This is a genomic window from Microbulbifer litoralis (assembly GCF_023634065.1).
In the GTDB taxonomy this organism is placed as follows: Bacteria; Pseudomonadota; Gammaproteobacteria; order Pseudomonadales; family Cellvibrionaceae; genus Microbulbifer; species Microbulbifer litoralis.
This window is the reverse complement of the sequence record NZ_JALKCV010000008.1, coordinates 1-115343: the sequence shown is the minus strand read 5'-3', so window position 1 is coordinate 115343 and position 115343 is coordinate 1. Positions and strand designations below refer to the sequence as shown.

Annotated in this window: 101 protein-coding genes and 1 riboswitch (1 of these 102 running past the window's edge); of the genes, 40 read left to right on the top strand and 61 right to left on the bottom strand. The window is 62.6% G+C overall.

Annotated elements, in window-relative coordinates:
- The 3 genes in view from MWN76_RS13350 to MWN76_RS13340 are tightly spaced (at most 11 nt apart) and all read left to right on the top strand, a layout consistent with a single transcriptional unit that may run on beyond the window.
- Nucleotides 1-124, top strand: the end of a protein-coding gene (locus MWN76_RS13350; RefSeq protein WP_250461933.1) for an acyl-CoA dehydrogenase family protein. 1028 nt of this gene lie to the left of the window's left edge; 124 of the gene's 1152 nt are visible here — the last part of the coding sequence; its start codon lies off the left edge, out of view; it ends in the stop codon at nucleotides 122-124.
- 11 nt (nucleotides 125-135) lie between these two features.
- Nucleotides 136-1341 (top strand): acyl-CoA dehydrogenase family protein, encoded by a 1206-nt coding sequence (locus MWN76_RS13345; protein ID WP_250461932.1) that lies wholly within the window; start codon nucleotides 136-138, stop codon nucleotides 1339-1341.
- A 4-nt stretch (nucleotides 1342-1345) separates the two neighbouring features.
- Nucleotides 1346-2470, top strand: a complete 1125-nt coding sequence (locus MWN76_RS13340) for an acyl-CoA dehydrogenase family protein (protein WP_250461931.1) — start codon at nucleotides 1346-1348, stop codon at nucleotides 2468-2470.
- Here the strand turns inward: MWN76_RS13340 and MWN76_RS13335 are convergent.
- Both MWN76_RS13335 and pdxH read right to left on the bottom strand, forming a co-directional pair.
- Nucleotides 2464-3264 (bottom strand): IclR family transcriptional regulator, encoded by an 801-nt coding sequence (locus MWN76_RS13335; protein ID WP_250461930.1) that lies wholly within the window; start codon nucleotides 3262-3264, stop codon nucleotides 2464-2466. The two genes, MWN76_RS13340 and MWN76_RS13335, sit on opposite strands and share 7 nt — an antisense overlap.
- 133 nt (nucleotides 3265-3397) lie before the next feature.
- Complete coding sequence (gene pdxH, locus MWN76_RS13330; protein ID WP_250461929.1) at nucleotides 3398-4036, bottom strand: pyridoxamine 5'-phosphate oxidase; 639 nt, start codon at nucleotides 4034-4036, stop codon at nucleotides 3398-3400.
- A 380-nt stretch (nucleotides 4037-4416) separates the two neighbouring features.
- Here pdxH and MWN76_RS13325 point away from each other — a divergent pair, with 380 nt between their 5' ends.
- The 9 genes from MWN76_RS13325 (at nucleotide 4417) to MWN76_RS13285 (ending at nucleotide 15390) form a co-directional block, all read left to right on the top strand.
- A complete protein-coding gene (locus tag MWN76_RS13325) occupies nucleotides 4417-6027 on the top strand; it encodes a 5-guanidino-2-oxopentanoate decarboxylase (RefSeq protein ID WP_250461928.1) in 1611 nt (536 codons plus the stop codon).
- A gap of 132 nt (nucleotides 6028-6159) precedes the next feature.
- Complete coding sequence (locus MWN76_RS13320; RefSeq protein ID WP_250461927.1) at nucleotides 6160-7593, top strand: aldehyde dehydrogenase family protein; 1434 nt, start codon at nucleotides 6160-6162, stop codon at nucleotides 7591-7593.
- 84 nt (nucleotides 7594-7677) lie between these two features.
- Nucleotides 7678-7806, top strand: a riboswitch (SAM-I-IV-variant riboswitch).
- Nucleotides 7807-7863: 57 nt separating this feature from the next.
- Nucleotides 7864-8079, top strand: coding sequence for a hypothetical protein (locus MWN76_RS13315; RefSeq protein ID WP_250461926.1), 216 nt, complete (start codon nucleotides 7864-7866; stop codon nucleotides 8077-8079).
- 122 nt (nucleotides 8080-8201) lie between these two features.
- Complete coding sequence (kbl, locus tag MWN76_RS13310; RefSeq protein ID WP_250461925.1) at nucleotides 8202-9401, top strand: glycine C-acetyltransferase; 1200 nt, start codon at nucleotides 8202-8204, stop codon at nucleotides 9399-9401.
- 139 nt (nucleotides 9402-9540) lie between these two features.
- The gene (gene tdh / locus MWN76_RS13305; protein ID WP_250461924.1) at nucleotides 9541-10563 is read left to right on the top strand and encodes an L-threonine 3-dehydrogenase; all 1023 of its coding nucleotides are present in this window, start codon (nucleotides 9541-9543) and stop codon (nucleotides 10561-10563) included.
- A 395-nt stretch (nucleotides 10564-10958) separates the two neighbouring features.
- Nucleotides 10959-12968: a pyridoxal phosphate-dependent decarboxylase family protein gene (locus tag MWN76_RS13300; RefSeq protein ID WP_250461923.1), complete on the top strand. Its 2010-nt coding sequence runs from the start codon at nucleotides 10959-10961 to the stop codon at nucleotides 12966-12968.
- 137 nt (nucleotides 12969-13105) lie between these two features.
- On the top strand, nucleotides 13106-14131 hold the full coding sequence (gene tdh, locus MWN76_RS13295) for an L-threonine 3-dehydrogenase (RefSeq protein WP_250461922.1): 1026 nt from the start codon (nucleotides 13106-13108) through the stop codon (nucleotides 14129-14131).
- Between the two features lie 157 nt (nucleotides 14132-14288).
- Complete coding sequence (sodC, locus tag MWN76_RS13290; RefSeq protein WP_250461921.1) at nucleotides 14289-14825, top strand: superoxide dismutase [Cu-Zn] SodC; 537 nt, start codon at nucleotides 14289-14291, stop codon at nucleotides 14823-14825.
- A 10-nt stretch (nucleotides 14826-14835) separates the two neighbouring features.
- Nucleotides 14836-15390, top strand: coding sequence for a DUF1439 domain-containing protein (locus MWN76_RS13285; RefSeq protein WP_250461920.1), 555 nt, complete (start codon nucleotides 14836-14838; stop codon nucleotides 15388-15390).
- Nucleotides 15391-15397: 7 nt separating this feature from the next.
- On the opposite strand, the gene MWN76_RS13280 is transcribed toward MWN76_RS13285, so the two are convergent.
- Together MWN76_RS13280 and MWN76_RS13275 are read right to left on the bottom strand one after the other, a co-directional pair.
- Nucleotides 15398-16639 carry a cation:proton antiporter gene (locus MWN76_RS13280; protein WP_250461919.1) on the bottom strand — a complete coding sequence of 414 codons (1242 nt, stop codon included), beginning with the start codon at nucleotides 16637-16639 and terminating at the stop codon, nucleotides 15398-15400.
- Between the two features lie 38 nt (nucleotides 16640-16677).
- Nucleotides 16678-18219, bottom strand: a complete 1542-nt coding sequence (locus MWN76_RS13275; protein ID WP_250461918.1) for an FMN-binding glutamate synthase family protein — start codon at nucleotides 18217-18219, stop codon at nucleotides 16678-16680.
- Between the two features lie 121 nt (nucleotides 18220-18340).
- On the opposite strand from MWN76_RS13275, the gene MWN76_RS13270 reads away from it, so the two are divergent.
- From MWN76_RS13270 to MWN76_RS13260, 3 genes are all read left to right on the top strand, one after another.
- Nucleotides 18341-19429: a PA0069 family radical SAM protein gene (locus MWN76_RS13270; protein WP_250461917.1), complete on the top strand. Its 1089-nt coding sequence runs from the start codon at nucleotides 18341-18343 to the stop codon at nucleotides 19427-19429.
- Nucleotides 19430-19593: 164 nt separating this feature from the next.
- A complete protein-coding gene (locus MWN76_RS13265) occupies nucleotides 19594-19893 on the top strand; it encodes a GIY-YIG nuclease family protein (protein ID WP_250461916.1) in 300 nt (99 codons plus the stop codon).
- 215 nt (nucleotides 19894-20108) lie between these two features.
- Complete coding sequence (locus tag MWN76_RS13260) at nucleotides 20109-20870, top strand: TSUP family transporter (RefSeq protein WP_250461915.1); 762 nt, start codon at nucleotides 20109-20111, stop codon at nucleotides 20868-20870.
- Between the two features lie 152 nt (nucleotides 20871-21022).
- On the opposite strand, the gene MWN76_RS13255 is transcribed toward MWN76_RS13260, so the two are convergent.
- Nucleotides 21023-21937 (bottom strand): LysR family transcriptional regulator, encoded by a 915-nt coding sequence (locus tag MWN76_RS13255; RefSeq protein ID WP_250461914.1) that lies wholly within the window; start codon nucleotides 21935-21937, stop codon nucleotides 21023-21025.
- Between the two features lie 131 nt (nucleotides 21938-22068).
- Here MWN76_RS13255 and MWN76_RS13250 point away from each other — a divergent pair, with 131 nt between their 5' ends.
- Nucleotides 22069-22827 carry an SDR family NAD(P)-dependent oxidoreductase gene (locus MWN76_RS13250; RefSeq protein ID WP_250461913.1) on the top strand — a complete coding sequence of 253 codons (759 nt, stop codon included), beginning with the start codon at nucleotides 22069-22071 and terminating at the stop codon, nucleotides 22825-22827.
- A 56-nt stretch (nucleotides 22828-22883) separates the two neighbouring features.
- On the opposite strand, the gene MWN76_RS13245 is transcribed toward MWN76_RS13250, so the two are convergent.
- The 9 genes from MWN76_RS13245 to MWN76_RS13205 all read right to left on the bottom strand — a co-directional run bounded on the left by MWN76_RS13245 (nucleotide 22884) and on the right by MWN76_RS13205 (nucleotide 35862).
- Nucleotides 22884-23660, bottom strand: coding sequence for an HpcH/HpaI aldolase family protein (locus MWN76_RS13245; protein WP_250461912.1), 777 nt, complete (start codon nucleotides 23658-23660; stop codon nucleotides 22884-22886).
- Nucleotides 23657-25270, bottom strand: a complete 1614-nt coding sequence (locus tag MWN76_RS13240; protein ID WP_250461911.1) for an IucA/IucC family protein — start codon at nucleotides 25268-25270, stop codon at nucleotides 23657-23659. Before MWN76_RS13240 ends, MWN76_RS13245 begins: the two co-directional genes overlap by 4 nt.
- Nucleotides 25271-25457: 187 nt before the next feature.
- Nucleotides 25458-27302 carry an IucA/IucC family protein gene (locus MWN76_RS13235; RefSeq protein ID WP_250461910.1) on the bottom strand — a complete coding sequence of 615 codons (1845 nt, stop codon included), beginning with the start codon at nucleotides 27300-27302 and terminating at the stop codon, nucleotides 25458-25460.
- Nucleotides 27299-29185, bottom strand: a complete 1887-nt coding sequence (locus MWN76_RS13230) for an IucA/IucC family protein (protein WP_250461909.1) — start codon at nucleotides 29183-29185, stop codon at nucleotides 27299-27301. The genes MWN76_RS13235 and MWN76_RS13230 overlap by 4 nt, the downstream gene beginning before the upstream one ends.
- A gap of 106 nt (nucleotides 29186-29291) precedes the next feature.
- The gene (gene sbnA / locus MWN76_RS13225; RefSeq protein WP_250461908.1) at nucleotides 29292-30296 is read right to left on the bottom strand and encodes a 2,3-diaminopropionate biosynthesis protein SbnA; all 1005 of its coding nucleotides are present in this window, start codon (nucleotides 30294-30296) and stop codon (nucleotides 29292-29294) included.
- A 36-nt stretch (nucleotides 30297-30332) separates the two neighbouring features.
- On the bottom strand, nucleotides 30333-32480 hold the full coding sequence (locus tag MWN76_RS13220; RefSeq protein ID WP_250461907.1) for a TonB-dependent receptor: 2148 nt from the start codon (nucleotides 32478-32480) through the stop codon (nucleotides 30333-30335).
- A 56-nt stretch (nucleotides 32481-32536) separates the two neighbouring features.
- On the bottom strand, nucleotides 32537-33748 hold the full coding sequence (locus MWN76_RS13215; RefSeq protein ID WP_284500478.1) for an MFS transporter: 1212 nt from the start codon (nucleotides 33746-33748) through the stop codon (nucleotides 32537-32539).
- A gap of 3 nt (nucleotides 33749-33751) precedes the next feature.
- Nucleotides 33752-34834, bottom strand: a complete 1083-nt coding sequence (sbnB, locus tag MWN76_RS13210) for a 2,3-diaminopropionate biosynthesis protein SbnB (RefSeq protein ID WP_250461905.1) — start codon at nucleotides 34832-34834, stop codon at nucleotides 33752-33754.
- A 332-nt stretch (nucleotides 34835-35166) separates the two neighbouring features.
- Nucleotides 35167-35862: an SDR family oxidoreductase gene (locus MWN76_RS13205; RefSeq protein WP_250461904.1), complete on the bottom strand. Its 696-nt coding sequence runs from the start codon at nucleotides 35860-35862 to the stop codon at nucleotides 35167-35169.
- A gap of 53 nt (nucleotides 35863-35915) precedes the next feature.
- Here MWN76_RS13205 and MWN76_RS13200 point away from each other — a divergent pair, with 53 nt between their 5' ends.
- From MWN76_RS13200 to MWN76_RS13175, 6 genes are all read left to right on the top strand, one after another.
- Nucleotides 35916-36236: a DUF3301 domain-containing protein gene (locus tag MWN76_RS13200; protein ID WP_250461903.1), complete on the top strand. Its 321-nt coding sequence runs from the start codon at nucleotides 35916-35918 to the stop codon at nucleotides 36234-36236.
- Nucleotides 36237-36257: 21 nt separating this feature from the next.
- On the top strand, nucleotides 36258-36470 hold the full coding sequence (locus MWN76_RS13195; protein WP_250461902.1) for a DUF1653 domain-containing protein: 213 nt from the start codon (nucleotides 36258-36260) through the stop codon (nucleotides 36468-36470).
- A gap of 65 nt (nucleotides 36471-36535) precedes the next feature.
- Nucleotides 36536-37603, top strand: coding sequence for a saccharopine dehydrogenase family protein (locus MWN76_RS13190; RefSeq protein WP_250461901.1), 1068 nt, complete (start codon nucleotides 36536-36538; stop codon nucleotides 37601-37603).
- Nucleotides 37604-37889: 286 nt separating this feature from the next.
- Nucleotides 37890-38420 carry a phosphatase PAP2 family protein gene (locus MWN76_RS13185; RefSeq protein WP_250461900.1) on the top strand — a complete coding sequence of 177 codons (531 nt, stop codon included), beginning with the start codon at nucleotides 37890-37892 and terminating at the stop codon, nucleotides 38418-38420.
- Nucleotides 38417-39490 carry an MJ1255/VC2487 family glycosyltransferase gene (locus MWN76_RS13180; protein ID WP_250461899.1) on the top strand — a complete coding sequence of 358 codons (1074 nt, stop codon included), beginning with the start codon at nucleotides 38417-38419 and terminating at the stop codon, nucleotides 39488-39490. The genes MWN76_RS13185 and MWN76_RS13180 overlap by 4 nt, the downstream gene beginning before the upstream one ends.
- Before the next feature lie 441 nt (nucleotides 39491-39931).
- On the top strand, nucleotides 39932-41752 hold the full coding sequence (locus tag MWN76_RS13175) for an acyl-CoA dehydrogenase (RefSeq protein WP_250461898.1): 1821 nt from the start codon (nucleotides 39932-39934) through the stop codon (nucleotides 41750-41752).
- 26 nt (nucleotides 41753-41778) lie between these two features.
- Here MWN76_RS13175 and MWN76_RS13170 read toward each other — a convergent pair whose 3' ends face one another.
- On the bottom strand, nucleotides 41779-42651 hold the full coding sequence (locus MWN76_RS13170; RefSeq protein WP_250461897.1) for a helix-turn-helix transcriptional regulator: 873 nt from the start codon (nucleotides 42649-42651) through the stop codon (nucleotides 41779-41781).
- A gap of 167 nt (nucleotides 42652-42818) precedes the next feature.
- Between MWN76_RS13170 and MWN76_RS13165 the strand changes: the two genes are divergently transcribed.
- A complete protein-coding gene (locus tag MWN76_RS13165; RefSeq protein WP_250461896.1) occupies nucleotides 42819-43724 on the top strand; it encodes a DMT family transporter in 906 nt (301 codons plus the stop codon).
- 88 nt (nucleotides 43725-43812) lie between these two features.
- On the opposite strand, the gene MWN76_RS13160 is transcribed toward MWN76_RS13165, so the two are convergent.
- The 5 genes from MWN76_RS13160 to MWN76_RS13140 form a co-directional block, all read right to left on the bottom strand.
- Entirely contained in the window at nucleotides 43813-45156 is a 1344-nt protein-coding gene (locus tag MWN76_RS13160) for an ATP-binding protein (protein WP_250461895.1), read from the bottom strand.
- A 12-nt stretch (nucleotides 45157-45168) separates the two neighbouring features.
- Entirely contained in the window at nucleotides 45169-45843 is a 675-nt protein-coding gene (locus MWN76_RS13155; RefSeq protein WP_250461894.1) for a response regulator transcription factor, read from the bottom strand.
- A 50-nt stretch (nucleotides 45844-45893) separates the two neighbouring features.
- The gene (locus MWN76_RS21175; RefSeq protein ID WP_250461893.1) at nucleotides 45894-46220 is read right to left on the bottom strand and encodes a PepSY domain-containing protein; all 327 of its coding nucleotides are present in this window, start codon (nucleotides 46218-46220) and stop codon (nucleotides 45894-45896) included.
- A 49-nt stretch (nucleotides 46221-46269) separates the two neighbouring features.
- Nucleotides 46270-46845 carry a glycine zipper 2TM domain-containing protein gene (locus MWN76_RS13145; protein ID WP_250461892.1) on the bottom strand — a complete coding sequence of 192 codons (576 nt, stop codon included), beginning with the start codon at nucleotides 46843-46845 and terminating at the stop codon, nucleotides 46270-46272.
- 109 nt (nucleotides 46846-46954) lie between these two features.
- Nucleotides 46955-47845 (bottom strand): LysR family transcriptional regulator, encoded by an 891-nt coding sequence (locus MWN76_RS13140; protein WP_250461891.1) that lies wholly within the window; start codon nucleotides 47843-47845, stop codon nucleotides 46955-46957.
- 106 nt (nucleotides 47846-47951) lie between these two features.
- On the opposite strand from MWN76_RS13140, the gene metE reads away from it, so the two are divergent.
- Together metE and MWN76_RS13130 are read left to right on the top strand one after the other, a co-directional pair.
- Entirely contained in the window at nucleotides 47952-50234 is a 2283-nt protein-coding gene (gene metE, locus MWN76_RS13135) for a 5-methyltetrahydropteroyltriglutamate--homocysteine S-methyltransferase (RefSeq protein ID WP_284500474.1), read from the top strand.
- Between the two features lie 126 nt (nucleotides 50235-50360).
- On the top strand, nucleotides 50361-51005 hold the full coding sequence (locus tag MWN76_RS13130; protein ID WP_250461890.1) for an epoxyqueuosine reductase QueH: 645 nt from the start codon (nucleotides 50361-50363) through the stop codon (nucleotides 51003-51005).
- A 1-nt stretch (nucleotide 51006) separates the two neighbouring features.
- Here the strand turns inward: MWN76_RS13130 and MWN76_RS13125 are convergent, their stop codons facing one another.
- The 3 genes from MWN76_RS13125 to MWN76_RS13115 form a co-directional block, all read right to left on the bottom strand.
- Nucleotides 51007-52374 carry an L-cystine transporter gene (locus MWN76_RS13125; protein ID WP_250461889.1) on the bottom strand — a complete coding sequence of 456 codons (1368 nt, stop codon included), beginning with the start codon at nucleotides 52372-52374 and terminating at the stop codon, nucleotides 51007-51009.
- Between the two features lie 156 nt (nucleotides 52375-52530).
- Nucleotides 52531-52911: a TlpA family protein disulfide reductase gene (locus tag MWN76_RS13120; RefSeq protein WP_250462043.1), complete on the bottom strand. Its 381-nt coding sequence runs from the start codon at nucleotides 52909-52911 to the stop codon at nucleotides 52531-52533.
- Nucleotides 52912-52936: 25 nt separating this feature from the next.
- A complete protein-coding gene (locus MWN76_RS13115; protein ID WP_250461888.1) occupies nucleotides 52937-54343 on the bottom strand; it encodes a YihY family inner membrane protein in 1407 nt (468 codons plus the stop codon).
- A gap of 175 nt (nucleotides 54344-54518) precedes the next feature.
- Between MWN76_RS13115 and arsC the strand changes: the two genes are divergently transcribed.
- The 5 genes from arsC to MWN76_RS13090 all read left to right on the top strand — a co-directional run bounded on the left by arsC (nucleotide 54519) and on the right by MWN76_RS13090 (nucleotide 58748).
- Complete coding sequence (gene arsC / locus MWN76_RS13110; RefSeq protein ID WP_250461887.1) at nucleotides 54519-54863, top strand: arsenate reductase (glutaredoxin); 345 nt, start codon at nucleotides 54519-54521, stop codon at nucleotides 54861-54863.
- Entirely contained in the window at nucleotides 54863-55495 is a 633-nt protein-coding gene (gene wrbA, locus MWN76_RS13105) for an NAD(P)H:quinone oxidoreductase (protein ID WP_250461886.1), read from the top strand. Before arsC ends, wrbA begins: the two co-directional genes overlap by 1 nt.
- Nucleotides 55492-55869 carry a DUF2069 domain-containing protein gene (locus MWN76_RS13100; protein WP_250461885.1) on the top strand — a complete coding sequence of 126 codons (378 nt, stop codon included), beginning with the start codon at nucleotides 55492-55494 and terminating at the stop codon, nucleotides 55867-55869. Before wrbA ends, MWN76_RS13100 begins: the two co-directional genes overlap by 4 nt.
- A 68-nt stretch (nucleotides 55870-55937) precedes the next feature.
- Nucleotides 55938-57803, top strand: coding sequence for a signal peptide peptidase SppA (gene sppA, locus MWN76_RS13095; protein WP_250461884.1), 1866 nt, complete (start codon nucleotides 55938-55940; stop codon nucleotides 57801-57803).
- Nucleotides 57804-58019: 216 nt separating this feature from the next.
- Nucleotides 58020-58748 carry a glycine zipper 2TM domain-containing protein gene (locus tag MWN76_RS13090; RefSeq protein ID WP_250461883.1) on the top strand — a complete coding sequence of 243 codons (729 nt, stop codon included), beginning with the start codon at nucleotides 58020-58022 and terminating at the stop codon, nucleotides 58746-58748.
- An 18-nt stretch (nucleotides 58749-58766) separates the two neighbouring features.
- On the opposite strand, the gene MWN76_RS13085 is transcribed toward MWN76_RS13090, so the two are convergent.
- Nucleotides 58767-59072, bottom strand: coding sequence for a DUF3175 domain-containing protein (locus MWN76_RS13085; RefSeq protein WP_250461882.1), 306 nt, complete (start codon nucleotides 59070-59072; stop codon nucleotides 58767-58769).
- A gap of 499 nt (nucleotides 59073-59571) precedes the next feature.
- Between MWN76_RS13085 and MWN76_RS13080 the strand changes: the two genes are divergently transcribed.
- The 3 genes from MWN76_RS13080 to MWN76_RS13070 are packed head-to-tail and all read left to right on the top strand — an operon-like array spanning nucleotide 59572 to nucleotide 63463.
- Complete coding sequence (locus tag MWN76_RS13080; protein ID WP_250461881.1) at nucleotides 59572-60435, top strand: HAD-IIB family hydrolase; 864 nt, start codon at nucleotides 59572-59574, stop codon at nucleotides 60433-60435.
- A gap of 39 nt (nucleotides 60436-60474) precedes the next feature.
- A complete protein-coding gene (locus MWN76_RS13075) occupies nucleotides 60475-61740 on the top strand; it encodes a glycosyltransferase family protein (protein ID WP_250461880.1) in 1266 nt (421 codons plus the stop codon).
- Nucleotides 61709-63463, top strand: coding sequence for a sugar phosphorylase (locus MWN76_RS13070; protein WP_250461879.1), 1755 nt, complete (start codon nucleotides 61709-61711; stop codon nucleotides 63461-63463). The genes MWN76_RS13075 and MWN76_RS13070 overlap by 32 nt, the downstream gene beginning before the upstream one ends.
- Nucleotides 63464-63472: 9 nt before the next feature.
- On the opposite strand, the gene MWN76_RS13065 is transcribed toward MWN76_RS13070, so the two are convergent.
- The 7 genes from MWN76_RS13065 to MWN76_RS13035 all read right to left on the bottom strand — a co-directional run bounded on the left by MWN76_RS13065 (nucleotide 63473) and on the right by MWN76_RS13035 (nucleotide 69530).
- A complete protein-coding gene (locus MWN76_RS13065) occupies nucleotides 63473-63808 on the bottom strand; it encodes a hypothetical protein (RefSeq protein ID WP_250461878.1) in 336 nt (111 codons plus the stop codon).
- Between the two features lie 59 nt (nucleotides 63809-63867).
- Nucleotides 63868-64323 (bottom strand): hypothetical protein, encoded by a 456-nt coding sequence (locus MWN76_RS13060; protein ID WP_250461877.1) that lies wholly within the window; start codon nucleotides 64321-64323, stop codon nucleotides 63868-63870.
- A 175-nt stretch (nucleotides 64324-64498) separates the two neighbouring features.
- A complete protein-coding gene (locus MWN76_RS13055; RefSeq protein ID WP_250461876.1) occupies nucleotides 64499-64888 on the bottom strand; it encodes a helix-turn-helix domain-containing protein in 390 nt (129 codons plus the stop codon).
- 35 nt (nucleotides 64889-64923) lie between these two features.
- Nucleotides 64924-65511, bottom strand: a complete 588-nt coding sequence (locus MWN76_RS13050) for a phage tail protein (RefSeq protein WP_250461875.1) — start codon at nucleotides 65509-65511, stop codon at nucleotides 64924-64926.
- A complete protein-coding gene (locus MWN76_RS13045; RefSeq protein ID WP_250461874.1) occupies nucleotides 65508-68312 on the bottom strand; it encodes a hypothetical protein in 2805 nt (934 codons plus the stop codon). The genes MWN76_RS13050 and MWN76_RS13045 overlap by 4 nt, the downstream gene beginning before the upstream one ends.
- Before the next feature lie 10 nt (nucleotides 68313-68322).
- Nucleotides 68323-68829: a hypothetical protein gene (locus MWN76_RS13040; RefSeq protein ID WP_250461873.1), complete on the bottom strand. Its 507-nt coding sequence runs from the start codon at nucleotides 68827-68829 to the stop codon at nucleotides 68323-68325.
- A gap of 80 nt (nucleotides 68830-68909) precedes the next feature.
- A complete protein-coding gene (locus MWN76_RS13035) occupies nucleotides 68910-69530 on the bottom strand; it encodes a hypothetical protein (protein ID WP_250461872.1) in 621 nt (206 codons plus the stop codon).
- A gap of 321 nt (nucleotides 69531-69851) precedes the next feature.
- Here MWN76_RS13035 and MWN76_RS13030 point away from each other — a divergent pair, with 321 nt between their 5' ends.
- Nucleotides 69852-70619, top strand: coding sequence for a hypothetical protein (locus MWN76_RS13030; RefSeq protein ID WP_250461871.1), 768 nt, complete (start codon nucleotides 69852-69854; stop codon nucleotides 70617-70619).
- Between the two features lie 136 nt (nucleotides 70620-70755).
- Here the strand turns inward: MWN76_RS13030 and MWN76_RS13025 are convergent, their stop codons facing one another.
- Nucleotides 70756-73239, bottom strand: coding sequence for a protein kinase domain-containing protein (locus tag MWN76_RS13025; RefSeq protein ID WP_250461870.1), 2484 nt, complete (start codon nucleotides 73237-73239; stop codon nucleotides 70756-70758).
- 264 nt (nucleotides 73240-73503) lie between these two features.
- On the opposite strand from MWN76_RS13025, the gene MWN76_RS13020 reads away from it, so the two are divergent.
- A complete protein-coding gene (locus MWN76_RS13020; protein WP_250461869.1) occupies nucleotides 73504-75060 on the top strand; it encodes a sigma 54-interacting transcriptional regulator in 1557 nt (518 codons plus the stop codon).
- Between the two features lie 36 nt (nucleotides 75061-75096).
- On the opposite strand, the gene MWN76_RS13015 is transcribed toward MWN76_RS13020, so the two are convergent.
- Together MWN76_RS13015 and MWN76_RS13010 are read right to left on the bottom strand one after the other, a co-directional pair.
- A complete protein-coding gene (locus tag MWN76_RS13015; protein WP_250461868.1) occupies nucleotides 75097-76065 on the bottom strand; it encodes an HPP family protein in 969 nt (322 codons plus the stop codon).
- Nucleotides 76066-76139: 74 nt separating this feature from the next.
- Nucleotides 76140-77894: a sensor domain-containing diguanylate cyclase gene (locus MWN76_RS13010; RefSeq protein ID WP_250461867.1), complete on the bottom strand. Its 1755-nt coding sequence runs from the start codon at nucleotides 77892-77894 to the stop codon at nucleotides 76140-76142.
- A 698-nt stretch (nucleotides 77895-78592) separates the two neighbouring features.
- On the opposite strand from MWN76_RS13010, the gene MWN76_RS13005 reads away from it, so the two are divergent.
- Nucleotides 78593-79486: a LysR substrate-binding domain-containing protein gene (locus MWN76_RS13005; protein ID WP_250461866.1), complete on the top strand. Its 894-nt coding sequence runs from the start codon at nucleotides 78593-78595 to the stop codon at nucleotides 79484-79486.
- Nucleotides 79487-79642: 156 nt separating this feature from the next.
- On the opposite strand, the gene MWN76_RS13000 is transcribed toward MWN76_RS13005, so the two are convergent.
- The 21 genes from MWN76_RS13000 to leuC all read right to left on the bottom strand — a co-directional run bounded on the left by MWN76_RS13000 (nucleotide 79643) and on the right by leuC (nucleotide 106251).
- Entirely contained in the window at nucleotides 79643-80872 is a 1230-nt protein-coding gene (locus MWN76_RS13000; protein WP_250461865.1) for an MFS transporter, read from the bottom strand.
- 81 nt (nucleotides 80873-80953) lie between these two features.
- Nucleotides 80954-82942 (bottom strand): transglutaminase TgpA family protein, encoded by a 1989-nt coding sequence (locus tag MWN76_RS12995; protein ID WP_250461864.1) that lies wholly within the window; start codon nucleotides 82940-82942, stop codon nucleotides 80954-80956.
- A complete protein-coding gene (locus MWN76_RS12990) occupies nucleotides 82943-83944 on the bottom strand; it encodes a DUF58 domain-containing protein (RefSeq protein ID WP_250461863.1) in 1002 nt (333 codons plus the stop codon).
- A gap of 3 nt (nucleotides 83945-83947) precedes the next feature.
- A complete protein-coding gene (locus MWN76_RS12985) occupies nucleotides 83948-84859 on the bottom strand; it encodes an AAA family ATPase (RefSeq protein ID WP_250461862.1) in 912 nt (303 codons plus the stop codon).
- 179 nt (nucleotides 84860-85038) lie between these two features.
- On the bottom strand, nucleotides 85039-86220 hold the full coding sequence (locus MWN76_RS12980) for an O-succinylhomoserine sulfhydrylase (protein WP_250461861.1): 1182 nt from the start codon (nucleotides 86218-86220) through the stop codon (nucleotides 85039-85041).
- Nucleotides 86221-86613: 393 nt separating this feature from the next.
- Nucleotides 86614-88101 (bottom strand): amidophosphoribosyltransferase, encoded by a 1488-nt coding sequence (gene purF / locus MWN76_RS12975; protein ID WP_250461860.1) that lies wholly within the window; start codon nucleotides 88099-88101, stop codon nucleotides 86614-86616.
- 85 nt (nucleotides 88102-88186) lie between these two features.
- Nucleotides 88187-88690 (bottom strand): CvpA family protein, encoded by a 504-nt coding sequence (locus tag MWN76_RS12970; RefSeq protein ID WP_250461859.1) that lies wholly within the window; start codon nucleotides 88688-88690, stop codon nucleotides 88187-88189.
- Nucleotides 88691-88821: 131 nt separating this feature from the next.
- A complete protein-coding gene (locus MWN76_RS12965; protein ID WP_250461858.1) occupies nucleotides 88822-89460 on the bottom strand; it encodes an SPOR domain-containing protein in 639 nt (212 codons plus the stop codon).
- On the bottom strand, nucleotides 89447-90739 hold the full coding sequence (folC, locus tag MWN76_RS12960) for a bifunctional tetrahydrofolate synthase/dihydrofolate synthase (protein WP_250461857.1): 1293 nt from the start codon (nucleotides 90737-90739) through the stop codon (nucleotides 89447-89449). The genes MWN76_RS12965 and folC overlap by 14 nt, the downstream gene beginning before the upstream one ends.
- 187 nt (nucleotides 90740-90926) lie before the next feature.
- Nucleotides 90927-91814 carry an acetyl-CoA carboxylase, carboxyltransferase subunit beta gene (gene accD / locus MWN76_RS12955; RefSeq protein ID WP_250461856.1) on the bottom strand — a complete coding sequence of 296 codons (888 nt, stop codon included), beginning with the start codon at nucleotides 91812-91814 and terminating at the stop codon, nucleotides 90927-90929.
- A 159-nt stretch (nucleotides 91815-91973) separates the two neighbouring features.
- Nucleotides 91974-92783, bottom strand: a complete 810-nt coding sequence (trpA, locus tag MWN76_RS12950) for a tryptophan synthase subunit alpha (protein WP_250461855.1) — start codon at nucleotides 92781-92783, stop codon at nucleotides 91974-91976.
- Nucleotides 92784-92798: 15 nt separating this feature from the next.
- Nucleotides 92799-94016: a tryptophan synthase subunit beta gene (gene trpB, locus MWN76_RS12945; RefSeq protein WP_250461854.1), complete on the bottom strand. Its 1218-nt coding sequence runs from the start codon at nucleotides 94014-94016 to the stop codon at nucleotides 92799-92801.
- 126 nt (nucleotides 94017-94142) lie between these two features.
- Entirely contained in the window at nucleotides 94143-94751 is a 609-nt protein-coding gene (locus MWN76_RS12940) for a phosphoribosylanthranilate isomerase (RefSeq protein ID WP_250461853.1), read from the bottom strand.
- Nucleotides 94752-94859: 108 nt separating this feature from the next.
- Nucleotides 94860-95756 (bottom strand): tRNA pseudouridine(38-40) synthase TruA, encoded by an 897-nt coding sequence (gene truA, locus MWN76_RS12935; protein WP_250461852.1) that lies wholly within the window; start codon nucleotides 95754-95756, stop codon nucleotides 94860-94862.
- Between the two features lie 175 nt (nucleotides 95757-95931).
- Nucleotides 95932-98889, bottom strand: coding sequence for a FimV/HubP family polar landmark protein (locus MWN76_RS12930; RefSeq protein ID WP_250461851.1), 2958 nt, complete (start codon nucleotides 98887-98889; stop codon nucleotides 95932-95934).
- A gap of 194 nt (nucleotides 98890-99083) precedes the next feature.
- Entirely contained in the window at nucleotides 99084-100079 is a 996-nt protein-coding gene (locus MWN76_RS12925; RefSeq protein WP_250461850.1) for an Asd/ArgC dimerization domain-containing protein, read from the bottom strand.
- A gap of 130 nt (nucleotides 100080-100209) precedes the next feature.
- Nucleotides 100210-101550, bottom strand: a complete 1341-nt coding sequence (locus tag MWN76_RS12920) for a hypothetical protein (protein ID WP_250461849.1) — start codon at nucleotides 101548-101550, stop codon at nucleotides 100210-100212.
- A 198-nt stretch (nucleotides 101551-101748) separates the two neighbouring features.
- Nucleotides 101749-102879 carry an aspartate-semialdehyde dehydrogenase gene (gene asd, locus MWN76_RS12915; protein ID WP_250461848.1) on the bottom strand — a complete coding sequence of 377 codons (1131 nt, stop codon included), beginning with the start codon at nucleotides 102877-102879 and terminating at the stop codon, nucleotides 101749-101751.
- 79 nt (nucleotides 102880-102958) lie between these two features.
- Nucleotides 102959-104032 carry a 3-isopropylmalate dehydrogenase gene (gene leuB, locus MWN76_RS12910; RefSeq protein WP_250461847.1) on the bottom strand — a complete coding sequence of 358 codons (1074 nt, stop codon included), beginning with the start codon at nucleotides 104030-104032 and terminating at the stop codon, nucleotides 102959-102961.
- A 109-nt stretch (nucleotides 104033-104141) separates the two neighbouring features.
- Nucleotides 104142-104789, bottom strand: coding sequence for a 3-isopropylmalate dehydratase small subunit (gene leuD, locus MWN76_RS12905; protein WP_250461846.1), 648 nt, complete (start codon nucleotides 104787-104789; stop codon nucleotides 104142-104144).
- Nucleotides 104790-104793: 4 nt separating this feature from the next.
- Complete coding sequence (gene leuC / locus MWN76_RS12900; RefSeq protein WP_250461845.1) at nucleotides 104794-106251, bottom strand: 3-isopropylmalate dehydratase large subunit; 1458 nt, start codon at nucleotides 106249-106251, stop codon at nucleotides 104794-104796.
- Between the two features lie 473 nt (nucleotides 106252-106724).
- Between leuC and MWN76_RS12895 the strand changes: the two genes are divergently transcribed.
- Together MWN76_RS12895 and MWN76_RS12890 are read left to right on the top strand one after the other, a co-directional pair.
- Nucleotides 106725-107624 carry a LysR family transcriptional regulator gene (locus tag MWN76_RS12895; protein WP_250461844.1) on the top strand — a complete coding sequence of 300 codons (900 nt, stop codon included), beginning with the start codon at nucleotides 106725-106727 and terminating at the stop codon, nucleotides 107622-107624.
- A gap of 90 nt (nucleotides 107625-107714) precedes the next feature.
- Nucleotides 107715-108485: a TIGR04219 family outer membrane beta-barrel protein gene (locus MWN76_RS12890; RefSeq protein WP_250461843.1), complete on the top strand. Its 771-nt coding sequence runs from the start codon at nucleotides 107715-107717 to the stop codon at nucleotides 108483-108485.
- Between the two features lie 112 nt (nucleotides 108486-108597).
- Here the strand turns inward: MWN76_RS12890 and MWN76_RS12885 are convergent, their stop codons facing one another.
- The 3 genes from MWN76_RS12885 to prmB form a co-directional block, all read right to left on the bottom strand.
- Entirely contained in the window at nucleotides 108598-109662 is a 1065-nt protein-coding gene (locus tag MWN76_RS12885) for a zinc-dependent alcohol dehydrogenase family protein (protein WP_250461842.1), read from the bottom strand.
- A 102-nt stretch (nucleotides 109663-109764) separates the two neighbouring features.
- Entirely contained in the window at nucleotides 109765-110856 is a 1092-nt protein-coding gene (gene aroC / locus MWN76_RS12880; RefSeq protein WP_250461841.1) for a chorismate synthase, read from the bottom strand.
- A 253-nt stretch (nucleotides 110857-111109) separates the two neighbouring features.
- Nucleotides 111110-112030, bottom strand: coding sequence for a 50S ribosomal protein L3 N(5)-glutamine methyltransferase (gene prmB, locus MWN76_RS12875; protein ID WP_250461840.1), 921 nt, complete (start codon nucleotides 112028-112030; stop codon nucleotides 111110-111112).
- A gap of 185 nt (nucleotides 112031-112215) precedes the next feature.
- Here prmB and folE point away from each other — a divergent pair, with 185 nt between their 5' ends.
- The gene (folE, locus tag MWN76_RS12870) at nucleotides 112216-112755 is read left to right on the top strand and encodes a GTP cyclohydrolase I FolE (RefSeq protein ID WP_250461839.1); all 540 of its coding nucleotides are present in this window, start codon (nucleotides 112216-112218) and stop codon (nucleotides 112753-112755) included.
- 93 nt (nucleotides 112756-112848) lie between these two features.
- Complete coding sequence (locus MWN76_RS12865) at nucleotides 112849-113193, top strand: 5-carboxymethyl-2-hydroxymuconate Delta-isomerase (protein ID WP_250461838.1); 345 nt, start codon at nucleotides 112849-112851, stop codon at nucleotides 113191-113193.
- Between the two features lie 39 nt (nucleotides 113194-113232).
- Here MWN76_RS12865 and MWN76_RS12860 read toward each other — a convergent pair whose 3' ends face one another.
- The 3 genes from MWN76_RS12860 to MWN76_RS12850 all read right to left on the bottom strand — a co-directional run.
- Nucleotides 113233-114099, bottom strand: coding sequence for an alpha/beta fold hydrolase (locus MWN76_RS12860; protein WP_250461837.1), 867 nt, complete (start codon nucleotides 114097-114099; stop codon nucleotides 113233-113235).
- Between the two features lie 247 nt (nucleotides 114100-114346).
- Complete coding sequence (gene sixA, locus MWN76_RS12855) at nucleotides 114347-114799, bottom strand: phosphohistidine phosphatase SixA (RefSeq protein ID WP_250461836.1); 453 nt, start codon at nucleotides 114797-114799, stop codon at nucleotides 114347-114349.
- Between the two features lie 27 nt (nucleotides 114800-114826).
- Nucleotides 114827-115343: DUF4389 domain-containing protein (locus MWN76_RS12850; protein WP_250461835.1), on the bottom strand; the 517-nt coding region annotated here is incomplete at its 5' end.

The window sequence follows — 115343 nt, the reverse complement described above, 5'->3', positions numbered from 1 at the left end:
TTATATCGCCGACTACGGCGTGGAGCGTTTCTATCGCGACGTGCGCCTGTTCCGCCTCTACGAGGGCACATCGGAAATCCAGCGCATGCTGATCGCGAGAAACATGCTGCGCGAAATCAGTTGAGGGGAGGAAAAATGGACACGCGTTTCAGTCAAGAGGAACTGGTCTTCCGCGACCGGGTGCGAGCATTCCTGCAGGCAAAATTGCCGGAGGATATCCGGCGCCGGACACTCCGCGGCCTACACCTGGAAAAGAATGACTATGTACGCTGGCAAAAAATTCTCTACCAGCAGGGCTGGGCCGCCCCCAACTGGCCGGAACAATACGGTGGCACCGGCTGGAGTGCGACCTGCAAAGCCATCTGGGCCGACGAGTGCGCCCGCGCCGGCGCACCGGAAGTCATCCCCTTCGGTATGAAAATGGTGGCACCGGTGATCTACAGCTACGGCACCGAGGAACAGAAACAGCGCTTTCTGCCGGATATTCTCGCCAGCAATGCCTGGTGGTGCCAGGGCTATTCCGAACCCAACGCCGGCTCGGACCTGGCCTCGCTGAAAACCACGGCTGCGCGCGACGGCGACCACTATATCGTCAACGGCACCAAGACCTGGACCACCCTGGCCCAGTTCGCCGACTGGGTTTTCTGCCTGGTGCGCACGGGCGGGCCGGAAGTGAAAGACCAGCAGGCGATCAGTTTCCTGCTGATCGACATGCACTCCCCCGGCATCACCGTATCGCCCATCCGCACGCTGGATGGCTATCCGGAAGTCAATGAAGTGCATTTCGATAACGTGCGCGTACCGGTGGAGAACCGCATCGGCGAAGAGGGGCGCGGCTGGACCTACGCCAAGGTGCTGCTCACCCACGAGCGCACCGGCATCGCGCGGGTGCCGCAGACCCGGCGGCGCCTGGAAGACGCCCGCGCGCGCGCCGCCGAAACCGGCGACGGCGGCGCCAGCCTGCTGGAAAACCCGGTATTCGCACAGAAACTGGCGGAACTGGAAATCGAACTGATCGCACTCGAGTACACGGAGCTTCGCACCCTGGCCGCGGTCAACACCGGCCAGGCGCCGGGGCCGGAGTCGTCGATCCTGAAAATCAAGGGCACCGAAGTGGCGCAGCAGGTGGACGAGCTACAGGTGGAGATCGCCGGCTACCACGGCATGCCCTTCGTGCCGGAACAGTTCCGTGAGGATTTCGGGGGGACACCGGTCGGGCCCGACACTGCCGCCACCAGCTGGCTGCGCTATTTCAACAACCGCAAGGCATCCATCTACGGCGGCAGCAACGAAATCCAGAAGAACATCATCTGCAAGGCCGTACTCGGGCTGGGAGGTTAAGGCTGTGGACTTCAATTACAGTGAAGAGCAACAGATGCTGGCGGACAGCGTGCGCCGCTTCGTGCAACAGGACTACGATTTTGACAGCCGCCGGAAAATCGTCGAAAGCGAAGACTGCTTCAGTTCGCAACACTGGCAGACCTTCGCCGAACTGGGTTGGCTGATGGTGCCATTTACCGAGGCGGACGGCGGCCTCGGCGGCACCGCGGTGGACCTGTTGCCGGTGATGGAGGAATTCGGCAGGGGCATGGTAGTGGAGCCCTTCCTGCCCTGTGCGGTGCTGGCCGGAGGCCTGCTGGCCGAGTGCGGCAGCGAGGCGCAGAAGGCGGAACTGTTGCCGGCGTTGATCGACGGCAAACTGCAACTCGCTTTCGCCTTCACCGAACCCCTGGGCCGCTTCAACCTGGCGGATATCGACTGCCGCGCCCACCGCGACGGCGACCACTATCAACTGGACGGCCACAAATCGGTGGTGCTGAACGGCGGCGCCGCCGAACAGCTGATCGTCGCCGCCCGCACCAATGGCGATCGCTGCGACCGGGACGGCATCAGCCTGTTCCTGGTGGACGCCGGGGCTGTCTCGCGGCACAGCTATAAAAACGTCGACGGTCACGGTGCCGCGGATATCCGGCTCGACAATGTGCACGTGCCCGCCGCCGCAAGGCTGGGCGAGGAGGGCGCGGCCCTGGCGGCAATCGAGAAATGCATCGACCGCGCCACCCTGGCGGTGTGTGCCGAAGCGGTGGGGGCCATGGACAGCGCGCTGGAAAAGACCCTCGAATACGCCCGCACCCGCAAACAGTTCGGCCGCCCCATCGGCAGCTTCCAGGCCCTGCAACACCGCATGGCCGACATGTTCATCGAGTGCGAGCAGGCGCGCTCCATCCTGCTGATGGCGGCCACGCAACTGGATGCCAACGGCGGCGTGGCGCCGCGGGCGGTGTCCGCGGCCAAGAGCCGCATCGGCCGCGCGGCCCGGCACCTGGGACAGGAGGCCGTGCAACTGCACGGCGGTATCGGCGTGACCGACGAACTGGACGTGGCGCACCTGTTCAAGCGGCTGACCGCGGTCCAGTATCTTTTCGGCAGCACGGATTTTCATACCGCGCGCTTTGCGCGGTGTCAGTAGCGGATCAGTGTCGCTTCGATATTGCGCACCATATTTTTCAGCCGTGGCGCCACTTCGCGCTCCAGGAATTCTGGCTCCAGCCGGTAGGCCGGGCCACCGGCATTGAAGGCGAACACCTGCCCCTCGCCCAGCCGCAGGGGCACGGCCACGCCGTTCAGGTCGCGGTCCCACTCGCCAAAAGAGGTACAGAAACCGCGCTCGCCGAAACTCTCCACCGCGGCATCGATACCGGCCCTGACTTCCGGCCATTTGTCGCCGGCCTTGCGCTCGATATAACTTTCGAAATAGCGGCGCTCGTCCTCCGGCAACACGGCCAGGTAGGCGCGGCCCATGGCACTGGTGGACAGCGGTACCCGGTTGCCGATTTCGTGGCGGAACGTGGTGACCTTTTCCGGCGCACAGTACTCCACATAGATCATTTCCAGTCGATCGCGATCGGCGAGGCCCACGGAAGTACCGGAGCTGTTTGCCAGTTCCTGCATCATCGGCCTGGCGACCTGGCGGATGGCGAGGTTGGAGACGAAGGCATAACCCAGTGCCAGCACACCGCTGCCAAGCTGGTACTTTTCCAGGCGTTCGGAATAGCTCAGGTAGCCGAGCTTGGTCAGGGTATAGGTCAGGCGGGAGACGCTGGATTTGGGCACGCCGGTACGCCGGGCGATCTCCTGGTTGCCGAGAAAGCCGTCCCCCGGCTGGAAGGCCCTCAGCACATCCAGGCCGCGCGCCAGCGCCTCGATAAACTTGCGGTCGGTGGCCTCGCCCTTTTCCCGCGGCAACCCCGTGATTGAATTCATACTGTGCCTTTTTGCATCCAGGGGCACATTATACATATTCGATTTGGGTTTTCGGGACTCCCTGCAAAGGGCCGCCCCGGAACGCGATTACCCGCAGGTATTGCGGGATCGGGGCAACTCGGTCAGTGCCGATTCACGGCGACAGCCGGCTGGTCACCCACTGCCCGTCACCGCCGCGCCGGTAGATAAACCGGTCGTGCAGGCGCCGGGAGCCGCCCTGCCAGAACTCCACTTCCTGCGGCACCACGCGGTAGCCGCCCCAGAAGTCCGGCAACGGAATCTCGCCGTCGCCGAAGCGTGCCTTTACATCCTCGAACTGCCGATCCAGCTGCTCGCGGGAATCGATCACCTGGCTCTGCTGCGACGCCCAGGCGGCCAGCTGGCTGTCCCGTGGCCGCTTGTGGAAATAGGCCAGCGCCTCCTCGCGCGACAGCGCACCCGCGCGGCCGTAGACAATCACCTGCCGCTCCAGGGACTGCCACGGGAACAGCAGGCAGACCTGCGCGTTGCCGGCGATATCCCGCGCCTTGTGGCTGTGCAGGTTGGTATAAAACACAAAACCCTGCTCGTCGAAACCTTTCAGCAACACGATACGTTGGGACGGCTGGCCGTTGGCGTCCACGGTCGCCAGGCTCATGGCACTCGGGTCCGACAACCCGGATTCCACCGCCTCCGACAGCCACTGGCTGAACTGCTCCACCGGGGTCCCCTTCAGGTCCTCCCGCGACAGGCCGCCGCGCAGATACTCCCGGCGCCATTGATCGATTTCCATTACCCGCTTACTCCTTCACTTCCAGACTGCAAGTCTACCCGGCGTCTGCGATTTTCCCAATCCGCACAATTTTCCGCTTTCCCTCCCTGTTCCATGCTCAATTATCCGGTGAATTCCGCGCCCAAAGTGCAGAATCCACAGTCGCTTGCGCCACAATTGCGCTGTCGCTAGGCTCTGCGCACTTTCCAACTCGAGTTCCGGCGTTCGACGAAGGCACAGAGCCGGGTGTGGTGGCCCTTTGCGGGACCGTATGAGACAGGGATGTCGATTACGAGCGTACAGGGATGTATTCACAGTGTGTCCCGCAAAGGGCCACCACACCCGGCGTGCCGATCAGCTCCCAGAAACTTCGAGGCCAACTGCAAGGAACAAGAATCACCATGTCTTCAGCGCCCACATGTGCCCAGGTGTTAATGCGCCTGTTGCGCGAATACCAGGTAGAGAAAGTTTTCGGCATTCCCGGTGTGCACACCATCGAACTGTACCGCGGCCTGCCCGGCAGCGGCCTGCAACATATCACGCCGCGCCACGAACAGGGTGCCGCCTTCATGGCGGACGGCTACGCCCGCGCCAGCGGCAGGCCCGGCGTCTGCTTCCTGATCACCGGGCCCGGTGTCACCAACGCCGCCACCGCCATGGCCCAGGCCTACTCCGATTCTGTGCCCATGCTGGTGATCAGCGCCGTCAACCGCCGCGAGGACCTGGGTATGGGGCAAGGCCGGCTTCACGAGCTGCCGCGCCAGCAGGATGCCAGCCGCGGTTTCTGTATCTGGCAACACAGCGTCACCGACGCCGCGCAGCTGCCGGAAGTACTGGCCCGCGCCTTCCAGCTGCTGACATCCGGGCGCCCGGGGCCGGTGCACATCGAAATCCCCATCGACCTGTTCCCGGCGCCCATGCCCGGCCAGCTCGACGACTACCGCGCCTGCCCACGCACCCGGCCGCCCGCCGCCAGCGGCGCGGCCATCGCCACCGCCGCCGAATGGCTCCGCGGCGCAGAGCGCCCGGTGATCCTGCTCGGCGGCGGCGCCCAGGCGGCCGGCGCCAGCGCCACCCGGATCGCGGAGAAAAGTGCCGCGCCGGTATTCCTGTCACTGGCCGCCAAGGGCATCGTCGACGAGCGTCACCCCCTCTGCGGCGGCGCCAACCTGAGCTTCGACTGCGTGCGCGAGCGGGTGGAAAACGCCGATGTGGTGCTGGCAGTGGGCACCGAACTGGCGGAGACCGACCGCAACCTGGTGCGGCCCGACTACGCCTTCAAGGGCAAGGTGATCCGCGTGGATATAGACCCGGCGCAACTGGTCTGCAACGCCCGACCCGACCTACCCATCTGCGCCGACGCCGCGGAGACACTGCGGCAACTGGACGACGCCCTGCCCGCCGGCAGCGCTTCCCGGCAACAGGAGAGCGCCGACGAAGTGGCGCAGTTGCTCGCCGGCAGCCGCCGGGAATGGTGGCCGGGCTCCGAAGAGCGCTACCCCTGGGTCCAGGCACTGCGCGCGGCACTGCCGGAGGACGGCGTGCTGGTGACCGACTCCACCCAGTTGGCCTATAACACCAACTGCGCCCTGCCCTGCTACAGTCCGCGCAGCCACCTGACCTGTACCACCGGCTACGGCACCCTGGGCTTTGCCCTGCCCGCCGCCATCGGCGCGCGGCTGTCCGGCGATCGCGATGTACTGGCGCTGATCGGCGACGGCGGCCTGATGTTCACACTGGGCGAGCTGGCAGCGGCGGTGGAACAACAGCTGCCGCTGCCGATCCTGGTGTGGAACAACAGCGGCTACGGCGAGATCCGCGACTTCATGGATGAAGCCCGGGTGGAACAGGAGGGCGTCAACCTCAGCACCCCCGATTTTGTCGCCCTGGCCAGGTCCTTCGGTGCCGAGGGCTGCCGCATCGACAGGCCGGAACAACTGGGGCAGGCTGTTGCCGAAGCGCTGCGGAGAAAGACGCCGACCCTGATCGAGATTGCCGCGCCAGGTCGCTAAGAGTTCATTGATTCGTCATACCGGCGAAGGCCGGTATTCAGTTCCGAGGCACCTGGATTCCGGCCTTCGCCGGAATGACGACAACGGCGGGGGACCCACTGCCCCTGCGTTACTAAAACCTGGAGTAACTCCATGACAGATTTCAACAGACTGCACACCGACAAACTCTATATCAACGGCGAGTGGCGGGACTCCCAGCGGGGCGACATGCACCCGGTGGTCAACCCGGCCACCGAGGAAGTCATCTGCCAGGTTGTGCAGGCTTCCACCGAGGATGTGGACGTGGCCGTCTCCGCCGCCCGCGCCGCTTTCGGCAGTTGGGGAAAAACCAGCGCCGGGGAGCGCAGCGCGTTCATCAACGCCATCGCCGACGGCATGGAGAAGCGCCGCGAGGACCTGATCCAGGCGGTATCGTCGGCGCTCGGCTGCCCCGCCCACATCACCAAGTGGCTGCACGTGGACGGCCCCATCTACGCCATGCGCTATTACGCCGAGCGCGCCGCGCTGATGGAGAAAACCGAAAAGGCCGCCCACTCGCTGATCATCCGCGAGCCGATCGGCGTCTGCGGCTTTATCACCCCCTGGAACTACCCGCTGCACCAGTTCGTCGGCAAGGTGGCGCCGGCACTGGCCGCCGGCTGCACCATGATTTCCAAGCCGTCCGAGACCACGCCGCTGCAGGATTACGTGATGGCGGAAATCATCGACGAGGCCGGCCTGCCGCCGGGCGTCTTCAACCTGGTGCCGGGCGCCGGACCGGTTGTGGGCGCGGCGCTGGCCGCGCACCCGCTGGTGGACATGGTGTCCTTTACCGGTTCCACCCGCGCCGGCGTGGAAGTGGCCAGGGCCGCCGCGCCCACGGTCAAGCGCGTGACCCAGGAACTGGGCGGCAAGTCGCCACTGATCATCACCCCGGACGCGGACCTGGAGAAGGCCGTGCGCTGGGGCTGCGAGGACGTGTTCATCAACAGCGGCCAGACCTGTACAGCGCTGGCGCGCATGCTGGTACCGGCGGACAAGTACGAGCAGGCGGTGGAGATCGCGCGACAGTTTGCCGAGGAAGTGGTCCTGGGCACCGGCTCCGATGCACTGATGGGCCCGCTGTCGTCCGCGCGCCAGCGGGATATCGTGCGCGGCTATATCGACAAGGGCGTGGCCGAGGGGGCGCGCCTGGTGGCCGGCGGTGCGGAGGTACCGGAGGGCCATGACAAGGGCTACTACGTCAAGCCGACGGTCTTCGCCGACGTCAGCAACGATATGACCATCGCCCGCGAAGAGATCTTCGGCCCCGTGACCTGCCTGATCCCATACAAGGATATGGACGAGGCCATCGCCATTGCCAACGACACCGAATACGGCCTCGCCAGCGGCGTCTGGGCCAGGGATGTGGACAGCGCCCTGCCGGTGGTGCGCCGCATCGAGGCCGGCCTGTGCTTCGTCAACGGCGGCGAGTTCAATTACGACGCCCCCTTCGGCGGCTACAAGCGCTCCGGCAACGGCCGCGAGTTCGGCGACGCCGGACTGGACGAGTTTATCGAACTGAAATCCGTGCAGCTGCCGGCATAAAATCCTGCGCCACCGCCGCCGGGCGGTGGCGCCGTCTGCCGCGCGGCACCCGCTTGACCCGCCATTCCGGCCCCGCTATCTTTGCCCCCACATCCAGAGAGTGGCTGACGCCAACGCCAACCTGCCGACCGGGGCAAGGTGGTTTGCTCTCTACCGCGCTGATCAGCGCCGTAGAAGCGATGGGGCTCCAACCGAGCAATCCAACCGGATACGCGAATCGCCATTCGCCTCTTCCACGTCAGCCCTCCATGCATTGCCTTTGGAGGGACCATGTCCGAATCATCACTTTCCAGTTCAGACGTTATCGAGATCGAGATTGCCAACCAGCGCTGCAAGACCGCCGTACGTGCCGTGCGACGGGCCGACCGGCAATTGCTGTGGCAACTACTGTTCCAAAGTGCGGAGGAGGCTTTAGAATTCGCCACCAGTTGCCGAGCCAGCGATCAGCCCATAACGGCCCACAAGGCCTGCGAACTGGCGGGATAAAATTGATGGGCACGTCGCTTCGCTCCTTTGCCCATCCTACAATGATACACACCGTAGGATGGGCAAAGCGGAGCGTGCCCATCAGTGCCACAAGCACAAATCGAGGAGCCAACAACAACACCATGTCCAAGCGAGAACAATTCTTCCAGCACCTGCGCGACGAACTGAAACAGATCGACGCCGACGGCCTCTACAAGCGCGAGCGCATCATCACCTCGCAGCAGGCGGCCGAGATCCGGGTCAACGACGACGACCAGGTGCTCAACTTCTGCGCCAACAACTACCTGGGCCTGGCCAACCACCCGGACCTGATCCGGGCGGCCAAAGACGGCCTCGACCAGTACGGCTTCGGCATGGCATCGGTGCGCTTTATCTGCGGCACCCAGGACATCCACAAGGCACTGGAATCGCGCCTGTCGGAATTCCTGCACACGGAAGACACCATCCTGTACACCTCCTGTTTCGACGCCAACGGCGGCCTGTTCGAAACGCTGCTGGGCCCGGACGACGCCATCATCTCCGACGCCCTGAACCACGCCTCCATCATCGACGGCGTACGCCTGTGCAAGGCCAGGCGCTTCCGCTACGCCAACAACGACATGGCGGACCTGAAGAAGCAGCTGCAGGCCGCAGACGCAGCGGGAGCCAGGACCAAGCTGATCGCCACCGACGGTGTCTTTTCCATGGACGGCGTGATCGCCGACCTGAAAACCCTGTGCGACCTGGCCGACAAGTACGACGCGCTGGTAATGGTGGACGATTCCCACGCAGTGGGCTTCCTCGGCCAGCACGGCCGCGGCACGCACGAATACTGCGACGTGATCGACCGCATCGATATCATCACCGGCACCCTGGGTAAGGCCCTGGGCGGCGCCTCCGGCGGTTATACCTCCGGGCGCCGGGAAATTGTCGACCTGCTGCGCCAGCGCTCGCGCCCCTACCTGTTCTCCAACTCCGTCGCGCCGGCGATCGTCACCGCCTCACTGAAAGTGCTCGACATGCTGATGGAGGGCGGCGAGCTGCGGGAACAACTGCGCGAGAATTCCGCCTATTTCCGCAAGCGCATGTCCGGGGCCGGCTTCGACCTGGCCGGCGCCGACCACCCGATCATCCCGGTCATGATCGGCGACGCCGCGCTGGCCCAGCAGATGGCCGACAAGATGCTCGAGCGCGGTATCTACGTGATCGGTTTCTTCTACCCGGTGGTGCCCAAGGGCCAGGCCCGCATCCGCACCCAGATGTCCGCCGCACACACGAAGGAGCAGCTCGATCGCTGCATCGATGCGTTTATCGAAGTGGGCAGAGAACTCAGCATTATTTAATCGTCCCCATTCACCGCGGTTCTGGATTCCGGCCTGCGCCGGAATGACGAGAAACTGGAAATATTTCTGTCGTCATACCGGCGCAGGCCGGTATCCAGTTCCGAGACTGGCTCGGTGCCAGCCAGCATCAGGAATCCCTATGAAAGCACTCTCCAAACTGAAATCCGAACCCGGCATCTGGCTCACCGACGTGGACGCACCGGAGCCCGGCCACAACGACCTGCTGATCCGGATCCGCAAGACCGCCATCTGCGGCACCGACATGCACATCTACAATTGGGATGAGTGGTCGCAGAAAACCATTCCGGTACCCATGGTGGTGGGCCATGAATACGTGGGTGAAGTGGTCGGCATGGGCCAGGAAGTGGCCGGCTTCGAGATCGGCGACCGCGTCTCCGGTGAGGGCCATATCACCTGCGGCCACTGCCGCAACTGCCGCGCCGGCCGCCGCCACCTGTGCCGCAATACCTACGGCGTGGGCGTGGACCGCCCCGGCGCCTTCGCCGAGTACCTGGTGATCCCGGCCCTGAACGCCTTCAAGATCCCGGACAATATCTCCGACGAACTGGCCTCCATTTTCGACCCCTTCGGCAACGCCGTGCACACGGCGCTGTCCTTCGACCTGGTGGGCGAGGATGTGCTGATCACCGGTGCCGGCCCCATCGGTATCATGGCCGCGGCGGTGGCCCGCCATGTCGGCGCGCGGCACGTGGTGATCACCGATATCAACGACTACCGCCTGGACCTGGCGAAAAAGATGGGCGCGACACGCACCGTCAACGTCGGCAAAGAGGCGCTGCCGGAAGTCATGAATGAAATCGGCATGACCGAGGGCTTCGACGTGGGCCTGGAGATGTCCGGCGTACCCTCCGCCTTCCGCTCCATGCTCGACGCGATGAACCACGGCGGCAAGATCGCCATGCTCGGCATCCCCGCCGGCGAGATGGCCATCGACTGGGGCCAGTTCATCTTCAAGGGCCTGATCCTGAAAGGTGTCTACGGCCGCGAGATGTTCGAGACCTGGTACAAGATGGCCAGCCTGATCCAGTCCGGCCTGGACCTGACGCCGATGATCACCCACCAGTTCCCGGTCGACGAATTCCAGCAGGGATTCGACACCATGGGTTCCGGCCAGTCCGGCAAGGTGATTCTGAACTGGTAAACCTATTCCAACCCCGAAGTGCACTGTGAATCATCCGCAGTGCACAACGGTCCTCCACACCTTCACGCCGTTTTATCCCACCGAGACCACCACATTATCCCTGACAAAATCCCACCATAAAATCTCCAACCCAAGACAGATCCCACTCTCAACACATATCAAAACCATTCATTCAGAATCCCATCCACCTTATACCTCCCTGTATTTTTTCCGACTGTTAGATTTTACAGTTTCAACCTACACATACCATGAGAAACAATTGCCTCAACCTAAGCCTAAGCCGAACCAAAAATATTAAATCCATTTCACCCATCAACCAATAGCACAACAAAGAAAATAGATCTTCCCATAAAAATAAAACCTATAAATCAACATCCAACAGAAGTTTACAGACAATGAGAGAGAAAAGAGATACCGGATTCATACTGGAAAACTTTCCTGGACTTCATGAAAATGAAGCCAGTCTCCTGAAAAACTCCATTGAAAAGTCCTTGAAATCTCTGTCAGATTTAGCGTCAGAAGGATCCAGATATCAATTTCAAGACTATGACCCATTCCCAAACTCACTAAACCTGGCCCCACAAAACATCACATCCTCAATTGAAAAGTGTCTACATTATCTTCACAACTCCCCAATATGGGGACATCCAAAAAACCTGAAGAATATTACGGCAGGCGCCAGTACCAGCGCCATTACCGCGGCCCTTATCGCCAACATCGCCAACTCAAATATGGTTTCGGAAAGCTTTTGCTACGAGCTGTCTCGAGCAGAGAAATTACTTGTTCGCTACGCTGCGGAAATAATCGGATTCTGCCCCGAAAGAGCCTCCGGAATATCTACTTTTGGTGGCACCGGAACCCTGCTCTATGCTTTAAGAGTTGGAATTGAAAAAGCCCTGAGGCAAGGACCGGAAAGCCAATTAGCCAGATCTACCCCTGATGGCTCCATGGCTCGCGGCCTCCACGGTGCAAAACTAGTTGTATTTACCAGCCAAGCAGCTCACTACTCAGTAAAAACCTGTTCTTCCTGGCTGGGTCTGGGATCTGACTCGGTGATTTCAGTGCCCACCCATGCCGATGGCAGTCTCAACACGCAGATCCTCAGAGAGGCACTAAACAGCTCGATAACAGGAAAAGCAACAGAAATCATCAAAAGTTCTTTCCCTGAGAGATCGGTAAAAATACTAGAGAGTCGCCCCAACACAGCTGGAATCATTGCTACCGCTGGGACCACATCCGGCTTCATATTGGACAATCTTCATGAAATTAGAAATATAAGAGATCAGTTTATCGAGGACCATTCTCTCAATTATGCCCCGCACCTTCACGCTGACGCCGTAGTCGGATGGCCATGGTGCGCTCTTAACACTTCAGAGATGACAGGCTCAGGGAAGTCCAGGCCCTCACAAGAAGCCACTTTGGACCTTCACAGGATTGCGCAAAAAATTCACTTCATCGCCCTTTTTGATTCAGCAGGACTGGACTTCCACAAGACTGGTTATACTCCAATATCCTCCAGCCTCATCCTATTCTCGAACAAAAACAAACTAACCGCATGCTCGCCCGAATCCGATGATGATCTAAAGCTAATCACTGGAAGCGCTGGCTCAGACGCGCATTTCCTATTTGAGGAGGGAGATTATCATCCATGCAATTATAGCCTGGAGACAACTCGAAGCTCCTCCGGGATTCTTTCTGCACTGAGCAACCTCCACACATTTGGAATCAAAGGCATTCAGAAAATACTATTCTCCCTTACTGAGTCCAGAAGAACCCTCTGCCACGCACTAACTCAGAGCACCAATCTGGAGCAAGAAAAACCTGGATCTTACTCCAGTGAAAAACCAGAGAAACCGAAGGAATATTGCAACCACAAAAACAAAACACTGAAACTTTTTCAAATAACCAATATTGAAGACCCGGGCACAATAACCATTTTTACAGCACTTCCCTACTGGCTAAATAAAAATGACATCATTGACAACGAAGTGCACGACAACGACTACATCTCAATAGCCATCAGCGCTATTAATAAATGTATATATAATTCTCTTGAAAAACTTTCCCTGAAAGAAAACGTGACTCAATTGTCTCCTCACAAAATAGAAGGCCCCACACAATTATATGAAGGAAAAATCTCCGTCAATAATCTTATAGCACTCAAAGCCCATATTACCTCACCGCTCACCGACGCCACATCAGCTATCGATTCAGCCGAGGATATCAAAAGTATCTATAAGTCCATAAAACCAGAAACCTTTATCAAGGAAGCGTCTAATATTTTACAAAAATATTACGCCAACCAGAAAATCACCCAACCCCTGAAACTGAATGATTTCCTTGTAAATTTTTACAAACACCAAAAACCTATCATCAAAGACCCATCTTTTGCGCACCTTTTATAGCGTTAGCAATAAAATATAGGCCATGGACTAATAAAAAACTTAAAAACCTTGAAAAAAACAGCCATTATTTTAAACAAATAAAAACCCCCATAAATTAAAACTTATTATTCGACCTCAGAAAGGAGTCAAAGTTATCCATGAAAGCTCTCGCCAAGCTAAAGCCTGACCCGGGGATCTGGATGATTCAAGAGTCTCCACCGGAGATTAGTACAAATGATCTGCTGATCAGGATACATAAAACCGCCATCTGCGGCACCGACATGCACATCTACAATTGGGATGAGTGGTCGCAGAAAACCATTCCGGTACCCATGGTGGTGGGCCATGAATACGTGGGTGAAGTGGTCGGCATGGGCCAGGAAGTGGCCGGCTTCGAGATCGGCGACCGCGTCTCCGGTGAGGGCCATATCACCTGCGGCCACTGCCGCAACTGCCGCGCCGGCCGCCGCCACCTGTGCCGCAATACCTACGGCGTGGGCGTGGACCGCCCCGGCGCCTTCGCCGAGTACCTGGTGATCCCGGCCCTGAACGCCTTCAAGATCCCGGACAATATCTCCGACGAACTGGCCTCCATTTTCGACCCCTTCGGCAACGCCGTGCACACGGCGCTGTCCTTCGACCTGGTGGGCGAGGATGTGCTGATCACCGGTGCCGGCCCCATCGGTATCATGGCCGCGGCGGTGGCCCGCCATGTCGGCGCGCGGCACGTGGTGATCACCGATATCAACGACTACCGCCTGGACCTGGCGAAAAAGATGGGCGCGACACGCACCGTCAACGTCGGCAAAGAGGCGCTGCCGGAAGTCATGAATGAAATCGGCATGACCGAGGGCTTCGACGTGGGCCTGGAGATGTCCGGCGTACCCTCCGCCTTCCGCTCCATGCTCGACGCGATGAACCACGGCGGCAAGATCGCCATGCTCGGCATCCCCGCCGGCGAGATGGCCATCGACTGGGGCCAGTTCATCTTCAAGGGCCTGATCCTGAAAGGTGTCTACGGCCGCGAGATGTTCGAGACCTGGTACAAGATGGCCAGCCTGATCCAGTCCGGCCTGGACCTGACGCCGATGATCACCCACCAGTTCCCGGTCGACGAGTTCCAGCAGGGATTCGACACCATGGGTTCCGGCCAGTCCGGCAAGGTGATTCTGAACTGGCAGTAAACCCATTGGCGCGCACCGTCCCCGGTGCGCCAGCCTCTTTCCTTAGTGACCCGACGTTCCCGACACGACTGCGCAGTTTCAAGCAATCGGTTCTAGACTCTTGAGCAAGTGCTGCAAACGCAAAGATATGCGCCACCGAGGCGCCTAGGAGTCGAGCATGTCACTGAAACCCCGACTGCTGCTGGGCACCGCCGCCCTGTTGCTGGCCGGTTTAGCCCAGGCCGATGTGACCATCGAAATGCACGCCGTCGACAAGAATGGCGTGGGCAAATCCATCGGCAAGGTGGTGGCCTCCCAGAACCGCTACGGCGTCGTGTTTACGCCGATGCTCAAGGGACTGTCGCCGGGACTGCACGGCTTCCACGTGCATACCAATCCCAGCTGCGAGCCGAAGGAGAAAGACGGCAAGATGGTGCCGGCGCTGGGCGCGGGCGGCCACTATGATCCGGACTCCGCCGGCCGCCACAGTTTCCCCTGGGGGACCGGGCACCTGGGTGACCTGCCGGCGCTGTTCTTCAGCGAAAGCGGCGCAGCCGAAAGCCCGGTGCTGGCGCCGCGCCTGAAACTGTCGGACCTCCAGGGGCGCGCGCTGATGATCCACGCCGGTGGCGACAACTATTCCGACACTCCCAAACCGCTGGGCGGTGGCGGCACACGCGTGGCCTGCGGCGTTATCGGGAATCCGGACAAATAGCACCCCAACCATGGGCAGGCTGGCAGCACTACTGGCACTCTGCATCACGCTGCTGGCCGTCGCCGGCTATCTGCACTACCGCAGCGAGACTGTCGAGATCCGGATTCCCGAACAGCAGATCCGCCAGCGACTGGCGGAAAAGCTGCCGCTGCGGAAAACCTATCTCTACATTTTCGAGCTGACACTGGAAAACCCGCGTGTGGACCTGCGGGAAGACAGCGGCCGGATTGCCGCGGGGCTGGATATTCGCGTGCGCATCAGGGGCGGCGCGGAGGACCGGGTGTTGCACGGCACCGTCGACGCCTCCGGCAGCCTGCGCTACGCGGCGGCCAAGGGCCAGTTCTTCCTGGCCGCACCGAAGATCGAGCAGTTGTCCATTGCCGGCCTGCCGGAGGAGCGCACTGCCCAGGTCCGCGCCGTGCTCGAGACAGCCCTGGCCGAGTACTACGCCGACCACCCGATTTACCGGTTGAAAACCGGCGATGTGAAACAGGCTGCGGCGAAGCTGGTGCTGAAAGATGTCGCCGTGGACGGCAACGAGCTGGTTGTCACCATGGGGCTCTGACTGCGGGTCACAGGTGCATTTTGCGGATCAGCCAGGCGCTGCTGGTGCCCTGCACCAGTAGCGAAAAGAGCACAACGCCGAACACCATCGACTGCACGGCAAACCAGTAGGGCAGTTCCGATGGCAGGGACAGCACCAGCGCCACCGCGATCACTCCGCGCAGGCCACCCCACCCCAGCAACAACCGCCAGGGCTTCGAGATCGGTGGGCCGACAAAGCGGGCCAGCGGCGCCAGTAGGAAAATCGACAACGCCCGCGCCCCGATCGCGGCGGCGATGGCGATCAGCATCGCCAGCCATTGCTGGCTGAACATCGGCAGCGTGATCGTCAGCCCCATGATCACAAAGACCAGCGCCCGGGACAGCAGCCCCAGCCATTCCCAGGTGGGTCCGGCGTGGGCGAGAAAGGTTTCCCGCTGTTCGCGCAGGCAGGCCCGCGCAACGATTGCGCAGACCAGAACGGCGATAATCCCGGAGACATGCACCACGTGCTCCGCCAGGTAAAAAGTGCCGAAGGCCGCCAGCACCAGGGCCACCAGTGCCGCGCCGGCGGACCCCAGGAACAGCGCCACAATGGCGGTGACCAGCCCGCAGAACAGGCCCACCGCCGCGCCGCCGAACAGTGCCACGGCGAAGTACAGGGCGATATTGCCGGCGCCCGACAGCGGTTCGCCGGTGCTGACCGCCCCCTCCATGACACTGTGGCTGGCCACACCCAGGACCAGTGAAAACAGCACTATCGCGGCGGCATCGTTGAACAGGCTCTCGCCCTCCACCAGGGTCAGCAGTTCCTCATCGGCGGACCCCCGACGCAGGCGCGTCACTATCGCGGTCGGGTCCGTGGCCGCCAGTATGGCCCCGGTCAGCAGCGCGGCAATCCAGGGAAAGCCGTCGATGTCGTCCATGCCGTAGTAGCAGATCAGCGCGATCAGCAGCGCACAGATCGCCACCCCGAGCGTGGAGAACAGCAGCAGCGGGCCCAGCCAGCGCTTCAGGGCGCGCGGTTCTATCTGCCAGGCGGCCTCGAAAATCAGGATCGGCAGGATCACGAAAAACACCAGCTGGTGCAGGTTGTCGGCGCGCAGGCTGGTGTCGTAGTCGATGAGCGGCAACAACACACCGGCCAGTACCCCGGCAATCAGGCAGCCCAGCGTATTGTCGGTGCGCAGCACACGGGCCAGCGCCAGGCCCACCACCGCCGCCATCGCCATATACAGGCCCTGCCCCACCAGCGTGGTTACCGTCTCCATCTTCCGCCTCCCGCGTTACCGAAATGTCTGCGCCCTGTTCAATCGCCCCGGTCCGTGGCGATCATCGCCCTGGGCTTCACCTCCGGCACCAGCTCGCTGAGCGGTACCGCCATACCGCGCTCGTTGATCACTTCCACATGGTGGCGGCGCAGTAGCCGGGGTTCGGGCACGCCGCAGGAATGCGCAATGGTGCCCACTTCATAGGCCAGGTTGCGCGCGTAGTTGTAGACCCGCTCGGCCTTGTCGACAGGATCCAGGCCCTGCTGCAGATCCGGGTTGTGGGTGGTCACCCCGGTGGGACAGGTATTCCTGTTGCACTGCATCGCCTGGATACAGCCGAGCGCAAACATGAAGCCGCGCCCGCAGTTGACGAAATCCGCCCCCATCGCCAGGGCCCAGGCCACCATCGACGGCGTCAGCAGCTTGCCGGCACAAATCACCTTGACCCGTTGGCGCAGGCCGTACTGGTCCAGCAGGTCCATCACCAGCGGCAGGCTGCGGCTGATGGGCAGCCCCATATAGTCCATCAGGCTCTGCGGTGCCGCGCCGCTGCCGCCGTCGGCACTGTCGATGGTGATGAAATCCGGCGCGTATTCGAGCCCGCGCATCTGCACGATTTCACACAGCTCGTGCAACCAGTCGCTGGAGCCGACCACCGTTTTGAATCCGGTGGGCTTGCCGGTGAGGGTGCGGATATGGTGCAGCATATCCAGCAGTCCCTCGACGGTGTGGAACTCCGGGTGGCCATTGGGACTGATGGAATCCTGCCCCGCCGGAATGCCCCGCACGCGGGCGATCTCCTCGGTGACCTTGATGGCGGGCAGTATGCCGCCCTTGCCGGGCTTGGCCCCCTGGGAGAGTTTCAGTTCGAACATTTTCACCTGCGGGCGCGCGGCCACCTCCCGCAGCTTGTCATCCGACAGCCGGCCGTCGAGATCGCGCACACCGTAGTTGGCGGTGCCTATCTGGAACACGATGTCGCAGCCGCCGGACAGGTGGTGGGAGGAGAGCCCGCCCTCGCCGGTATTCAGCCAGATGCCGGCCTTGCGCGCGCCGTTGGAGAGTGCCGTTACCGCCGGCACGGAGAGAGCGCCAAAGCTCATGCCGGAAATATTGAAGATGGCACTGGTGGTGTAGGGCTCCCGAACATAAGCACCGCCGATGGTGACCTCCTGTGGCGGCACCGCGTCCTCCTCCATGGTCGGGAACGGATGGTTCAGGAACAGCACGTCCCCGGGCTGGTTCAACGGCCGGGTGGAACCGAAAGCCAGGGTCGAATCCACATTCTTGGCCGCGCGGTAGACCCAGCTGCGCTGGGCGCGGTTGAACGGCATCTCCTCCCGGTCCAGGGCGAAGAAATACTGCCGGAAGAACTCCCCCAGGTGCTCGAACTGGTAGCGGAAGCGTCCCAATACCGGGAAGTTGCGCCGGATGGCCTGCCGGGTCTGGCTGACATCCGACAGGTAGAGGTAGAGCACATAGAGCACCAACAGCACCAGCGCAAAGGCAAACAACAGTGCAAATACCTGCAGCACATGTACCGCAAAATTGCGGATCGCGGCCACTGCCTCCAAATCCATGGTCTGATCTCCGACTGCAATTGCCCCACATTGTATGCGCTGGGAAGCCGCCTTGCACAGCCCGACACCGGACCTGTAAACTGTATGCATATACAGCACCCTGCCAACACCGGAACAGACCTTGGCCAACGAAGCCCCCGACAACCCCGCCCGCAGACACAAGGGCCGCGGCGCCGCCAGTAATCTGGCCGGCCGTTTCGTGCCGCAGGTAAGCACGCGGGAGAGCGACGGCTGGCAGCAGGAGGCCGAACCCGTCGAGCGGCTGCTGACCGAGGCCATCGCCGAGAAGGCCAAGACCATCATCGCCAGCAACCGCTCGCCGGACCTGCCGTTCAGCCAGTCGATCAATCCTTATCGAGGATGCGAGAATGGCTGCATTTACTGCTACGCCCGCCCCAGCCACGCCTATATGGACCTGTCCCCCGGCCTGGATTTCGAGAGCAAGATATTTTTCAAGCCGGACGCCACCACCCTGCTGGAAAAGGCGCTGCGCAAACGCAATTACCAGTGCAGCCCCATCGCCATGGGCACCAACACCGATCCCTACCAGCCGCTGGAAAAGGAAAAACGCATCACCCGCGAATTACTGGAAACCATGCAGCGTTTCAAGCAGCCGGTAACCATCGTCACCAAGAGCCAGCTGATACTGCGCGACCTGCCGCTGCTGGCAGAGATGGCACAGGACAACCTGGCGCAGGTTGCGATCAGCGTGACCACGCTCGACAACGAACTGAAAAGAAGGCTGGAACCGCGCACTGCCGGACCGGCGGCGCGGTTGCGGGTGCTCGAGGCCCTGGGCGCGGCCGGTGTCCCCACCGCTGTGCTGGCGGCACCGATGATCCCCGCCCTGAACGACAGCGAACTGGAATCCATCCTGGAAGCGGCAAAGGAAACCGGGGTCCGGCAGGCCAACTATATCCTGCTGCGCCTGCCCCACGAGGTGGCGCCGCTGTTCCGCCAGTGGCTGGCCGAACACTACCCCGCGCGCGCCGCCCACGTCATGAGCCTGGTGCAGCAGAGCCGCGGCGGGCGCGATTACGACAGCGACTTCTCCCAGCGCCAGGTCGGCACCGGTGTTTTCGCCCAACTGCTGCAACGGCGCTTCCGCGTGGCGATCCGGAAGCTGGGGCTGAACCGGCGCAGGCTGTCACTGGACTGCGGCCGCTTTCAACCGCCACCGCAGTCCGGCGACCAGCAGTCGCTGTTTTAGGCGCGATACCGGTGCGCACGGCGCACCCTACCCACCCTGATTATCAAGCCCCCTTGTCGCAGGGTGCGCAGCGTGCAGGCCCCCGACTCCGCCAACCATCACACCGGTTTTCAATCGCCTCCCTTTCGCGGAAAATGGCAATCGAACAACAGCGGAAACTGAATGTGAGCAATTGGTTTGTGTACCTGATCCGCACCGCGCGCGGAACCCTGTATACCGGCATCACCCGCGATGTGGAACGGCGGCTCGAAGAGCACCGCAGCGGCGGCCCCAAAGCGGCCAAGGCCCTGCGCGGGCGCGGCCCGCTGACACTGGCATTCCAGCAGCCCGTCGCGGACAAATCACAGGCGCTGAAACTGGAACTGCAGATCAAGAAATGGCCGCGGCAAAAAAAGGAGGCCCTGGTTGCCGGCAGCTTGGGGTTGGGGGGATTGCCGGCAGAGGACACAGGGCCGCAAGAATAGGATGGATTGAAAATCCGGTGCGCCAAAGAATCCGGGTCCCTGTGGATACCTTCGACCACGCCATTCTGCATCCCCGGCAATGCCACCGGTAGCGGATAACTTCGGGATACTTGCCCGATATTCCACAGGTCGACAGGGCGGCGCGAACACCGGTGTTTTTTGCCCGCGACTCGGGCAGAATAGCCGCCCTCCCTACCCCGCCGGAGTTGTACACAATGGACCTGACCATCACCCTGCTGCTGATTTTCTTTGCCGTCGCCATGCTGGCGGGCTGGATCGATACACTGGCGGGCGGCGGCGGGCTGATCACCCTGCCCGCCCTGCTGCTCGCCGGCATGCCGCCGGTCAGCGCGCTGGCGACCAACAAGAGCCAGGCCGTGATCGGAACCATGACCGCCTCCGCAACGCTGTTTGCCAGGGGCCACCTGCGCGGCCGCGCGTTGATACTGCCGGTGGTCGCCGCTGCTGTGGGCGCGGCCGCGGGTACCTGGCTGGTGCAGCGCATCGACACCGGCTGGCTCAACTGGGTGATTCCGCTGCTGTTGTTGTGCGTCGCACTCTACGTATGGTTGACACCGAATATGGGCTCTGCGGAGCGCCCGGCGAAACAGACCGAGAAACAGTGGGCACTGACCAGTGTGCCGGCGGTGGGTTTTTACGACGGCGTGTTCGGCCCGGGTACCGGCACCTTTTTCGCCGCTTCTGGAGTGGCGTTCCGCGGGCAGACGCTACTGGCGGCCACCATCCGCGCCAAGCTGCTGAACTTCACCACCAACGTGGTCTCGCTGGCGCTGTTCGCCGCCGGCGGCAAGGTGGTGTGGGCCGTTGGCGCCACCATGATGCTGGGCCAGGTGCTGGGCGCCACTATCGGCAGCCATACCATGCTGGCCGGCGGCACGCGGCTGATACGCCCGCTGGTGATCACCATGTGCATACTGATGTCGCTGGGCCAACTAGTGGGCCGCTCGCAAAGTTAGGTAACAGTTCACTTCGCCAAATCGCCCAGCTCTGCGTTGAGAAAGCTTGAAATAACGCTGCTATTCCAGCGCTTTCTCGCCTTGATCTGAACGATTTGGCTGTGCTCCTTTGTTACCGGACTTTACAAGCGGCCCACTGGCCCAGTACCTGTTCAGCTTCCCTGGAGCCGCGGCTTCATGATCTCCGCCATCCAGGCCATAAACACCTGTACCCTTTTCGGCAGGTGGCGCCGGTTGGCGTAGAGCAGCGATACCGGCATCGGCGCCGGCGGGAACTGCGGCAGCACCTCTTCCAGTTCCCCGGACTCCAGCAGGTGGCGCACACCCGGCTCCGGCACCTGGATAATGCCCAGGCCGGCGATACAGGCCTCCAGATAGGCCTCGGTATTGTTGACCGTTACCGCGCCCGCCATCGGCAGCGACTGCTCCGCTCCCGGATGGCGCGGATCCAGGTATTCGAACCCCGGCGGCCGCGCGCCCAGATTCAGCACATAGTGCACCAGCCGGTGGCCGGCCAGGTCCTCCAGCGTGCGCGGGGTGCCGTATTCGGCCAGGTATTCGGTACTGGCGCAGCTCACCGTCCGGTACTCCCCCAGGGGCCGGGCAATCAGGCTGGAGTCCTCCAGCGTGCCGACCCGCAACACACAGTCGAAGCCCTCGCGTACCAGGTCGACAAAGCGATCGGTGGAGGACAGCTCCACCTCCAGGCCCGGGTGCAGGCGCAGGAATTCCGGCAACCGCGGGATCACCACGTCCCGCGCTACCGGCAGCGGCATATCGACACGCAGGCGACCGTGCAGTTGGGCGTCGTCCTCGCGAAACAGGTTCTGCAGCTCATCCATATCGGCCAGCAGGTCGCGGCCGCGTTCGTAGAAAACCCGGCCGTCCTGGGTCAGGCGCACACTGCGGGTGGTGCGATGCAACAGGCGGGTACCGAGCAGCGCCTCGAGTTGCTGCACCGCGCCGGAGACGCTGGCACGGGACAGCCCCAGGCTGTCCGCGGCCGCGGTGAAGCTGCCCAGTTCCGCCACCCGGGCAAAGATCTCCATGGATTCCAGCAACCGCATGCCTCGCCCCACTGTTCAAATTTACTGAACAGTCTAGCCACATAAAGCCGATTTATCTATCAGCAGCAGACCAATAAGCTCTGTCACGTCGCTATCGACCTATCGATGCCCACAGAGAAAAGGAGCTGAACATGAATCGCAAGATTGCACTGATCACCGGTGGCAGCCGCGGGCTGGGCCGCGAAACCGCCCTGCGACTCGCCGAATCGGGCGTAGACACCATTCTCACCTACCACAGCCGCAGAGACGCCGCCGACGCAGTGGTGGCGGAAATCGACGCGCGCGGCGGCAACGCCGCGGCATTGCAACTGGACACCGGCGATACCGCCTCCTTCGCGCAATTCGCGGCGCAGGTGCGGGAACTGCTGCAGTCCCGCTGGCAGCGGGAACACTTCGATTTCCTGGTCAACAACGCCGGTATCGGCGTCCACGCTCCGCTCGCGGAAACCACCGAGGCACAGTTCGACCAGTTGGTGAACATCCACCTGAAAGGCGTTTTCTTCCTGACCCAGACACTGTTGCCAGTGATCGCCGATGGCGGCCGCATCGTCAACCTCTCCAGCGGACTGGCGCGCTTTACACTGCCCGGCTACGGCGCCTATGCCGCCATGAAAGGGGCGGTGGAAGTGCTGAGCCGCTACCTGGCGAAGGAGCTGGGCGCGCGCGGTATCGCCGTCAACAGCTTCGCTCCCGGTGCCATCGAAACCGATTTCGGCGGCGGCACCGTGCGCGACAACCAGGCGGTGAACGACTTTATCGCCGCGCAGACGGCGCTGGGGCGCGTGGGACTGCCGGAGGATATCGGCGGTGCCATCGCCTCACTGCTGTCAGACGATAACCGCTGGATCAACGGCCAGCGCATCGAGGCGTCGGGCGGCATGTTCCTGTGAAATCCCCGGGGCCGGGCGAAAAGCCGGCCCCGGTTCCGCGGCGAAAGCGTCACCGATCACCGCGGCCCGCCTGCTGCGCCCGTGTACTTTTCCAGGTGCGCCGCCAGGCTCTTGCGAATAACCCCCCGATCCGTACCCAGCAGGAACAGGGACACCCCCCGATCCAACCACTTCCAGTAATCCTCACCCTCCCTCGGAATCGCGCAGAAGGCGATACCCGCCGCGGCCGCGGCTGCAGCGATACGCTCCAGCCCCTCGATGACTGTCGGGTGGCGCGTCTGCCAGGGCACACCCAGCGATGCGGACAGGTCCGCGGCGCCTTCCATCAGGATATCAATGCCGGATACCCCGGCAATGGCTTTGCAGGATTCGAGGCCGGCGCGGTCCTCGATCATGGCCGCCACCAATACGCCCTCGTCGGCCCTGCGATTTCGCTCCTGCAGTCGGTCACTGTGGTAACCGATATGCCGGTGCACACTCAGGCCGCGTTTACCCGAAGGCGGGTAATGACACAGCGTCGCCGCGTACACCGCCTCTTCTTCGCTGCAAATCCGGGGAAAGACAATTCCCTCAGCGCCCGCATCCAGCAACGGGGCGACAAGGTCCCCACGCTCGATGGGGACGCGGACCAGCGCAGCGATACCGGAAGCGCGCGCGGCCACAATCATATGATCCAGGTCCGCCGGGTTGACCAGGCTGTGCTCGGTATCGAGAACCACATAATCGAACCCCGCGTGGGCGATAAATTCAACCAACAAACTCGATGGCGTACAACAGAAGAGCCCGTGCAACCGCTCACCGTTTTGCATACGCGCTTTCAGGGAGCTGCTCATATCCTTGCGGCCTCCGGCTCGGCGCCCGCGGCCCGCCCCAAGCCGGCCGCGAGGGCAATAGGGTTGGGGACACGGATGTAGTGGGCGCGACTGTCCGGCTCGCGGGTGAAACGGGTAATCATATTGGCCTTGCCCGGCAGATCCGCGTCGACCAGCAGCGCACCGACCAGTTCCCGACACAATACCGTGCCATTCTCTTCCAGGTACCCTTCCAAGACCTCTCGCACCAGTTTCCAGAGCCGCGCTTCAGAATCGAGCGACCGCCCGCAGTGGAACGCCGCCTGGCACAGGTTGTTGATAAAAAGGCAATAGACCACCCGACGCCAGGCCGCGTCGCGCTGGTGCAGTGCGCTCTGCCGCGCCTTTGCGCTTAAGGATGACAGCGCCTTTTCCGGCCAGCGCGAGCCATCCAGTTTGGTACCCTCCATATCGCGCAGGACAATGCCCACGACGGAACATTCATCGAGTTTTATCAATACATTCTGCAGGTGCGGCTCGAATGCCACACCGTGTTCAAAGAAGGCGTTCAATACCGGTGGCAACAACTGCCGGGTGTAATCCCCGAACCACCGGAGAGCGGCGTTCGCCGGATCCATATCCGGGTACTGTTGGCGAAAACCGCGCAGCAGGTGTTCGGTATTTGAATGCCCCCGCACATCCTCGGCAAACAGGGTGCCGGCGAGCAGTGCACGACCGCCTGAGAGATAGAAAGGGTTGGTCCGCAGGATAACGCCAAAATGACTTTGCAGATCCAGGCGCTCCTCGCTTGCCAGCTGTGGCAGGTCGACCGTAGCGGCTGCCGGTTCAGCCAGCAGGGAAAAGCCGCTGAACCGGCTCTCCAGTTCCTCGACTATCGGCCGCAACAGCTTCGACAGCATCACGGCGCTCTCCAGTTCGTACCAGGCATTCTTGCGCACACTGTTGGTAATACGCAGACTGAGGGAAACCTTCAGAAAATAGGGGCAGTCACTGCTGAACAGGGTGCGCACCGACGCGGAGGCGCCAAACGCCGGGCCGCGCGCACCCAGGTATTTCAGGATACCCGCGTCCACGGCGCCTTTGACCGCATTTTTTTTCATCAGGTAGCCCGCCTGCCAGGGATGGCAGGGAAGCAGTGGCCAGTCGTCGGGACACTCGTCCACCGCCGGTGAGACCAGGTGGAGAAACAACCCTTTGATTTCCTCCGGTTCATCTCCGAACAATCTCAAATACTGGGGCGCGACTGCGAAGTAGTGCAATTGAAAGGTGCCGTATAGCTCGGGGGAGTAGCGGTTGAGCTCCTGTTCGTTCCAGCCGTACCGGCTTTTGGGCGCCGGATGGAAGTGATGCCCGAATAGCAATGCACCTTCGGACTCCGGATAGCCGACGATACCGGTATCCGGCGGATAGCCTTCCAACAGATGATGATCGAGAATTCGTGCCAGGACCCCTCGGCTGTTATCAATCTGCGCCAGCAGTTCCGGCTGGCCGTCCATACCGAAGCGCCGACACAATTCTCCCACCACCAGTGGCGGCAGATCGCACCATGCGAGCTGCCCGGACGGACCGTCACCGGCCAGGCGCAAATCACCCAGATATAAATGATTGCCGCTCACAGATGGAGCGCGCACGGTTATCGAAACCCCCTGCCCCAGGTACGGCAGCTCAATAACAAGAAGGCACAGATCCCCCTCTCTTTCGTAGGATAACAGGCCGTTCGGCGCACCTATTTCCCGGCAGTAACAGTTGAGCAGAAAGTGCCCCGAGTAACGCCAGGCAAGCTCTCCGGACTCTCCAGAAATTTCCCTCATTTCTTCTTTATCCTTCCTTGTAACGCGCGTAGAACTGGTACAGGGGATTATCCACCCGGTTGACCCGCTGAACCTTTTCCGACTGCAGACGACGTCGGGTATGCGCCTCCACAGTCACCCCCCTGGCAAACAGGTCAAATTGAGAAAAACGCTCCTGCAACTGCGGGAACTCCGCCTGGTAAACAGCAATGCACTGACCGGTCATTTGCCAGAACTCGCTTTCTTCCACTGCATAGTGCTCACTGAAAAACAGCGCCAGCTCTGAGAGGTTCATGGAAAAGAAAGCGCTATAAAGAAAGTCCCTGACATCATCCGCCTCAACGGCGTGGATATAGGAGCTGCTGTTGTTACCGAGATGCTCAGCGGGTGTTTCCCGAAGCCGGGAAAAGTGCTGCAGTCGTCCCGCCTCTGACCGCAGAAAGCGCACACCGTCATGGAAATCTTTCAGGGCCACACGGATCGGTATCCCCTGGCGGTGTAGCAGGATCATGTTTTGCCCATGGGACTCGAGGGCGACCCCGTGTGTATAGAGCATATGCACCAGGGGCGTCACCGCCGCGAACAACAGTTTCTCGAGCCACGGGCGAACGCCGACCTGGCTGAGCCAGGGGTCTATCAACGGCGCGCCATCGCGATCCAGAGCGGTGATGGCACTGAACGGCAGCGCGCTCTCCCCCTCGTCGAGGCAGGGATGCAGGCTCTCGCGCCAGATACAGGCCAGGCTGCCGGGCGCCGCCAGGTCGACTGGCGACCGATAGCTGAGCGCCGAAATTTCGGCCAGGAATACCGTGCGCAACGTACTGGCCAGGTACTCGTCGTTATCGGCGATGGATTTGAGCCCCGCACTGACTGCTGGGGCATTGATCGCCGTGTGTTCGGCCAGGCCGCGCGTAGTGGAGGTGTTCAGTATGTTCAGGGCCAACTTGATATAGCATCTGTTCGGGCTCGAAATATTGGCCAAGGTGCGTATGGACTGCTGCGGCCGGTAGTCGTCACTGCCCTCACCCACCACCACCAGGTGCCGATGATGCAGATCCCAGCCGAAATCCTCGGCGATCACTCGACGCCATTGCCAGGGATGTACCGGCATCAGGCAATAGTCTTCGGGCGATTCGCCCAGCTCGACAAGTCGCTGCCGCATGCCTTTCAGGTGCGCCCCGCCGAGTTCCGCAGACAGCAGTGCATCCTGGCTCGGGACCTGCGGGCAGCAGGTTTTGCGCACAGCCAACCAGAGGGGCCTGACGAGCGGGGAAAATTCCGGGCCGAATTCCATATTGTCGCGCGCGTCGAATCCCATGCGCGATTTGTAACAGGGGTGATAGGGGTGAGCATCGCCCAGGCGGCTTTCCACATCGTCATAGTCATCTTCGCGCAAACATCGAAGGTCGCGCGTACTGTGCTGCAGTGCCGCGGCGTCCTTGAGCACAGTGCTCTCCAGTTCGCGCTTGAAACGCTGCAGGTATTCGGGCCGGATGGTGAAACTTTCACGCAACTCATCGAGGAAGCGGCTTATCGAGTCTGCTTCCGCCGTCGCGGTGTTGTCGATGCGGAGCACCGGATCGGGGTTCAGCCGGATGCGACCGAACCCCGGCCGCCGTATCCCCTTGCAGCGGTAGATCACCGATTCGCCATCATGCGCCCACCCCTGGAATGAAAACAGTATTTCTCCATCCTCCGGGTGCTCGACAAATGTCAGGGTTTTTTCATAGATCAGCGCCTGGATCAGCTGGCGAAAAACGCGGCGGCGGGCCCTGACAAAGGACGGCGACAGGAAAATATCAGTGTTGTTTCCTTCCCCGGGGCGCACGACACCAGTGCTTCTTTCGGAAAAGGCGGTTACCTGGCTATTCACGTGACCTGCTCCTTGCAGCTATGGTCCATCAACGGGTTTCGGGTGTTTCCAAGGCCGGCAGGCATACCGGTCTCACGTGTACGCCGCATCAGGTAGGGCGTCAGCAGAAGCCGCGCCGGCCACCCGGGGTTGTCCAGAAGCTCCCTGCGCAATAGGGCCTTGGCGAAGTCGGGCAGCTCCAGTTGTTGCAGCTGGCTGTGGCAGGCGGTTTCGATGATTTTCCAGAAAATATCCGCACTGATCCCGTAGGCGCCTGACAGGGTGTCCGCGATAGCATGCAGGTTGACCTGAACCCCCAGCGTCTGGAAGTAGCGCAACAGCTCCTGTGGTGAGAGGCATATCAATGAGTTGGGTGTCGACCAGTCCATGATATAGCGCGGCGCCTCGAGGCCTGATTGGCGGACCCAGGGTGGGAATATGCGCAGGGTATCGTGGTCGCGCAGGATCAGTCCGCGAATACGCCCGTTTTCAATAGCCAGCACCAGGTTCTGCCCGTGCACCTCCGGCATCAGGCCGTAGGAAAAGCAGGTGAAACACAGGGCGCAGAGGTGATCGCAGAGCGAGCGGAAAAAATTCTCCGGAGCCTCACCGCCACTGCGCAGCAGATATTCAAATGCCGGCACCCGGTTGTTGTCGGCCAGCGTCAATGCCGACATGGGCAACAGCTGGCAGTCCGGACTGTCGAAATCGGGACAACGACGCAGCAGGCAGCTCAAGTGACCACTGCGGTTGGAGACCATTGTCTCTCCCGGCGGAGTAAAGGCCAGCCACTGGCGCTCGTCACAGCAGAAAAACTTACCCTGCAACGCTGGCTCGCGGCCGATAAGCGACTGCAGGAGTTGTTGCGCTGCGGCACCGTTGTGAAGATAGCGCGGCGGCAGTATACGCTGCGCCCCAAGCGCGGCAATGGCCATTGGTAGCTTGACGTGCAGGGAGTCACCCATCGCGACGGGGGCCAGGCTGCGTACAGAAGAGGTCGGCGTGAAACGGCCCAGGGACTCGCAGACCGGAACGCAGTCGCCGCTGCCGATCTCACCGACAAACTCGTCGGCGAGACGGTGGTGAAGCTGCCAGGGATGTACCGGCACCAGGGTAAAATCATGCTCGTCAATACCGCGGGCAGCAGCGGCTTCGCGCAGCACCTGCAGCTCTCCCGGTTCCAACAGCATTCCGGCAACGGCGGTACCGTACAGATCTTCGCTGCCGCTCAGCAATCCATTGCGCAGCGCCACCCAGCCCAGGCCGAAAGTGTCGCCACTCTCCGCACCGTAGCGCCGGAACGCCTCCAGGGACCAGCCGGTCTTGGCCCTTGCCAATGGGTGGAACGGCCGATCGCGCAGCGCCCCCAGCCGTTCCCAGGCCGGCAGGCCCACGCCCTCCCCCTCGATGGCGGCCAGGGCAGCCGGGATATTTTCCCGCGCCCATTCGGTCTGCGCCTCGGCTACCGCCAGGTCGCGCATAAAGCGGTCCATGCCGCCGAGATCCGGAAGGTCTTCCCGTTCGGCCGTGCAGGCCAGGGATCGCATCAGGTCGGCGGCATCCAGCGTAACGGTACCGCCTCCATCGCCCTGCAACAGCAAGACCGGCAGGCGACTACATCGACAGGGAAACCCCCGCTGCTTCCGGGCGCGAAACAGCAGTTGATCGGCGCCACCGTTCAGGGGGTAACTGAAATAGTATTCCCCCGGAGCCAGCGCGAAGTCGTCGACTTCACTGTAGGCGCCGGCATCCCCAATCAACCGCCCGCGCTCCTGCAGGCGAAAAAGGTTTTCCTGTATCAGCGCGTCGACCAACTCGCGCAGTATCTGGGCCGCGGCCGCAGATTCCTCTACGACAGACCCGGACTGCTGTTCCGCCGTCTCTTCGTTGAGCCCTGTGATCATGATTCCTTTCCTGTGCAACTGGCCTGAACTTCAGCTCTCGGGAGGTGATTTCGAAAGCCTGCAAGAGCATATTCACGGCGTATTCCGGAAAATATCGCAACTTGAGTCAAACGATAACCGTCTCACGACTGGTACCCGCCCACTCCGCATTGGGCGGCCGATAGCGCTCCTCCAGGCTGGCGCGCCACTCGGCGCTGTAAACCAGATCCAGGTAACGATCCCCGCGATCCGGCAGCAGGGTGAGAATCCTGGAGGCCCGGGGTACCTGCGGAATCAGTTTGCGAATAGCGGCAATCACCGAACCGGACGATCCGCCGGCAAAGATTCCCTCGCTTGCCAGGAGATCGAGACAGCCCTGGCAGGACTCCAGGTCGCTGACGTAGATGACTTCGTCGACTTCCTCACGCACCAGCAATTCGGGTACGCGGCTGGCACCGATCCCCGGCAGGCGGCGGCGCCCCTCGCTACGGCCGAACAGTACCGAGCCCAGCGCATCCACGGCGACCACTTGCAGCGCCGGAAACCGCTCGCGCAGCCGACGGGAAACCCCCAGGATGGTGCCGGAGGTACTCACCCCGGCAACCAGGTAATCGGGCGCTTCCGGCAATTCCCCGATCAACTCCTCGCCTTCGCCATGGTAATGGCTGTGCCAGTTGCGCGCGTTGGCGTACTGATTGACCCAGACTCCGTCCGGCAACGTCTTCAGCAGGCTTTTCACCCGTCGGATCCGGGTTTCCAGATAGCCGCCGTGACTGTCCTTCTCCTGAACCATATCGACCCCGGCACCGAAACAGCGCATGATCTGCAGATTGGTCCGGGAGATATTGGGATCCACTACGCAGGTCAGTCTCAGGCCATAAACCCGGCACAACATGGCCAGGGCCACCCCCAGGTTCCCGGAGGTGCTTTCAACCAGGTGACCTCCCGGCGGGATACTGCCGTCGCGCAGGCCCTGCTCGATAATATATTTGGCCGGGCGGTCCTTGACACTGCCACCGGGGTTGAGCAATTCCAGCTTCGCATGAACGCTTACATCGCCGCCGTCGAAAAGCCGCGACAGGGCAACCACCGGTGTTTTGCCGATACAGTCGGCAATGGATTCGTGAACCATAATCAACCTCCATGTCGATGAAAATCCGTATATCGTTTACCATTCGATCCGGTAACCCATACGCAGGGTACGGCCGCGTGCGGGGATGTGGCTGGTGTTACTGCTGCTGCGCAAGAGCTGGCCGTAAACGGTGAAGTAATCCTCGTTCAACAGGTTCTCTATTCCCAATTCGATACTTCCGAGATCGAGCTGCCAGCGGCTCAACCAATCCAGGGTGGTATAGCTGTCCACTATGCGACGACCGAAGCCGGTTGCGCCGTCCAGGCGGAAATCATCGCTGTCCGAGTAGAGCAGTTGCAGGCGGTGCAACTGGTCGGCGGCCTGGTACTGGCCGTAGGCGGTTATTTTCAGCGGCGGAATGCGAAAACCGTTCATATCCTGAAAATCACTCGCGTCGCCTGCTTTTTCCCTGCCGCGTGCCCAGCTCACCGTAGTACCACCACTCCACGGCTCGTTGACCTGGAAGTCCAGCGTCGCTTCCGCGCCGGATATTCTCTCCTCGCTGCGACTGAGGGTCAGACCAAAGTTTTCAGTCTGTACTCGCCCCAGGTCCGAGCTGCTGCGGTAGAGAGCGAGCGAAGCCCGCACCGCATCCCAGTCGCCGCGCCAGCCGATTTCCAGGTTATCCGTTTCGATGGCCTCGAGCTGTGACGAGTGAATATCGAAGTCGGCGGAGGCATTGCGTACCTGGAGCCCCACATCCGGCAGTTCAAAGCCCTGGTTAAAAGCGAGGTACCACTCACTGTGACCGCCGGGCGTGAACACCAGGCTGGCGTTAAACGGAGATGCGTCGTAATCGACCGAACCACCGCGCGTGATGGCAGGGTCGGCTTCCAGGGTCTGTGGCAGGGTGACGAAATCGTCGAAGCTCATCTCGATCGTTTCGTGACGCAGGCCGCCATCAAAAGCCCAACGCTCATTGAAGCGGTGATGCAGCTGCGCAAAAAACGCGACGCTGTCGTGGGTGATAGGCGGCATATAGGTTTTTCTGCCGGTGGATTCAAAGACCAGCCCCCCACTCTGGTCATACGCATTGCCATCGTAGGTCAGTACCGGCATGGCGCTCTCGTCGCGCTGCAGGTCCGAGCCCCATAACAGCTCGGTATTGCCGGAAAGGGGTGTAGTCAGCGTCAGCCGCCCGCCGTAGACGGTGGCCTCCAGCTCCGTTTGAGCCAGGTGGCGATTGTTGGACCGTGTGCGGGCATCAAACGGATAGAAACGGGTCAGGTAATCGCGGTGGAAAACCTGCGCGTGCAGCCTGCTACCGGCTATGTTCCGGTTGAAATAATCGATACTGGCAACCCTGTTTTCCACCGTATTCTGGTTCTCCATCTCCAGCCCCTCGATGGATTGCGCACGCACGGATCGCAGCGGCTCCGAAGTGACGCCGGGATCGGAGGCATAATCGGTGTCCTGGTCCGCATCGTGATACAGCGCGGTGAACTGCAGGCGCTGGTCCGCGCCAAAGTTGCGCCCCAGCTTGGCATTCAGGCTCCACAATTCGGCGTCGAACATATCCCCCTGGCTGGCCTCGGGGGCGATACGATTGCCCTCGGCGTCGAAACTGCCTCCCCGGCTTTCGGCAACCAGGTTCAGTGCGTAGTCGAAGCCTTCAGAGGTGCCCAGAAAACCCTGGCGAAAGCGATAGCTGGAACCATCGGCCTCGTAATCGGTCGGCGCGCTCAGGGAGAATCCCGTTTCCCGCCTGTGATCGGTGGTGGCCTGGCGGGTGGTTATAAAAATCACACCGCCGGTGGCGCCGCTGCCATAGATGGCATTGCCCCCGCGTACTACCTCGATCTTCTCGACATTTTCGGCATGCACATTGAACAGGTCGCGGTTCACGCCGCGATTGGTATTCATCGGCACACCGTCGATCAGCACCAGGATATCGCGCCCACGCAAACTCTGGGCGTAATTGGTAAAACTCTGCGAGGGCTGCCCCATACCGGGCACCTCGCGGGCGATGATCTCGGCCAGGCTGCCGCCGGCGTTGAGTTGCAGCTGAATATCCTCGCCGGTAATCGCAGTCACCTGGTGTGCCGGTGACATCAACGAGGTATCCAGGCGATTGCCGGTCACCTCGATTTCCTCGGTGTCCTGCGCCTGGACGCAAATCCCGATACAGGAAAGAAGCCATGCCAGTGTCACTTTGACCGTCTTGCTTTTCACATCAGGTTTCATGGTTACCCGTTCCCCTCATATAAATGTTCTTATGTAAATGGTTTGTAAAAATCGCCTCAGCCGCTGTCGGTCGGGGCCCGCACGGCTCTTCCCGATTCAAGTGGATCGTGGCCGGGCACCTTGAGGGCGCAACAGGCCGCGGCCGCGAATAGCAGGGCAACACAGCACAGAACAGCGGCCGGCTGCAGCCACGGGAGCAGCGCTGCGACCAGTAGCGGCCCGAGAATCCGCCCGGAAACCAGATACCGCCGGGCCAGTCCCGCGCTCTCGCCCTGGTACCCGGCCGTGGCCCGACGAGACAGTGCAAAAACCACTGACTGCGCCAGGGCCGTAAAGCAGGCTCCCTGTAGCAGACGCAATACCAATATCTGCCAAAGATCCGCGGCCAGCGGCAACAGCCCGACAGACAGGGCACAACCGGCCGCCGCAATCGCGAAGTGATAGCGCACATCGCCGCTATCATTGGCCCGGCCCCAGCGGGAAGCGGCGAGCATGCCCGCGGCCCAGGCCGCGGCATGGATGATGCCGGTCGCACTGGCCAGCGAACCGGCGGGCACCCTCGACTGCAGAAAGAGCACAAAGGTATTCACCAGAGCCATGGCGCCCGCCTGGGAAAGACAGGCGGCCAGCATCCAGTACACGACAGGGGATTTACGGCTCGGGTGGGCCGGGGATTCAACCCCCGACGTATCGCCTGGTGAATCATTCGCGGGCTCGCGCAGCGCCAGTGCCGCCAGCAGTGCCGCGATACCGGAAAACGCCGCAGTGGCGATCAGCAGGGGACGCAGCGACCAGACATCCATCAGCAGCCCCCCGATGACCGGGCCGAGAAGGCAACCGCAGGCAGCGGCGCCCTGCAATCGTCCCAGCACCCGCCCGCGCTCGGCGCCACCGGCGGCACAGGCAAACGCGGTCAGGGTGACGCCGACCCCGCTGGTCCCCAGCAACAGGCGCCCGGCCAGGAAACCCGCGATACCGTCACTCAATGCGATCAATGCCATGCTGGCGGTAAAGAGCAGCAGTGAGACCAGCACCATGAATCGGTAGCCATAGCGATCACAGGCGCGACCGATATGGACAGAGAAGACCAGCGCCGTCACCGCCGGTGCGGCCAGAGCCAGACTGGCCCAGACCGGTGAATAGCCCTGGCCGAGTTGCGCCACGTACAACGGCATGACCGGCACCATGGCCATCAAGCCCAATGTGGCCACACACTGGCAACACCAGAGCAGGGCGAGATTCCCGCTGTTGGCCCGTGCGATCTCCATGGATTAAAACAGCGGCAGTTTTGTGCCGGCGGACCGCTCGACTGCCATCTCATAGAATCGACGCGCGCAGACCAGGTCGTCCACCGCCATGCCCATGGCGTTAAGCAGAATGATCTCGTCCGGTCCCTCGCGCCCGGGCCGGCTACCGAGCAGCAACTGGCCCAGCTCGGCGTGCAGCTTCTCGCGGCTGAAACGGCCCTCCAGCACCAGTTGATGGATGATTTTTTTCTCCCGGTTCGACTGCTCCCAATCGTCGACCACCACCTTGTCGGCGCGCTCGTAGACCTCCTTGTGCAGGTCCATGATGGAGACGTTGCTGACAAAAGCACCCGGGCGGAGCCAGTCGTATTCGATATAGGGTTTGTCCGTGGTAGTGCAGGTAACCACCAGTTCGCCCTCCCCGACCGCTTCGCGGGCGTCTGGCGAGACGGTGCAGCGCAGACCGGGGCGCAGTGCCTCCAGGTTTCCCTTCATGGTCTCCGCGGCAGCGGTGTCGAAGTCGTACAGGTGGATCTGCGCGATGGTGGGGAACTGCTCCAGCAGTGTCATCAGCTGCATCCGCGCTATAGGGCCACAGCCGATGCAGGCCACACTGGAAAATCCCGGCGCGGCCAGGTGCTTTGCGGCCACTGCGGTCACCGCCGCGGTACGCATGCCACTGATCAGCGCCCCCTCCATGACGGCCACGGGGTAGTTGCTGTACGCATCGTTGAGAACAATCAACGCGCTGGCCCGGGGCAGGCCCCGTTCACGGGGATTGGCTTCGCGACTGCCGACCCACTTGATACCCGCAACCGGGCGTTCGCCGCCCAGGTAGCAGGGCATGGCGATGATGCGGTCGGCGATATGGGGCGCGTCGGGCCAGCGCAGATAGGGCTTCAGGGGCTGGACCGTCTTGTGCCGGGCGTGCAGGACCAGGCCCTCGGTGACGGCATCGACATATTCCCGGCTGGATTCGGCACCGAGCCCGACGAGGTCGGACTGGCTGAGATAGAGAAGTGTCGGTGGCGATGTCTCCCGCCCGACCTGTCTCGACCCGCTTGCAGCTTCTGATGATTGCTGTAAATCGACTGTCAATGGCGCCATGAATCCCTCCGAGCGCTTACTAATTTATTGGTCTTTACTGCCTGCCGGAACTTGCAGTCCTTCCATCTCCTCCCCGCAGGCATCTTGCAGCAGCCCTGAAAATATTTTCAAAAAGCAAAATATTCTCATTAGCGATTAATGCAGCATTTTATGCAATAACGATTATCATTTGCAAACATTTATCTGGCGGAGCGGGGATTCCAGGGGGGGGGGGGAAGAGAGCGGGACAAGGTTGGCGGGGACATCGGGCACGGGCCGGGGCTGAATACCGGTCGGGTAGAAACAGGATACCTGCCGGAGGGCCGGTATCCCTGCCACCCGGGGCTAGGCAATTACCAGGGTATCTCGCTGCCATCGTAGTTATAGAAGCGCCCGCTGCGCTCCAGATCGGTTTCCAGCAACACTTTCCTGAGCCCGGCGACGCTTTCCCCGGCGGAGATCAGCGCATTGGGCCCGCCCATGGCTGTCTTGACCCAGCCCGGGTGCAGCGCGATCACACTGATGTCCTGCCCGCGCAGGTCGACAGACAGGCTCTTCACCACCTGGTTGACTGCCGTTTTCGACGAGCGGTAAATATAGCCGCCGCCGGAACTGTTGTCGGCGATACTGCCGACCTTGCTGCTCATGACCGCAATCACCTTGCGCGCGCTGTCTGCGACATTGCGGCTGAACGTCTCCGCCAGCTTGTAGGGAGCGATGGTGTTGCACTCCAGCACCCGGCGCCACTCGTCCAGGTCCACAGTGCCGAAAGCCACGCCCTTGGGGCCGTAATAAGCGGCGTTGTTGAGCAGGATATCGATCGGCTGGTCCCACAGCGCCTTGCCCAGCGCGGCCATCTGGTCGTAGTCGGTGACATCCAGCTGGAACAGCTGCACTTTCCTGTATTGTTCCCGCAACGCGCGCAGTTCGTCGGCTGCGGGAATATCGCGGGAGCAGGCGAACACCTGCCAGCCGTCGGCGGCAAACTGGCGGGTCATTTCCAGGCCAATACCGCGATTGGCGCCGGTGATCAGGATGGTACCGGGCATAATCTCTCCTTCGGTGGTATTCTTGCGCGACGAATAATAGCAACTGTACCGGCATGTATTACTCTCTGGGCGACTTACTGTGGATCTTTGCGCTGTTTCTGGGCGGCTGGTACCTGTGGACCGGTATGGCGGCCAAGGAACAGGTGCGCCGCGCGGCCACGGAACACTGTCGGCAGTTGGGCGTGCAGCTGCTGGACGACACCGTGGCCCTGGCCCGCACCCGCCTGAAGCGCGACAACCGCGGCCAGGTGCGGCTGCAGCGCAGCTACGAATTCGAGTTCACCTCCACCGGCGAGCACCGCTATGCCGGCATCGCGGTACTGCACGGGCGACGCATCGCACAGATCCAGTTGTCGCCTCACCATCTCGCATAAATCCCACTGCACGGAGCAGGCATGAAACGCGGCATCTATCGCCACTACAAGGGCGAACTCTACGAAGTCATGGAAGTGGCCACCCACAGCGAAACCGGCGAAAAACTCGTCGTCTACCGCGCGCTCTACGGCAACTTCGGTGTCTGGGTGCGACCACTGGAAATGTTTGCCGAACAGGTGGAGAAGGACGGAACCCTGGTGCCGCGTTTCGCATTGTTACAAACGTTTGACTAGCGCGACAGAAGGCGTCTAAGGTTGCGTCACCTTTTTCAACCGATCCGGAAAAACAAGGTCATTCGGTGAACAACAAAAAAATAATGATCTATGGCGCCTACGGCTATACCGGCGAATTGATCGCCCGGCAGGCCGTGGCCCAGGGGCTGCGCCCGGTACTGGCGGGGCGCAGCTCCCGGAAACTGCAACCACTGGCAGAGGAACTGGACCTGCCGGCCATGGCCGTGGCACTGGATGCCAGTGAAACCCTCGAGCGCACACTGCGCGATATGGACGTGGTGATCCACTGCGCCGGCCCCTTCTCCGCCACCGCCGAGCCGATGATGCAGGCCTGCCTCAGGGCCGGTACCCACTACCAGGACATCACCGGCGAGATGGAAGTCTACCGCGCCGCCCACGCGCTGGATGCGGAGGCCAAAGCGGCCGGCGTGGTGCTCTGCCCCGGTACCGGCTTCGATGTGATTCCCACCGACTGCCTGGCGGCGGCACTGCACAAGGCCATTCCCACCGCGACACACCTGACGCTGGGCTTCGATTCCGATTCCGGCCTCAGCCCCGGCACCGCCAAGACCTCCATCGAGAGCCTGGGCGTCGGCGGCGCCGTGCGCCGCAACGGCAAGATCGAGGTCATCGGCCACGGCGAGCTGACCCGCACCATCGATTTCGGCCGCGGCGACAAGTTCGCCGTCGCCATCCCCTGGGGCGACGTGGCCACCGCCTACTACACCACCGAGATCCCCAACATCGAGGTGTATATTCCCATGAGCCCGCGCCGCGCGAAAAAAATGCAGCGCATGAACCGGTTCCGCTGGCTGCTGCGCCAACCCTGGATGCAAAGCTGGCTCAAGGGCAAAGTGGAGCAGAAGGTGCACGGCCCGTCGGAAGAAAAGCGCTCGGAGCAGAAAACCTGGGTGTGGGGCGAAATCCGCAACGACCGCCGCGGCGAACGCAAAATCGGCCGCGTGGTCACCGCCAACGGCTACGATGTCACCGTGCACGGCTCGCTGGCCGTGGCGCAGTTCCTGCTGGATTACCGCGGCGACGGCGGCTATTTCACACCGTCGAAACTGTGCGGTTATGAACTGGTGGAGAAGCTGCCCGGCTCCGGCACCATCAAGGTTGGTATCGACTGACCGGACTCCCCCGTAGCCCGGATGATGCGCAGCGGAATCCGGGAAAACGCATCCATCGACGTGCCTTCCCACGCATCCCCGGATTCCGCTGCGCTCCATCCAGGCTACTGTCTGGCGGCCTACGCCGGAATGACGGCGTAGCAGCTCGTCATCCCGGGCCCGATCCGGGATCCAGTGACCCGCCCGGGGATCCGGATTCACGTATCAAACTCCGACACCGCCAGATTTCACGCTTCTGACATAATTTGGTCAATTCCGCGCAACATAAGCTTCGTAACTTGACCGCATGCGAAGCTTACCTGTCACCCTGAAAAGCGTCGATGTGTCCCTGGTCCTGCATATGGCGGAGCGGGCCACCCGACCCGCGTCGCGCAGGCGCTACCTGTGGCTGTCGAAATCCGCCGACGGCTGGGTCTACCTGGTGTCCCCGCTGCTAGTGGCGCTGGCCGGCACAGTGGCCTCCGCAGTCCAGTTCTTTACCATCTGCGGCGCGGCCTTCGCCGTGGAGCGCTCCCTCTACTGGACCATCAAGAACACAACCAAGCGGCTGCGGCCACCGCAGGCGATTCCGGGCCTGCGCTCAATCGTGATCGCCAACGACCGCTTCAGCCTGCCGTCCGGACACACCTCCGGCGCCTTCCTGTTCGTAACTGTGCTGTCCGAAACCCTGGGCCCGTTCTGGCTGCTGGGCTATTTCTGGGCCGCCGGCGTCGGCACCTCCCGCGTCGGCCTCGGCGTGCACTTTCCCACCGATGTCTGCGCCGGTGCCGCACTCGGCACCAGCGTGGGGCTTTTGATCAGCGGAGCCTTTTTGTGAAAATACTCTACGGTGTACAGGGCACCGGCAACGGCCATATTTCCCGCGCCCGCGCCATGGCCGCTGCGCTGCGGCAACACCCGGAACTCGAAGTCCAGTGGCTGTTCTCCGGCCGCAGCCCGGAAAAGCTCTTCAGTATGGAAGCCTTCGGCGACTACTGGTGGCGCGAGGGCCTGACCTTCGTACACAGAAAGGGCAAACTCAGCCCGGTGGAGACCACCCGCCAGCTCAACCTGCGCGGACTGCTGCGGGATATCCGCGAGCTGCCGGTCGACGATTTCGACCTGGTGATCAGCGATTTCGAGCCGGTCACCGCCTGGGCCGCCCGGCGCCGCGGCCATCCCAGCCTGGGCCTCGGCCACCAGTACGCATTCAACTACGCCATCCCGGCGCCGCGCTTCAACTGGACAGCTCGCGCCATATTGCGCGGCTTCGCGCCGGTGAAAAACAGCCTCGGCATGCACTGGTATCACTTCGGCCACCCGATACTGCCGCCGATCGCCCAGCCCCATGTACACAGCGAGGCCAGCGAGGGCGAGCATATTCTCGTCTACCTGCCGTTCGAGCACCACGAGCCCATGCTCGCGGAGCTGGCGAAACTGCCGCAACAATTTATCGTTTACGGCGCACCGGTGGACATGCCCGCGGCGGACAATCTCCACCTGAAAGCCCCTTCCATCGAGGGCTTCCAGAACGACCTGGCCTCGGCCCGCGCGGTGATCTGCAACAGCGGTTTCGAACTGATCGCGGAGACCCTGACCCTGGGCAAGCCGATCCTGACGCGACCGCTGTCCGGCCAGTACGAACAGGTTGCCAATGCCCAGGCGCTGCGCGAACTGCAACTGGCGCAGGTGGTCGAGCGGGTGGACGCGGACACCATCAGCAGGTGGCTGCAGACAGACCCGGCCGGTGTGCGTATCGAATGGCCCGATGTGGCCGGCCATATCGTGCGCTGGATCGCCGACGGCCGCCGCCAGTCCCCGAACGAACTGGCCGACAGTCTATGGGAACAGGTAGTGCCCGGCCGCATGGATCGGAAAAGTGAAGCCACAGCTGGCGCCGCCGATTGAGCCGTACTCCTTACACCTAGTGGGCCGCTCGCAAAGTTAGGTAACAGTTCACTTCGCCAAATCGTCCAGCTCTGCGTTGAGAAAGCTTGAAATAACGCTGCTATTCCAGCGCTTTCTCGCCTTGACCTGAACGATTTGGCTGTGCTCCTTTGTTACCGAACTTTACAAGCGGCCCACTAGCTCGTCCGGACTTCAAAGTCAGCACTGAGCTTGAAAGCCCGGGAGGGGGAGCGCTTTCCGGGACCGTATGAGACAGGGATATCGATTACGAGCGTACAGGGATGTATTCACAGCGGGTCCCGGAAAGCGCTCCCCCTCCCGGGCCGGACACGGATACAGAACCTCACGTCATTGAAAGTGCACAATTACCTGACAGGTCATTGACCCTCCCCTACCCCGACCGTTTACTTGTCACACGCCCGAATCCGGGCCGGTAAAACGGTGAAACAAGGGGTAGTCATGACCGACCAGTTGCTCAACGAGCGCGATATCGAATTCCTGTTGTACGAGTTTCTCGATACCGGGAAACTCCTCGAGCGGCCCCGCTACCGCGAGCACTCGATCGAGATCTTCAACGCCACCCTGCAGACCGCGCGCACCGTCGCGGAAAAATATTTCGCCAACCACAATGCCAAGGGCGACGCACAGGAACCGACCTTCGACGGCGAACAGGTTCACCTGATCGAAGAGACCAAACAGGCCTGGGACGCCTTCGCCGATGCCGGCTTCCTGGCCGCCCGCTACGACTTTGACGAGGGCGGCCTGCAGCTGCCGGAAGTGATCCTGCGGGCCAGCCTCGCCACCATCAGCGCCGCCAATGTGGCCAGTGCCGGCTATCCCTTCCTGACCCTGGGCGCGGCCAACCTGGTGCACTCCTTTGCCGATGAAAAACTGAAAGCGCAGTTCCTGCCGCCGATGATGGACGGCCGCTTCGCCGGCACCATGGCGCTGACGGAGCCGGACCAGGGCTCGGCGCTGGCCGATATCCGCACCGGTGCCGAGCCGGTGAAAGATGGCAGCTACCGGATTCGCGGGCAGAAGATGTTTATCTCGGGCGGCGACCAGTCCATGACGGACAACATCGTTCACATGGTACTGGCGAAAATCAAAGGCGCCCCGGCGGGCGTCAGGGGCATTTCGCTGTTCCTGGTGCCGAAATTCCTGCTGGACGAAAACGGCAATCCGTCTGCCCGCAACGATGTCAAACTCGCCGGCCTGCTGCACAAGATGGGCTATCGCAATACGACTTCGACGGTGTTGAGTTTTGGCGAGGCGCACGGCGCGGTCGGTTATCTGGTGGGCGAGCCACACAAGGGGCTGTCCTATATGTTCCAGATGATGAACGAAGCCCGTATCGGCGTCGGTGTCGGTGCCGCGGTGCTCGGCTACCAGGGCTACAACCACTCCCTGCAGTACGCCAAGGAAAGGCCTCAGGGGCGGTTGCCATCCAACCGCGATCCGCAATCGAAACAGGTGCCGATCATCCGCCACGCCGATGTGCGCCGCATGCTGCTGATGCAGAAATCCTACGTCGAGGGCGGCCTGGCACTGTGCCTCTACGCCTCGTCGCTGTTCGAGGACCAGCAGACCGGCGACACGGAAGAACAGCGCCAGCGCGCCGCGGCACTGCTCGACCTGCTGACGCCGGTGGTGAAATCCTGGCCGTCGAAATACGGCCTCAAGGCCAACGAGCTGGCAATCCAGGTGCTGGGCGGCTCCGGCTATATCCGCGAGTACCCGCTGGAACAGCTCTACCGCGACAACCGCCTGAACCCCATCCACGAGGGCACCGAGGGCATCCAGGCCATCGACCTGCTGGGCCGCAAGGTGCCGGCCGGCAATCTCGCCAGCTACCAGTTACTGCAGGCGGAAATCCGCTCCACAGTCATGCAGGCGCGGGACAACGATGGGCTCACCGCGCTGGCAGCTGCCCTCGAAGCAGCGCTGCAGCAACTGGACAGGGTTACGCTGAGCCTGCAGGGGCAGCTGCAGCGGGAGGCCGATCGCGGTCTCGCCAACGCCAGCCTCTACCTGGATGTATTCGGGCGCGTGGTGGTGGCCTGGATCTGGCTGCGCCAGGCACTGGTGGCGGATACAGCCCTGGCCACTTCCCCCACCGGCGACGACGAAAACTTCTACCGCGGAAAGCTGCAGGCGGCGCGTTTCTATATCGAGTGGGAACTGCCGGAGATCGGTGCACAGGTCACGCTGCTGGAGAGCGGCAACAGCGTGCCGTTCGAGATGGAAGACAACTGGTTTTAGGACGGCCCACCGGGACGATCCCGCTGTCAGAGGCTGCGCAGATACTGCCCGGGCGTCACACCGAAATGCCGCTTGAAATGCGCAGCGAAGTGACTCTGGTGGGCAAAACCGCACAGGCCTGCCACTTCCGCCTGTGCCAACCCGCGCTCCAGCATTTCCCGTCCGCGCTCCACCCGCACGCGGCTCACATACTGGTGCGGTGCCAGGCCGGTACTGACCTTGAACATGCGCGCGAAGTGGTAGCGGCTGAGCCCGGCGGCCTGTGCCAGGGTGTCGAGGTTCAGTTCGCCGCCGAACTGCGACTGCACCAATTCCCGCACGGTATTGAACTGCCGGCGGCTGAGGCCGCCTTTCAACGGCCCGGTCGCGCGCCCCGGCAGTACGTAGCTGCGGATCAGCTGCCCCATCAATTCATAGGCGCCCTGTTGCAATTGCAGCCGGTCGGCGCCCTCGACCCAGGAAAGCTGCAGCATGGCGCGGCAGGCCGAGTTGATCTGCGGGTGTTCGAAAAAGGTCAGGTCCGGCAGTTCCACCCGGCGCGGATCGCAATCGAAGGATTCCAGTGCGAAATGCCGCAGGCCGGCATCGGAAATATAGAGATGGATAAATTCCTGGTACTGCCCCACTTCCCAGGACGAATCCCCGCTGGCGGGCATCAGGCAGAGTTTGTCCGGCGCGCCGAACCCCGAGTCGCGCCGCGCATCCAGCCGCCGGGTGCGGTAGCCGCCGCGCAGGTACAGGCTCAGGGTGTGATGGGCAACCTGGTGGTACTCCACCCGCACATCCCGGTTGCCCCACATGGCCAGGGACAGGTCCCGGTTCAGCTCACAGTGATTCAGGCGGCGCGCGCCCGCGCCGTCGAGCGCCTGCTGTACCGTGGCCGCTGCCATCTTCGCCATAGCCCCTCCCCCGACTCAACTCCGATCGCCAAGTTAATCCCAAAGTCATCCGGGAACAATCTCCCGACCAAAATAAGCGCAAGAATCTGCTAAACCGCGCAATATCCTGCGCGATTCCACCGCGACACATCGCTATTGTGGCTCCTCGATGCATTGCGGAGGTAACCATGAACCTGTTTCTCTACGCCGGTACGGTATTGCTGTGGGGCACCACCTGGATCGCCATTCACTTCCAGTTGGGCGAGGTGCCGGTGCTGGTATCGGCCTTTTACCGCTTCGCCCTGGCCGGCGCCCTGTTCCTGCCGGTACTGGCGCTGTTCGGCCGGGTACAACCGACCGGCTGGCGCGATCACGGCTTTTTCCTGCTGCAGGGGTGCTGCCTCTTCTCATTCAACTTTGTCTGTTTCTATACCGCCAGCCAGTATGTAGTCAGCGGGCTCATCTCAGTCGTGTTTTCCGCGGCCACCCTGTTCAACGCGCTGAACAGCCGGCTGCTCTGGGGCGAGCGCCCCGGGCCCACGGTCTATCCCGCCGCCCTGCTCGGCATCGCCGGACTGGTGATGCTGTTCTGGAACAGTATCGCCGATGGCGGTTTTGACCGGGATGCAACGCTGGGCCTGGGACTCTCGATACTGGGTACCTACTGCTTTTCCCTCGGCAATATGGTGTCGGTGCGCCATTCCCGCCGGGGGCTCCGGCCCTGGACCAGCAACGCCTACGCGATGATCTACGGCGCCCTGGTGCTGCTCGCCTGTGTCCTCGCCACCGGTGCAGAGTGGAAACTGGAGACCAGCACACGCTATCTCGGCAGCCTGGTGTACCTGGCGATTCCGGGCTCCATTATCGGTTTCACCGCCTACCTGAGCCTGGTGGGTCGCATCGGCGCCAACCGCGCCGCCTATGCGACGGTGCTGTTCCCGATAGTGGCATTGGGATTCTCGGCCTGGTTTGAGGGCTATCGGTGGACGGCGCTGAGCTTCAGCGGGTTGTTGCTGGTGCTGCTCGGCAACCTGATTGCGCTGGGGGGATTCAGGGTGATCGCGCGCTGGCGACTCGGTGCCGTTTCGCAGTGATGGTGCATCTCTCCGCAGAGGGGCGACCCCGGTGTTCGCCCTGCGGGGAATGATGGAATCAACTAAAACTTGATTCGCAACAGAACATCTACAGCAACACCCGGATCTCGGTGCCGCCCTCCGGGCGCGGTACCGCGGAAATCTCGCCCTCGTAACTCTCGACGATATCCGTAACCACCGCCAGGCCAATGCCCTGCCCCGACTGCTGTTCGTCCGCGCGCACGCCGCGGCGGATGACCTGTTGCCATTTCTCCCCATCGATACCAGGGCCGTTGTCGGCGACGGCAATCAGCAGTTTGTGGTGATCGTCGTTGCAGATGTCCACCGAGATTTTCCCGTCACCGTACTTGTAGGCGTTGTCCAGCAGGTTGCCGAGCAATTCCATCAGGTCGCCCTCGTCGCCGTAAAACAGGGTCTCCCCGTCGCATTTCCATCGCACTTCGGCCGGCTTGTCCCGGTAGACCTTTTCCAAGGCTTCGAGGATTTTCTGCAACAGCGGCGCCACCGGCACGCCGCGCAGGATGGATTTGGGCGAACCGGTGACGGCGCGGCTCAGCTGGTAGCTGATGATGCTGTCCATGCGCTGCACCTGCTCGATCAGGTTGTGGTAGGCGACTTTCGGGTCGCGGGAGAAATTCAGGCCCTTGAGAACGGCCAGCGGTGTCTTCAGGCTATGGGCGAGATCGGCGAGGGTATTGCGGGTCTTTTCCCGCTGGCGGCGCTCGTTCTCGATCAGCAGGTTCAGGTTGTCGGTCAGTGGCTGCAGTTCCCTGGGAAAATCCCCCTGCAGTTTGTCGCTGCCGCCGGTCTGCATTTTCTTCAGCGCACGGGCCACCGAGCGCAGCGGCGCCAGGCCCCAGCCCATCACCAGCCACTGGGTCAGCACCAGCAGCAGGGCGCCCAACCCCAGCCAGCGCCACAGGGTCGAGCGGAACTGTTCCAGCTGTGCCGCCACCGGCGCCGCGTCCTCGAGCACCACGAAGGTGAATTGCTGCTCATTGTCCAGGCCCCAGGCAATGCCCTGGCGGAAACTGCTGTAGCGTTTGTCCTGCCCCGGCAGCGATACCCCGGAGAAGACCTCGCGCCCCTGGGGCAGCGGGTGGGTGGGTAGTTGCGGCACCGCCAGCGCGGAGGCAGAGCGCCAGATCACACGGCCGCGCGCGTCGGTGACGACACCGATCAGGCCGGAATCCGGCTGGTTGAAACGCTGCTCCGGCAGCACCGGCGGAAACTGCAGGCTGTCGCCGTCGGGCTCAGCCACCGCCAGCAGGGTATAGACATGCAACTGCAGTTCGCGCTGCTTGGCCTCGTACAGGGAGCTGCGGAAAGCGTGTTCCAGCACCCCGGACACCAGCAACAGGAAAGCCACCAGCACCAGGCTGGTGACGATGGTCAGGCGTCCCTTCAGGGACTTGAGCCAGGAGGTCAGCACGGCGGTGGGCCGCTAGTGCGGTTCAACGAAACGGTAGCCGCGGCCGCGCAGCGTCTCGATCGGCTTGACCTGCCCGGCCGCATCGATCTTCTTGCGCAGGCGGCCGATAAACACCTCGATCACATTGCTGTCGCGGTCGCGGTCCTGTTCATAGATGTGTTCGGTGAGCGTCGTTTTCGAGACCACTTCGTCCGGGTGCAGCATCAGGTATTCCAGCACCTTGTACTCGAAGGAAGTCAGCTCCAGTTCGCTGTCGGCGACACTGACCCGCTGCGAGCTGGTGTCCAGCACGATGGGGCCGGCCTTGATGGTGGGCGAGGAGAAGCCCGCGGAGCGGCGCACCAGTGCGTTCAGGCGCGCCAGCAGCTCCTCGGTGTGGAAGGGTTTAACCAGGTAGTCGTCACCGCCGGCCTCGAGGCCCGCGACCCGCTCCTGCCAGTGGCCGCGCGCGGTCAGGATCAGGATCGGGAAGTGTTTGTTCTCGCCGCGCAGTGTGCGGATCACCTGGATGCCGTCCATTTTCGGCAGGCCCAGGTCCATCACTGCCACGTCGTAGGGGAATTCACGGCCCAGGTACAGGGCCTCCTCGCCGTCCGGGGCCTCATCCACGGTGTAACCGGCATCGCGCAGCGAAATCGCCAGCTGCTGCCGCAGCAGCTCCTCGTCCTCGACCAACAGTGCGCGCATACTTCTCCCCCACTCAATCGGATATTATCGCCGGCCGGCGCGAGCCGCTGCTAACGCGAAATGCGGCCGCTGCGCTTGTCCACATAGACCACGTAAACCTGGCTTTTATCCGACAGGCCCTTGATACGATAGACACTGCGGCCATTGCGCTGGGTTTCGGAAATCGCCAGTATCTTGCCGCCGAAGCGCCGCTTCACCCTGGCCGCCGCCTGGTCGCGGGAGATCTCTCCCTGCTGTACCCGCAGATAGCCGGCCTGCCACGCGTGCCGCTCCACGGCCACACCAGCCTGTACGGACGCGGCGGCAACACCGATGCAAAACAGCAGTGCGATGATGGCGAGATTGAGCGGCCGGACTGCGGCGCGGCGTGTTTTCACGTTGGAACTCCTGTGGCTACCCGGATAGCAATTCCGCGGTTCGACGGTGTCACCAGGCGGGTGTGACGTCGACGCGGACCCTGATTCTATCGCCCGGGTGCCGATCTGTGCGAGTCATATATTCCCGACCGTTGTAGTTGTAGCGTACATCGTAGCCAACCAGGTCGCGGCGGGTGGTAAATTCGTCCACCACCTGGCAGCGCTGCTGCGTGCCGTATTGGGCCGGCGCATTGGCCCGGCTGATCTCGTTGCCCACCAGCGCACCGACGGCGGCACCGGCCACAGTGGCGGCACCGCGATTGCCCCGTCGGTGGTAGCGCCATCCGTGGTGGTGGCCGTGCCGGCCCACCTTGTTGCCGATGGCGGCGCCGATCAGGCCGCCGATCACCGCACCGGCCGCCGAGCGGGGCTGTTTGTACACAATCTGTTCGTCCCAGCACTGGGTTCGCGGGCTTCTCACCTGTACGTCCTGGTAGACCGGAATCACCTCGGTCACCGGGGCATAGTCGTACCCATCTCCGCCGTAACCACCGTAATAGCCGCTGTCCCCGGCGCTGGCCCAGGCACTGAAGCCCACCAGCCCGGCGACCAGCAAACCCACCACAAGCTGCTTGTAGAGTTCCACGATCCTTCTCCTGTTGATCATCGACGGGGGGAAGCTTAGGGCGGCCGGACTGAATCGAAGCTGAACCGGGCCGCGCCACCGGAGAGACCGGATATGACCAACGCCCGGGTCACGGCATGCTGGAGCTGCCGGCCAGCTCGATAAAGGTGCGGACGTGCAGGTTTTCCGCATCCTGGCTGCGGACACCCAGGTGAATCTGTTTGTGAATCCCTTCCCGGCCCAGCCGCACCGAGTGAATCGGCAGTGTCCTGGCGTATTCCTCCACCAGCCACTGCGGTAGCGTCGCGACACCGCGGTTGGCGGCCACCATCTGCAGGATGATTTCCGTCGCCTCCAGTACCTTGTGCTTTCCCGGTGCGCAGTGGGCCGGTAGCAGGAACTGCTGGTAGATATCCAGCCGCTCCGTATCCACCGGATAGGTGTACAGCACCTGGTCCGAAAGCTGCTGTGGTTCGATATGATCCAGCCCCCTGAGCGGGCTTTCGTCGCCGACGATCAGCATCTGTTCGTAGGGAAAAACCGGCTCGAAGCGGATGCCTTCCCGGACGATCGGATCCGGTGTCACCAGCACATCGATCTCGTGATTGAACAGTGCCGCCATACCGCCGAACTGGAAACGCTGTTTCACATCCACCTCGACCCCCGGCCACTGGGCCAGGAAAGGCTCCACCACCCGCAGCAGCCACTGGTAGCAGGGATGGCACTCCATGCCGATATTGAGCGTGCCTTTCTCGCCCTCCGCGTACTGTCGCAACAGCTCGTCGATACGCTCCAGTTGCGGCAGCAGGCGGTTGGCCTCGCGCAACAGGTACTCGCCGGCCTGGGTCAGCCGCAGCAGCCGCCCCTCCCGGGTCCACAGGGTTGCGCCGCTGCCCTGCTCGAGCTTTTTCATCGTGTGGCTCAGCGCCGACTGGGTCAGGTTCAGGGCACCGGCCGCCGCCGTCAGCGATCCCCGCCGCTCGATCTCCCGCAGGATGCGCAGATGCGCCCGCTCTATCATCGCCACACCTCATGAATAATTTTCATAGCTTCATCAATATTCACCATTATTAATCATTAATCGCCTCTCCTACAATCCGCCCAGCTTGCAACCTGAAGGACGAATCATGGCTTTACTACACAACCTGGGCTTTCCCCGCATCGGTGCCAAGCGGGAACTGAAATTCACGCAGGAGGCCTTCTGGAAAGGCCAGGTCTCCGCGCAAGAGCTGCTGGCCGCTGCCCGCGAGATCCGCGCCACCAACTGGACACTGCAACAGCCGCTGGACCTGGTACCGGTCGGGGATTTTTCCCTGTACGACCAGGTGCTGGACATGAGCTTCACCCTCGGCAACCTGCCCACCCGCGTCAGCGGCCTGGAGGGCTCCGAGCTGGACAACTACTTTCGCGTGGCCCGCGGCCGCTCCGCCAACGACAGCGGTTGCAACTGCGTGCACGCCGGCGAAATGACCAAGTGGTTCGATACCAACTACCACTACATCGTGCCGGAAGTCACCGCCGATACCGGCTTCTCCCTGAACCCGACCCGGCTGCTGGAGCAACTGGCCGAAGCCAAAGCGGCCGGCGTCAACGCCAAGCCGGTGATTATCGGCCCGGTGACCTACCTGTGGTTGGGCAAAGAGAAAGACGATTCCAACCGCCTGCAGTTGCTCGACAGGCTGCTGCCGGTATACACCGAGCTGCTGCAGAAGCTGGCGGAAGCCGGTGCCGAGTGGGTGCAGGTGGACGAACCGGCGCTGGTCACCGAGCTGGACAGCGACTGGCAGGCGGCTTTCGCCAAAGCCTACCAGGCACTCGGCGGCCGGGGCCCCAGACTGCTGCTGGCCACCTACTTCGGCACCCTGCAGGAAAACCTGAAACTGGTGGCCGAGCTGCCGGTGGCCGGCCTGCACATCGACGCCGTGCGCGGCCGCGCCGAGGTCGATCGGGTCGTCGACGCCCTGCCCGCCGACTCAGTGCTCTCCATCGGCGCCATCGACGGCCGCAATATCTGGAAGACCGACCTGACCGCCACACTGGACTGGCTGGAGCCCATCGCCGCCCGACTGGGCGAGCGCCTGTGGCTGGCACCCGCCTGCTCCCTGCTGCACGTGCCGGTGGATCTCGACAGCGAGCAAAAACTGGATGCGGAGATCGTCAGCTGGCTGGCATTCGCGAAACAGAAACTGGCGGAACTGGCCGTGCTGGGCCGGGCCATCAACGAGGGCCGCGACGCGGTCAAACAGGAACTGGCCGATAACCTGGCCGCCGTCGACAGCCGCCGCCAATCCAGCCGCGTGCACAACCCGACCGTCAAGGAGGCGGTAAAAAACATTACCGCCGAGCTGGGCAAACGCCGCAGCGGCTACGCCGAACGCGCCGCGACCCAGGCCCGTCACCTGAAACTGCCACGCTTCCCGACCACCACCATCGGCTCCTTCCCACAGACCACCGATATCCGCAAGACCCGCCTGGCGTTCAAGAAACGCGAGATTTCCGCCGCCGACTACGAGGCGAAAATGAAGGCGGAGATCGAGCGCGCGGTGCGCGAGCAGGAGGCCCTGGGCCTGGACGTGCTGGTGCACGGCGAGGCCGAGCGCAACGATATGGTCGAGTACTTCGGCGAGCAGTTTGACGGCTATGCTTTCAGCCAGTTTGGCTGGGTGCAGTCCTATGGTTCCCGCTGCGTCAAGCCGCCGATCCTGTTCGGCGATATCAGCCGCCCCAGCGCCATGACCGTGGAGTGGATCAAGTACGCGCAGTCGCTGACCGACAAACCGATGAAAGGCATGTTGACCGGCCCGGTGACCATCCTCAACTGGTCCTTCGTCCGCGACGACCAGCCGCGCAGTGAAAGCTGCCTGCAACTGGCGCTGGCCGTGCGCCGGGAAGTCCTAGACCTGGAGGCCGCCGGTGTCGACATCATCCAGATCGACGAGGCCGCGCTGCGCGAGGGGCTGCCGCTGCGCAAATCCGAATGGCAGGGCTATCTGGACTGGGCAGTGGAATCCTTCCGCATCGCCGCCAACGGTGTCGGCGACGAAACACAGATCCACACCCATATGTGCTATTCGGAATTCAACGACATCATCGAGGCCATCGCGCATATGGACGCCGATGTGATCACCATCGAGACCTCGCGCTCCGATATGGAACTGCTGGATGTGTTCGAACAGTTCGAGTACCCGAATGAAATCGGTCCGGGGGTCTACGATATTCACTCACCGAATATTCCCGACCAGGCACATATCATCGAACTGATGAAAAAAGCCGCCGAACGTATTCCGGCCGAGCGCCTGTGGGTGAACCCGGACTGCGGCCTGAAAACCCGCCAGTGGGAAGAGGTAATTCCGGCACTGCAGAGCATGGTTGCCGCCGCCGGCAAGCTGCGCGAGAAGATCGCCTCCTGACCGGCATCCGACCAGAACCGGGGAACCGGTGCCGTCCCGTTCCGGGTCGCCCACCGGATCCCCCAACAACCTGCCCCGGCAATCCCGATTGCCGGGGCATTCGCATTTTTGCCAGAGGACAAGCTGATGTCGACAGAATCCATCGTCCTGGAGACGCCCACCGGTTCCGACCGGGTACTGCTGCACTCCTGCTGCGCGCCCTGTTCCGGCGAAGTGATGGAGCGGATGACAGAGGCCGGAATACAGTTCACCATCTTTTTCTACAACCCGAATATCCACCCGAAAAAGGAATACCTGATCCGCAAGGAGGAAAATATCCGCTTTGCTGAAAAACTCGGTATTCCGTTTGTGGATGCGGACTACGATGTAAAGAACTGGTTCGAGCGCGTCAAGGGACTGGAGTGGTCACCGGAGCGCGGCGAGCGCTGTACCGTATGTTTCGATATGCGTTTCGAGCGCACCGCCCTCTACGCCCACGAGCACGGCTTCGATACTTTTACCAGCTGCCTGGGGATCTCGCGCTGGAAGAACATGCAGCAGATCAACGACTGCGGCCAGCGCGCCGCGGCCCGCTACCCCGGCATGCACTACTGGACTTTCAACTGGCGCAAACAGGGCGGCGCCAGCCGCATGGTGGAAATTGCCAAGCGCGAACGCTTTTACCAGCAGGAATACTGCGGCTGCGCCTATTCCCTGCGCGACACCAACAAGTGGCGCGAGCAGAACGGTCGCGACCGTATCATCATCGGTGTGCAGTACTACGGCGACTGAATTACTGCGTCGCCCGCTGCGCCGGTGTCTCCAGCTCACGCCCCAGCCAGCGCTGGGTCAGGGTGCCGGCGGTCATGGCCCCGTTCACGTTCAGGGCCGTGCGAGCCATATCGATCAGCGGCTCCACCGAGATCAGCAGCGCGGCAATGGTCACCGGCAGGCCCATGGCCGGCAGCACCACCAGTGCGGCGAAGGTGGCACCGCCGCCGACACCGGCGATGCCGAAGGAACTGATCACCACCACCGCCACCAGCGTCGCCAGCCACACCGGATCCAGCACATCGATCCCCATCGGTACCGCCACCATCACAGCCAGCATGGCCGGATAGATGCCGGCGCAACCGTTCTGGCCGATGGTGGCGCCGAAGGAGGCGGAAAAATTGGCGATCGCCGGCGCGTTGCGCAGCTCGTCGATCTGCGTCTCGATATTCAGCGGGATGGTGGCGGCGCTGGAACGGGAGCTGAACGCAAACACCAGCACCGGCCACACCTTGGCAAAGTAGTGCAGCGGGCTGATCCCGTTGACCAGCAACAGCAGGCCGTGCACCAGGAACATCACCGCGATGGCGGCGAAGGAGGCCACCACGAAGCTGAACAGGTTGAGGATATCCGCCCAACTGGAGTTGGCGATCAGCGCCGCCACCAGTGCCATCACGCCGTAGGGAGTAAAGGCCATCACCAGCCGCACCAGCTTCATCACCCACACCTGGCCGACATGCACGAAGTCGACGATCTTCCGCCCCTCTTCCGGGTGCTCGCGGCGCACGCCCAATGCCGCCAGGCCCAGCAGCACCGCAAAGACCACCACCGCAATTACCGAGGTATCGCGGCTGCCGGCGAGATCGGAAAAAATATTGGACGGGATAAAGGAAATCAGGATTTCCGGAATACTGAGGCCGCTCACCTGGCCGATACGCTCGCCCAGAACTTCCGCCCGCGCCGTCTCGCGCGCACCCTCCACCAGCCCGGCGGCGGAAAGGTCGAACAGCTGCGCCATCATTACCCCCACCAGCGCCGCCACCGCCGTGGTACCCAGCAGCACCGCCAGTACCGACACACTGATCTTGCCCAGGGCCTGGGTACTGCTGACCTTGACCACGGCGCCGAGGATCGACACCAGCACCAGCGGCATCACCAGCAGGTGCAGCAGGTTGACATAGCCATCGCCGAGCACATCGATCCACGGCAGTACTTCCGCCGGCTGCGCACCCCAACCGCGCGCCAGTTGCAGCAACCCGCCGTACACCAGGCCCAGCAGCAGGCCGGCGAAAACCGCCGGTGCCAGCGAGCTGCGACTGCGGTGCCAGCGGTACAGCGGCCAGAGCAGGAAGGCGAACAGGAGCAGCAGGAAAAGGGAAGTCAGTTGCATAGTCGGCGAATCCGATCGGGAGTCCGGTGACGGGCAGTCGCGATGTCCGACTGGGCGGCGCGGTCCCTGCCCGGAAAATGGCGGGCATCCTAACAGCGCCGCTGGAGAGACCTATAGACAGTTTAGCTATCGCGTTATAACCCGCCGGGTCCGGACTCAGGGATTTTCCGCTTCCGCCGCCCGCTCGCCGAGCGCCTCCCGCAGGCTCTCGACCGTCTGCGGCCCGACCAGCGTCGCCACCAGTTCGCCGTTATCGGCCACGATAAAAGTCGTGGGCAGCACCTGGGGCCGCTCCCAGCCCCAGCGGGCGGCCGGATCCTCCACCAGCACCGGGAAACGAATGCCCATTTTTTTCGCCTGTGCGGCGATCTTCTCGACCCTCAGCCGATCGTAATTGACACCGATCACCTGCAGCTCCGCATTCTCGCGCGCCAACTGGTTCAGTTCGGGGATCTCCTCGCGGCAGGGCCGGCACCATTCGGCCCAGTAGTTGACCAGCAGTGTCTTGCCCTGCGTCTCAACCGCCGGGCCGGCCACGGTTTGCAACCGCTCACCGCCGCCGTCACACCCGCTTGTTATTGCGGCGACCAACCACAGAAAGGCTGCCCGTCGAATCGTTTTCGGAACTCGTCTTGCCACTGCCGGATTCACTCTTTCCACTACCCCGCCTGGATTTGCTTTTGCCCTTGGTATTCGCCGCTTTGGCGATTCCGGATTCATCCTTTGCGTCACTTTCCGCCCCGGTCTCCTCCCGCTCCAGAGCGACGCGGTAGAGTTCGGCCAGGTTTATCGCCAGCCTGTCGCCGGCAAACTCCCGCGTCTCGACAAAGCGCTCCTCGATATCTTCATACCAGGGCAGCCCCCGCAACTCCCTGTCGCTGCTGCGCGAAATGGGGGCCGGGTTCAGCCACTCCACCAGGTCCGCCAGCGACACCGCGTCCAGGTCGCGCAACAGCACATAGTCGTTGCGCTCCGTCTGGGTGATGATCTGCCTGTCCTGCAGCACCTGGCGAATACGCTGCCACTGGGCCGGTTTGACACCCGCGCGCGAGATATCCTGGTCCCGCACCGGGCGGCCGCTCCGGTAGTTGCGGAAAAATTCCCACAGCAGCACCAGCGCCGCCATTACATCCGAGTACTTCCTGCCCCGGGTCGCCGCATGGTAGACCGACAACGTCCGCACCAGCACGCAACCGGCCAGCACGATCATCCACATCAGGTAGATCCAGATCAGGAACAGCGGCACAAAGGCGAAAGCCCCGTAGATGGCCTGTACCGAACTGCGCGCCACCATGATCCCGAACAGGTACTTCGCCACTTCAAACGCGAAGGCAGTGATCACTCCGCCCGCCAGGCCGTAGCGCAACGGCACGCGACAGTTGGGCACGGCGATAAACAACAGCGTGAAGGCCATGGCCGTGAATACCCACGGCAACACCCGCAGTGCAATCGGCAACAGGCCCAGGGTATCCCCCTCGGGCAGGAACATCTTCTGTGAAAAGAGATAGGTGGTGGCGGCCAGGCCCGCACCGAGCAGGATCGGCCCCAGGCTCAGGATGGCCCAGTAGAGCAGGAAACTGGAGACACCGCGGCGGCCGCGGGGAATATCCCAGATCGCGTTGAAGGTCACCTCGATATTGCGCAGCATCAGCCCCGCCGTCACCAGCAGTATGCCGATCCCCACACCGGTCAGCCGCTGTGCCTGGGTGGAGAAGTTGCTGATATATTCCTGCACCTCGCGCCCGCTCTCCGGCACGAAATGGGAAAAGATCTGTTGCTGCAGCTTGTTCTCCAACCCGGCGAAGTCCGGAAACAGCGACAGCATCGCATAGCTGACGGTCACCAGCGGCACTATGGCGAACAGCGTCATATAAGTGAGCGCCGCCGCGCTCTGGCGGCAGTTCTTCTCATTGAACAGCGTCCACAGGGAGACCACAAAGCGACGCCAGCGATGCACCATTTCCGTCATGGATTGTTTCCGTATTTTCGATGGAGTTTATCGGAGCCCGCCCGGACTCCTGCACCAAGCAGTCCCCCAGCCGACCCCGCCCGTGCCACAGCTCTATGCCCAAAACGGAAGGCCTTTAGAACTCACAAACATTAATCGGTTAGAATACGCCAAACAGTAACAGGATACCGCCGCAATGTGGACGATTTACCATAACCCACGCTGTTCAAAATCCCGCCAGACCCTGCAACTGCTGCAGGATAACGGCGTAGAACCGGAGGTGGTGCTCTACCTGGAGACACCGCCGTCCCGGGAGACCCTGGGCGAGCTGCTGGCAAAACTGGGCCTCTCCGCCCGCGAACTGCTGCGCACCGGCGAGGACGCCTACAAGTCGCTGCAGCTGAAAGACCGTTCACTCAGCGACGAACAGTTGATCGACGCCATGGTGCAGCACCCGAAACTGATACAGCGCCCGATCGTGGTCAAGGGTGACAGGGCCGTACTCGGCCGACCGCCGGAAAACGCGCTGGAGCTGCTCTGATGGCCGCAACGGATACGGAACAGGGCGGCGAATATATCCTGGTCCTCTACTACAGCCGCGGCGGCACTACCGCCCGCATGGCCGTCGAACTCGCCCGCGGCGTTGAATCCGCCGGCGTGGCCGCGCGCCTGCGCACCGTGCCCGCCGTATCCCCGGATACCGAAGCGAGCCTGCCCCCGGTACCGGACGCCGGCGCGCCCTACTGCACCCAGGACGACCTGCGCCACTGCGCCGGCCTGCTGCTCGGCAGCCCCACCCGCTTCGGCAATATGGCCGCGCCGCTGCGCTACTTCTTCGACCAGACCAGCGATATGTGGCTCGACGGCAGCCTGGCCGGCAAGCCCGCCGGCGCCTTTACCTCCACCGGCAGCCTGCACGGCGGCCAGGAGACCACCCTGGTCTCGATGATGCTGCCGCTGCTGCACCACGGCATGGTGATCGCCGGGATCCCCTATTCCGAGGCCGCGCTGATGCACACCCGCAGCGGCGGCACCCCCTACGGCGCCTCCCACTGGTCCGGCGGCAACAACGGCGAACTGAGCGAAGACGAGATCACCCTGTGCCGCGCCCAGGGTAAACGCATCGGCGGGCTGGCGCGCGCCCTGTCCCCGAACACCGAGGAGCGACTGTGACCGACACCGACCAACACGGAGCCGGCGGTGGCAGCCTCGCGCGCAAACTGCGGATCGCCCAGCGCCTGAACTGGACCTGCTACCTGGGACTGCTGCTACTGTTTGTGGTGTGGAACCTGTGGCTGCCCGGCGGCTCGATCAAACTGTGGATACTGCAGACAGTCCCCCTGCTGCTGGTGTTGCCCGGCCTGCTCAAACGGCACTACCGGAGCTACCTGTGGCTCTGTTTCATCCCGCTGCTGTACATCACCGCCAGTATTGTCGACGTAACGATGCCCGGGCGCGGCTGGCAGGATGGCATTCTGCTGGTATTGAGCCTTACCCTGTTCTTCTCCGCCATGATGACCAGCCGCTGGCAACGCATGCGCCAGTAACCCGAAACCGCAAAAAGCAAAAGACGCGCGGACAGGCCCGGACCCGTCGCGCTAAGGAGTATTGAGGTTTGACTGAAGCAACCCACGCAAAGGGATTTATCCGCCGCTTTTTCGGTGGCATCGGCGCCGCCATCACCTGGCTGCGGCGTGTCTTTACCAACCTGCTGTTCCTGCTGTTGCTGCTGTTTATCGGCGCGCTGATTTTCGGCAAGGACGAGCGCCTCACCGTTCCCCAGGGAGCGGCCCTCAAGGTGGCCCCCACCGGCGCGCTGGTGGACGAACTGTCCCCGCCCAGCGGGCTGCCCGGTTTTATCGGCGGCCCGCCGGGGCCGGTGGAGACCCGGGTAAAAGACCTGGTGGACGCCATCGACGGCGCCGCCAAGGACAAGCGCATCTCGTCGCTGGTGCTGGAACTCGACTATATGGTGGGCGCCAACCTGAGCAAGCTGGAGGAAATCGGCGCAGCCGTGCAGCGCTTCAAGGCCACCGACAAACCTGTCTACGCCGTGGGTGACAACTACACCCAGGCGCAGTACTTCCTCGCCAGCCACGCCGACACCGTCTACCTGAACCCCATGGGCTCGGTGTTGCTGACCGGGTTCGGCGCCTACCGCAATTACTTCAAGAGCGCCCTGGACAAACTGAAAGTCAACTTCCACGTATTCCGCGTCGGGGACTACAAGGATTTCATCGAACCCTATACCCGCGACGATATGTCCCCGGCCTCGCGCGAGAACAACCAGCGCTGGCTGCACCAGCTCTGGGGCGAATACACCGAACAGGTGACCGGATTGCGCAACCTGCCGCCGGATGCAATCGACATGTTTATCGCCGACCTGCCACAGAAACTGGCCGCCAACAAAGGCGACTGGGCCGAGACCGCGCGCACCAACGACCTGGTGGACAAGCTCGCCAGCCGCCGGGTCGCCATCGAAGAGCTGCAGGAAAAGATCGGTGTCGGCGACGATAAGCAGAGCTACAAATCCATCGACGCCCTCGCCTATCTGCGCAACCAGAAACTGACGCAGATCCCCCACCCGAGCGAGAAGGCGCCCAAGATCGGCCTGATCTCCGCCAGCGGTGCCATCGTCGACGGCGAGGCGCCGGCGGGGCAGATCGGCAGCGTGACCCTCGGCAACCTGATCGCCAAGGCGCGGGAGAAGAAAGTCGATGCGCTGGTACTGCGCATCGACAGCGGCGGCGGCTCCGCCTTTGCGTCCGAAGCCATACGCCAGGAACTGCTCGCCACCCGCGAGGCGAATATCCCGGTGGTGATTTCGATGGGCAGCGTGGCCGCCTCCGGCGGTTACTGGATCGCCACCGGCGGCGACCGTATCTGGGCATCGCCATCCACCATCACCGGCTCCATCGGTGTGTTCGGCGCCTTCCCCACTTTCGAGGATTCCCTCGAACACATCGGCATCTACAACGACGGTGTCGGCACCTCCGAACTGGCCGGTGCCATGCGCCTGGACCGCCCGCTGCCGGAAGCTGCCGCCAGTGTGCTGCAACAGGGGGTCGAGAATACCTACGCGCGCTTCCTGCAGATCGTCGCCGAAGCCCGCGGCAGCACACCGGAGGAAGTGAACAAAATCGCCCAGGGCCAGGTCTGGACCGGCCGCGCGGCCCAGAAACTGGGCCTGGTGGACGAGCTGGGTAATCTCAATGACGCCATCGCCGGCGCCGCCCAGCTCGCAGAGGCGGAGGATTACCAGGTTGTGGAAATCCAGCGCGAACTGACCGCGGGCGAGAAATTCCTGCGTGCGATCATGGAAAATGTCGACGCCCAGGTTGCCGCCAGCATCGAGGCCAACCTGCCGCTGGGGGCTTGGCTGAGCAGCCTGGAGCCGGCACTGGCGCCGGTCGCCGAACTGAAGAGCTTCCGCGATCCGCGCGCACTCTATGTGCGCTGCCTGATCTGCCGGGCGCCGTAAAAATCACATCGGGGCGGTCCCTGTGCCGCCCCCTGCTTTCTACAGACAGACACGTCCCCCATTTCCCCGAACCGGATTCAGTACCGGTTCAGCGCCAACAGGCGAAACTGTTTCCGGAATGTGATCCATCCCACCTGAAGCCCACCGGCCAAGTGATAGCATCGCCGCCATTCAGGGTTCCGATGGACTCACAGCATATAAAGGAGAGCAGTCACCATGAACAAGCTGAACGCCATCGCCGCTATTGCCATCGCCGGCAGCCTCGCGGCCGCCGCCCAGGCGGAACCGCCCGAGGGCCGCGGCTGGAAAAAACACCGCGGCCACGATCACTACGAGAGAAAAGAAGAGTTCTGGGACGGCAACTGCAAGGTCGAGCGCAAGTGGAAACGCAACGGCGACTACGAGGAAGAGCGCAAATGTGAGGGGGGCCACCACCGCGAATACGCCGATCACCATCCACACGAGCGAGTGGAAGTCAGGCTCCCACCCTGGTTTGACCAGCGCTCGCAAGAGCCCGTCTACGAACCCGAATGGCGCCCCGCCCCCCAACGGAGCTCTACCCGCTGCAACAGCAAGCAGGTCGGCAGTGTACTCGGCGGCCTGATCGGCGGCGTGCTCGGACACCAGATCGGCGATGGCCGCGGCCAGACAGCCGCCACCATCGGCGGCGCCATCGCCGGCGTACTGATCGGCGGCCGCATCGGCGAGCAGATGGACGAACACAACCAGGCCTGCGTCGCCCAGGCGCTGGAATTCGCCCCCGAGGGGCAGCGGATCACCTGGCAGGACGCGGGCCGGCAGTATGCAGTTACGCCCGGCGCCATCGAACAGCGGGGAGACAGTTACTGCCGTTCCTTTACCGCGGAAATCGGCGGTGAAAGCGGCCAACGCACCCGCGGCTCCGCGTGCCGCCGCGCGGACGGCACCTGGGTGCAATCCCGATAAGCTGCGGGCCGCACAGGGTCAATGTCCGGACCCTGTGCGGCCATACAGCGCTCTCAGTTCCTCTTTGGCCTTTTCCAGCCGCACCCTGTCGGCCTGCGACAGGGTGCTGCCGGCGCGGTTGATATAGAAGGTCAACATCGACATCGCCGAACGGAAAGGCTCGGCCTTGCGCCGCTCGCTGCGCTCGGCGGACCGCTTCAGGGATTCGGCGATGGCCCGCGGATCCTCCAGCTTGAAAACGCCCGGTTCCAGGTCCAGCGCATCGCTCTGTTCCGTGACCCGGTGCGACCAGTTACCGGTTTCATCTCTGTGTACTCTTCGCATCACGGGCCCTCCACCCGATAGCCCTTCGGGAATCCTAGCCCGGATATTTCACCAGGGGCCACGATGATCGCGCCGAGATCTGTGCGCTCAGTGCATTTTTGCGGCGTACATGCATGCTTATTGCACGTATTAGCCGCAAAAATGTGCTGAGTGTGCAGAGATCAAGCGAGGGCGTGGCCAGCATTGGCCAGTGACAATCTGGCCCCGCGGAGATCCCTGAAAACATTAACGAAAGCATAGAGTTACGCTGAATACTAAGCGGCTTGGTGAAATATCCGGGCTAGAGCCACCCGGCGATTCCAACCACCTATATTGCACAACATTGGTGCGCACGGGGAAATCCCTCTTCCCCACCGCCCCACCTATAGGCACGCCGTCGCCAGAGTCGCAGCTTTTGCTGCCAAATCATCGCCATTCCGCACCGCAACAACTCATAATCCGGAACTGGCACTATTTTTGGATTAACTCTCTTACGAGCGAGCAATAAATCCGGGCACTGATGACGCAAAATAACCCCGCCCACAGCCACTGGCTGATCGTCAGCGATCTGGACGGCACATTGCTGGATCACGACGACTATTCCCACGCGCCGGTGGACCGGCTGCTGCACCAGCTCGACCGGCACGGGGTGCCGGTGATCCTCAACAGCAGCAAGACCTGCACCGAGATGATCGGGCTCCGCCGCGAGCTGACCAATCACCACCCGTTTATCGTCGAAAACGGTTCGGCCATTTTCATTCCCAGCGGATACTTTCCACACAAACCCGAAGCGGCGCGGCGCAGCGGGGAATTCTGGGTGATCGAACCCGGCGCACCGCGCGCCCGGCTGCTGGATTTCCTGGCGGAAGATGCGCGGGAACACGGGGCACCCTACCTGAACTTCTCTGCCGCCTCGGTGGACGAGATTGTCGCCGCCACCGGCCTCGAACGGGATCAGGCTGCCGCCGCGCAGCGGCGCGACTACTCCGAGCCGCTGTTGTGGCGCGGCAGCGAAACGGAAAAGCGCGCGTTTTGCGAGCGCGCCACCTGTGCGGGGTTCCACACTCTCGAGGGCGGGCGCTTCCTGCACCTGCTCGGCCGCACCGACAAGGGTGCGGCCACACTGCAATTGCTCCGTTGTTACCGCGACTCCCGGCCCGGGGACTACCGCCTGGTTGCCGCCGGCGACAGCCCCAACGATCTGGATATGCTGGCGGTCGCCGATATCGCCATTATTGTCCGCGCGCCGGATCGCGATGCGCCGGTACTGCAGGACGACAAGGCCCGCCGCGTGATTCACAGCGAGCAATACGGCCCCGCCGGCTGGCGGGAGTGTATGGAACCCCTGTTTTCCCCTCTGTTCAGCGAAACGAAAACACAGTGAGAAAACGCGAAGCTTTTTGATTTCCGACAGGAGTTGCCCGTGACTGACTTTTTCCAGAACGGCTCTATCACCACACTGCACAACCTGAGCAACCGCCCGCTGGAGGAGATGGAGGGCGAACTGCTCAGGTTTTCGCGACAGAGGCCCATGTCGCTGCTATTGCCCTCCCTCTATTCGGAACTCGAGGGGGAGGCGCTGCCGTCGATTCTCGACGAACTGGCCAAAGTCCCCTACCTTTCGGAAATCGTTATCGGCCTGGACCGCGCCGACGAGGCGCAGTACCGGGATGCACTGGCGCAGTTCAACCGCCTGCCGCAACATGTGCGTGTGCTCTGGAACGACGGCCCGCGCCTGCGCGAACTGGACGCCAAATTGCAGGAACGCGGCCTGGCGCCGATGGAGCCGGGCAAGGGCCGCAACGTCTGGTACTGCCTCGGCTATATCCTCGCCTCGGGGCGCGGCGAAGCGGTGGCACTGCACGACTGCGATATCGTCACCTACGATCGGCATTTACTCGCACGCCTCTTCTACCCGGTGGCCAACCCGGCCTTCAGCTACGAATTCTGCAAGGGTTTCTATTCCCGCGTGGCGTCGGGGAAGATCAACGGCCGCGTCTGCCGCCTGCTGGTCACACCGCTGATCCGCACCCTGAAGAAAATCTACGGCCACACCGACTACCTGACCTATATGGACAGCTTCCGCTATGCGCTGGCCGGCGAGTTCTCCTTCCGCCGCGATGTCATCAACGACCTGCATATTCCCAGCGACTGGGGCCTGGAAATCGGTGTCCTGTCGGAGATGTACCGCAACTATTCCACCAACCACCTGTGCCAGGTGGATATCGCCCACTGCTACGATCACAAACACCAGTCGGTCTCCTTCAGCGACGATCATACCGGCCTGTCGAAGATGTCCATCGATATCGCCAAGTCGCTGTTCCGGAAACTGGCCACCCAGGGCACCGTCTTCTCCACGGAGATCTTCCGCAGTATCAAGGCCACCTACTTCCGCATCGCCCTGGATTTTGTCGAAACCTACCGCAACGATGCGATCATCAACGGCCTGGATTTCGATATCCACCGCGAAGAACAGACCGTGGAACTGTTCGCCCGCAACCTGATGAAGGCCGGCCAGGCATTTCTCGACAACCCGATGGAAACGCCGTTCATTCCCAGCTGGAGCCGCATCAGCAGCGCCGCACCGGACTTTCTCGACGAACTGAAAGCCGCCGTGGAAGCCGATTACCAGGAGTACAGTGAGCCAAAAGAAAATTATGACCCAGACATCCGCCGAACTGCCCGTTGAAGAAATCCTTCTGCAAAAGGTCCGCGGCCACCTGGCCGCGATCTACCCGGATCGTGACCGCGAACCAATCGCCCACGACCTGTTGCGGGTCATGCGCCTTGATGAAGACTGCCAGACACCGCTGGCCCACAAAAACCTCTGGGACCAGACCGACATGGTGGTCATCACCTATGGCAACACCATTGTCAGCGGTGACACCCCCCCGCTACAGGCCCTGCATCATTTCCTGAAAGAACACTTCACCATGCTGATCAACAGCGTGCACATACTGCCGTTCTTTCCCTACTCCAGCGACGACGGTTTCGCAGTCATCGACTACAAGCAGGTGGATCCACGGCTCGGGGACTGGAGCGATATCCTGCGGATCAGTACCGACTTCCACCTGATGGCGGACCTGGTGATCAACCACTGCTCCTCGGAGCACCAGTGGTTTGTCAATTTCCAGCAGGGCGAGTCTCCCGGTAACGATTATTTCTTCACGGTGGACCCGAATGAAAACCTCAGTGGTGTCGTGCGGCCGCGCACCACGCCGCTGTTGCGTGCGGTATCCAACGGCGAGGAAACCAAGTGTGTCTGGTGCACCTTCGGTCACGACCAGATTGACCTGAATTTCCGCAACCCGCAGGTACTGCTGGAAATGGTCGACATCGTGCGCCTCTACCTGGATATGGGCGTGCGCATCTTCCGGCTGGATGCCGTCGCCTTCCTGTGGAAGAAACTCGGCACCAGCTGTATCAACCTGGAGGAGACCCACGAAATCGTGCGGCTGCTGCGCACGCTGATCGAGCATGCGGATCCGAACGCGGTTCTCATTACCGAAACCAACATCCCCAACCGGGAAAACCTGTCCTATTTCGGCAATGCCAACGAGGCGCACTGCATCTACAACTTTTCACTGCCGCCCCTGCTGCTCAACAGCCTGGTCAGTGGCAACTGCCACCACCTGAAGAACTGGCTGATGAGTATGCCGCCGGCACAGAACGGTACGACCTATTTCAACTTCATTGCCTCCCACGACGGTATCGGCCTGCGGCCGGCCGAGGGATTGCTGAGCGACGACGAGCTGGAAGCGCTGATCCAGACCATGGAAAACTTCGGCGGCCAGATCAGTTGGCGTGCACTGGACGACGGCAACAAAAAGCCCTACGAAATCAATATCTCGCTGTTTGACGCCCTGCGGGGCACCACCGCCGGCGAAGACCAGTGGCAACTGGAGCGCTTTATCTGCGCCCACGCGATAATGCTGGCACTTGAAGGCATCCCCGGTTTTTATTTGCACAGCCTGATGGGGACAACCAATGACTACCAGCGCGTCGCCGAGCACGGCCACAATCGCGCTATCAACCGGCGCCAATGGCAGGAGGAGGAGCTGAACCGCGAGCTGGCGGACCCGGAAAGCCACCACCACAGGGTATTCCGCCAACTGCGCCACCTGATCCGTATGCGTCGCGACCAGCCGGCTTTCCACCCCAACGCAACCCAGTTCACCCTGCACCTGGGTGAACAGATCTTTGCCTTCTGGCGACAGAGTATGGACCGGCGCCAGAGTATCTTCTGCCTCAACAATATTTCCGATGCACCGCAGACGGTGCTGCTGTCCAGTATCAACCTGATCGGTACGGACAAATGGAAGGACCTGGTCAGCGACCAGTACTTTGAGGACATGCTGGACTCGGTCACCCTGGCACCTTACCAGACACTGTGGATCACCAACCGCTGGTGAACGGTGCTGTCAGTCGGCCACGAAAGCCAGATGTGAGCCGCTGTCGAAGGCCTCTTCAGCCAGTGCCTTCAAAAGGCCCAGCACCTGGGTTTCCCCTTCTCCCCCAAACGGAGTCAGGAAGGCGAGCTCCCCGGCCAGTTTTTGCAGTTGCCGCCGTTCTATCAACACATCCGCTTCGGCGCCCTGTTGATGCCGCCAGATACGCCAGAGCAATGGGCAGAAGTCCCGATACCGCTCCACCAGCGGGTAGAGAAGTGCCCAGTCTGCGTCTTCCAATACCGGTAGCGATTGGGCACTGTCCGCTGCTGAAAGCGTATCCCCGTCAAGCTGGGGCCTGTCTGTCAATACGATGTCTCTCGCCATAGCTAACGCGGAAACGGGGTTCCCGCGCCTCCTCTAACTGGTTACTGGCGACAACCCGCCGCGTTTTCCGGGAACTGTGTTACCACAACCCCGCTATTCGGATCTATTACCACTCTCGCCCAGGTTTCGCCGCGCGTGCCGATAGCAGCCCCCATATCCTTGTCGTAGCATATACGGCCATCCGGCTGTATTGTGCGTCGGTCCGGAGCGACCTGGACAGTTTCACACAGCCCCTGCCCGCCAGCGAGGCCATTGCAATAGCCGGTGGCCTGCGCAAATTTACTTTTACCGGGATAGGTACCCGGATTACAGTGACGCGGCTCCACATGTGCAAAGCTTTGCGAGGTATATCGGCATCCCGGATTCGCCGGTGTGACGCTTTCCAGGGTGCAGGCAGAGAGAAAAGAGATGGCCAATATCATCGACACAAAAGCGGTTATCGTTTTCATGGAAAATTCCTTGAAGATGTTTTCTGAAAAAAGGTTGAAATCTACCAACCCTCAATAATCCTAAACTCGATGATTTTTCGGAGTTAGCGATTTCGCTTGCATACAGGAAAAATCAAAATGATCTTCTTGCAATCATGAAAACGATCATTTCTTTTACACTAAAAAAACCGCATCACGGAAGCAAAGTGACACGGTAAAGGGGGAGTGGAAACTGGAAAGGAAATTACTGGTGAGGCTCGAGAAATGCCAAAAGGGAAAGCAGCGAGTGGCGTGCGGTCTCGGGAAGCCGCCGCAGCCGCTCAATCAGCGCGTATTCACCGTCGCCCACCGAACGCTGTCGATGCTGGTCCATCGTGCCGTGTCCACTCAACAACCAGTCCAGCGAGATATCCAGTGCCCGGCACAACCTGATCGCATTGTCCGTGGATATGGAGGACCCCCGGCGCCAGCGGCTGATGCAGCTCTCGTCGACACCGATTTCCAGCGCCAGCGGATAGTTCTTTTGCACCTTGCGGGCTAGCAGGGCCTGGTCGAGGCGTCGCCCCATGGACTCACTACAGCCCCCCGGCGACGTCACCGCCAAGGGAAAAGGCGCGACCTTTCCTGCTGTCATTTCACTGCTACCCTCCTGCGTTTTCACCCTGCACCTCACCGACACTTGATGATGTAATTGACGTAGATATTGCGCGGTCGGGTTTCGCTGCTTGTGCACACCGTCTCGCCCTCCGGATCACCGCTGGCTGTCGGTTTCCCGGGCAGCTTTGCCTTGCCGCCCTGGAATTGCAGCGAACCGCTGCCCGCCGTAGCGAACTGGTAACTGTGCTGGTGATTCTGCAAAGCGTCTCCCTGCAGGGAGCCCACGCCGACATCGGTTTCGCCAGTAGCCGGTGATTTCCTCTGGCCCGCATCCGGGTCCACGCCGGCACCACTATCGGTGCAGCGCAGGAATAGACCGCGGTAGTCGGGCAACTGGAATACTGTCTCACCATCGCCACCGTAAAGGGTGCCGATCGCTGCAAACAGCATCGGAAAAGCGGCGATGGATACTTCGCGTCCGTTACAGAACATCCAACCCCACCGCTCCAGCCACATCACCGGCTGCAATCCAGTTGCACCGCTGTCGCCCTCGGACGAGTCCGCCACGCGACCGGCGTAGGGACAGACGATGCCCACAGGGACACCGGATAGCCACTCCGGTGCAAAGGGCGGTGGTGGAACCATTGGATAATCGATCATGACTCACCGCCTTCGAATACCGGCAACTGCTCCCCGTCCTGCAGCACTGTCATCTCTGTGGGCACAACCAGTTCCCAATCCTCCTGTGGCAGTTCCGGCGTCGGGATCTCCGCGGATTCCTTGAGGGCGTTGACCAACTCGACATAGCGCCTGTCCGCCCCGCCTTTCAACTGCGGGCAGAAAGTCGGCGTCAGCGGATCCGTACCGGCCCAGATCTGGCCGCTGGCGAGAAAGTACAGCAGACGGTAGGAAAACTCCGGCGTTACCGGCATCAGCACCCGGGCGGAACCCGCCTGCAGAAAAGCGCTTAGAAGCTGGTCGCCACCGCTGTAGTGCTGTTCGATGGCCGTGCCGAGATCGTCCTCGGTCTTGACGGTGAATGCGTAGGCCATGTCTTCCCATGCCAGCGCGCGGTCGAAAAACTGGACGTAACGCTGTCGACCGGCCGCGACATCGCCGCCCTCGCCCGTCTGGTGTCGGGCCCGCTGCAACAGCTGCCGGACTATGTCGCGGCGCAACGCTGTGCGCACCGTCTGTCGCACCTTGTCGGGGGACACCCGGCTCGCGCCGGACCAGCTGGAAACCGTTGCATAGTAGCGCTCACGCTGGCGTTCACAACCGGCGGAGATGGCTTTATAGGTGGCCAATTTCCAGCGCTCCAGGGCCTCGTCTGTCAGCGTTGCGGCAACCTCGACTACAACGCTATAGCTGCCGTCGATGCCGGCACCTTTGCCCCCGCCGGCAGAGAGCACCGCTACCGGCACCGACTCGCGCTCACCGCCAAGCTCCAGGGTTTCAGTGTCGCTTCCCGGGCCGGAATAACGGCAGGCGCACTGTCCGACCGCTACCTCCAGCTCCAGGCCGGATGCACCCGGCGCCGGTGTTACGGCCACATGCGCAGAGTGGGCGCTGTATCCCGGCGCCACCGCCACTGACTGGCCATGGAGCGGTTCTCCCCCGAGAAAGGTAACGCTACTGTGGGCGTGCGGCGCCGGCGGAGGTTCCAGTTCCACCACCCCATACTGCGCCGCCAGCGTCGCATAGTAGGCATCGGAATCCGGATCGGTGGAGATATCCTGGAAGGTATGCACACCGGCATCCGCCAACGGCGGCGGCTCGCTGAGCGACAATCCGCGCAAACTGAATGCCCCGGCGATGGTGCCACTGGCCGGGTTGCGGACAGAAAATTCCAGCACCAGGTGTCGCCCCAGGTCCTCGGTCCAGCAGCGGTAAACCTTGTTCACCCAGCGGTAAACAGCGCGCAGATTGGTGTCCAGCCCGGCGGCGTCGATACGTCGCAGTGTCTGTCTTTCATCCCGGTGTACCGTGGCACTGCTGCGCTGCCACTGCAGGCGGCGCTCGAGGGAGCTGGCGGCGCGCTGTGTCAGGCGTCGCGCGGCCCGGGTGGCCCGGTTGTCCAGCGTGCGCTGCGGTTCATCATTTTCCGGCTGTATGGTTTCATCCACGATCACCTGCAACTGGTTGGCCGGTGGGGCATACTGGCTCTCGTAGTGGTAGTGGAAGTTGTCCTTCTGGGTGTTCTGCGCCTCCAGCAACAGATTCCCCCGCCAACCGGACAGCTCGGTGTCAGAACCCTGTGTGCTGCTGTCCGAAAGCCGCTCCTCGGTACGGGACTCGTGTAGTGATGTTTCCGATGACTCCTTGAGCTCTCCGCGCATGACCGATTCGATACGGCTGACTTCACCAAGGCGATAACCCTGCAGACGCTGCCGCACCAGTTTCACATCGCCGATCGCGTACGGCACTATCGCGCTCTCTGTCGGCGCGGTCTCCGGGGACCCGGCCGGTGGCAGTGGAAAAATATCCCCCGGCAAAATCACCGTCGCCCGGATACCATCGAGCAGTCGCGGTGCCGACCAGTAGACTTCCTCCGCATTGCCCCCACCGGAATCACTCTCCGTGGCGACTATGCGGGATATCAAAGCGGCCGTCGCCAGGACCCGCGAGAGCTGGTCGCCCAGGCCCGGGTTAAAACCGGGCTGGCCCGCCAGCGCAATCAGGTTCTGCCAACACTGCTGCTCGCGCTTGCCATAGGCCTCGCCCTGCCAGTAACGGCAGAGATCCGCCCAGCTCATTTGCAGCGCCACCTCGGCCCGACGCTGGAAATCCTCCAGGTCCACCGGTGGCGACTGGCGCAATTCGCGGTTCAAGGCCGGCAACCCCGCCAGCGGTTCGCCCAGCCCGGAGATATCGCCCAGGTACCGACCCCTATAGGGCTCCCGGCCGGACAGGAACAGATCCACTTGAACGACCATGGCCCGCCGTCCCTCTTCCGCGGCTTCCAACATCGCGCGATAGAGACTGCCCTCTGGAGCCAGTTGCCCATCGTACTGGACGAAACGATCCCGCAGCTCTGCGGCACTGATCTCCGGCCACTGGGCCAGGTAAAGATAGGGAAACAGGTCCGACTCCGGCGGCGGTTCCACCACACCACTGCGAACAGGTTCCCCCGGTTCAGGTATGTGGGGTTGCGGCGGCTGGGGATACTCGGCGGAGAAAAGCAGTTCGTTCCTCGCCCTGCCCTCTACCGTTTCCAGGCGCGTGACTACAAGGGTTTCAGTGGCCTCGGCAAAGTGCATCTCGCCGTTGACGGCGAGACCTGTGCCACCGGACCCCTCTTGCCAGAAATGTAACGGATTGCTGTCTTCAGGCAGCGGCAGCGGCACCTGCACAATAGTTGCGCCCCGCCACTCCACCTTTACCCAGCTTTGCGCCGCTCCAGCATAGCGCCAGGAGAAGCCGACGCCGGCAATCTCCCGCTGTCCACTGTACTCGCCCATGATTGTGCTCCTATGGCGATGTCACGTGTATTCCGCGTGCGCCCACATTGACCTGGGTCGGCCGTTCGATATACCGAGTCCAGCCATCATTGTGGTCGAATACCGTATAGAAGACACAGGCCCGGGTGATGGGTGAATTCCCCACACCTGCTATCAGGTCGAGCAGATTGATATCGGCGTTGACACTCTCCGCATAGAAATCTGTTTTCAACTCGATATAAAATGTCTGCGTAGGAATTGGACAGCCATCCTGAGTCAGGTAGACAACACCGATATCTGCGCGGTTATCAAAGCCCGTATAAGGCAACTCGGTAAAAACCATGGCGGTTTCACCGGGGTCATTGGCCGCGATCCAATGGCTGATCAACCTGCTCATCACGGACTTTACTGTGTCTTCATTGAAATAGTTGTTGAGACCGAAATAACCACTGAAAGCATCGGCGCGGGTATTGAGATAGGCCGCGGTTTCCCCCGCCAGGTTTTCTTCCACGTAATGGCTCATGGTTGCAAAAGTCATTGCAGTAATCCTCACTTGAAGCGCCCCCGCTCCGCGGGGGCTATCTCGCAATAGTTGGAACCGTCGCAGCGGGCCGGCAATCAGGCCTGGGCGAAGCTGCCGGTACTCGCGTTGTAGTTGGCCGTCAAATCGGTGGTAGAACCGCCGAAGGTCAGTGTCAGGCTTGGGCTGAAGATCTCGGTTACCACCATGCCGTCCTCAATGTTGTTATTCATGAAGACCTTGATGGTTTCGTAGGGGATGAAAGTGGCCACATGTTTACTCGGCACCCAGTCCGCATTGATCGGCTTGTTGGGATAGGCCGTCCCGTTAACCTGGACACTCTGCGCCAGGCCGAAAGTGAGGCCGCTGGCCTGGGCCAGCGGTGTCTGGTTGTCGACACCATACTGCCCTTCGCTCAACTGGCCGGAGGGGGCCGGGGTACCGAAGTTGCCGTTCTGGAAGGAGTACATCATCTGCTCCTGGGCCATTTCGTCGGACATCTTCTGGATGGTGGCGCCGCCCTGAACCTGGGTGGTAGAGGCGTAAAGCGCATAGTCTTCCTCCCAGGTCACTGTGTTGTTCTCGAACGGGTAGAAAGAAACCCAGGCAACTGGCTGGCCATTGGCAGACTGCTTGACCAGGGTGACCTTCTCACCGGCTTTATACAGTGTGTCCAGGTCCTGCTTGGGAAAATCGATGTTGAGTGTGTAAGTAGGCATTGGAAAAGTCCTGTCGTTAAAAGTGAATTACAACCCTGTCCCGGGCTGACAGGAGTCTCTATCTCAAATTGCATGCCAACTTTTTATTCCAATAAAAACAACCACTTACAACAGATTTAAAAACAGGGAACAGCGTCGGCGATGTCGCTGTCGGCAGTCCCGACACCACCGACACTCGCGGCACGGTCTTGCCACAGGCACAAGTGACACGGTTATAATCCCATCGGTAAATAGCATTTCACTTCACACAACAATAAATGCCCACAGGCACTGGCCGATTAATTTTCAGTTAAACTGGCCCGAACTAAGGCAGGAGGAAAAATGTCTGAAACCGACCCTCTCGGCAGCACCGCTCCCGACTACACCATCGACGTCAATTTCAATCAGCGGTCACTGGAACTGGAATTCTCGGCCCAGTACCTGCCGATACTCGCCGGCAGCAATATCCTGCTGCGGTTCAATAAACTGCCCAGCGGCTGGTCACCGATGGTGGAGTTTCGCAACGAGGATGGCCGCATCGCCGTATCCGAGGGCCCTTTCGAACAGGTCATGGTAGGAAGAAACCAGATACTTGCCGTCAACGCTCATTCCGATATTGCCCATTTCCAGATTCGGGCATTGATCCAACGGGGGTTTGGCATTCACAGCGAGAGCGATGCCTCGGTAATATTCGCTCCCTGGACACCATTCAAGCTGAGTCACGATACGGAAAAGGAGCGGTTGATAACGGTAGAGGTGACAGAGGGAAAGGATGGCCTCGAGGTACACCCGAAACAGATTGCAATCCACGGCGGTATGCGGGTGCGCTGGGATTTCAGTGCCGTGGCCGGGAAGCACCACCAGCCCATGGTGGCCTACGGGCGGCCCTTCCTGGAAGAGAAGCCCGTCGACACCCAGGAATTCTTCGGTCCCCACGAGAATTTTGTCTACCGAAGCAATACCTCGGTGGAAGGCAATGGCAATAACGGTATCAAGGGAATATACCGCTATGAGGTCTACCTGATCGACATCCGTACCCGGGCGATAGTGGTTCGGTCCAGTGCAGATCCCCAGACGGATAATGAGGGAGACGTTATGGACCCACAATGAGCCTCTAAACTCTACAATCACTTCCCCACGACAAAAAAGGATAGTTACCATGAAAACCGAACATCATATCAAACCAGGCTCGCAGACGGACAGTAAGAGGAATGTTATATAGTCGTAACATTTAGAATATTCTTCATTAAAGAAGCCCCTCTTCCTCCAACAACGCAGGAAGCGGGGTCCCAGAAAAGACTGGGAGATTGAACCATCGATTATCCATCCCTCCGCGCAACGCGGCTCGAGCATTAATCAGGGCGGACTTACTCTCACCCGCCAACGCATAGACCAAAGCCGCCTGGTAAGCGATCTCCGGATCGTTAGGCGAATGCACAAGCGCCTCCAGCACACGTTCTACTGCATCATCAAACTCTCCCAAATGCGCCAAACACTGGGCCTCCCTCACTATATCAACGGCATCCCGATAACTTTTCCTCTGTTTATCCTCGAGGATTTCCCGATATAAACGAACCGCTTCCAACCTGTTCCCCACAGCCATTTCAGCATCGGCGAGATTGATTATTACAACAGGGCTGTCCGGTTCTATATCATAGGCTTTCAGAAAGCTCTCTCTGGCAGCTTGGACTTCCCCTTTTAGCATATAAGCCAATCCGAGGTTAACCAGATAACTTCGATGCTGTTTTCTCTCAAGAAGTCCATCGTAGATATGAATGGCACGGTTCACGTCACCAAACAACAGCTCAGCCAAACCCAGCTGGCCCAATGCGAGTGTATTCCCAGGAGTCATATCGAGAACTTCTGATATATACCTCCTTGCCGAAACCAGATCTCCAACACGAATAGCAACGGCGGCCGCTCGATACTTTGCCCTCCATGACATCGGCAGAGAACTGGCAGCTTCATTAATAAATTTAAGAGCCAATTTCAATTCGCCTCTATGTTCGGCGACCTGTGCTCTTGCAACCAAGACTCTCGGACTGCCCGGAGAGTGGTCATTTAACTCCTGCAATACTCTCTCAGCCTCACTCAAATCTCCAGAATCTATAGCCACATTCAATTTCTTCTTCATTATTAGTATTGAATTAGGATGATACCTTTCAAGCCTATATAAAATCCTTTTGGCGACTTCCACATAAGAATCATCCCCCGTATCGGAAAAGGCTGCATGTGAGAGGTCCACCGCCAGGACCTCAGCAGCGAGAAACCCCGGATTTTCGTCAACCAAATCCAAAAGCTTCTCCAGCAACCCCACCCTGTCACCAACGCCCCGATTCAGGGAGGAGTAAATCTCGACAAAGCGTTGGTAGCTCTCTTCAGAGAAAGACGAATAATCTACGGAGTCCGCAATATCGACGCCGCCATAAAGGGAAACCACCTGGGATATAACAGCATTGGCACTTTGCTCAAAGTGAGTGTCAGAAATATGAAACGAAGCCTGCTTCAACAAGGCTCCATCACTGGTTCGAACACGCTGAACCTTTACATTTGCCAGTGGATTTTCCGGCTGAACTTCAATGTAAATCCATTCATCGGAGCCCGCCAGCTTCGCCTGTTTCGCCAACCCCTGCCGCTCTACCGGAGGCTGATAAGACAGCACTGGGTGCACGGATGAAACCAGATTCAAACCGTCCACCGCACTGCTCCAGACAACGGAATCCAGCGCTGAAGCCACCCCCTTCCGGTACAACTCCGGCTGCGCAATATACACTCGCAACTGCCGGCTTGCCCCGCCCGGTTCAGAAAAGAAATACAGCAACACACCACAGGACAGGGCAAGCAGCAACAGCGGCCAACTGCGTCGGGGTCGTCTATGGAGTATCGAGCTTCTCAATGTGTGCTTCCGCTCCCGGCCGCGACAGAAAGCACTCAACTGCGACGCCACATCGCCCAGTGTCGCCGGGCGGCGCTGCGGGTCTTTCTCCAGCATTGTCAGCACCAGTCCGGACAGCGCGTCCGGCAGTCGCGCGCGCAGGATATCGATCCCCGCGGGAGGGCTGTTGAGCAGTGCGTTCAGGGTCGCCGCGGTGGTTTCGCGGGAGAAAGGCCGGTGCCCCGTGAACAATTCGAACAGTACGCAGCCGAGGGAAAAAATATCGCTACGGGAATCCAGGGACCGCCCCAACAGCAACTCCGGAGGCATATAGGGAATGGTTCCGGCGAGCTTTTGCAATTGGTCACCGCTCTGCGACAGGGTCTGCAGTGCATCGACTTGTCGCCAGCGCGCCAGGCCGAAGTCCAGGATTTTCACCCTGCCCTGGCGGTCGATCATGATATTGGCCGGCTTCAGGTCCGCATGTACCACACCGGATCGGTGGGCATGGTGCAATGCCTCTGCCAGCTCCAGCCCGATCTGCCGGGCCTGTTCCCGCGAAACGGCACCGACGGAGAGCAGCGAGGAAAGTGTGGCGCCGTGGACATACTCCATGGCGATACAGGGACCATCGGCGACAAAGCCGTAGATGGTAACGATACCGGGATGCTGAAGTGAGGAGACGACCCGCGCTTCTCGAATCAATCGGTCGACGCAGTTCGCACTCGGTGCCGACAGGTATTTCAGAGCGACATCGCGCTCGAGCAAGCGGTCATGCGCACGGTAAACCACCCCCATGCCACCGCGGCCGACCTGTTCGACGATCCGGTAACCGGCCACGCTTGTCGGATGCACACCCTTCCCCCAAACATCGATTCGGTCCAGTATCGTATTCGACGTCAATTGCGGATATCAGAGCTCCCAAATTGTTCTCAGCAAGCATCGCCCGCAGGGCATCGTGGCTCCCTATTCAGTATTCAGGGGCGGCAACGCCACTGTGGACGGACACTATTACCTGTCATTAATGCCGACCACTACACCAGCAGGAACACATCTTGGAACAGGAGCGCCACTATATCATAATCGCCATCGACCAGTTCTCAGGAGGAGTGCTGCAGTATGGCTGCCCGACAGGCCCCGGAAATGCCGGAAACCGAGGAAGATACACTGGAGCCGTCCCGCCGGCCGCCTCTGGAACACGAAATCCTGCAACCGCAAATCACCATTCTCTGGCACCCGGACCGCCACCTGATCGGGGCCACTGCACCGGTGCTGTGGAACAGTGCCGGCGCGTTCGAGCTATCCCGCTGGGCGCCGCTCTTCCAGCACCGCAATGAAGCCGGCTCTTCCCTTGGCGATCGGCGCATTTCCCGCAGTCCGCTGCTACTGAAGCGCCAGCCACAGGGTGCCATTTCGCTCGAACCGCCCTCCGCCTCAATGGCCGTGGAGATCAATGGATCCACTGCAAAGTGCACAGTCAGCCTGTCCCGGGACTCGCTGCGCTCGGGCGCGACCATCTGCCTCAGCCGCCGGGTAGGCCTGTGCCTGCACCTGTCTCCTCCCCGCGGCCAACGGGAAGACGACCGCCTGGGGCTTGTCGGCAGCAGCCGCTGTATGGCGCAGCTGCGCCAGCAGATACGGCAGGTGGCTCCCACCAACGCCAGCGTACTGATCCGCGGGGAGACCGGTACCGGCAAGGAGCTGGTGGCCCGCGCGGTCCACAGCCTCAGCCGGCGCGCCGAACGGGAAATGGTATCGATCAACATGGCGACTCTCGGCGGCGAGTTGGCCGCCGCTGAACTGTTCGGCGCCCGCCAGGGTGCCTATACCGGAGCCCGCAACAACCGCCCCGGACTGATCCGGGAAGCCCATGGCTCCACGTTTTTCATGGATGAGATAGGGGATACCTCGCCATCGGTACAGGTGATGCTGTTGCGGGTACTGGAGGAGGGTCGCCTGCGGTCGCTGGGGGACAGCCGCGACCAGCCAGTGGACGTGCGCTTTGTCGCCGCTACGGACCGCGCACTGGAAGCGGATGCGGAGCGACCTTTCAACCAACCCCTGCGGCGGCGCCTGGAAACATTCGTGCTGCAACTACCGGCGCTGCGCGAACGACGCGAAGATTTCGGCGAGCTGTTCCTGGCTTTCCTCACCGAAGCGGAAAACGAATTCGATCGCGCGCTCCGGGTTCCCGCCGATCTGGTCTGTACCCTGGCAGCCGGCGATTGGCCCGGCAATGTGCGCGAGCTGCGCAACCTTGTCACACGGCTGGCGATCAATGCCGGCGCCGACGGCGAACTGCCCTGGAATGGCTTCCCGGCCGACCACTACCACCCCGCAACCGCGGAAACGGCAGCGCCTTCCGCTCCGCGACCCCGGGGCCCCCGCTACCGGGATCCGGCCACAGTCAATGACAGCGACCTGCTGCGGGCCATGAATGAAAACAGCTGGCGCGTGATGCCCGCGGCCCGGGCCCTGGGGGTCTCGCGTACCTCGATGTACGCGCTGCTCGAACAAAGCGATACGATCAGGCAGACACAGCAGATTTCCGGCGATGAGATCCGGGAAACCATGCGGCAGGGCCCGGACCTGGATGCCTGGGCGGCACAACTCAGGACACCCCGAGAAGCGCTGAAACGGCGCATCGGCGAAATGGAGCCAGGCGGGGAGTCCTGACCCGATGCGGGCCGGTACTCGTTCGGCCCTCCCCGATCAGTCCACTTTCACCCAGTGACCGTCGCGAAGTGCCACCTCGAAACGCGCCCACTGCTTGAGCGCCGCGCGCGAACAGAGCCCCGTGTCGTAGGCGCCGGCGCCGGCCACCACCTTGTAGATCACCAGGTCCCGGCCGATGTCGTCATCGCTGGAGTCATCCACTACCTGGCGAATGCTCCAGAGCCTGCCCAACTTGCCGTTGCTGTAGCAGTGACCGGCGACGATCTCCGCCGGGTGAACGATATTTTTTTCCGCGTGGCGCTTGGCCAGTTCCAGCAGGTCGGCGAGTCCCTCCGCGGTCACATCCACGTAGGAGTCGAGTTCCTGCATCGCCGCAGCAAAGTCTTCGTGGGTGAGTTCGTGTTCCCGGTCGACGGCGTCGGTGACCTCGGTTGTCGCGGTCCTGCGGTGCGCCAGGTGCGCGGGATAGCGGCGCCATCGGAACAGGTTGTTGAAGAGCAGTGCCACCGCCAGGATCGACAGCACATTGAGTCCTATCGGAAGCAGCAGGAAAAGGTAACCGAGTGTTCCCGCATCGGCGCCGATCACGGCCGTCAGTGCGGTGGCGCCACCCGGCGGGTGGATGCAGCGCAGGTAGTACATGGCCCCGACGGCGAGACCGACGGCCAGGCCCGCGGTCATAAACCCGGCCGGCAGCCACTGTTGGCAGGCCACACCGATGACTGCGGACACCAGATGCCCGCCGACCAGCGCCCACGGCTGCGACAGGGCACCGTGGGGTACCGCAAACAGCAGCACCGCACTCGCGCCCATGGAGGCGATGACAAAATATCCGGTCTGCACATCGACAAACTGCAGGGTAACGGCCAGGAAGCTGACCCAGGCCACGCCGGTGATCGCGATCGCGGCACCGAGCGCGGACAGCAGTTTCTCCCGGTGGCTGGTGGTATTGCGTTCGAAACCTATCAGCAGGGCAAATTCTTCGAGCGGGGATCTGGCGTTCATCGCATGCGCTGTCGGGAAAACGGGGCAGCGATGGTATTGAGTATTCGCCCCGACTTCAAACCCCCAGCCGTCTATCAGGCTATCGAGGCGGCGGTATAGGCCACGCGATTGCGACCGTCGCGCTTGGCCCGGTACAGCCAGCAATCGGCCTCACAGATCAGCTCGTCCAGGGTCAACTGCTGTTCGAGCTGGGCCACACCGAAACTGGCGGACACGCCGATACGGTCCTCTCCCCAACTGAACGGGTAGCGCTCGACCGCCTGGCGTATCCGCTCGCAGAACGCATGGGCCTTATCCAGGCCGGTCTCGGGCAGCAGCAACACAAACTCCTCTCCGCCCCAGCGCGCCACCAGGTCGCCCTCGCGACAGCTGTCGGCCAACAGCTGCGCCACCTCGATCAGGATCCGGTCGCCGGCCTGGTGACCGTAGCGGTCGTTGATGTGCTTGAAGTGATCGATATCCAGCATGATGGCACTCAGCGGACGGCCGTAGCGCACCGCGGTACTCCAGAGCCCTGCCGCATCGTGGGAGAAAGCGCGCCGGTTGGGTACGCCAGTCAGGATGTCGATACGCGAGAGCTGCTCCGCCGCGCGGCGCGCCTGTTCCTGCTGCCGGAAGCGGCTGGCGAGCGCCAGCGACAGCAACGTCGCCTCCAGGGCCAGGCCAAACTCCACCCCGTGGAAAGTCAGGCGATTGACCGGCAGGAATCCCCACACCGCGAACAGGCTCAGAGCCACACCCAACATGCTGCAGACGGCTGCGCTGAGGAAATAGTACCCGGCCCGCTCCCCGTGGCTGATGGTCAGCCAGCCGAGCCAGACCATGCCAACGGTGAAAACCGCCAGGAAATTGAACGCGATAAATACCAGGGCCAGGTGATTTCCGGCCAGGATGCTCACCACCGCCAGTCCTATCGCCCCCAGGGATCCCCAGGTGACCCATTGGCGGGCCCGGGGTGCATGGAGTTCCAGTCGCAGGAAGCGCCCGGCAAACAGAAAGCCCGCGCTGCCAAACAGCACCATCATCGACATGATCGAATAGCGCTGGATATCCAGTTGCTGCGGCCACAGCCACTGCTGCGCGTGGCCGGTATAAGTCAGGCTCAACAGGATAAAACTGAGCAGGTAGAGGGCGTAATAGAGATTGCTGCGATCGCGCAGGCCGAAGTACAGCACGGTGTTGTAGCAGATAAACGCGAGCAGGAAACCGTATAGCAGTCCGTGACGATAGTAGGCCTGCCGTTCTTTGTCGCGCAGCTGTTCGCCGGACAGCAGGGAGACGGAAAGCACCATCGGTTCGGGCGTTTCCACGCGCAGCAGGAGATCGCCGCCACCGGGCTGCAGGTCCAGCGGCACCGCAAAACCGACGCCGGGCAACACCGGGAATGAATGCTCGACATCATCGCCGACAAGCCATTGCCGTTGCAGCGTGCCATCGCGCACCAGGTAGATATCGAGACGATCGAGCCAGGTCTTGCCGATGGTGAGGTAACGCTGCTCGGTCTGTGCCTCGGGATTATCAATCGCCAGGTGGTACCAGATCGGCCGCTCGCCGAGCCCGAACCCCGGCACGGCGCGATCTATCCCGATAAATTTTCCCGCCTGCAGCGCGCCCAGAACCCGATCCAGGTCCAGCCGGTCCCGCCCCTCCTGCAGATAGCCGGCCCGCTTGCCCAGGGGACCGGCACTGTTCTCGGCAAGGGAATAGGTTTCTGTGGACGCGGCGCCGGGCACAGCACCACCGGCCATCAGGGGGAGAATCCCGAGCAGCAGCCAGAGTGCCGCCAGCAAAAGCGTGCGGCCGGTACCTACCGCAACTGAATTACGCAATCCGGTTAGCCTCGATTGGCTCGGAAGCGGTTTCCCGCAATCGACTGTCCGGCGTCAGGGAACCGGGCGCTTATCCGGGGGAAACCAGCTTCGCTTTTGTCGGGACTTGATAGTCGCCTGAATGGGTTGTAACCGATATTTTTATTTTCAGAAATTATCGCCTGAAACAGGGCGGACCGGCATTCCAGCGCGGGCCGCTTTTCATCCAAAAGCAGTTTAAAACGGTATAAAGAAATTGGTTAATAAATTGACACAAAAAACCTCACTTTATACCTCCATGGTTCTCCACCCGAACCACAAGAAAAAATAATCGATTATTGGATAGCTACAAAGGGCTATCCAGTGCCTGTCACACTCCAACAACCCTGTCCGGCAGGCACAGAAGATCCCCAAGCCACTGCCGGAAACAGCTGTCCCGAAAGTGGCAACGCCCACAAACATAAACTGGAGTTATTTGAGTCGGGACATGGGATCCAGTGCCAACTGGCGTCCCATCCTCTCCAGGAGACGAGCGACGTATTCAGCCACTCGCCACCACCCATCGACACAGGCGGGCTTCCCTGTAGAATCGGCGCACTGGCTGCCGCTATCGATACAATCTGGCATGTTTGCTCTCCCAATTGATTCGAGCGTCATTTTCCCGCGGGCCAGCCGCCGGTGCGAACGATTCATAGTTAAGTGAACTATAAGAAGGACTTATGAGCAGAATTCTCAGCCACCTCGGCGCACTGCGCTGTGTCGAGGCCGCCGCACGCCACCAGAGTTACACCCGGGCCGCCGGCGAGCTGTCTGTATCCCAGGCCGCGGTCAGCCAGCAGATCCGGCAGGTCGAGGATCTGCTGGGCGTGAAACTCTTTCTGCGCCGCGGGCGCAACATGGTGCCGACCGCCAAGGGAAAGGAACTGGCGGCGCAACTGGGCGCGGGTTTCCAGGCGATTGTCGATGGCGTGAATCGCATCCAGACGGAACCACTCGCCGGCACGCTCAATATCACCACCACCCAGTCCATGGCCACCATGCTGTTGATGCCCAACCTGTGGAAGTTCCACCAGCGGCATCCCGAGATCCCCCTGCGGGTAACGGTATCCGCCGAACTGGAGGATCTCAGGCACAGCGATATCGATATCGCCATCCGTTTCGGATTCCTGGAGCCATCGGAACTGCACCAGAAAATACTGTTCGAGGACGCCCGGGTCCCCCTCTGCTCACCGCAGTTGCTCGAGCATGTGGACCTGTCCTCCCCGGAAAACCTGCGCGACTGCTGGCTGGTGGACGCCGACTACAGAACCGGCTACGGCTGGCGGGCCTGGCTGGAAAGGGCCGGCCTGGATATCCCCGACGACGAGATCAAGTGGCTGCAGGTCAGCAATATGGATGTGGCCCTGAGCGTGGTGATGTCCGGACACGGGATTTTCCTCGGTTCCCCCACCCTGTCAAAGCAATCCGTTCGCGCCGGCACCCTGGTGCAACCCTTCCCGCAGCATATCGAGGGCGGTACCCGCTATAACCTGCTCTATGACGGCGCCTCGCCGCGCGTCGAGCGGATCCGGGCGTTCGAGTCGTGGCTGCTGGAACTGGTGCGGGAGACCTAACTCTCCTGGCGGGCCCCTAGTGGGCCGCCTGTAAAGTTCGGTAACAAAGGAGCACAGCCAAATCGCTCAGATCAAGGCGAGAAAGCGCTGGAATAGCAGCGTTATTTCAAGCTTTCTCAACGCAGGGCTGGGCGATTTGGCGAAGTGAACTGTTACCTAACTTTGCGAGCGGCCCACTAGCTGCAGATCCCTCAGCGCGCCGCCGGCACTCACTGCGACAAATGCCACCAGGCTGGCAATACCGGCCCACAACAGGGTCGTCAGCGGCGCCGCGTATTCGCTCAGGGCACCGGCCGCCAGCGCCCCCAGCGAGGCGGAACCGAACAGGGCCAACTGGTAGATGGAGATCAGGCGGCTGCGGTAGTCGTCGGGTGCCAGCAGCTGCACCACGGCGCGCCCCAGCGCCGCCGACGCCGCGGCCACCGCCCCCCAGCAGATACAGAGCAGCACCAGGCCGAAAGGCGTGGGGCCGAAACTGATTGCGATCAACAGCGCCGCGCTGTAGATCAGGCACATCAGGATTCCGCGCCCGGGCCTGTCGCCCTGCCCCCGGTGCAGCATCACCGCAGTGGCCACCACGGTGCCGCCGACAAAACCCAACTGCAGGGTCGCGTAGTAGCTGGCGCCGCGACCGTACTCCTCCGCCAGCAGCGGCAACACCACCAGGAAGACACCGATATGCACAAAGCCGTTAAAGGCCATCAGCGCCACCAGCTCGCGCAGCGCCGGGCGCCGCCAGGCCTCCGCCAGCCCTTCGCGGATCAGCACCAGTGGCAGCTTTCGATCCGTCGGGTGCCGGAGGCGCGGCTGTCGCAGCGAGTAGAAAAATGCGGCGGCCACCGCCAGTACCGCCATCTGGATCACCAGCAGCGGCCGCAATCCCCACTGGTCAAAGCGGCTCGCCAGCAGCATCCCCAGTGCCTGGCCACCGTACTGCGCCAGCATCATCCAGGTGACCGTCCGCTGGACCCCCGACTCGCTGGCGCGGCCGCCGTCGTCGCGGGCACTGCGCTGCACCAGGTTGTCCCGCGCCGGCTGCAGGAAGGCGGTGCAGACACCGAGGCTGACACCGTAGAGCAACAGCAGCGGCAGATCGGGGATGCGGTAGGAAAAGTACAGCAATAGCCCGCCGTGGCAGGCCGCCAGCCCCAGGCAGGCCAGCGCCGCCACGGCGGCGGCATCCCGACGGTCGGCCAGGGCGCCGCCAAACAGCAGGAACAGCAGGTTCGGCAGCAGCACCGATGCCTGCACCCACCCCAGGTGCAGCGCCGGCAGGTCGACCACCGTGACGGCAATCCACGGCAACAGGATCACCTGCAGGCCGGTGGCCAGCGAGGTGCCGCTGTAGCCGAGCAGGAACGTCTTCAGGCGATTACCGGAGATCAAGGATCGAGAACCCAATAGTGAACATTCAACGACAAATCCCCCGATGCGGGGATCCTATTTTCGCCAGCACTTTCAAAACCGTTATTTGATTTTTGACAGCTGGAACCTGTTGAGGAGCCTCCGCAACTGTTTTTCCGCCGCCGGGTCGTCGCCGTAGGCGGCCTTTTCGAAGGCGGCGGTGATACGCGCGGCCATGGGCCCGAGTTGCGGCCGCTGCTCGCGGACGCGGCGGGCAAAATCCCGCGGGGTCTCCCCCGGGCGGCGCTCCAGGCCGGCGCGCGCCAGGCGGCGGCAGAACCTGCGGTAGAGGCGGCTGGACAGTGGCGCCCGCCTGCCGCGGCCACTCCACCACAGCCACACCAGTACGCCGAGCAATACCGCCGCCAACGGCAACAGCAACAGGATCGCCAGCCGCAGTGGCGAAATCTCCCCCAGCAGCTGCTGCAATACATCCTCCTGCTGTTCGCTGTCGAAACCGATCACCGCCCGATACCAGCGGTAGTTGATCATGTCCCACTCGAGCCGCAGCTGCTTGAGAAAGGAAATCCGGTGCAGGGGCAGCAGTGAGTCCTGCATGAACTCGTCCGCCGCGGCCCTCTGCAGGCCCTCGCGAATCCGTTCCGGCGATACCGCGGCGGTGGGATCCACACGCTGCCAGCCGCGCTCGCGGGTCCAGATCTCCGCCCAGGCGTGGGCATCGTACTGGCGCACCAGCAGGTATTCCTCCTGCGCGACCCACTCGCCGCCCTGGTAACCGGCCACCACCCGCGCCGGGACACCGGCGGCGCGCATGGCGAAGACATAGCTGCCGGCAAAGTGTTCACAGAACCCCTGCTGGGTGCCGAACAGGAATTCATCCACCGTGTCGCCCCCGAGCGCCGGCGGCTTCAGGGTGTAGACAAAACTGCGGTTGTAGAACTGCAGTATGCGCCTGGAGATCCCCTCCGCGTCCAGCCCGGAGTCGCGGAAAGAAGCGGCCCAGCGACGGGTGCGCTCGTTGCCGCCGGGCGGCAGTTGCAGGTTGCGGCGGCGCTCGAAATCGGTGAGGGGCGCAACATCGCTGAAGGTCTCCCGCGGCCAGGAGCGCACTTCGTAAGCGAAGCGGCTGTAGACCGGCTTGCGTTTCAGCAGCCTGTCGTCGGCGGTTTCACCGACACCGTCGGTGGTGGAATCGGGGCGGGCCATGGCGAACAGCCAGGGGCTGTTGGTGGCCTCCTGGATCACGCGATAGCGATAGCGCGGGCCCACTTCCGGCAGCGCGCGCCCGGATGCGCGCCAGTAGACCCGGCCGCCCTCGCGGTGATCCACACCCGTGCCCTGGCTCCAGCGGCGGCCGTCGAAATCGGAGTAGACCAGGCCGCGCCAGTAGCGCTGCTCCGGCGGCGGCACCGGGCCGTCAAAGGCGATCCGCAGCGCCGGGTCGTCGGACTGGGACAGCTCGGAAAAATCGCCGGGGCTCATGGAATCACTGATGCCGGTGCTGGCGCCATCGCTGTTCTGCGGCACCGCCCACAGGGGCCCCAGGCGCGGCGCTGCGATAAACAGCACCACCATCAGCGGCACCGCCTGCGCCAGCAGTCGCACCGACAGGCCCAGGGCGCGGCGCGGCCCGGCGCTATGACTGCCCATCTGCGCCGCCAGTGCGGCGGTGATGATCAGTACACAGGCAACCCCGTAGACGGCATAGGGGATCGTCTGCTCGAACACGAACAGGGTCGCGGCGACAAAATAGGACAACAGCAGGCTCAGGAAGGCATCGCGCCGGTTGGCCAGCTCCAGGTTCTTCAACGTAAAGGAGACCGCCAGTAGCGCCACCATCGGCTCCAGAGCGAACCACTGGCGGTAGGACAACGCCAGCCCGGCCACCGACAGCAGCACTGCCAGCAGTTTGACCTGGCGCCCGGGCAGGTCGCGGCGGCCGCGGAACACCTCGAGACGCCAGTAGACGGCAAAGCCCCAGGCGCCGACGATCCACAGCGGCAGGATTGCAAACTGCGGCAACAGCGCCGCGAACTGGGCGGCAAAGATCCACAGCAGGCTCTCGCGGGGCAGGCGCTCAGACGATTCCATCTAGCCTCCCTGCACCGGGAACAGCGCCAGTGCCGACAGCACCCGCTTCTGGTGTGCGGGCCCCTGGGCCGGCTCGATGGTGGTACCCGGCAGCCGCAGGCCGTATGCGTATTGCGCCCGCTCCGCCTGCAGTGCCCAGTCGCAGAGATTGCCCAGGCGCGTCTCCACATCCCGCCCGGCGAGCAGGTCCCAGTCGAGCCACAGGCGCGTATCGGCACCGCTGTCGTAGCTCTTGCTGTAGAGATCGCGCCCGCCGGCGTACTGTTTCCAGGCCACATGGCGCAGGGAATCGCCCGGACGGTAGGGCTTGAGCGCCTCGAAATCGTCGCCGCCGCGAATGCGCTGGGTCGACTCCCCGTCCCCGGCAACCGCACCGATCGGCAGCGGGCCGGCGGGTTTCGGCTGCGGGTAGACGAGAAACTCGATATCCAGGTCCACCAGGCTCCAGCAGCAGAACAGCCCCAGCGGGAAGCCGCTCTCCACCCGCAACCGCGGCGCGCGCACGCGCCCCCGGCGCAGTACCGGCAGCGACACCGTCAAGCCGGCGCTGTCGCGGTCGATCAGGTCCAGCTCGGCGCCCTGCTCTCCGTCACCGCCCAGATCGCGCGGCCAGAATACCCGCAGACGCTCCCGCGCGCGCCGATCGCCGCGGCCGATATCCAGTTGCGCCTCGGCGTAGTCGCCGGCAAATGCCGGCTGCGTCTCCAGCAGTTGCAGGCGCACACCGGAGAGATTGGCGAAGGTGTGCACCGGCAACAGCACGAACAGGCTGAGTAACAGGAAGGCCAGGGCGAATACCAGGTTGTTCTCGTAGTTGGTGCCCAGCAGCCACAGCAGCAGGATCACCAGCAGAAAGGCGAGGCCGGCGCGGGTGGGCAGCACAAACAGCCTGCCGTGATCGAGGGTCACACGGCGCGCCGCCGGCGCGCGCCGATCCAGCCAGCGCTGCGTCATATCGCGCCAGCGATTGACCAGGGGCTGGACGGTGGAAAAAAAAGCCATGGATCAGGCCGCGATGACGTCGACCTGGTGCATCAGGCGCTCCACCAGTTGACTGCCGTCGCCCCCCTCACCCTGCAGCCGGTGGCCGGCCACCGTCGGCAGCACCGCCTGGATATCTTCCGGCAACAGGTGGCCGCGACCGTGGATCAGCGCCCAGGCGCGGGCCGCGTGCAGTAGTGCCAGGGCGCCGCGGGGCGACAGGCCGACGGCGCACTCGGGGCTCTGGCGGGTGTGCAGTACCAGGCGCTCGACATAATCCAGCAGGCTGTCGGAGGCCTTAACCTGCCCCACCAGGCCCTGCATCTTCTGCAGAGCGGCAATATCCACGCGCGGTTTCAGGCGTTGCAGCTGTGCGCGGGGATCCACGCCCTGGAACAGCGCCCGCTCCGCCTCGCGGGTCGGGTAACCGAGACTGATACGCATCAGGAAACGGTCCAGCTGCGATTCCGGCAGCGCGAAGGTGCCGGACTGGTGCAGCGGATTCTGGGTGGCGATCACAAAGAAGGGTTCCGGCAGGCGGCGGGTTTCGCCATCGATGCTGACCTGGCGCTCCTCCATCGCCTCCAGCAGCGCGCTCTGGGTCTTCGGCGAGGAGCGGTTGATCTCGTCCGCCAGCAGCAACTGGCTGAACACCGGCCCCTCGTGGAAACGGAACTCGCCGGAGTCCCGCTCGAAGATGGATACGCCGAGAATGTCCGCCGGCAGCATATCGCTGGTGAACTGCACCCGCTTGTAGGACAGCCCCAGCACCTGCGCCAGAGCGTGGGCCAGGGTGGTCTTGCCCATGCCGGGCAGGTCTTCGATCAACAGGTGTCCGCGGGACAGCAGGCAGGCGAGCGCCAGTTTGACCTGGTGCTCCTTGCCCAGGAGCACCTTGCCGATATCGGCGACGATGGCGGAAATAATCTTTTGCACGGCAAATCCATTACTGCTCGGTTTTTCTTGCTACCGGTCACCCGGCGGTTCTGCGGATGTCCCCGCAAGCTCCGTTTCCCGGCCGCCCTCCCGGAGGGAGAGGGAAGCCGGGAGAGGCAATAGGTAATCATAGGTGTTTGCCGCCGGGACTCCGCCGCCGGCATCACAAACGGCGCCGATTACAGCGATTCCAACCCTCGCGCCAGGTCCCCCTGCAGGTCCTCGACACTTTCCAGGCCCACGGAGACACGAATCAGGTTTTCCGTGATGCCGGCGCGCGCCTTGTCCTCCTCACTGAGGCGGCCGTGGGTGGTGGTGGCCGGGTGCACGATGGTGCTCTTGGCATCGCCGAGATTCGCGGTCACCGAGAAAATCCTGCAGGCGTCGATGACCTTCCAGGCGGCCTCGCGCCCGCCGCGCACACTGAAACTCAGCACACCGCCGAACATGTGTTGCTGCTCCGCCGCCAGCAGGTGGCCCGGATGCTTTGGCAGGCCGGCGTAATTCACCTTCTCCACCGCACCCTGTTCATCCAGCCACCAGGCCAGTGCCAGCGCATTGCGGGAGTGGGCCTCCATACGCAGGCGCAGTGTCTCCAGGCCCTTCAGGAAAACCCAGGCGTTGAACGGACTCATGCTCGGGCCGGCGGTGCGCAGGAAGATCACCAGTTCGTCCATGACCGCCTTCCTGCCCACGGCGACGCCGCCGACGCAGCGGCCCTGGCCATCCAGGTACTTGGTCGCCGAGTGCACCACGATATCCGCGCCCAGCGCCAGCGGGCGCTGCAGGGCCGGGGTACAGAAACAGTTATCCACCACCAGCTGCGCGCCAGCGCTGTGGGCCAGGTCCGCCAGCGCGCGGATATCCGCCACTTCGCACAGCGGGTTCGACGGCGTCTCCATAAACAGCAACTTCGTATCGCCGTCGAGGGCATCCTGCCACTGCTGCATATCGGTCAGGTCGACGAAGGCCACGCACACGCCGAACTTTTCCATATAGCGGGTAAACAGCGCGGTGGTGGTACCGAAGACGCTGCGCGAACAGATCACCTTGTCGCCGCTTTTCAGCAGCGCCATGCACAGGCTCAGGATCGCCGCCATACCGCTGGAAGTGGCCACGGCCGACTCGCCGCCCTCCATCGCCGCGATGCGCTGATCGAACATGCGCACCGTCGGGTTGGTGTAGCGGGAGTAGACATTGCCGGGGTTTTCACCGGAGAAACGCGCCGCGGCCTCGGCGGCGGAGGGGAATACGTAGCTGGAAGTGAGGAACAACGCCTCGGAGTGTTCGCCCTCTTCCGAACGCGTCTGCCCGGCGCGCACGGCCAGGGTTTCCAGGGAGTAGCCTTCGTCTTCGAACATAGTTTCAACGTGGAATGAAGAATAGTGATCCGGATGATGACGGATGGGGAGGAATTAATAAAGCGCCGGGAGGAAGTGAGGCTGGGGGAAATGGTCGGAACGAAGACACAATGTCGATGCAAAGGCCCCGATGCCGGGGGCCGTTCGGGAGGCGATTGCCGATGAGGCTGTTTACCGAACGGCCACCGGCAACGGGAGCGGCCCGGGGTCAACCAAAGGTACGGGGCTGCGACCGCGCCCTCCCCCAAGGGGAAAGGAGGCTATTCTTTCAACTCAAGTTTCGGGGTTCAGTTCAGGGCGCACCGTCCCGAGTCCCGAGTCCCGAGTCCCGAGTCCCGAGTCCCGAGTCCCGAGTCCCGAGTCCCGAGTCCCGAGTCCCGAGTCCCGACAGTATCAAAGCGAGCCCTGGTTGCTCTTGCCACTCTTGGCAGCGTCGTTGCGCTGGGCGTGGAGGTTTTCCAGGTATTCCTCATCGACATCGCCGGTAACGTAGTTGCCGTCGAAGACGGAACAGTCGAAGTGTTCGATCTTGTCGTTGCCCTCGGCGGAGCACTCCACCAGGTCTTCCAGGTCCTGGTAGATCAGCCAGTCGGCACCGATCTCCCTGCAGACCTCCTCGGTGGTGTGGCCGTGGGCCACCAGCTCCTGCGCGGACGGCATATCGATGCCGTAGACATTCGGATACTTCACCGCCGGCGCGGCGGAGGCGAAATAGACCTTGGCCGCACCCGCCTCGCGGGCCATCTGGATAATCTGCTTGCAGGTGGTACCGCGCACGATGGAGTCGTCCACCAGCAACACATTCTTGCCGCGGAACTCCAGCTCGATCGCATTCAGCTTCTGGCGCACGGACTTCTTGCGCTGCTTCTGGCCCGGCATGATGAAGGTGCGGCCGATATAGCGGTTCTTCACCATGCCCTCGCGGAACTTGACCCCCAGGCGGTGCGCCACCGTCTGCCCGGAGACACGGGCGGAATCGGGAATCGGGATCACCACGTCGATATCGTGATCCGGGCGCTCGCGCAGAATCTTCTCCGCCAGGTGCTCGCCCTGGCGCAGCCGCGCCTTGTGCACGGACACGCCGTCCATGATGGAGTCCGGGCGAGCGAAATAGACGTGCTCGAAAATACAGGGGTGCAACGACGGATTCTCCGCACACTGCTCCGCGTGCACGGTGCCATCCAGCTCGATATAGATCGCCTCGCCCGGCGCCACATCGCGCACCAGGGTATATCCGGCCACGCTCAGCGCCACGGATTCCGACGCCACCATATACTCGGTGCCCTTGTCGGTCTCGCGCTTGCCGTACACCAGCGGGCGGATACCGTGCGGATCGCGGAAGGCGACGATACCGTAACCGACGATCAGCGCCACGCAGGCGTAGCCGCCGCGCACCCGCTTGTGCACCGCGCGCATGGCGGTGAAGATATCCTCGGCCTCGGGCTTCAGCTTGTGCTGCTTGTGCAGTTCGTGGGCGAACACGTTCAGCAGCACTTCGGAATCGGAATCGGTATTGATATGGCGCAGGTCCTGCTGGAAGATTTCCTCCATCACCTCCTGCACGTTGGTGAGGTTGCCATTGTGGGCCATGGCGATGCCGTAGGGAGAGTTGACGTAGAAGGGCTGGGCCAGGGCCGGGCCGGAACTGCCAGCGGTGGGATAGCGCACATGGCCGATACCGAAATTGCCCTTCAGGCGCTCCATATGGCGCGCGCGGAACACATCGCGCACCAGGCCGGTGGCCTTCTGCTGGTTCAGGCGGTCCCTGTCGCAGGTGACGATGCCGGCGGCGTCCTGTCCGCGGTGTTGCAACAGCGTGAGCGCGTCGTACAACTGCAGGTTGACGTCACTCTTACCAACGATACCGACAATACCACACATAGTCTTGGCCCTACTGGTCGAGAGGGAGCGGCCACGCCGCCCCGTTAACACAATTCTTCAACCGGCGGAAAGTCACCGCCGCACCTCACTCCGAAGCGGTTCCCTGCACAAACAGATCCTTGATCGATTCCGCCAGCTGTCGCGCGCTGTCCTCGAAACTGAGGAAATGCGGGATCAGCGCCGAATCCTGCCACCAGCTGTCCTCCTCCACCGGCACCAGCGCCGGCGCCAGGATCAGTAGCGCCAGCACCACGATACAGCCGCGCAGCAGGCCGAACACCATCCCCAGCACCCGGTCGGTACCGGACAGGCCGGTGGCCTCGACAAACGCGGACAGGGTCATGTTCAGGCCGGCACCGGCCAGCAGCGTAAAGATAAACAGGATGGCAAAGGCCGCGATGGCCTGCAGTGACGGGGTGTCCACGAGCCTGGACAGCAGCGGCGCCAGCTCGTCGCGGAACATCATTGCGATCACGAAGGCCGCAACCCAGGTAAGGAGGGACAGGGTTTCGCGCACGAAACCGCGGCTGAGACCGATCAGCGTGGAAATGGCCACGATTGCCAGAATGGTCCAGTCAGCCCAGTTCATCCAGTCCTACCTGCCAGGCGGCCACCGCCGCGAAGAGCGCGCATTCTAACTTACACTCCCGTACGCGTGAAGCTGTTCGCGAAAGCGTGTGGATTTAGGAGGAATGCCGCGATTGGCGGGCGGGTAGACAATCAGGCCTTGAACCGCAATACCAGCGTCTCGGCACCGAGCAACTGGTCCAGCTCCCGCTTGACGGACCGGGCATCCGCCCTGCTGACCTTGGGGCCGACGAAGACGCGGACAAACCGGCCCTTGTCGGTGGTCACGGCGCGGGTATAGGCCTTGTAGCCCTCGTCCATCAACTGGCGGCGCAGTTTCTTCGCCCGGGATTCATCCCGGTAGGCGGCCACCTGCACCACCCAGGCCTCCGGCAGCCCGTCGGCATCGAGAATCGGGGAGGAATCCTGTTCCGGTTTTTGCGGTTCGACCGGCTTTTCAGGCTCTTCCGCAACCGTTTCCGCGGCCGCCTGGAGCTTTTCGGGGGCGGGCGGGGAATCCGGTTCCCGCACCGCGGGCTGGAAGGCATCGTCCGGATCCGGGGCCGGCGCGGCGTCGGCCACCGGTTCCGGCTCGGCGATCTCGATCGGCTGGATATCCGGCTGCGGCGGAATCTGGCTGGTCACGTCGATATAGCGCGCGCCCTCGCGGTCGAACAGCGTGGGCAGGAAAATCACGGCGAGCGCGCCCAGCACCAGGGCGCCGACAATGCGCTGCCGGAAGCCATCGTTCAGTCGGCCCCGCTGGACGGCACCCCGGTCACGACTCGCCATGACTGTCTTCTCGTATCTGCTGTAAAACTTCCGCAACAGTAAAGAAGGATCCGAAGACAAGCAACCGATCTTGTGTCCCGGCGGTCGCCAGCAGCCGCTCCAGCCCGTCGATCACCGTCGGGCAATCGCCGTCTATGGCCGCCTTATCGATCCCCGCCTCGCGCAGGCCGCCGAGCAGGCCATTGCAGTCCGCCGCGCGGCTGTTGCCGGGCAGCAGCGCCGGATACCAGCGATCCACCCGCTGCCGCAGCGGCGCGAACAGCCCGGGCAGGTCCTTGTCCGCCATCGCCGCCACCAGCGCGTGGGTGCGGCCGGAAACCGGATGCCGGGCCAGCCAGCGGGCCAGGTATTCCGCCGCGGCGGGGTTGTGACCCACATCCAGCAACAGCGACCGCCCCCGCCATTCCAGTTGCTGGCAGCGCCCCGCCAGCCGGATCCCCGCCAGGACATCCTCGATATCCCCATACGGCAGCGCGCCCAGTACCGACAGCGCGGTAATCGCCGCCGCCACACTCGGAGGCGGCAGGCTGACCGGCGGCAACGCGATATCCAGCTCCCCGAAGCGGAACCGGTTGCCCCGTGAGGCGCCATCAGCGGTGGACGAAGAATCCCCGGCGCCCAGGAAAAAGTCCCGACCGAGAAAATAAGCGGCGGCACCGGTTTTCGCAGCGGCACCGACCACCGACTGCGGCGGCTGCGGGTCGGCGCAGACGCAGGGGCTGCCGGGGCGCAGGATACCGGCCTTCTCGCGGCCGATGACTTCCCGGTCGCTACCCAGCCAGGCCTTGTGGTCCACCGCCACACTGGTGATTACCGCCAGGTCCGCATCCACCAGGTTGACCGCATCCAGGCGCCCGCCGAGCCCCACCTCCAGCAGCGCGTATTCAACGCCGGCCTGCCGGAACAGCCACAGTGCCGCCAGGGTGGTGAACTCGAAATAGGTCAGCCCGATATCGCCGCGGGCCGCTTCCACCGCCTCGAAGGCGCGCATCAGTTCCGCGTCGTTCGCCTCCAGGCCGTCGATGCGCACCCGCTCGTTGAACCGCAGCAGGTGCGGCGAGCTGTAGGCGCCCACCGAGTGACCGCCGGCGCGCAGCAGCGCCTCCATGGTGGCCACGCAGGAACCCTTGCCGTTGGTGCCGGCCACGGAGATGATCCTGGGCGCCGGCTTTTCGACACCCAGCACCTTCGCCACGCGTGCGACGCGCTCCAGGCCCAGTTCGATCTCGACGGGGTGCAGTTGTTCGAGCCGGGAGAGCCAGTCTTGGAGAGTATTCATAAGGGCGTATTCTCGTCATTCCGGTACCGGATCAAGTCCGGCATGACAATACGATCCGGATCCAGGGCCACCGGGGCCGGATCCCGGATCGAATCCGGGATGGCGAGCCCATAGATGGATGCTGAAAAGGGAACTGCGCCCGAGGCCCCTGTAGGTCGAGCGTGCCGGCAGGGATCAGAGTGAAATCCTATACGCCGAGCGCCGATTCCCCGGCCGCGGATTCAGCCTCGGTCAGTTTGCCCAGCAACCGACCGACCGTCTCGCGCATCTCGCCGCGCGGGATGATCATATCGATGGCGCCGTGATCCAGCAGGAACTCGCTGCGCTGGAAACCCTTGGGCAGCTTCTGGCGGATGGTCTGCTCGATGATATTGGGGCCGGCAAAACCGGCGCGGGCGCCCGGCTCGGCGGCGTTGATATCGCCCAGCAGCGCCAGCGATGCGGAGACGCCGCCGTAGACCGGGTCGGTCATCACGGAAATATAGGGTACGCCGGCCATCTTCATTTTTTCCAGCACCGCGGAGGTCTTGGCCATCTGCATCAGCGAGATCAGCGCCTCCTGCATGCGCGCGCCGCCGGTGGCGGAGAAGCAGACCAGCGGGATGCGCTCTTCCAGTGCCAGTTGCGCGGCGCGGGTAAAGCGCTCGCCGACCACATAGCCCATGGAGCCGCCGTGAAAGGCGAACTCGAAGGCCACCGCCACCAGCGGCTTGCCCTGCAGGGTGCCGCGCATGGCGATCAGCGCATCCTTCTCGCCGGTTTTTTTCTGCGCCTGGGTCAGGCGATCCTTGTACTTTTTCACATCCTTGAATTTCAGGCGATCCACCGGTTCCACATCGGTGGCCAGTTCCTCGCGCCCGTCTTCGTCGAGGAAGATATCCAGGCGCCGGCGCGCGCCGATTCGCATATGGTGGTCACACTTGGGACACACATCCAGATTGCGCTCCAGCTCCGGCCGGTACAGCATGGCGTCGCACTTGACGCATTTTTTCCAGACACCTTCCGGCACCTTGCTGGCGCCGCTGCGGCGCTCGGTGCGAATGACCGCGGGAACGATTTTTTCTAACCAGCTCATTTTGTTTCCAAATCCCGATGCTTTCCTGGGCCGGGTATTTTACCGGCCACTGGTTTTCAGACTGAGAATTAAAACACTTAGCGGACCGACAGGCTTAGCCAGATCAGCCGCCATTTCAGGCTTTCTGGCCAAGCCTGTATACGGTGTGCGCTGCGCACCCTACCGATCGAGCGCGGAGCGGATTTCACCGACTATCGCCGCGACATTATCCCGCGCCACATCCGCGGATTGCGCCTCGCCGACCGCCGATACCAGCACACTGCCCACCACGGCGCCATCGCCGTGTTCACTGACAGCCCTGGCCGACTTGCCGTCCTTGATACCGAAACCGACACACAGCGGCAGGTCCGTGTGGCGGCGGATGCGGTCCAGGTTTTCGCGCACGGATTCCGGATCCAGGTGGCCGGCGCCGGTCACCCCTTTCAGGGATACATAGTAGACAAAGCCGCTGGCCAGATCCGTGATCTGCTGCAGGCGCCCATCGCCGGTGGTGGGTGTGAGCAGGAAGATATTGCGCAGGTTGCGCTCGCCCAGCAGCCGGTTCAGCGGACCCGCTTCCTCGGCCGGCAGGTCCACGGTCAGTGCGCCGTCGACACCGGCATCGCGGGCGGCATCGGCAAAGACCTCCGCCCCCATTTTCTCGATCGGGTTGGCATAGCCCATCAGGATTACCGGCGTATCGCTATCGTCACGACGGAACTCGGCCACCATCTGCAGGCATTTGCGCAGCGAGGTTTTGTGCTCCAGTGCGCGCTCGTGACCCTTCTGGATCACCGGGCCCTCGGCCATCGGGTCGGAGAAAGGCACACCCAGCTCGATCAGGTCGGAACCGCTGGCCACCAGCTGGTGCATCAGCGGCACGGTGTTTTCCGGGCCGCCGTCGCCGGCGACGATATAGGTGACCAGCGCCTTGCGGCCCTCGGCGCGCAGGCTGGCGAAACGGCGATCGATTCTGTTTTCTTCTGTCACTGCTGCAATCCCCCGTTACACCTGGATGCCGTCGATGGCGGCCACGGTGAAAATATCCTTGTCGCCGCGGCCGGACAGGTTCACGACAATGTTCTGGTCCGCGTTCATGGTGGCGGCCAGCTTCAGCGCATAGGCCACCGCGTGGCTGGATTCCAGCGCGGGGATGATGCCCTCGGTGCGGGTCAGGGTGCGGAAGGCGTCCAGCGCCTCCTTGTCGTCGGCGGTGACGTATTCCACGCGGCCGATATCCTTCAGCCAGGCGTGTTCCGGGCCCACGCCGGGATAGTCGAGACCGGCGGATACCGAGTGGGTCTCGATGATCTGGCCGTCGTCGTCCTCCATCAGGTAGGTGCGGTTGCCGTGCAGGATACCCGGCACCCCGTCGTTCAGCGGCGCCGCGTGGTGGCCGGTGGCCAGCCCCTCGCCGCCGGCCTCGACGCCGTACATCTTCACGTCGCTGTCGTTCAGGAACGGGTGGAACAGGCCGATGGCATTGGAACCGCCGCCGACACAGGCCACCAGTGCGTCCGGCAGCGCACCGAACTCCTCCTGGCTCTGGCGGCGCGCCTCGCGACCGATCACCGAGTTGAAATCGCGCACCAGTTGCGGGTACGGGTGCGGGCCGGCCACTGTGCCGATGATATAGAAGGTATCGTCGACATTGGTGACCCAGTCCCGCATCGCCTCGTTCATGGCATCTTTCAGCGTCTTCGAGCCGGATTCCACCGGGATCACCTCGGCACCCAGCAGCTTCATGCGATAGACATTGGGCGACTGGCGCTTGACGTCCTCAGCCCCCATATACACGGCACATTTCAGCCCCAGGCGCGCGGCCACGGTGGCGGTGGCGACGCCGTGCTGGCCGGCACCGGTTTCGGCGATCACGCGGCTCTTGCCGCTGTGCTTGGCCAGCAGCGCCTGGCCGACGGTATTGTTCACCTTGTGCGCGCCGGTGTGGTTCAGGTCCTCGCGCTTGAGCCAGATGCGCGCGCCGCCGGCGGCTTCGGTCAGCCGCTCGGCCAGATACAGCGGCGACGGGCGGCCGACATAGTGGGCCAGGTCGTAATCGAAGGCGGCGACGAATTCCGGGTCGTCTTTCAGGCGGGTGTACATTTCCCGCAATTCATCCAGGGCGCCGATCAACGTCTCCGACACAAAACGGCCACCGTAGGGACCGAAATGCCCGCCGGCATCCGGGAAGGCCGAAAAATCCACTGCGTCTTGCTTGCTCACAGACTCACTCCATCCTTACTTTGACTGACTCGAGTTTCACGGAGCCGGTGCGGGGTGCGCCATTGGCAGGCCTGCCCCGAACGCTGAAACCCGGGTTACTGATCTCCCATCACAAACCACTCGCCACTACCCCTTGGCCGCGCGGATAAAGGCCGCCACCTTGTGCGGGTCCTTGCGGCCCGGCGAGACCTCCACGCCGCCGCTGACGTCCACCGCCTGCGGCCGCGCCTCGTCGATGGCCCGCGCCACATTGTCCGGTGTCAGGCCTCCGGCCAGCACTATCTGCTGGCCGCTGCCCCGCGGCACACGCTGCCAGTCGAAGGATTCGCCGGTGCCGCCGGGCACGCCCGGGCGGTAGGCGTCGAGCAGGAAACCGCGCGCCGCCGGGTGCCCGGCCATGGCCGCGAGCACATCGAGATCGTCTTTCATGCGCAGCGCCTTGATATAGGGGCGCCGGAACTGTTCGCAGTCGTCCGCCGATTCACTGCCGTGGAACTGCATCAGGTTGAGCGGCACCCGCGCCAGTATGTCCTCCACTTCGGCGCTGGCGGCATCGACAAACAGTCCCACGAGGGTGACGAAAGGCGGCACGGCCCTGGCGATCACGGCCGCCTGTTCGGCGGTGACATTGCGCGGGCTTTTGGCATAGAACACCAGCCCCAGCGCATCGGCCCCGGCGGCGACGGCGTCGCGGGCATCCTCGCTGGTGGTTATACCGCAGATCTTTACTTGCATTGAATCCCGAGGTCGCGGGCCGACCGGCCGTTCAAAAATGAGGGAGCACGCGATACTAGCAGATTGGCGCAGGGTGCGAAATGTACAGAGCACGACCGCCGTGCGCGATCAGCGCGCCGCGCCCCCGGGCACAGAGAGGCCGCCGAGGGGAAGCGGCACCAGTAGCGGCCCGGGTTCGAAGGCGGGCAGATTGAATTCGGGCGGGTACTGCACGTCCACCAGATACAGCCCGAACGGCGGCGCGGTGACACCGCCGGCACTGCGGTCGCGGGCTTCGAGTACTTCTCCCGCCCATTCGGGTTCGCGCTCGCCACGGCCGATCGCCATCAGCACGCCGGTGATATTGCGCACCATATGGTGCAGGAAGGCGTTGGCGCTGATCTCCAGCACGATCAACTGCCCCACCCTGGCGATATCCAGCCGCGCAATCTCGCGCACGGGGCTTTTGGCCTGGCACTGGGTCGCGCGGTAGCTGGTGAAATCGTGCGTGCCGATCAGGTGCTGGCTGGCTTCGCGCATGGCGTCGATATCCAGCGGGTGCTGGGTCCAGGTGACTTCGCTGGCCGCCTGGGCGGAACGTGTCGGGGCGCTGTGGATCAGGTAGCGGTAGCTGCGCGCGTGGGCGGAAAAGCGCGCGTGGAACTGTGCCGGCACTTCCTTCGCCCAGCGCACGCGCACGGCATCCGGCAGCTTGGTGTTGACACCCTGTACCCAGGCGCGTTCGGGGCGCTGCGCGCGTGTGTCGAAATGAATGACCTGGCCGGTGGCGTGCACGCCGGCATCGGTGCGGCCGGCGCAGACCAGGGTCACCGGCTCGGCCGCAATCGCGGACAGGGCTTTTTCCAGATGCGCCTGTACCGTTTCAGCGGCGGATTTCTGTTTCTGGAAGCCGTGCAGGCGGGCGCCGCAGTATTCGACGCCGAGGGCAACGCGGTGCAGGCCCTCGGGGAGCTGCTCACCGGCGGGAACTTCGCCGTTGGATTTGTAGGTGTATTCGCGATTCATGGTTTACGTCCGGCCGCAACGGGCGGGTTTCGGTGTCGTGCCATCGGGGCGCGTGCGCTCGCCGGGCCTCACTGGCGCACGGCCTTCGGCCTGCCAAGGCTGCCCCACCCGATCCCGACCATAAAAAAACCCCGCAGCGGGTGCGAGGTTTTTCCGGAGCTGCGGAATGCCGCCGTTAAGCCATGCGCTCCAGCATTTCCCTGGCGCGGCTCTGGTGTTCACCGCTGCTCTCCCCGACCACCTCGTTGAGGATATCCTTGGCGCCGTCTTTGTCGCCCATATCCAGGTAGGCCTGGGCCAGTTCCAGCTTGGTGCTGACTTCGTCGTTGCCCTCGAGCAGGTTCAACTCGGAATCCAGGTCGCTCTCCAGGTTGAAGTTCAGGTCGCCGAGATCGGCTTCGGCGCTTTCAGTGCTCTTCGCGGTTTGCGCCTCACTGGCGCCGGTTGCGGGCTCGGGCCGGGATGCCGGTTGCGGCTGTTCGGCGACGGCCACATCGGTGTCGCTCTCCATCGCCAGGGAGTCATCGGCATCCAACTCCCCGGCAATATCGTCCAGGTCGATGGAATCCAGGTCCAGGCCCTCGCCGAAATCGTCGCCGAAGCTGTCCAGGTCGTCAGAGAAGTCGTCCGCGCTGTCCGCCACCGGTTCTTCCGCTGCGGTTGTTGGCGATGCCTCCGGGTCGGCCTGCAGCTCGCCCGCGGTATCGTCTTCCATTGCGGACAGGTCCAGGTCGAAATCCAGGCCGCCCTCATCCCCGCTGTCTTCCGTGGCGACACTCGTGCGCTCGTATTCGATCGGGCCCAACTCGCCCGATGTTTTCTCCGCGGACGTATCGCCGTCGGCATCGAGATCCAGGCCATCCAGATCCAGCTCGCCGGACATCAGGTCGTCGAGGTTGAAATCGTCCTCGGCGCTCTCCTGGCCGGAGGCCTCTTCCGCGCGGCTGTCGCTGTCGAAGCCGGTATCCAGGTCGAGGTCCAGGGAGAAATCGCCATCATCCCGGGCCGCTCCCGATGCGCCGGCGCTGCCGCTGTCATCGGACAGATCCATGGTCAGGTCGTCCAGCAGCGAGGTGTCCTCCTGCTGTCCGCTGCCGGTGTCGCCGGAGAAGTCATCGCCCGCGGCAAATTCGTCTTCAAACGAAGCGCTGATATCGTCCAGCTGTGTCGCCTCCAGGGATTCGCTGGAGAAGTCCATCGACGGCGCCTCAAACGGCGGGGCGCCGGCAATGCTTTCGCGCAGGCGCGCGGCGCGGTCGGCCGCGGGGCCATCGCTGACACTGAGCAGTTGGCGATAGTGATCGTCGAACTTGTCCGCGCTCTGCTCGTGGGCATAGACCTCCAGCAGCATCAGGCGCGCGTCGACATTGTTCGGGTCCTTGTCGATGCCGTTCAGCAACTTGCCTTCGGCCTCGCTGTATTGCCCGAGGGACAGGTGAATTTCGGCTTCCGAGATGGGGTCGTCGGTTCCGACATCGTCCAGCTCGCCCAGATCGAAGCTGTCCTCGGCCTCCATGGACTCGACTGCGGTCAGGTTTTCGTCCGGCTCGGCGACTTCCTCCGGCGCATCGGCGAGGGCGCGCTCGGCGGCCATTTCGGCCTCGACCTGGCGCATGGCCTCCTCTTCTTCCTTGCGGCGGCGCCAGGTCAGGAACCCGGCCAGGCCGATGACCAGGACACCCAGGCCGATCCCGATCAGCTGGATATTGTCCATCAGCCGCTCCATCAGGGTCGGCTCGGATTTGGTCTGGACCACCACGCGGTTGCGGCTGTCGTCCGGTTGCGATTCCGGCTCTGCAGCGGCTTCGGGTTCGGCGGCGGTTTCGGTTTCCGCTTCCGCGGCGACCTCGTCCGCGGCGGTCTCTGTGGCACCCTCACCGGTTTCGGCGGACGGGGTTTCAGACTGCCCGGCGGCTTCCTGCACCGCCTGCATCTCTTCGTTGGAGACCTCCACCATGCGCTCCATGGTGTCGATCTGCTCGTCGAGTTCGGAAATACGGTCCTTGAGCTCCTGATTCTCGAGCTCGGACTTGTCCAGCTCCTCCTCGCTCACCGCCAGCTCACCGGTAAGCGCCTCGCTGTCGCTGGCACCACTGCCGGTACCGGAGGTCACGGACTCGTTGTCGCCCGGCGCCGCGAGACTGACGCGGCCCTCGACCGATTCGCTCTCGGCCACATCGCTGCTGGCGGCACGCGCATCCAGCGGTGCGCCGGTAGCGGCATCGTCGCCGACGCGCTCGCGCCAGCTGTCGTTCTGTACCGCCACTTCGGAAATGGCGTCGCGCACACTGAGGGCGCGGATATCCTGCGCATTTGGCAGGCGCAGCACGGCACCTTTCTTCAGCAGGTTGATATTGTCATTGATAAACGCCTCGGGGTTGAGGCGCTGGATCGCCAGCATGGTCTGCTGCACGGAGAATTCGCGACCGGCGCGGTTTTCCAGCGCGATTTCCCACAGGGTTTCGTTGGAGGAAACCGGGCCGTAGACCTGACTGCCACTGTCCGCCGCTGTCTCGGCGGCTGGCCGCGCCTCGCGGCGCAGCTCCATCGGCTCCTCGGCGGGCTCCCGGGCCTGCGGTCGGGTCTCTGCCTGCTGCTGGCGCGGCTCGGCGGTTTCTTCGGCGGCGGGGCGGGTCTGCATCTGCTCCAGCGGGCGCCGTTGCGATTGCGTATCGCGGCGTACCTGCTGGCGCTCGCGCTCGGCGGCGCGCACCGGCTGCTGCGCCGTGCTGCCGGAAAATGCCGGCAGGTCCATCAACAGTGTGTACTCGCGCAGCAGGCGCCCGCTGGGCCAGCGGGTCTCCACCAGGAAATTCAGGTAGGGCTCGCGAATTGGCGCGCGGCTGGAGACACGGACCACCGGCTTGGCACCGGAGTAGTCCACATCGAAGCGCAGCTCGGTGAGCAAATAGGATCTGTCGACACCGGCCCGCTCGAAATCCTCCGGGTTGGCGAGACGTACCTTGATCTCACCGTCGCCGAGGCCGCGGGTCTGCAGCAGGCCGATTTCCGCATCGAGGGGCTGGTTGAGGGTGGAGTTCAACTTGATCTCCCCCAGCCCGAGCGCCAGAGCCGTGTTGCCACCCAGTGCGCTGACCAGACCAACCGCTAGTGCCAGCTTTCGCACACGCATATCCGATTCCCTTTATTGTTAGAATCCCGGGCTTTCCACAAAGCCCTATCACTGTACAGTAAACGTTCAACAACGCGGCTGCCGCAATGACAGCCTGCCGCCACTGGCGAAACTTTCACCATTTGGAAAGCGCCACCCCCAAGTCGAACGAAAGTTAAGAAGAAACCTTCACTATGGCGGCTAAGTATTAATTATCAGTGGTTTTTTAGCAACAACTGGGCAATCTGTGCGCAGTTGATCGCCAAGTCTCTGCGCAAATTGTCGGACGCCGCACAAAAATTAATCTGTTTTGCGTTCAACAAGCTCTGTCGCAAACGGCCAATCAGCGTCTCCTCGCCGCCGACCGCCTCTTCCGACGAGGGACGCTCGCGCATTTTCAACCGCGTACCGTTGCGCAGTAATCCACCGATTTGCGCCAGGTCCGCGTCTTCCTTCAGGACCGCGCGCACATTGGCCAGTTGGCCGTGAAAAACCGAGGCGGTATTGATGCTGGCATCCAGCGCGATATTCCCGCCCAGCAGGCGGCGCAGGTCGTGCAGCAGTGCCAGCTCAGACAGGTTGTGGCCACTGGCGAGCAGCGCCTCGCTGGAACTCAGGTGATTGAACGCGAGGCGATGGCCGATGGCGGGATCGATATCCGCCTCCTGGCCGTTGAACATGCGCGCCGTCTGCGCGGCCATGGCATCCACCGCGGATTTGCCCAGCGCGGACACCGGCTGGTTGAGCTGGACCTCGACCGCCTGCAGCCGGTCGCGCAGCGGCGCCAGCGCCTCTGCCACCATGGCGGCGCCGGCGGCCGGCAGTGACAGGACCCGGCGTTCCGCCGCGGCGATATCCGCGGCATTCAGCAGTGGGTGGATCAGGGTCGCCGTCTCGTCCCCGCGGGTGTTGTCGGCGGCGTCCAGCACCCAGGCGCCGGCACCCTCGGCCGAGGACAGCGCCGAGAGGCCGGCATCCCCGCCCTTCAACAGGATCACCACCTGCTCCGGCGCAAAGGCAAACTGTTCCAGCGACTGCACCGGGATATTGCGGTTGGCATATACCTGGGTCGCCGTCTCGCCCTCCTCCTCTTCCAGCAGGCGCAACTGATCGGCAGCGACCACCTTGCGCTCTTCCAGGACTTCCAGCAGGGGGGAAAAAGCGGCGCTGTCGACGCCGACAATGACCAGTTCGCGGGGGGATTCCGGCATATCACTTCACTTCGTCAATTGGGGGAGGAAAAGCGGGGGCGATTATACTCATCGGGCCATGAGGGGAAAGAGCAGCCGCTAACACTTGTGCTTTTTCGCGCCCCACCCAATGGCTCCGCACCGGCGCCGTTCAATAGAGGAAGGCGTGTCGCCCCCGATCCCCCGACTCCAGGCCGGAAAACACGATGGCGCTGGAATCATTACTCCAGGCAAATGGCTCGCCATCGTATGGGTCGCGCAGATCCGATTCATGCAACAGTCGCCGCATCTGCCGGGGTTCCGGCATGGCGCCCCGATTGCGCAAGCGGGCGGTAAGCAACGCCGCGCGGCGGATCCCCTCGAGGTCTGCCACCCTGGCAGCATAGGATGCATAGGACGGTGTGGCCACGCTTGCCAGGATGACACCCACGGGGTTGTACAACTGGATTCCGCGCTCATCCGGGGCACGCGCCTCCCGTTCCAGCGCCTCCACTGCCCGCGGCAACTCTTCCAGGGGAACCCGCAGCACATCACTGGTGGCGAGCAGAGTGTCGGCGGTGATGTTGCTGGTGGCCTGTGGCTGCAGTAGCAACCCCTGTGCCCGGCGGGTAAGTTGCGTTATCACGCCGCCACTATCCGGATCTCCCGCCGCGACCTGCCAGAGGTCCGGCCAGTCCGCAATCCCGAAAACCATATGGTGCGAATAACGCCACTCACCGGCGAAACAACGCTCCATGGACAATTCCGGCCCGGACAGGGGGCGCAGCCACGACTCCGGAACAGCCTCATCGACACCGGTTTCGGGAAGCCGCCGCAACACCAGGTTCGACCAGGCAAAATGCCTGTCCATCGCCGCGGTGGCGATCATTTTCGTCAGCAGGACATCGGCGCTGGCCAGCACCATACGCCAGAAGCGGATATCTTCCCCCAGCAGCGCGCGGACCGCGGCGACGTCGCCGCGGTCGGCAAGCTGCCACGCACGCAATAGCAGCAGCTTCTGGCCTTCCAGCATCTCGCTGTAGGGGGGAAAAGGCGCGGAGGTATGCCGTGGGACCTCCTCCCGCCAGACCGGGCGGGAGATCAGCGCCCGGTAGCGATTCAAGACCCAGCCCTCCGAAAGCAGCCATTCCGCTACCACTGCGTCCGCGTTGCGCATCGCGTCATAACACACCTCGCCCGGTGGATTCGGGCAGACATCGCCCAGTTTCTCTATCGGCTGGCTGCGATATTTGCCAAAGCTGGAGTATTCACCGGGAGGGTGGTCGAAGGCGGATGCCGATGTGCGGTCGGACATCGAATCGATCCAGTCAATGCGTTTCCTGCCCCACGCCAGCGGATCGAGAGGCCGCGCGATGGCAAAGCCCTGCGCGTACACATAGGCGTTGTCGCTGTCGGATACGGCGGGGCGACTGTCGAGGATGTGCTGGAATTTCTGTGCCGCCGCAGAGGGCGGCCGGTCGCTCCAGTTGATGGCCAGCATGAGGAGAGTCACGGCACCCGGCAGGAGGACAGCCGATACGAGCAGCCACGTCAGAACTTTAAACAGCCGGTTCCCGAGAGTCATATCGCCCCGTCCATACCCAAAAGACCCGAATGCCATCATACACGGGGCGGCATTCGGGTCCACGTATCAGCCGATCAAGTGGAGCCGGAACCCTCGGCTACAGGATGAAGGCTCCGCGCCCCGGGGTTACAGCTTGCCGAGCAGAATCAGCAGCACCCGGCGCAGCGGTTCGGCGGCGCCCCACAGCAACTGGTCGCCGACGGTAAAAGCGGACAGGTACTGCGGGCCCATGTTCAGCTTGCGCAGGCGGCCCACCGGGATATCCATGGTGCCGGTGACCGCAGTCGGTGTCAGTTGCTCGAGGGTGGCGTCGCGATCGTTCGGCACCACCTTGGCCCAGTCGTTGGAAGAGGCGATCAGCTGTTCGATCTCGGCGATGGAGACGTCTTTCTTCAGCTTCACGGTGAACGCCTGGCTGTGGCAGCGCATGGCGCCGATGCGCACGCAGGTGCCGTCCACCGGTACGGTGCTCTCGGTGCGCAGGATCTTGTTGGCCTCGGCCTGGGCTTTCCACTCTTCGCGGCTCTGGCCGTTTTCCAGCTGGGTATCGATCCACGGCAGCAGACTGCCGGCCAGCGGCGCGCCGAATTCGGCGGTGGGGAAATCCGCGGAGCGCATGTTTTGCGCCACTTTGCGGTCGATCTCCAGGATGGCGCTGGACGGGTCCGCCAGTTCGTCGGCGACGCCGTCGCGGATGGCTCCCATCTGCGAGATCAGCTCGCGCATATGGCGCGCACCGGAGCCGCTGGCAGCCTGGTAGGTCATGGCGGAAACCCAATCCACCAGGCCCTCTTTGAACAGGCCCCCGAGGCCCATCAGCATCAGGCTGACGGTGCAGTTGCCGCCGATAAAGTCCTTCACACCGGCATCGATACCGCGATCGATCACGTCGCGGTTGACCGGGTCCAGAACGATGATGGAATCGTCTTCCATACGCAGGCTGGAGGCGGCGTCGATCCAGTAGCCTTTCCAGCCCTTTTCGCGCAGCTGTGGGTAAACTTTTTTCGTATAGTCGCCGCCCTGGCAGCTGACGATGGCATCCAGCTCCGCCAGCGCATCGATATCGAAGGCGTCGCCCAGCGGCGCCACGCTCTTGTCACTTTCCGGGCGCCCCACGTCCGGCGCTTTGCCGCCGGCATTGGAGGTGGAGAAGAAAACCGGTTCCGGGATATGGGCGAAATCGTTCTCTTCGCGCATACGGCCCATCAGTACCGAGCCGACCATACCGCGCCAGCCGATAAAACCTACTTTGTTCATTGCAGTGTCCTGTTAATCCTTTTGTCTCTGGATTCCGGCGCGCGCCGGAATGACGAATCGAAGTGAGCGGGCGCGGGTATCAGAAAGCGGCCACCACTGCTGCGCCCATCTCCGCGGTGGATACCTTCACACTGCCATCAGTGTAGATATCCGCGGTGCGCAGTCCGTCGTCGAGCACTTTGCTGACGGCCGCTTCGATCGCGTCCGCCGCCTCGCCCATGTCCAGCGAGTAGCGCAACATCATCGCCGCCGACAAAATTGTCGCCAGCGGGTTCGCCAGGCCCTGGCCGGCGATATCCGGCGCCGAGCCATGGCAGGGTTCATAGAGGCCGAATCCGCTCTCGTTCATGGAGGCGGACGGCAGCATACCGATGGAGCCGGTCAGCATGGCGGCGGCGTCGGAGAGGATATCGCCGAACATATTGCCGGTGACCATCACATCGAACTGCTTGGGCGCGCGCACCAGCTGCATGGCCGCGTTGTCGACATACATGTGCGACAGTTCCACATCCGGATATTCCGGCGCCAGGCGGTCCAGCACTTCGCGCCACAGCACCGTCACTTCCAGTACATTGGCCTTATCCACGGAGCAGAGCTTGCCGCCGCGCTTCTGCGCGGCCTCGAAGGCGGTGCGCGCAATACGCTCGATTTCCGACTCGCTGTAGACGTAGGTATTGAAGCCCTGTTTTTCACCGTTTTCCAGCGTGCGGATACCGCGCGGCTCGCCGAAATAGATACCGCCGGTGAGTTCGCGCACGATCAGGATATCCAGGCCGGAGACCACTTCCGGCTTCAGCGAGGAGGCCTCCGCCAGTTGCGGATACAGAATCGCCGGGCGCAGGTTGGCGTACAGGCCCAGCTTGCTGCGGATTTTCAGCAGGCCCTTTTCCGGGCGAATGGCGCGACCCAGTTGATCCCACTTGGGACCGCCAACGGCGCCCAATAGTACGGCATCGCACTGGCCGGCCTTTTCCAGCTCGGCATCGGTGAGCGGTTCGCCGTGGGCATCGATGGAGGCGCCACCGATCAGGCCCTGCTCGAAGCTCAGGTCCAGGCCGAATTTCCTGTCCGCGGCTTCCAGCACCGCCAGCGCCTGCTCGATGATTTCCGGGCCGATACCGTCGCCCGGCAGGATCATGATTTTTTTGCTCACAATTGTTCCCTTACATTTAAACGGAGCCATGCAGGAGCCTGCCTTGCAGGCGATGAAGAGCCGTGCTCCATCCCATTCGCCTGCGGGGCCGGCTCCTACAAAAGGGGCATTATTTTACCGAATCGAACAACCACGGTGCCTGTTCGCGGCGCTTCGCTTCGTAGGTGCGGATATCGTCCGCGTCTTCCAGCGTCAGGCCGATATCGTCGAGGCCGTTCAGCAGGCAGTGCTTGCGGAAGGCGTCCACCTCGAAATCGATGGCCTCGCCATTCGGCTTGATCACCTGCTGCTTTTCCAGGTCGATGGTCAGCTGGTAGCCTTCCTGCGCGTACAGTTCCCCGAACAGCTGGTCGACAACCTGCTCGTCGAGCACAATCGGCAGCAGGCCGTTCTTGAAACAGTTGTTGAAGAAGATATCGGCAAAGCTCGGTGCAATCACCGCGCGAAAACCGTGATCGTCCAGCGCCCAGGGCGCGTGCTCGCGGCTGGAGCCGCAGCCGAAGTTCTTGCGCGCCAGCAGCACTGAGGCACCCTTGTAGCGCGGAAAGTTCAGTGGAAACTCCGGGTTGAGCGGGCGCACACTATTGTCCTGCCCCGGCTGCCCCTCATCGAGATAGCGCAGCTCGTCGAACAGGTTGGGGCCGAAACCAGTACGCTTGATGGATTTCAGGAACTGCTTGGGAATGATCAGGTCCGTATCCACATTGGCGCGGTCCATCGGCGCCGCCAAGCCTTTGTGTTGAGTAAAAGCTTTCATTGTCTCAGATCTCCCCTCCGTTCACGGCTGTCTCCCCGGCCTGAACCATTTCACGCACATCGACAAAGGTACCGGCGATCGCCGCCGCCGCGGCCATCCCCGGGCTCACCAGGTGGGTGCGGCCGCCGTAGCCCTGGCGCCCCTCAAAGTTGCGGTTGGAAGTGGAAGCGCAATGCTCGCCCGCCCCCAGCTTGTCCGCATTCATCGCCAGGCACATGGAACAGGACGGCTCGCGCCACTCGAAACCGGCCTCCACAAACACGGTGTGCAGGCCCTCTTTTTCCGCCTGCGCCTTCACCGACTGGGAGCCCGGTACCACCAGCACCTGCTTGACGCTGTCGGCTTTCCTGCGGCCCTTGGCCACAGCGGCGGCCGCGCGCAGATCCTCGATACGGGAATTGGTACAGGAACCGATAAACACCCGATCGAGCTTGATATCGGTTATCTTCTGGCCCGCACTCAGGCCCATATACTCCAGCGCGCGCTCGATACCGGAGCGGCGGGTCGCGTCGCTCTCGTCGGCCGGGTTCGGTACCAGTGCACTGACCGGCGCCACCATTTCCGGCGACGTGCCCCAGCTCACCTGCGGCTCGATGTCCTCGGCTTTCAGGTCCACCACTGCATCGAAAACGGCGTCGTCATCGGAGTGCAGGCGGTTCCAGTTTTCCACCGCCGCCTCCCACTGCGCCCCCTTGGGCGCGTAGGGCTTGTCCTTGACATAGTCCAGGGTCACCTGATCCACCGCCACCATACCGGCGCGGGCGCCGGCCTCGATGGCCATGTTGCAGATGGTCATGCGGCCCTCCATCGACAGGCCGCGGATGGCCGAACCGCCAAACTCGATCGCGTAACCGGTGCCGCCGGCGGTGCCGATCTTGCCGATAATCGCCAGCACCACGTCTTTCGCGGTGACACCCGGACCCAACTCGCCGTCCACGCGCACCAGCATGTTCTTCATCTTCTTCTGGATCAGGCACTGGGTGGCCATCACATGCTCCACCTCGGAGGTGCCGATACCGTGCGCCAGCGCGCCCAGGGCACCGTGGGTGGACGTGTGGGAATCACCGCAGACGACGGTCATACCCGGCAGGGTGGCGCCGGTCTCCGGGCCGATCACGTGCACGATGCCCTGGCCCGGCTCGTTGATGCCGAACTGCACCACATCGAAATCGCTGCAGTTCTCGTCCAGGGTCTGTACCTGGATACGCGCGATCTCATCGCGGATACCGGCCACACCGACAGCCCGCTCGGCCGCATCGGACGGCACATTGTGGTCCGGCGTCGCCACCAGAGAATCCTTCCGCCAGAGCTTGCGACCAGCCAGTCGCAGGCCCTCGAAAGCCTGCGGCGAGGTCACCTCGTGGATCAGGTGACGATCGATATAAATCAGCGCGGTGCCGTCCTCGCGGCTTTTGACCAGATGGTCCCGCCAGAGTTTGTCGTAGAGCGTCTGTCCGGCCATGGCCGTATCCTCTAGTAAATGCGGTTTTCGAATCTGGCCGAGTCTAGGCTGGGCATTGAATAACATCAATTTATATTTATTATAAGAAGTAGTCGGAAATGGAATTCCATGTGCGGGACTCGGGACTCAAGTAGGCTGCGCCCGGTCAAGGTCAAAAAAGAACGGCCCGGCTGGACGTGAAGGCCCTGCTGTCGGGGGTTGTTTGTGAAACGATTGCCGATGAGGCTGTTGAGCAAACAGCCACCGACAGCAGGGCCGGCCCGGAACCTGCTTACGAACCGAATTTCGGCGCCCCCTACAAGCCCGGTCAACGGCGTGAGACCGCCAAGGACGGCGGTCATGCAGAGAACGCATGACGCAGTATCGGCCATCCTGCCGATTTGTGCCGGTGAAGCTATTGAACAAACAGCCACCGGCAGCAGGGCCGCCACGACGCCAGCCTACCGGCACCAAGCAACAGGAATCCCCAACCCATGGAAATCCAGTGGCTCAAGGCCTTCCTCGCCACCGCCGAACAGGGCTCCGCCTCCGAGGCGGCGGAGACATTGCACCTGACCCAGCCGGCGGTCAGCAAGCGCCTGGCAGCGCTGGAGCAACAACTGGGCACGCCGCTGTTCGACCGCATCGGCCGGCGCCTGCAGCTGACCGATGCCGGCCGCGCACTGCTGCCGCGGGCGCGGCATATCCTCAACGAGGTCAGCGACGCCGAGCGCGAACTGCGCGCCCTGGGCAACGAGGTGACCGGCAGCCTGCGCATCGCCACCAGTCACCATGTGGGCCTGCACCACCTGCCGCCAGTGCTCAAGGCATTCAGCACCCGCTACCCGGAAGTGGCCCTGGACATCGATTTCGTCGACTCGGAACAGGCCTATGAAGCACTGATGGCCGGCGAGTACGAACTCGCAGTCGTGACCCTGGCCCAGAAGGACTACCCGAGCCTGGAATCCCGCGTCATCTGGCCCGATCCCTGTGTGGTGGTGGCCGCGCCGGACCACCCACTGTCAAAACTGCCGGCGCTGGACCTCTCCGACCTGGCCCGCTACCCGGCCATACTGCCGGACCTCAATACCTATACCGGCCGGCTGATCAAACGTGAATTCGACCAGCGCGGCCTGAAACTGACCGCCAAACTGGCCACCAACTTTCTCGAGACCATCAAAATGATGGCCGGTGTCGGCCTCGGCTGGAGCGTGCTGCCGGAAACCCTCGTGGATGAAAGCCTGGCAGTACTGCCGGTGGAAAAACTGCACATCCTGCGCAACCTGGGCGTCATCAACCACCGCGCGCGCACCCTGAGCAATGCCGCAGCCGCCCTGCAACAGCTGCTGATTGCCACCGCGGGGAAAAACCCGGCACAGGACGGTGTCCAATAACCCTACGGGGCGCACAAAATGTGCGACTGACATCAGCATGTCAGCGAAAAACAGGTAAACTCCGCCCAACTAAAAAACGGAGAGATCGCCATGAAGAAAACAGCCCTCGCCCTCTGCGCCGCACTCGCCAGTGGCGCCGCCAGCGCCGACACCATTCTCGGCTTCGACGCCAGCCTCGGCGCCTGGCAGCCCGACTACAGCGGCACCCTGGGCGTCGACGACTACGATATCGACAACTTCGACGTGGCCGACGACAACATCACTTTTATCCAGGCCGCCCTCGAGCACCCGATTCCGCTGGTGCCCAATATCATGGTTGCCCACAGTAAAATCGAAACCGATGGCTCCGCCTTTCTCAGCCGTGATGTGACTTTCGGCGAGGAAACCTTTGACGCGGGCCACGAGGTCTACGCCAACATGGATCTCAGCCACACCGACGCCACCCTCTATTACGAAATACTGGACAACTGGGTCAACCTGGACCTGGGCCTGACCGCGCGCCAGTACGACGGCAGCCTGGAAGCCTACAACGACTTCGCCGCCGCCACCGCAATCGGTGTCGATCAACCCAAAAGCGAAACCATCGAATTCTCCGGCGTGCTGCCGATGGCTTACGGTATGGCACGCTTCGACCTGCCGTTTACCGGCTGGTCCATCATCGCCCAGGGCAATGCCACCAGTTACGACGGCGACAGGCACACCGACCTGACGGCCAAGGTGCGCTGGGATTTCGTACCGGCACTGGATTTCGCCATCGAGGCCGGCTATCGCCAGATGACACTGGATGTACAGGAACTGGACGATTTCCAGACCGACCTGGAAATCAAGGGCCCCTACCTGGGACTGAACCTGCACCTGTAATTTCCGGCACTCGCGGCATTGTGCTGTAGAAGCCTGCAGGCAGGCTCCTACAGGCAGCGACCTGCAGGATGGGCACAGCGTATGCCCATCCTGCCCCCTCACAAACCACCGATCACCCACCGTCCATGCGGAACAGCGCCTTGCCGGCCCCACTGCGCGCATAGGCAAAGGCCGTCTCGTAATCCGACAGATTGAACTGCCGCTCCGCACTGGCGCGCAGCTCGCCGGTGCCGATCAGTTTCCTGACATTGTGCAGGACGGAAAACAGCTTCCATTTCGACTGCGACGCCAGCCAGTTGCCGAGATAGAACCCCTGGATACTGGCCAGCGACATCATCATCTCGCGCACCGGCAACACCGTGTTCTGCTGGCTCAGGGTGCCGTAACAAACCAGCCTGCCGCGCGGTGACAGGCAGCGCAGCACCTCGCCGCCCAGCTGGCCACCGACACTGTCGATGGCATAGCCCACACCGGCACCACCGGTGATTTCCGCCACCCGCGTGAAGGCGTCCTCGCTGTCGGTGGCGATCACCGCGTCGCTGCCGAGGCGCCGCAACTCCGCCGCCCGCTCCACGCGCCGCACGATACTGATGGTCCTGAAACCGAAGCGCCGCCCCAGGCGAACCACCATACGTCCCAGCGCCGAACCGCCGGCCGTCTGCAACAGGTACTCGCCGCGGGGAACCCTCAGCACCTCGCGGGTCAGGATGTAGGCGGTCATCGGGTTGATGAAGAACATCGCGCCCTGGGCGTCGTCGATATCCTTTGGCAGCGGCAACGCGCGATTCGCATCCACGGCCAGGTACTCCGCCCAGGTGCCGCTCTCCGGGGAATCGGCCGCGACCACCGCCACGCGCCGCCCCAGCAACCGACGCGCGAAAAGGCCACCGCCCACGGCTTCCACGACGCCCACCCCCTCACTACCCAGGGTACAGGGGGCGCGCTTGAGCGGCTGCCCACGGGGCAACAGGTAGGAAGTGGGTTTCTGGTAATTCCACACCGCGCGCTGCAGCGCCTGTAGATAGCGGCCGTGAATCACATTGAAATCGGAGGGATTGATGGCGCTGGCGCTCATGCGCACCAGCACCTGGCCGGAGCGCAGGACCGGCCGCTCCACATCGGAGAGTTTGACACAACTGAAATCGTCGGCGTGTCGATCGACGGTAAGGGCCTTCATTCCCGAGGTCACCTCAATATTGCCGGTGCTCCCCGATAGTAGACCCAAATGGCAGGATGGGCAGGCGACTGCCGCAGCAATTCACCGAGAATCAGCGCACACTCATCGACCCGCAGTGGCGACTCCCGCAGTCACATCCCCATTCTGCCCCCGCTGGCGCAGCACATGGTCGATCAGCACCAGCGCCATCATCGCCTCGGCGATCGGCGTCGCGCGGATACCCACGCAGGGGTCGTGGCGGCCCTTGGTGACCACTTCGATCGGGTTGCCGTGGGTGTCGATACTGCGGCCGGGAATGCGCAGGCTGGAGGTGGGCTTCAGCGCGATATGGGCGACCAGGTCCTGGCCGCTGGAGATGCCGCCGAGCACGCCGCCGGCGTTGTTGGACAGGAAACCGTCCGGCGTTATCTCGTCGCGGTGCTCGGTACCCTTCTGCCCGACGCTGGCAAAGCCGGCCCCGATCTCGACGCCCTTGACCGCGTTGATGCTCATCAGGCCGTGGGCCAGGTCCGCGTCCAGGCGATCGAAGATGGGCTCGCCCAGGCCCGCGGGCACGCCGCTGGCCTGCACGGAGATGCGCGCGCCGATGGAGTTGCCCTCCTTGATCAGCGCCTGCATATAGGCCTCCATCTCCGGCACCTTGTCCGCGTCCGGGCAGAAGAACGGGTTACGGTCCACCTGTTCCCAGTCGAGCTTTTCAACGCTGATCGGGCCCAGCTGCGACAGGTAGCCGCGCACCTGGATATCGAACTTTTCCCTCAACCACTTTTTGGCAATGGCGCCGGCGGCCACGCGCATGGCCGTCTCGCGCGCGGACGAACGGCCGCCGCCGCGGTAGTCGCGCACGCCGTACTTCTGCCAGTAGGTGTAGTCGGCGTGCGCCGGGCGCACCTGTTCGGCGATATTGGAATAATCCTTGGAGCGCTGATCGGTGTTCTCGATCAGCAGGCCGATGGGGGTGCCGGTGGTTTTGCCCTCGAACACGCCGGAGAGGATTTTTACCTGGTCCGCCTCGCGGCGCTGGGTGGTGTAGCGGGAAGTACCGGGCTTGCGCCGATCCAGCTCCAGCTGGATTTCCTCCTCGCTGATGGCCAGGCCGGGCGGGCAGCCGTCGACGATACAGCCCAGCGCCGGACCATGGCTCTCGCCGAAGGTGGTTACGCAGAACAGCTTGCCAAAAGTGTTGCCGGACATGGGGTTGGGGCCTTGTATTGGGTCTTGCAAGTTATATGAGGGCGGGGATTATAGCGCCTTTTGGGACTCGGGACTCGGGACTCGGGACTCGGGACTCGGGACTCGCAGTATCGTGCCATCGGCGCGAGGTCGCAATAATTGTCGCCGACATCCCCGGCGCCATTGGCAATTCGCAGCCGTAGAGGTCCGACGCATGAACGGACTGGCTTCGGAAGACCGGCCACAGCGCACGAAGCCGGTGCCTACTCCAATTTTATTCCCGAGTCCCGGTGAAATAAGCGAGCAGCTCTTCGCGGCTGATGACGAAGACCCCGTGGCCACCGTCGGCAAACTCCGGCCAGGTAAAGGGCACTGTCGGGAAGGCGTCTTCCAGCGCCTGCCAGCTGTTGCCCACTTCACACACCAGCAGGCCGTCCGGCTGCAGGTGGTCGGCCGCCTCGCGCAGCAGGCGGCGGGTGAAATCCAGGCCGTCGTCGCCGGAACCCAGGGCGATTTCCGGCTCCGCGCGGAATTCCTGTGGCATCTCCGCCAGGTCGCGGGCATCCACATACGGCGGGTTGCAGACAATCAGCTCGTAACTGAACCCATCCAGGCCGCTGAACAGGTCGGACTGTACGGCCCGCACCTGCTCGTTCAGGTGGTGGCGGTTGATGTTGATCTGCGCCACCTCGACGGCGCCGCTGTCGATATCCGCCAGGTCCACACGCGCTTCGGGAAAGGCCCCGGCACAGGCGATGCCGATACAGCCGCTGCCGCAACACAGGTCCAGGATCGCCAGCGGTTCCACCTTGAGCCAGGGCTGGAAGTCGTTGCGGATCAGTTCGCCGATCGGCGAGCGCGGCACTAGCACCCGCTCGTCGACGTAGAAATCCAGGCCACAGAAGTGCGCCTCATTGGTCAGGTAGGGCAGCGGCAGGCGCTCGTCGACACGGCGCTCGAGCAGCGCCATGGCACTGCGGCGCTCCTCCATTGTCAGCCGCGCCTGCAGCACCTCCGGCTTGCTGTCCAGCGGCAGGTGCAGGCTGTGCATCACCAGTTGCAGCGCCTCGTCCCAAGCGTTGTCGGTGCCGTGGCCGAAGTGGAGGCCGGCCTCATTGAAGCGGCTGGTGCCCCAGCGCACGAAGTCCAGCAGGGTCACCAGTTCCCGGAGGCTGGATTCACGCTTTTCTATCATTAACTTATCCTTACCTGTTTGCGGAGGGTGAGGCGACACGGTCGCGAAACCGGCATCCGGTGATCCGCGCGCACCGCCGGGGAGTAAAACACATGGGACGCCAACGGCGGATCTTTACTCCCGTGTGACAAACGCTTAGGGTAGCGCACCCGCCCCTCGGGCCGAGATATTGGAAGCACAACCAGATGAACGAACACTACGCGCGAATTATTGAGGCAATCGGCGAGGATCCGCAACGTCCGGGCCTGAAAGACACGCCGGAGCGCGCCGCCAAGGCCATGGCCTACCTGACCCGCGGCTACCAGCAGACGGTGGACGATGTGGTCAACGGCGCCCTCTTCCCGTCGGATTGCAGCGAGATGGTGCTGGTCAAGGATATCGAACTCTACTCCCTGTGCGAGCACCACCTGCTGCCGTTTATCGGCAAGGCGCATGTGGCCTATATCCCCGACGGCCAGGTGGTGGGCCTGTCCAAGGTCGCCCGTATCGTCGACATGTTTGCGCGCCGCCTGCAGATCCAGGAGCAGCTGACGGTGGAGGTGGCCGAGACCATCCAGAAGGTCACCGGCGCCGCCGGCGTGGGCGTTATTGTCGAGGCGAAACACATGTGCATGATGATGCGCGGCGTGGAGAAACAAAACTCGGTGATGAAGACCTCGGCCATGCTCGGCACCTTCCGCAGCAATCAGGCCACCCGCAACGAGTTCCTGTCCCTGATCAGGTAAGGCATATCGCCAATGCAGGAACCTGCCTGTGGGCGGGCTCCCACAGGGCGCTGCCGCCCGCTAAGCTGAAGGAAAGCCCTCACGGAGAGATCCATGCCGCACCTGGTGATCGAGTACGCGCAGAACCTGGAAGACCGGATCTCCATCCCCGCGCTGGTGAGCTCCGCACAGGATGCCATGAGCCGCTCCGGCCTGTTCGCCCCCCACACCATCAAGACCCGCGCGCTGGCGTTCCGGGATTTTATTGCCGGCGACAAGGGCGGCAGTTTTATCCATGCGGAGGTGCGGCTGTTCGAGGGGCGCAGCGAGCGCGACCGGGAGGCACTGAGTTCGGCGGTGTTCAACTGCCTGTGCCAGTTTGCCGAAGGGGTACCGGCGGTGACGGTGGAGGTGCGGGAAATAGACCCGAGCTGTTACTCGAAGCGGTTGCCGTTTTAGGGGATCGGCGCGGCGGAATCGGGCCACCCCACACCGCTTTCAGCCACTCTCGCCGCACAGGAAGGGGCCGAACCATTCGGCGATCGCCGCGGCACCGTCCTCCATATGCAGGTGGTGACTGCCGGGCAATTCCTTCACGGCGATATTGCCGCGCCCCTCCAGCACCGGGCGCAGGCGCTCGATCATGTCCGAGATCCCCTCCTCTGCCAGCACCAGCCGCACCGGCATGCCAACGCGATCGAGAAAGGCCTGTACCTGGGCATTGTTGAGCTTGGCGGTGGAAGTGGCCACCAGGCGCGGATCGTTGCTCCAGGCCACGCCCCCGCCGGCGGGCACGGTGCCCCGCGCCACCAGGCGCCGGGCGGCGTCATCGCCGAGGCGGAACATGCCGTGTTTGCGCGCCTCCACTGCCTCTTCCAGGCTGTCGAAACGGCGCGGTTTGCGCGCGCCGTAGCGGGCGCGCTGGGCGATGGCCCTGGCCAGCACTTCCGGTGCCTCGGTATCCCTCGCCGGCGGCGGCACCAGGCCGTCGATCAACGCCATGCGCACAATCCGATCGGGGAAGGTTCCGGCAGTCAGCATGGCCGCCACGGCGCCGCGGGAATGGGCCAGCAGGGAAAAGTCGTGCCAGTTGAGGGCTTTCGCCATTCCCAGCACATCCTCGACCTCCTCCCAGATGTTGTAGTTCGCATCCCGCGAGCGGTGATAGCTCTGGCCATGGCCGGCCATATCCACCGCCACCAGGTTGACTCCCCCGAGCAGCGGCGCCAGCCGGTCAAAGCTGGCGCAGTTGTCCAGCCACCCGTGCAGGGCCAGTACCGGCTCGCCATCGGGGTTGCCCCACTGGCGGGCGGCGATGGTCTTGCGGTCGAATTCCAGGGTGATTTCGCGGGGAGAGTGATTCATAAATGCGGACAAATTTGTCTGGGCCGCAGGCGCCGCGAATACTTGCAGCGGCTGGAGCCAAATTTTGACAGCCGCAGGCTGCCCGCGAAGCGGGTGAGGCACAGGGATGTACCTCATCAATGATGAATGCGGAATCTTGCCGACTGCGCATAGCGGAAACAATGACAGGATGCGTCAGGGCGAGTGGTGATTCAGGAGCGCGGGAGCTCCGCGGTCCCGGTGGAAGGCCCTATTCCGAATGCCGCATTCAGACCGCGTGCTGCAACCAGTCCAGTTCGGCACACCCATCGGCCCACACTTCAGTACTCAGGCTGGCCAGGCTAGCGGTGCCCATCGGGTAGCGATTGCCGGTGCCGCAGAGGCCGTTGACGAGGCTGCCGACCAGAGGCTGGTGGCTGACCAGCAACAGCGGGAAGTCACTTCCCCGCTGCAGCAGATCCAGCACCTGCTGTGGGCGGGTGTCGCCGATCAGCAGCGGCTCGGTCTTTACCGACAGGCCAAACTTGTCGGCGACGATTTCGGCGGTCTGGCGGGTGCGCACAAAGGGGCTGGCCCAGATGGCCTTGACCGCGGACAGGGCCTCGGTGCGGCGCTCGCAGATGCCCGCCACCTGGGCGCGACCGCGCCCGGTGAGCTGGCGCGCGGCGTCGTCGATCTGCATCGGTTCGGCCTCGCCATGGCGCAGTATCAGCAGTTGCACAGGCAAACTCCCGCCGGTTGTCGGCGCTTACTCTTTTCCGTCACTCTCGTCTTCGGTGGCCTTCCTGGAGGTGGAAGATTTCCCGCGGGAGGATTTCTTCTGCGCCGCTTCCCCTTCCGCGTCATCGGCGCCGAGCTCGATGGCCTCCTCGACCTCTTCGTCCTCGGTGACCACTTCGCCATCCACCTCTTCGGCGCTCTCGTAACCGGACAGGTCCTCGACATCCGATTCGGGCCACTCGGAGAACGGGAAGGGTTTCTCCTCGGTGTTGTAGATCATGAACTGCAGTGTCTGGAAGATATAGGAGGCAATCTGGTCGCCCAGGCGGCGCAGGTTGTCGTTGGGGCCGCCGCTGATAATCGAGAACAGGAACTGCAGCACCACCACCGCCAGCATCACGAAGGCGGCGATTTCGAGCAGGAAGAAGAACAGCACCATGTAGATCAGGCGCATCCACTGGTTGCCGGAGGTCAGGTTGTGTTTCAGTTCGTCGTTATCCATATAAAAGTCACCGTTGTAATTTGGCTTTCGTATCCTGTCTGCA

Bases quoted from the DNA above. Each gene is read 5' to 3' on its own strand.
- MWN76_RS13170 (WP_250461897.1), bottom strand. From the start codon at position 42,651: ATGGCGAAGATGGCAGCGGCCACGGTACAGCAGGCGCTCGACGGCGCG.
- MWN76_RS13030 (WP_250461871.1), top strand. From the start codon at position 69,852: ATGTCTGAAACCGACCCTCTCGGCAGCACCGCTCCCGACTACACCATC.
- MWN76_RS13045 (WP_250461874.1), bottom strand. From the start codon at position 68,312: ATGGGCGAGTACAGTGGACAGCGGGAGATTGCCGGCGTCGGCTTCTCC.
- tdh (WP_250461924.1), top strand. From the start codon at position 9,541: ATGAAAGCACTCTCCAAACTGAAATCCGAACCCGGCATCTGGCTCACC.
- MWN76_RS13205 (WP_250461904.1), bottom strand. From the start codon at position 35,862: ATGCCCGGTACCATCCTGATCACCGGCGCCAATCGCGGTATTGGCCTG.
- MWN76_RS13325 (WP_250461928.1), top strand. From the start codon at position 4,417: ATGTCTTCAGCGCCCACATGTGCCCAGGTGTTAATGCGCCTGTTGCGC.
- aroC (WP_250461841.1), bottom strand. From the start codon at position 110,856: ATGTCCGGCAACACTTTTGGCAAGCTGTTCTGCGTAACCACCTTCGGC.
- folC (WP_250461857.1), bottom strand. From the start codon at position 90,739: ATGAATACTCTCCAAGACTGGCTCTCCCGGCTCGAACAACTGCACCCC.
- folE (WP_250461839.1), top strand. From the start codon at position 112,216: ATGAACGAACACTACGCGCGAATTATTGAGGCAATCGGCGAGGATCCG.
- MWN76_RS13245 (WP_250461912.1), bottom strand. From the start codon at position 23,660: ATGAGCAGCTCCCTGAAAGCGCGTATGCAAAACGGTGAGCGGTTGCAC.
- MWN76_RS13230 (WP_250461909.1), bottom strand. From the start codon at position 29,185: ATGATCACAGGGCTCAACGAAGAGACGGCGGAACAGCAGTCCGGGTCT.
- MWN76_RS13320 (WP_250461927.1), top strand. From the start codon at position 6,160: ATGACAGATTTCAACAGACTGCACACCGACAAACTCTATATCAACGGC.
- MWN76_RS13050 (WP_250461875.1), bottom strand. From the start codon at position 65,511: ATGATCGATTATCCAATGGTTCCACCACCGCCCTTTGCACCGGAGTGG.
- sbnB (WP_250461905.1), bottom strand. From the start codon at position 34,834: ATGGCGCCATTGACAGTCGATTTACAGCAATCATCAGAAGCTGCAAGC.
- metE (WP_284500474.1), top strand. From the start codon at position 47,952: ATGGCTTTACTACACAACCTGGGCTTTCCCCGCATCGGTGCCAAGCGG.
- MWN76_RS12890 (WP_250461843.1), top strand. From the start codon at position 107,715: ATGAAGAAAACAGCCCTCGCCCTCTGCGCCGCACTCGCCAGTGGCGCC.
- MWN76_RS13215 (WP_284500478.1), bottom strand. From the start codon at position 33,748: ATGGAGATCGCACGGGCCAACAGCGGGAATCTCGCCCTGCTCTGGTGT.
- MWN76_RS13345 (WP_250461932.1), top strand. From the start codon at position 136: ATGGACACGCGTTTCAGTCAAGAGGAACTGGTCTTCCGCGACCGGGTG.
- MWN76_RS13255 (WP_250461914.1), bottom strand. From the start codon at position 21,937: ATGCGGTTGCTGGAATCCATGGAGATCTTTGCCCGGGTGGCGGAACTG.
- MWN76_RS13035 (WP_250461872.1), bottom strand. From the start codon at position 69,530: ATGCCTACTTACACACTCAACATCGATTTTCCCAAGCAGGACCTGGAC.
- MWN76_RS12990 (WP_250461863.1), bottom strand. From the start codon at position 83,944: ATGGCTTTTTTTTCCACCGTCCAGCCCCTGGTCAATCGCTGGCGCGAT.
- MWN76_RS13275 (WP_250461918.1), bottom strand. From the start codon at position 18,219: ATGGATTTGGAGGCAGTGGCCGCGATCCGCAATTTTGCGGTACATGTG.
- pdxH (WP_250461929.1), bottom strand. From the start codon at position 4,036: ATGGAAATCGATCAATGGCGCCGGGAGTATCTGCGCGGCGGCCTGTCG.
- sodC (WP_250461921.1), top strand. From the start codon at position 14,289: ATGTCACTGAAACCCCGACTGCTGCTGGGCACCGCCGCCCTGTTGCTG.
- tdh (WP_250461922.1), top strand. From the start codon at position 13,106: ATGAAAGCTCTCGCCAAGCTAAAGCCTGACCCGGGGATCTGGATGATT.
- MWN76_RS13315 (WP_250461926.1), top strand. From the start codon at position 7,864: ATGTCCGAATCATCACTTTCCAGTTCAGACGTTATCGAGATCGAGATT.
- MWN76_RS13185 (WP_250461900.1), top strand. From the start codon at position 37,890: ATGCGAAGCTTACCTGTCACCCTGAAAAGCGTCGATGTGTCCCTGGTC.
- MWN76_RS13140 (WP_250461891.1), bottom strand. From the start codon at position 47,845: ATGATAGAGCGGGCGCATCTGCGCATCCTGCGGGAGATCGAGCGGCGG.
- accD (WP_250461856.1), bottom strand. From the start codon at position 91,814: ATGAGCTGGTTAGAAAAAATCGTTCCCGCGGTCATTCGCACCGAGCGC.
- MWN76_RS13335 (WP_250461930.1), bottom strand. From the start codon at position 3,264: ATGAATTCAATCACGGGGTTGCCGCGGGAAAAGGGCGAGGCCACCGAC.
- kbl (WP_250461925.1), top strand. From the start codon at position 8,202: ATGTCCAAGCGAGAACAATTCTTCCAGCACCTGCGCGACGAACTGAAA.
- MWN76_RS13070 (WP_250461879.1), top strand. From the start codon at position 61,709: ATGACCCAGACATCCGCCGAACTGCCCGTTGAAGAAATCCTTCTGCAA.
- MWN76_RS12940 (WP_250461853.1), bottom strand. From the start codon at position 94,751: ATGCAAGTAAAGATCTGCGGTATAACCACCAGCGAGGATGCCCGCGAC.
- MWN76_RS12930 (WP_250461851.1), bottom strand. From the start codon at position 98,889: ATGCGTGTGCGAAAGCTGGCACTAGCGGTTGGTCTGGTCAGCGCACTG.
- MWN76_RS12885 (WP_250461842.1), bottom strand. From the start codon at position 109,662: ATGAAGGCCCTTACCGTCGATCGACACGCCGACGATTTCAGTTGTGTC.
- MWN76_RS13125 (WP_250461889.1), bottom strand. From the start codon at position 52,374: ATGCAACTGACTTCCCTTTTCCTGCTGCTCCTGTTCGCCTTCCTGCTC.
- MWN76_RS13250 (WP_250461913.1), top strand. From the start codon at position 22,069: ATGAATCGCAAGATTGCACTGATCACCGGTGGCAGCCGCGGGCTGGGC.
- MWN76_RS12980 (WP_250461861.1), bottom strand. From the start codon at position 86,220: ATGTTCGAAGACGAAGGCTACTCCCTGGAAACCCTGGCCGTGCGCGCC.
- MWN76_RS13300 (WP_250461923.1), top strand. From the start codon at position 10,959: ATGAGAGAGAAAAGAGATACCGGATTCATACTGGAAAACTTTCCTGGA.
- sbnA (WP_250461908.1), bottom strand. From the start codon at position 30,296: ATGGTTCACGAATCCATTGCCGACTGTATCGGCAAAACACCGGTGGTT.
- asd (WP_250461848.1), bottom strand. From the start codon at position 102,879: ATGAACAAAGTAGGTTTTATCGGCTGGCGCGGTATGGTCGGCTCGGTA.
- MWN76_RS12995 (WP_250461864.1), bottom strand. From the start codon at position 82,942: ATGGAATCGTCTGAGCGCCTGCCCCGCGAGAGCCTGCTGTGGATCTTT.
- MWN76_RS13005 (WP_250461866.1), top strand. From the start codon at position 78,593: ATGAGCAGAATTCTCAGCCACCTCGGCGCACTGCGCTGTGTCGAGGCC.
- MWN76_RS12865 (WP_250461838.1), top strand. From the start codon at position 112,849: ATGCCGCACCTGGTGATCGAGTACGCGCAGAACCTGGAAGACCGGATC.
- MWN76_RS13115 (WP_250461888.1), bottom strand. From the start codon at position 54,343: ATGACGGAAATGGTGCATCGCTGGCGTCGCTTTGTGGTCTCCCTGTGG.
- MWN76_RS12970 (WP_250461859.1), bottom strand. From the start codon at position 88,690: ATGAACTGGGCTGACTGGACCATTCTGGCAATCGTGGCCATTTCCACG.
- MWN76_RS13155 (WP_250461894.1), bottom strand. From the start codon at position 45,843: ATGCGCGCACTGTTGGTCGAGGACGAGGAGCTGCTGCGGCAGCAGCTG.
- MWN76_RS12925 (WP_250461850.1), bottom strand. From the start codon at position 100,079: ATGCCGGAATCCCCCCGCGAACTGGTCATTGTCGGCGTCGACAGCGCC.
- MWN76_RS13020 (WP_250461869.1), top strand. From the start codon at position 73,504: ATGGCTGCCCGACAGGCCCCGGAAATGCCGGAAACCGAGGAAGATACA.
- MWN76_RS12965 (WP_250461858.1), bottom strand. From the start codon at position 89,460: ATGGCGAGTCGTGACCGGGGTGCCGTCCAGCGGGGCCGACTGAACGAT.
- MWN76_RS13130 (WP_250461890.1), top strand. From the start codon at position 50,361: ATGTCGACAGAATCCATCGTCCTGGAGACGCCCACCGGTTCCGACCGG.
- MWN76_RS13055 (WP_250461876.1), bottom strand. From the start codon at position 64,888: ATGACAGCAGGAAAGGTCGCGCCTTTTCCCTTGGCGGTGACGTCGCCG.
- MWN76_RS13165 (WP_250461896.1), top strand. From the start codon at position 42,819: ATGAACCTGTTTCTCTACGCCGGTACGGTATTGCTGTGGGGCACCACC.
- MWN76_RS12860 (WP_250461837.1), bottom strand. From the start codon at position 114,099: ATGAATCACTCTCCCCGCGAAATCACCCTGGAATTCGACCGCAAGACC.
- MWN76_RS13280 (WP_250461919.1), bottom strand. From the start codon at position 16,639: ATGGAGACGGTAACCACGCTGGTGGGGCAGGGCCTGTATATGGCGATG.
- prmB (WP_250461840.1), bottom strand. From the start codon at position 112,030: ATGATAGAAAAGCGTGAATCCAGCCTCCGGGAACTGGTGACCCTGCTG.
- MWN76_RS13200 (WP_250461903.1), top strand. From the start codon at position 35,916: ATGTATTACTCTCTGGGCGACTTACTGTGGATCTTTGCGCTGTTTCTG.
- leuC (WP_250461845.1), bottom strand. From the start codon at position 106,251: ATGGCCGGACAGACGCTCTACGACAAACTCTGGCGGGACCATCTGGTC.
- arsC (WP_250461887.1), top strand. From the start codon at position 54,519: ATGTGGACGATTTACCATAACCCACGCTGTTCAAAATCCCGCCAGACC.
- leuD (WP_250461846.1), bottom strand. From the start codon at position 104,789: ATGAAAGCTTTTACTCAACACAAAGGCTTGGCGGCGCCGATGGACCGC.
- MWN76_RS13080 (WP_250461881.1), top strand. From the start codon at position 59,572: ATGACGCAAAATAACCCCGCCCACAGCCACTGGCTGATCGTCAGCGAT.
- purF (WP_250461860.1), bottom strand. From the start codon at position 88,101: ATGTGTGGTATTGTCGGTATCGTTGGTAAGAGTGACGTCAACCTGCAG.
- MWN76_RS13195 (WP_250461902.1), top strand. From the start codon at position 36,258: ATGAAACGCGGCATCTATCGCCACTACAAGGGCGAACTCTACGAAGTC.
- MWN76_RS13260 (WP_250461915.1), top strand. From the start codon at position 20,109: ATGGACCTGACCATCACCCTGCTGCTGATTTTCTTTGCCGTCGCCATG.
- MWN76_RS13040 (WP_250461873.1), bottom strand. From the start codon at position 68,829: ATGACTTTTGCAACCATGAGCCATTACGTGGAAGAAAACCTGGCGGGG.
- MWN76_RS13085 (WP_250461882.1), bottom strand. From the start codon at position 59,072: ATGCGAAGAGTACACAGAGATGAAACCGGTAACTGGTCGCACCGGGTC.
- wrbA (WP_250461886.1), top strand. From the start codon at position 54,863: ATGGCCGCAACGGATACGGAACAGGGCGGCGAATATATCCTGGTCCTC.
- MWN76_RS13220 (WP_250461907.1), bottom strand. From the start codon at position 32,480: ATGAAACCTGATGTGAAAAGCAAGACGGTCAAAGTGACACTGGCATGG.
- MWN76_RS12895 (WP_250461844.1), top strand. From the start codon at position 106,725: ATGGAAATCCAGTGGCTCAAGGCCTTCCTCGCCACCGCCGAACAGGGC.
- truA (WP_250461852.1), bottom strand. From the start codon at position 95,756: ATGAATCGCGAATACACCTACAAATCCAACGGCGAAGTTCCCGCCGGT.
- MWN76_RS13015 (WP_250461868.1), bottom strand. From the start codon at position 76,065: ATGAACGCCAGATCCCCGCTCGAAGAATTTGCCCTGCTGATAGGTTTC.
- MWN76_RS13285 (WP_250461920.1), top strand. From the start codon at position 14,836: ATGGGCAGGCTGGCAGCACTACTGGCACTCTGCATCACGCTGCTGGCC.
- MWN76_RS13090 (WP_250461883.1), top strand. From the start codon at position 58,020: ATGAACAAGCTGAACGCCATCGCCGCTATTGCCATCGCCGGCAGCCTC.